This is a genomic window from Micromonospora sp. 050-3 (assembly GCF_046549335.1).
Lineage (GTDB): Bacteria > Actinomycetota > Actinomycetes > Mycobacteriales > Micromonosporaceae > Micromonospora > Micromonospora trifolii.
Genome location: NZ_JAJPVX010000003.1, coordinates 737033 through 848471, shown reverse-complemented (window position 1 = coordinate 848471; position 111439 = coordinate 737033). Strand labels below are relative to the sequence as shown.

Sequence of the window (111439 nt, the reverse complement as noted above, 5' to 3'; positions counted from 1 at the left end):
GGCGGACGATGTCGTCGGCGGCGTCCATCAGCGCGAACACGTCGCAGCCGTGCTTCCAGCCGTGCAACTCGGCGACCGCGACGAAGACCTCCAGCGGGGCGTTTCCGGCGCCCGCGCCCATGCCCGCGAGGGAGGCGTCGACGCGGACCGTCCGGCCGTGCACCGCGTCGGGGCCGACCGGCGCGGACCCGGTGACCCGCCCGTGCTCGACGGCGAGCACGCTGTTGGCCACCCCGAGCGACAGGTTGTGGTGGGCGTGGATGCCGATCTGCGTCTCCGGGGCGAGGACCTGCCGGTACGCGTCGACCCGCTGCGCCACATCGGACATCAGCAGCCGGCCGCCGGAGTCGGTGACGTAGACGCAGTGCGCCCCGTACGACTCCATGAGCTTGGCCTGCCCGGCGAGCCCGGCCGCATCGTTCATGTGCGACATCATCAGGAACCCGGCCACGTCCATGCCGTTTTCCCGGGCCCAGGAGATGTGCTGGGCGGAGATGTCCGCCTCCGTGCAGTGGGTCGCGATCCGGACGCTGGTCACCCCGAGCGCCTTCGCGGCCTTCAGGTCGGCGATCGTGCCGATGCCCGGCAACAGCAGGGTGGTCAGTTTCGCAGTGGTCAGCACCTCGGCAGCCGCCGAGATCCACTCCGCGTCGCTGGCGGCACCGTGGCCGTAGTTGACGCTGGAGCCGGCGAGGCCGTCGCCGTGCGCCACCTCGATGGCGGCCACCCCGGCGGCGTCCAAGGCGGCGGCGATGGTGCGTACGTGGTCGACTGTGTACTGGTGGGCGATGGCGTGCATGCCGTCGCGCAGCGTCACGTCCTGGATGTACAGCTCGGTCATGGCGCGGCCACCTCCGAAGAACGCAGGGCGACCAGCCGTTCCGCGGTGCGCAGCGCGGCCGAGGTCATGATGTCCAGGTTGCCGGCGTACGCGGGCAGGTAGTGCCCGGCGCCGGAGACCTCCAGGAAGACCGACACCTGGAGGGCGGTGAGCCGCCGCCCGAGCGTCGGCAGGTACGCCTCGACCCGGTCAAACTGCACGTCCTGCTTGAGCCGGTAGCCGGGGACGTACTCCTGCACGGCCGCCACCATCTCGGCCACCGAGGCGGCGATGGCGTCGGTGTCGGCGTCGGCGTCCGGGCAGAGGCAGTAGACGGTGTCCCGCATCAGCAGCGGCGGGTCCGCCGGGTTCAGCACGATGATCGCCTTGCCCCGCTCGGCCCCACCCACCACCTCGATGGCCCGGGCCGTGGTCTCGGTGAACTCGTCGATGTTGGCCCGGGTGCCCGGCCCGGCGGACTTCGAAGCGATCGACGCGACGATCTCCCCGTACGCCACCGGGGTGACCCGGCGTACCGCTGCGACGATCGGCACTGTTGCCTGCCCGCCGCAGGTCACCATGTTGACGTTGGGCTGGTGCAGGTGCTCGTCGAGGTTGACCGGCGGCACCACGTACGGGCCGAGCGCGGCCGGGGTCAGGTCGACCACAGTGCGGCCGTGGGCACGCAGCACCTCGTCGTGGCGTCGGTGCGCGCCGGCCGAGGTGGCGTCGAACACCAGCTCGACATCGGCGAACTCGGGCAGCGCGACGAGCCCGTCCACGCCGTCGGCCGTGGTGGCGACGCCGAGGCGGCGAGCGCGCGCCAAGCCGTCGGAGGCCGGGTCGATGCCGGCCATCGCCACCATGCGCAGGCTGTCACTGAGCCGCAGCACCTTGATCATCAGGTCGGTGCCGATGTTTCCGGAACCGAGCACCGCCACACCGACGACCGCCACTCCGGTCACTGGTTGCCTCCCTTGCTGAAACTCGTGCGTACCGAGCCGAGCCCGGAGATCCGGGCCTCGTACGCGGCACCCGGGGTGACCGGCACCATCGGACCGAGCGCCCCGGAGAGCACCACGTCCCCGGCGCGCAGCGGGTCGCCGGCGCGGGCCAGGGTGCCGGCCAACCACTGCAGGGCGTGCAGCGGGTTGCCCAGGCAGGCGGCGCCCGCGCCCACCGAGACCGGCTCGCCGGCGTGCTCCAGCACCATTCCGCACAGTCGCAGGTCCACGTCGGCGAGCCGGCGCGGCGTGGTGCCGAGCACGAAGAGCCCGCTGGAGGCGTTGTCGGCGACGGTGTCCACGATGGAGATGTCCCAGGCGGCGATCCGGGAGTCGACGATCTCGATCGCCGGCAGCACGTGGTCGACCGCGCGGATCAGGTCGACGGTGGTGAGCTGCGGGTTCGGGAGATCCTTGTCGAGCACGAACGCGATCTCCGCCTCCACCCGGGGCTGGAGCAGCCGGTCGATGGGCACCTCGACCCCGTCGCCGACCGCCATGGCGTCGGTCAGCATGCCGAAGTCCGGTTGGAACACCCCGAAGGTCTCCTGCACGGCCCGGGAGGTCAAGCCGATCTTCGCGCCGACCCGGCGTTCGCCACGACCCTGCCAGGCCCGCGCCTGGAGTTGCTGCACCCGGTACGCGGCCTCGACGTCGCCCTCCGGCAGCAGCCGGCCCCGGAGCGGTGCGCACGGCTTGCCGGTGCTGCGGGCGTCGGCCAACTCCCGGTTGGCGGCCTCGATGTCAGCTTCCATGCCCGCTCCCTCGCTACGGCTCACGACAGGTCCACGCAGACGTTCGTGAGTTCGGAGTAAAAGTTCAGCGAGTGCACGCCGCCCTCGCGACCGATCCCGGACGCCTTCACCCCGCCGAACGGGGTACGCAGGTCACGCAGGAACCACGTGTTGACCCAGACGATGCCAGCGTCGAGCCGGGCGCCGGCCCGGTGCGCGACGCCGACGTCCCGGGTCCACACGGTCGCGGCCAGGCCGTACTCGGTGCCGTTGGCGAGGGCGTACGCCTCGTCCTCGGTGTCGAACGGCGCGACGTGCACCACCGGGCCGAAGATCTCCTCCCGGTTGGTGCGGGCGTCCGGGCCGAGCCCGGTGAGCACCGTCGGCTGCACGTACGACCCGCCGTCGCGGGTGTCGCCGAAGGTGGGCGCGCCGCCACCGGTGAGCACCTCGGCGCCCTCGGAGCGGGCCAGCTCGTACGCGCCGAGCACCTTCCTGCGGTGCTGGTGGGAGATCAGCGGCATGGTGGCGGTGGCCTCGTCGGTCGGCCAGCCGTACGCCAGCTCGCCGGCCCGCTTCGCCAGCCGGGCGGTGAACTCCTCGAAGACCGGGCGCTGCACGTAGATGCGCTCGGTGCAGAGGCACACCTGCCCGCCGTTGGTGAAGCTGGACCGCACCGAGCCGGCCACCGCGGCGTCCAGGTCGGCGTCTGCGAAGACCAGGCCGGCGTTCTTGCCGCCGAGTTCGAAGCTCACCGCCTTCACCCCGTCGGCGGCGGCCCGCATGATCGCGCCGCCGGTGGCCGACTCGCCGGTGAAGGTGATCGCGTCGACGCCCGGGTGGCGGGTGAGGAATTCGCCCGCCGAGTCCGGCCCGAAGCCGTGCACCAGGTTGAACACCCCGGCCGGTACGCCAGCGGCGGCCATCACCTCGGCGAGCACCGTCGCCGAGGCGGGAGTCTCCTCGCTGGGCTTGACCACGACGGCGTTGCCGCAGGCCAGCGCCGGGGCCACCTTCCAGGTGAGCAGCAGCAGCGGCAGGTTCCACGGCACGATGACCGCGACCACGCCGACCGGCTTGCGCAGCGCGTAGTTGAGTGCCCGGCCGCCGGTCGGTGTGACAGTCGTGAACGACTCGGTGGGGGCGGTCGCCACGATCTCCGCGAACGCCCGGAAGTTCGCCGCGCCACGCGGAATGTCCAGGGTGCGGGCCTGGGCGATGGACTTGCCGGTGTCGGCGACCTCGGCGGTGACCAGGTCGTCGAAGCGGCGCTCCAGCTCGTCGGCGACGCGGCGCAGCACCTCGGCGCGCTCGCGCTCCCCCATACGGCCCCACGGCCCCCGCAGTGCCGCCCGGGCGGCGGCCACCGCGTCGTCCACTGTGGATCGCGACGCCTCGTCGACCTCGAAGACCTGCTCCCCGGTGACCGGGCTGGCCTTGGTGAACGTCGTTGCGCCGTCGACGAACTCGCCGGCGACGAAGTTGCGCAACCGCCTCGAGCCGCTCGGTGCGTGGCCGGCCATCAGCCGCGGATCCCAGTTGCCGGTCATGCCCGCCTCCCTCGGCTCAGTGCCGCGCCGATCGCGCCGATCAGCAGCAGGGCGGACCCGCCGACGACGGCCCCGAGCACCCGGTGCTGTCGGCGCACCCGGCGGCGCACCTCCGCGTACGGGGTGGTGGAGAACGACACCAGCTCGTACTGGGAAACGTACCGGCCGGGCAAGGCCCGTTCCAGTGCGTGCTCCACCCGCCGTCGCGTCTGGAAGACCGGGGACGCGACCTTGTCCCGCATCTCCACGAAATTGGTCAGCGCCATCGTCGCGATGGCCTCGGCGTTCTCCTGTCGGCGCCGCTGGAACAGCGGCAGCGCCGCCAACCAGTCGTCGGCGCACTCGTCCAGGCAGCGGTCCAGCTCTACCACGTCCTCGAAGGCGCAGTTGGCGCCCTGGCCGTAGAACGGCACGATGGCGTGCGCCGCGTCGCCGAGCAGGCCGACCTTCCCGTTGACCTGCCACGGCGTGCAGCGCACAGTGCCGAGCACGCCCACCGGGTTGTGCTGGTAGTCGTCGACCAGGTTCGGGGCCAGCGGGACTACGTCCGGGTACTGCTCGGTGAAGTGCCGTTCGATCTCCGCCGGGCTGGTCAGCGAGGCGAAGCTGCCGGCACCGTCGTTGGGCCAGAACAGCGTGCAGGTGAAGGAGCGGTCCGGGTTCGGCAGCGCGATCATCATCGAGGTGCCGCGCGGCCAGATGTGCAGCGCGTCCGGGTCCAGGGCGAAGTCCCCGCCCAGCGGCGGAATCGTCAGCTCCTTGTAGCCGTAGTCGAGGAAGTCCACGCTCTCGTCCAGCAGCCCGTACGCCAGCAGTTGCCCACGCACCGCGGAGCCGGCGCCGTCGGCACCCAGCACGACCGACGCCTTCGCCGCGACAGTGCCCTGCGGGGTCTCGAAGCTCAGGGCCCCGTCGGTCGGGTCGAGCCCGACCAGCCGGTGGTCGAAGACGACCCGCACCCCGGGCAGCGCGGCGGCCTCGTCCAGCAGGGCGTTGTTCAGCGCACCTCGGCTGATCGAGTTGATCGCCCGGTCGCCGGCCGCGCTGTACGACTGGAACTGCTGCTCGCCCTCGACCGGGTGGATCATCCGGCCGCGCATCGGCAGCGCGTCGGTCATCACCTGCTCGGCCAGCCCGATCCGGCGCAACGCGTCAAGGCCGCGCTCGGAGAGCGCCAGGTTGATCGAGCGACCGCGTTCGGCGGTGCCGGCGCGCGGGTCGGAGCGGCGCTCGTAGAGCGCCACCGGGTAGCCACGCCGGGCCAGGAAGCAGGCCGCCAGACAACCGGCCAGCCCGGCCCCGATGATCGCGATCTCGTCACGCCGCGCGGTCATGCTGAGCCGCCTTTCGTTCGCGACTGCGGGGCTCCCAACCCCGGCTCACTCCTCGCGCTCACAGAGGCCACCTGTCCGACAGTGGCGGCGAGCGCGGCCGCGGCCCGCCAGCAGTCGAGGTACGTGGAGTACAACGGCACCGGGGCGAACCGCACGACATCCGGTTCGCGGGCGTCGGCGATGACCCCGTGTTCGTACCGTAGGCGTTTGGTCAGCTCGGCGGCGCTGCCGGAACCGATACGCACGGAAAGCTGGCAGCCCCGGCGGGCCGGGTCGCGCGGGGTGACCACCCGCAGCGGCCGGCCGACTGTCACCTCGTCGAACAGCGACTCCAGCCAGGCGGTGAGGCGCTGGCTGCGCGCGCGCAGCGCGGTCATCCCCACCGCGTCGAACAGCTCCAGCGAGGTACGCACCGGGCCCATCGCGAAGATCGGCGGGTTGGAGATCTGCCAGGCCTCCACAGTGGCCGGTGGCCGGGACACCGGCGTCATCTCGAACCGGGTGGCCGCCGCGGTGCTCCACCACCCCTCGAACCGGGGCAGGTTCTCGTCGCCGAGGTGCCGCTCGTGCACGAAGACACCCGCCAGCGCGCCCGGGCCGGAGTTCAGGTACTTGTAGGAGCACCACGCGGCGAAGTCGACGTCCCAGTCGTGCAGAGCCAGCGGCACGTTGCCGACCGCGTGGGCCAGGTCCCAACCGACCACCGCGCCGGCGGCCCGACCGGCGGCCGTGATCGCCGGGATGTCCAGCAGCTCACCGGTGAGATAGTTGACCCCGCCGAGCAGCAGCAGCGCCACCCGGTCGCCCTCGGCGGCCAGGTAGTCGGTCACGTCCTCGGTGCGCAGGGCGTCCTCACCCGGGCGCGGACGCAACCGGACCACTGTGTCGTCCGGGTCCAGGCCGTGGAACCGGGCCTGACTGCGCACGGCGTAGCTGTCCGAGGGGAACGCGGCGTCCTCGATGACGATGCGGGTGCGCGCGCCGGCCGGTCGGTAGAAACTCACCATCAGCAGGTGCAGGTTGACAGTGAGCGAGTTCATCACCACGGCCTCCGCGGGCCGGGCGCCGACCAGTCGCGCGGCCGGCCCGGTCAACAACTCGTGGTACGGCAGCCAGGGGCGCTCCGCCTCCAGGTGCCCCTCCACGCCGAGCCGCCCCCACGCGTCCAGGTCGGCCAGGAGTTCGTCGCGGGTGGCCCGAGGTTGCAGGCCGAGCGAGTTGCCGGCCAGGTACGCCGACTCGGGGTGGTCGCCGCCGTCTGCCGGCGGCACGTGGAACAGGTGCCGGTGGCCGGGGTCGGCCTCGTCGAGGCGGTGCGCTTCGGCCTCGCCTCCGGCGAGGCGGTGCGCCTCGTGTTCTGGGGTGTGCATGTCTCGCTCTCCGGTCACATCGCCGTGCGGGCCGACCACAGCTCCGGGAAGACCACCCGGGCCATGCTGCGCTGCAACCACGCCAGACCGGCAGAGCCTCCGCTGCCGACCTTGGCGCCCATCGTCCGCTGCACCGCCTTGACGTGGTTCCAGCGCCAGTCGCTGAACTCCTCGGCGACAGCGCTGAGCGCCTCGCCGAGCAGCCGCAGGTGATTGTCCGGGCTGGCGTCGTCGTAGATCCGTACCCAGGCCGCCTCGACCGACGGGTGCGGGTCGTGCTCGACGGCAACGTCTCGGCCGAGCAGGTCGGCAGGGAGGTCGAAGCCGTGTCGGTCGAGCAGCGCGAGCACGTCGTCCCAGAGGCTCGGGGTGGCCAAGGCGGCGCTCAACTCGGCGTGCACCTCGGCCTGCCGGCGGAACGGGCGGATCAGCGTCGGGTCGCGCAGCCCGAGCAGGAACTCCAACTGCCGGTACATCGCGGACTGGAAGCCGGAGGCCTCGCCGAGCAGATTGCGGAACCTGTTGAAGTCGGCCGGGCTCATCCAGCGCAGGCCCTGCCAGGCGGCGTTGAGCCCCTCCAGGTGCAGCTTGGCCCGGCGCAGCGGGGCCAGCGCCTCCCAGATCTGGTCGGCGCGGATCAGCCGCTGGGCCTCCCGCAGCTCGTGGCAGGTCAGCCCGAAGTACAGCTCCATGATCTGGCTGACCATCAGGAAGGACATCTCGCCCGGGTCGCTGCTGAGCGGGTGCTGCATCTTGTGCAGTGCGCTGGCCTGCACGTACGCGTCGTACGGCACCATGTCGGCGAACTCCAGGGTCGGCTCGCCACCGGTGCGCTCCGCCTGCGCGACGCGCTGCCCGGGTGTCACCGGTTGCACCGTGGCACGGCGGTTCGGCGCCCGCCGCTCCGTCTGATCCACCATCTCGTCTCCCTCCCCCGGACTAGCCGACGTCATGATCTCGCGGTCGGATCGGCCTGCGGAATGCCAAATCAACGGCTCTCGCCGGCTTCTCCTGGCAAACCGAAGGCAACTAGGCGAAGTCGGTTCACGAAAGTAAGGTCTGAGCGTGGACGACATGGACTGGGCGCTGCTGCGCGAGTTGCAGGCCGACGCGCGGCTCTCCTTCAGCGAGTTGTCCCGGCGGGTGCACCTGTCGCCACCGTCCGTCGCGGAGCGGGTCCGCCGGCTGGAGGAGGCCGGGATCATCACCGGCTACCACGCCCACGTCGACCTGAGCCGCGCCGGCCGTACCGTCGTCGCGCTGATCCGGATGTCCTGCTACGGCGCGCGGTGCATCCTGCACGACCCGGCGGTGGCCGACTGGCCGGAGATCCTGGAGATCCACCGGATCACCGGGGACGCGTGCAGCGTGCTGAAGGTGGCGGCCGGGTCGATCGGCGCGTTCGAGGGCGTCATCGACCGTCTCGCCCCGTACGGCCAACCGTCGAGCACGATGGTCCTCTCCTCCCCGCTGAACTGGCACCCCGTCACCCCCCTCCCCCCCACCCCCGCCCCACACCCGCGCTGACCCCCGCGATCTTGCAGTTTCTGTTGGTGAAATGCGGGTTAAGAACCGATTCGTCGCCGCAGAAAGTGCAAGATCGCGGGCGTGGGTGGGGGCGGGTTTGGCTTTGGGCCAGCGGGAAAGCAGCGCGTGCCCAGGGGAGGGTTCCGGCGGTCGTCGCCGGTTGGGGGGAAATCATGCAGGCAATCCGCACGATCAACCGCGCGCTCTCGTCCGCACTGACACTGGTCGGGCTGATCGGGGCGTTCGTCCTGTTGTCGGTCGCGCCGGCGCGAGCCGGCGACAACGTCTTCGTCGAGGTGACACCGAACAGCGCCCAGGCCGGTAGCCGGGTCAGCATCAAGGCGAGCTGCGACAACGACAACAACAACCGGCAGTCCAGCGTGCACTCCGACGCGTTCGGGCACGTGATGCTCAAACCAGACAAGGGTTTCCTGACCGGGCAGGTCACCATCGCGAGGGACAAGCCGGCCGGTGACTACCCGGTCGACCTGCGCTGCGAGAACGGCCAGACGTCGTCGACCACGTTGACAGTGCTGAACATGGCCTCACCCAGCAAGGGGCCGGCAACCGGCGGCGGTGGGATGGCCGGCGGCCGCGGCACCGGCTCGCTGCTGGTGCTCGGTGGCGTGGCGTTGGTGGCCACCGCGATCGTGCTCGGGATGGCCGGCGGCCGACGTCGACGGGGAGCCGGCTCCTGAGCCGGATCACCCATGACCCGCAGATCCGCGCGTGCGCGGCCGGATCGCCGCGCCCGCCTCCGGGCCGGCCCGGCGCTGCGCGCGTCCGGCCGGCTGGTGGCCCGCGTCTCCGGACGGCTGCGCCGGGTCGCCGGGCAGGCCGTGTCGGCCAGCGTCACCACCACCGATCCGGCTACCCGCCCGCTGCCGCCGAGGCGCCCGACCGGGCCGCCGTCGGCCCGACACCGCTTCGGTACGAGCCCCGGGTTGCCGGTGCTGGCCATCGCCGCGCTGATGGTGGTGATCGTGGCGATGCTCGGCGTCGAGCAGGTGACCGGGATGAGCCTGCTGCCGGACCGACTCAGCGCCGGCCTGCGACCGCCGCCGAAGAAGTTCCCGGTGCTGCCGGCCAGCCGTCCGACCAGCCTCGCCATCGAGAAGATCGACGTGCGGGCGCCCGTGCACGACGTGGGCATCGCCCCGGACGGCACTATCGCCGTGCCGGACGCGGCCCGCGCCCAGGAGGCCGGCTGGTACGACCAGGGGCCCACCCCGGGCCAGTACGGCCCAGCCGTGATCGTCGGGCACGTCGACACCACCAGCGGGCCGGCGGTCTTCCACAAACTCCGGGAGCTGCGCTCCGGTGACGAGATCGAGGTCACCCGCACCGACCAGCGCGTGGCGGTCTTCGAGGTCAACTCGGTGGAGAAGTTCGACAAGGGCCGGCTGCCGGTGGACGAGGTGTACGGCGACTTCAGCCGTCCGAGCCTCCGACTGATCACCTGCGGCGGTCAGTGGGTCGGCGGCGAGACCGGCTACGCGGACAACGTCGTGGTCTTCGCCTCGCTGGTCAAGGAGCGTTCAGGCGGCTGACCGGCGTCCATGTAATCCGCGAGCCGGGCGGCCCCGGTGAGCATGGCCCGGCCTCGCTCGGTGAGCCGTTGCCGCCACTGACGCAACGACGCGGCGAGCGGTTCGGCACCGCCGGCGTCGCGCACTCGACGCAGCACGCCGGCGATGTGGTCGAGCCGGTACCCGCCGCGGCGCAACAGGTGGGCGAGTTCGGCGTCCCTGACGTCGTCGGGGAGGTAGAGCCGGTAGTGGGTCACCGGATCACGTGCCGGCCGCAGCACCCCGGCCCGCTCCCATTTGCGCAGCGTGGCCGGCTGGACACCGAGCCGGTGGGCCAGCGCGCTGATCGGCACGGCCTTCTGGCTCTGCGGTTGCGGTCTCGTTCCGGTGAGCGTCGCCACCGCCACCTCGACCGCGTCCAGGGTTTCCCGATCGCGCTGGAGGAGGGCATGGCAGTGGTCGATGGTGCGCAACGCCGCGTCGATCTCGCCCCGGTTGACGGCGCGCATGATCTCGCCGCTGGCCGCATAGCCGTGGCCCGCGATCAAGGCGAGGTAGGCACCCAACGCCTTGACGTGCAGCTCGGTGAAGCGACGGTAGCCGTTCGGGGTGCGCTGGGCCGGAGGCAGGACGCCGTCTCGCTCGTAGTTGCGCACCGCCTGTGCGGAGAGGCCGTGGACGCGCGCGAGATCTACCGGCCTCCGTACCAGTGGGTTTGAAGGTTTTGTGCCTGTCACCGCGCTCCACCGCTCGTGAGTTTCAACCGCTGGTTCAACGATACGGTTCATGGAATGCCATCTTTTCTCGACCTGCTGGCGGTATCCCCGGACCTGCTCGCGTTCGGCGAACCGACGCATGGTGAGTCCGCCTTCCTCCAGCTCCGCAACGAGGCCTTCCTGTCGCTGGCGGAGCACGGTTACCGCTCGATCGCCGTGGAGAGCGACCGGGCCGCCGGACTGATCGCCGACGAGTTCGTGCAGGGCGTCGCCGCCGTGACGCTCGACCGGGCGCTCACCGAAGGGTTCAGCCACGGATTCGGAGCGGCCCCTGCCAACCGCGACCTCCTGCTGCGGATGCGGGAGTGGAACGCTGGACGGCCGCTCGCCGAGCGCCTGACGTTCCACGGCTTCGACGCCCCGGTGGAGCTGGAAAGCGCGCCGAGCCCGCGCCGGCACCTCAACCAGGTCTGCCACTTTCTCGACCTGGACCGGTCTGCCGAGATCGACTACCTGGTCGGGGACGACGCGCGATGGAGTGACCCGGCCGCGATCTGGGAGCCCGGCCGATCGGTCGGGCGCTCGACCGACGCCCAGCGACTGCGGGTGCTCGCCGACGACCTGCTGACCGAGTTGTACCTGCGGGCGCCGTGGAAGTCAGCGGGCTGGCCGGCGGCGTTCGTGCACGCCACGGCCGCTGTCGCGCTGCTGCGTTACCACGCCGCCGCCGCCGCACCACTGGCCCAGCAGGAGCGCTTCGCCCGCCTGGCCGGGGTACGGGACGCGCTGATGGCCGAGAACCTGCTCGCGATCCGATCGGCCGAGGCACACCGCGGGCCCACACTGGTCTTCGCGCACAACACGCACCTTCAGCGTCACCTGAGCACTATGACGCTGGCCGACACGCAGGTGACCTGGGCCGGCGCCGGCGCGATCGTCGCGTCGTTGCTGGGCGACCGTTACGCGGTGATCGCCGGCAGCCTCGGCGCGAGCCCGGCACTCGGCATCGGGCCGCCCGCCCCCGCCACCTACGAGGGCGGACTCCAGCAGGAAACCAGCCTCCCCCGGTACCTGCCGACGTCCGAGGTCGGGGCGGCCGAGCAGCGGACGCACGACTACCGCTACTTCCCGTTGGACCGGGCCACCATCGAACACGCCGACGCGGTCCTGCACGTCCCGACAGGTGTCGACGCGGCAGTGCTCGCCGATCGGATCGTCGCGCTGCCCGGCGCCGAGCAGGTCGTGGCGAGCGAGGAGAACGGATCACCCGAGGCGGCGTGGGGTGACAGGTTTTTTTTCGTCGGCCCGGACCGCCGCCAGCCGTTCGCCACGATCGTCGAGCGCGACGTGCCCGGCTTCGACGAGGCCGCAGAGCTTGACCGCCCCGGCGTCTTCCGCCTCAACCTGGACCTGGGCCGGGCCGAGTTCGAGCGGCTGTTCGGCTTCCCGCCCAAGGCATTCGAGGAGCACCGGAACGAGTTCGACTTCGCCCGACTGGACACCCTCGCGCCGCACCCGGGCTATGCACAGTACGGTTTCGCCAGCATCGTCATGCCCGGCCCGCACCTGCTGCCCGAGATCGACCGGCTCATCGCGATCGCGTACCGCCGAGCTGTCGAGCGCGACGAACGCGCAGCGCGCCGGGCGGAGAATCCGCAACGCGGAGCCTGACCACGCCCCGCAGAGTCAGGCGGCTGCCTCGGGCTCCCGCAGGTCCAGCCAGTCGGCCCAGCGAGGGTCGGGGGCGCGGTGGCCCAGCACCCGCCAGGCGTTGCCCTTCGGGGCGGCCGGCAACGCGTGTAACCGCCACCCCATCTCGGCCGGGGTCTTGTCGCCCTTGGTGTGGTTGCACCGGGCGCACGCGGCGACCACGTTCTCCCAGGCATGCCGGCCACCCCGGCTACGCGGGAAGACGTGGTCGATGGTCTCGGCCGGGCCCCGGCAGTAGGCGCACCGCCACCCGTCCCGGGCGAAGATCGCCCGCCGGGACAGCCCGACATGCGTTCGGTACGGCACCCGGACGAAGCGCGTCAACCGGACCACTGATGGCACCGGAAGCGCGTCCCGGGCGCTGTGCAGGATGCCGTCACCATCGGCGACGCAGACCGCCTTGGCGGAGAGGACGAGGATCGCGGCTCGACGCACCGACACGACACACAGCGGCTCGTAGGTGGCGTTGAGGACCAACGCGCCGGAGCCCACAGTGGGTCGTATGTCAGGCATCGCGCTCACCCTCCCGGTTCAGCGGCTGCTGGGGACCGTCGTCGACCGGGGCCGGGCACAACGGCCCACACGGTCGACGCCGGGCCGATCACCGACGTCCGTTGCGCCAATAGTCCCTGATCGGACCCCGGATTGCACGTACTAATCTCTCTTCTGGTAAGCGGATCACCCACGTCGAGCCAGGCACCTCGATTTACGACGCTTCGGTGCTCAGCCTCGACCGATCGGCCAGCCGGTTCAGCAGCCGTCGGCTCCTATGGTCACGGGCATGATCGACAAGCTGTCCGCCGCCACAGTGCGCCACCGGCACGTCGTCCTGGCACTTGGGCTTCTCCTGGTCGGCGTGAACGCCGCAACCCCGGGGTCCGCGTCCATCGTGGGGCAGCGCCTGTTGATCCTCATCTCGCTGGCGGCACTGATCCTGGCGATCGTCATCATGGGGGCCCGTCCGGCCTACCTCGTGGTACGGCCGCAGGTTCCGGCCTTCGCCACACCCGGGCCCGCCTGGACGGTGCTCTTCGCCCTGGGCTACCTCGGTCCCGCGTCCACGCGTGTCGACGCACTGGCGCGCTCGGCCAGACAGGGCACGCCGTCGACGTTCGACGTGGTTCTCGATGTTCTCTGGGTCGGCCTGACCGCGCTGGTGGTGGCGTGGGCGTGGCGGGGTCACGGGGTACGACTGCATCCGTCCGGGGTACGGCAGACCTGGCCGCTGGGCTCGCTCACCGTGCCGTGGGAGGCCCTGTTGGCCCCGCAGATCCCCCCGCCTGCCGATCGCCGTCCGTGGCTCCCGATGAGGATCACCGAACCCCGGCTGGTTCGGCGGCGCGGCATTCCGCGGAGCCGGGGGGCGTTGCGGACGGACATCGTCGACGCGGGATTCCTCGCCGCGGTCATCGGACACTACGTCGCGCACCCCGAACACCGGGCGGCGATCGGTAGCCAGGCCGAGTACGAACGGCTCCGCGCCGCGTTGCCCGGGAGAGAGTGGGCAACAACCGGCGGCGGCATCCTCCCGCGCCGGTAGGTCACCCCGCCGGTGGGTCGGCGGTGGGTGCTCGGGCCCCTTGCGGTACGAAGACAGGGTGAGTGCCGCCAGTGTGACGCCCCTAGCCCTGTCCGACGCCGTCTCGGTGAGCTGCCAGGGCAGCACCTCCTGCGAGTGGATCTACGACATCACCAGGTCGGCCTGGTTCGCCGAGGGAAGCTACTGGATCCTGCTCAAACCGCTTCGGGTGCTGCTGATCCTGGCACTGGCGATGGTGGCCCGCTGGGCGCTGCACCGGACGATCAGCCGGTTGGTGCGGACGACCACCGACGGTGCGGTGCCGACGATGCTGCGGCCACTGCGCGAGCGGGTACCCACCGCCGCGGTCGACCCGGCCGAGTTCGTACCCGAGCGACGACGGCAGCGGGCCGAGGCGATCGGGTCGGTGCTGCGCAGCCTGACCACCGCGTTCGTCTTCGGCATCGCGCTGTTGATGATCCTGAGGGAGTTCAGCTTCGACCTGGCTCCGCTGCTGGCCAGCGCGGGGATCGCCGGCGTCGCGCTGGGCTTCGGTGCGCAGAGCCTGGTGAAGGACCTGATCGCCGGCCTCTTCATGCTGATCGAGGACCAGTACGGCGTGGGCGACAACGTCGACCTGGGCGAGGCGATGGGCGTGGTCGAGTCGGTCGGCCTGCGGGTCACCACGGTGCGCGACGGCCGCGGCGTGCTCTGGTACATCCGCAACGGCGAGATCATCCGGGTGGGCAACAAGAGCCAGGGTTGGGCCCTCGTGGTGGTGGACCTCCCGATCGGTTTCAACAGCACCGAGGAGGCGACGGCGGTGCTACGGACCGCGGCCGCCTCGGTAGCGATGGACCCGGAGTTGTCGCCGGAGATCGTGGAGGCGCCCGAGGTGCTGGGTGTGGAGCAGGTCACTGTGGACGGCGCGGTCATCCGCACCGTGGTGAAGACGACTGCCGACGGGCAGTTCGCGGTGGGCCGGGAACTGCGTCGGCGTCTCGCCGAGGCGCTGGAGAATTCGGGAATCACCGCGCAGATCGCGGCCGCCCGCATCTATCCCGGTCTCTCGACCCGGCCGTTGCCCGAGGGTGAGACTGGTCAGGGCGGCGCTACCTGAAACCGCCGACATTGTCCGGCAATTCGGGGGTCGCGAGCCGGCCGGCCCCTCGGGTATCGTCCGTTCGTTCAGTCGGGGAGGCGACGAACGACCCGTTCGACCTAGCTAGTTGTCAGACGATCGGGCAGAATCCGGAGCACGCGTTCCCACCAAGGCGTGATCACATCCTCGCTGATCCGTAGATCTGACGAGCGCTTCCGGCCGGGCTGCCACGAGCGGCCGAGCCGGGGCCGATGGAGGCGACGGTGCCTGACGAGCGACCTTCTGCGGAAGGCCCCGCCACATTCCGCGAAGTTTTCGCCCAGCACGAGTTCCGGGCCGTGTTCGTGGCTGGCACCCTCTCCTGGGTCGGCGACTACGTCGCAAAGGCCGCCGTCACCCTGCTCGTCTATCAGCAGACCCGGTCCGTCGCGCTCTCCGCGACCGCCTTCGCGGTCAGCTTCCTGCCCTGGCTGCTCGGCGGTCCCGTGCTCGCCGCACTCGCGGAGCGATACCCGTACCGACGGGTGATGGTGTCGTGCGACCTCATCCGAATGGCGCTGATGCTGCTCATCGCCATTCCGGGCCTGCCGTACCAGGCGGTGCTGGTGCTCATCTTCGCCGCCACCCTGGCCAATCCGCCGAGCCAGGCGGCGAAATCCGCGCTGATCCCGCAGTTGCTCACCGGGGACCGACTGGTGCTGGGGCTGTCGCTGAACAGCAGCGTCGGGCAGGCCGCCCAGGTCGTGGGGTACGTCTTCGGCGCCGGCGTCGCAGCGATCGACCCGGAGGCGGCGCTGCTGTTCAACGCGGCCACGTTCGGTCTCTCGGCGCTGCTGGTTCGCCTCGGGGTACGCCAGCGACCGGCGTTGATGAACCCGGCCCACCGCAGTCATTTGCTGCGGGAGACTCGCCAGGGGTTCGACATCGTGTTCCGCACGCCGGTGCTGCGGGCCATCGCGGTGCTGGTGTTCAGCGCGATGCTCTTCTCGATCGTTCCTGAGGGTCTGGCCGCGGCCTGGGCCAACGAAGAGAGCCGCGGCGCGGTGAGCGCGGGCACCGCACAAGCGGCGATCATGGTGGCCAACCCGGTCGGTTTCATCCTCGGCGGGTTGCTGGTGAGTCGCCTGTTCGGGCCGGCTCGCCGGCTGAAGTTGATGCGGCCGCTCGCGGTGCTCGCCCCGCTGATGCTCGTACCGGTGCTACTCGACCCCCCGCCGCTGGTGGTCGCGCTGCTCGCCGCGCTCTGCGGGTTCGCGGTCGCCGGCATGATCCCGATGGCCAACGGGTTGTTCGTCCAGGCGCTGCCCAACGGGTTCCGGGCCCGCGCCTTCGGGGTGATGGCCACCGGCATACAGGTCATCCAGGGTCTCGCGGTGCTGGTCACCGGGATGCTCGCCGAACGGTTCCCCATTCCGGTAGTGGTCGGGGTGTGGAGCGCGGCCGGGGTGGTGCTGATGGCGGTGGCCGCCCTGCGCTGGCCGGACCAGCAGACGGTGGACGACGCGATCACTGCCGCCTCGCTGGCCAACGCCGATCCGCCGCCCCCCGGGCTCGACGACCCGGCCAGCGACGGCCCGGTGGGAGGCACGTCAGACCCGCATGCCGGGGACGGCCACCGCCGGCACGCGGTCACCTGACCCGTCGAACCGGGCCTCCGCCCGAGCAGGCCGGGTGACCGACATTCGGGGTTGTCGACCCGGCGTGATCCGACGCACGCCGTGCGGGTCGGGTCGGCACCGGACGCACCTGGCAGGATGGAACTGTGACTTCCGCAGGTGAATCCGACCGTCCCGGTGCGTCGATGACCCTCTTCGAAGCGGTCGGCGGCGAACCCACCTTCCGCAAGCTGGTCGACGAGTTCTACGCCGGCGTCGCCACCGACCCCCTGCTGCGCCCCATGTACCCGGAAGAGGACCTGGGCCCGGCCGCGGACCGGATGACCCTGTTCCTGATGCAGTACTGGGGCGGGCCGAACACGTACTCCGCCCAGCGCGGGCACCCGCGGCTGCGGATGCGCCACGCGCCGTTCCGGATCGGCGCGGCCGAACGGGACGCCTGGCTGCGGAACATGCGCCGCGCCGTGGACCGGCTCGACCTTGAGCCGGAGATCGCCAGCACCCTCTGGGACTACCTGGAGCGGGCCGCGTACTTCATGGTCAACGTCGAGGACGACCCGGCCAACGGCGGCTGACCCGCCCGACCAGGCGTGCCCTCAGAGCAGCGCACCCTCGTCGTGCAGCCAGTCCACGAAGCTGGTGGCGACCGCCGCGCCGCAATCGAGCATCTCGACCAGGAGCGCGTCGTGGGTGCCGGCACCCAGCGGCACCTGAAGCTCGGCGTAGATCGGCAGCTGACCGCGCTCGGTCGGGTCGCCGATGTACGCCTTGCAGAACCGACGGGTGTGGTTCCACTCGTTGACCACCCGGTACGCCCGATCGGCCCAGTCCGGCGGGACCGTGGCGTGCGGACGTGCCCGCATGACCAGGATCTCGTCCTCCGGGCCTTCCAGGGTGACCAGCACGGCGTGCCGCTCCCACATGGCCAGCAGGTTGCCGTCGCCATCGGCGAGGTAACGCACGTCGAGCAGATCGAGCGCGTCACAGACCCGGCGCAGACTCACCGGCTCGACGGTGGCGGGCATCTCGGTCAGCACGGGCCGCTCGTTTGACGGGCAGTCGTCCCCCGGCTGGCGAGGGCTGGGCGGCCCGATCCGGACCGCGTTGTCGACTGTGATCCCGCTTCCGGTTTCCGGATCGCCGCCGTCGGCGGGACCGGGGCGCCATGACCACCACGGCATCGCTCGCGCACCTCACTCCCCAGCGGATCCAGTCGCCTACGGTGCGTTGGATCCGAGGATGGACGGTACCCGGACAGCCGGGTTGAAGCACCCCCCCAACGACCGCCCCTGACCAGAAGAATGACCCGGGGTCATCCGTTCGGACGAGCGCTCAGCGGTGTCACGGCAAGATCCGTGGCCTTCTGCAACCAAGCCGCTCCGTGCGGTCCCACCAGGCCGACCCAACGACCGGCCACCCGCACCTGAACGGCGTTCCCGCCCTCGTCATCCGCAGAGTCGCCGGGGGCGCCGAGGAAGCCCATCCGGACCACCCCCTGCACCAGCCGCTGCGACACCTCGACCGGCGCGGCAGGCGCCCCGTCCGCTGTGATCAGCACCGCCACGTGGTCGAGCAACGCGTCACGCAGGGCCCGCTGACCCACGGCGCGGCCGGCCACACCCTGCTCGCTCGCCGTCCGCAGGGTGCCCGCCGCCGCGTCCGCGATCCGTCGCAACTCGGCAACGGGCAGCGCCTCCACCTGGCGGCTCCGCGTCGGCGGCAGCGGCCACCGCCACTGGGCGTCCCGGCGGGTCGGCAGGGTCGCGCCGCCCCGCTCCAGCTCGGCGAGCAGCTCCCCGGCTGCCACAGTGACGTCCTCGGCGTCGCCGTCCGGCGGCCCACCGGCAACAGTGCGGACCACCAGGACCTGCCACGGCAGCCGGGCCCACAGGGCGACCCGGCCCGGTGCGCCGGCCGGCCGCAGCCGGACCGGCGCGACCGGATCCAACCGGACCAGCCGGGCCAGGAAGGCGCCCGCGTCCGCCACCCCGGCAATACCGTGGGTGGACACCGCCGCCCGGCCAGGCTCGGCGGTGCCCGGCCGGGTCACGCCACACCGCCCTGCGGCGCGTACGTGAGCAGGAAGTCCCGTTCCTCGGTGGTGATCCGCCGGGGCACCTGGCGGGTCAGGTCGAACGGCACCAGCACCGAACGGGCCCGGCTTGCCAGCACCTCGCCGTCGTACAGCTCGTAGGCGACGGTGAACCGGGAGGCCCGGATCTCCTCCACCCACAGCTCGATCCGCACTGTGGGTGCCGCCTCCGCGGTGGCCCGACCGAGCGCGTAGTCGACCGGGCGCAGGTAGTCGACCTCGTGCCGGCGGATCACCACGCCGTCGGCGAACGAGCCGACGCCCCAGGCCCGGCCGCCGGCGAACATCAACGCCACCCGCGCCTCCTCGTACAGGGTGAGGAAGCGCGAGTTGTTGACGTGGCCGTACGCGTCCAGATCGGACCAGCGCAGGGTGCAGTGGTAGACGAAGCGGTCAGACACCTTCTCGGCCGGTCAGTCGCGGGTCAGCTTGCGGTAGGTCACCCGGTGCGGCCGGGCGGCCTCCGCGCCGAGGCGGTCGATCTTGTTCTTTTCGTACGCCTCGAAGTTGCCCTCGAACCAGAACCACTTGGCCGGGTCCTGGTCGTCGCCCTCCCAGGCCAGGATGTGCGTGGCGACCCGGTCCAGGAACATCCGGTCGTGCGAGATGACCACGGCGCAGCCGGGGAACTCCAGCAGCGCGTTCTCCAGGCTGGACAGCGTCTCCACGTCCAGGTCGTTCGTCGGCTCGTCGAGCAGGATGACGTTGCCGCCGATCTTCAGGGTCAACGCCAGGTTGAGCCGGTTGCGCTCACCACCGGAGAGCACCTTGGTCGGCTTCTGCTGGTCCGGGCCCTTGAAGCCGAACGCGGCGATATACGCCCGTGACGGCATCTCGACCTTGCCCACCATCAGGTAGTCCAGCCCGTCGGAGACGACCTCCCAGACGGTCTTGTCGCCGTTGAGGCCCTCACGGTTCTGGTCGACGTACGACAGCGAGACCGTCTCGCCGACCCGCACCTTGCCGTCGGTCGGCTGCTCCAGCCCGACGATGGTCTTGAAGAGGGTGGTCTTGCCGACACCGTTGGGGCCGATGATGCCGACGATGCCGTTACGCGGCAGCGAGAACGACAGGTCGTCGATGAGAACCCGGTCGCCGAAGCCCTTGGTGAGGTGTTCCGCCTCGATGACAGTGCTGCCCAGTCGCGGGCCCGGCGGGATCTGGATTTCTTCGAAGTCCAGTTTGCGGGTCTTCTCGGCCTCGTTGGCCATCTCGTCGTACCGGTCCAGGCGGGCCTTGGACTTGGTCTGGCGGGCCTTGGCGTTGGAGCGGACCCACTCCAGCTCCTCGGTGAGGCGCTTCTTCATCTTGGCGTCGCGGCGACCCTCGACGGCGAGCCGGGCGGCCTTCTTCTCCAGGTAGGTGGAGTAGTTGCCCTCGTAGCCGATGGCCCGGCCCCGGTCCAGCTCCAGGATCCAGCCGGCCACCTTGTCCAGGAAGTACCGGTCGTGCGTGATCGCCATGACGGTGCCGGCGTACTTCGCCAGGTGCTGCTCCAGCCAGGAGACGCTCTCCGCGTCCAGGTGGTTGGTGGGCTCGTCGAGCAGCAGCAGGTCGGGCGCCTCCAGCAGCAGCTTGCAGAGCGCGACCCGGCGACGCTCACCACCGGAGAGCTGGGTCACGTCGGCGTCCGGCGGCGGGCAGCGCAGCGCGTCCATCGCCAGTTCGAGCTTGGAGTCGACGTCCCAGGCGTCGAGGTGGTCGAGCTCCTCCTGGAGCTTGCCCATCTCCTCCATCAGCTCGTCGGAGTAGTCGGTGGCCATCTGCTCGGCGATCTTGTTGAACCGCTCCAGCTTGGCCTTGGTCTCGGCGACCGCCTCCTCGACGTTGCCGAGCACGGTCTTGGCCTCGTTGAGCGGGGGCTCCTGGGCGAGCATGCCGACGGTGTAGCCGGGCATGAGTCGGGCCTCGCCGTTGCTCGGCTTGTCCAGCCCTGCCATGATCTTGAGGAGGCTGGACTTACCGGCGCCGTTCGGACCGAGCACACCGATCTTGGCCCCCGGCAGGAAGCTCAACGTGACGTTGTCGAGCACGACCTTGTCGCCGTGCGCCTTGCGCGCCTTTTCCAGGACGTAGATGTACTGGGCCACGGTGCGGGCTACCTCCGTCGGTTGCTGTCGCTGATCGGCGGCGCGGCGCGGGCTGCGAGGACCGCCCGCCGCCGCCGGCCGGGAAGCCGGCCGCGCGCACGCCATCGTCAATCCTGACAGGTACGACGCGCTTCGCCCACATCACCCCGCCCCAGGAGTACGCGGGGCGCGCCTCCTTGCCCAACCCGGTAAGGCAAATTACGGTTTAGGTATGACCAAAAAGATCACCATCAGCCTGCCCGACGAGCTCGCCGACAGGCTGGCCGAGGAGCCGAATGCCTCCGCCTACGTCGCGGAGTCTCTGCGACGGCGGGTGGCCGGGGAGAAGACCCGGGAGATCCTCCGTCGTGTTGGTTTCGAAATCACCGACGAGGGTGTGGCGCGGGTCCACGCCGAGATGGAGCAGTTGCGGGCGAGCATCACCCCCGAACTGCGCGAACAGGCGGCCCAGCTCCAGGCGGAGGTCTTGGCGGCCCGCGCGCGAGCCAGCCGGTGACGGCCTACGGCCTGGCGCTGGATGCGACTGCCCTGCTGGCCTATTCGTCGTCGGAACGGGATGTCGGTCACCGCATCGCGGAGGCCGCTGACTATGGAGTGAACGTGCTGGTGCCGGCACTCTGCCTCGTCCGAGCGCACCAGGAGGCCACTCCCGGTCAGTGGGAGATGCTCGAAGTGCTCGCCGCGTTGCCGCACATCCGGGTAACCCCGGTCGAGCCGAACATGTGCTCCTTCCTCGGCGGATGGTCACGCCGCATGGCCGGGCACACGGACCTGGCCCAGTTGGCAATGGACGTCGCCGCCCACCCCCTCGTGCCGATCATGACGGATCGGCGGGAGTTGCTCGGCGAGGTGCTGCCGAAGGAATGGCCGATCATCGACCTCTGACCGGCCGGGTGTCGACAAGATCACCCTCGGGATTTCGGCACGTCCGAGGCGGGTAGGAGACTCCGGCACGGGGCACAAGACGCCGCAGCTACGCTCAGTACGCTCATCGCGGTGGACCCGTCAGTACCCGGAGGTGGCCGATCGTGACCGTCCGTAGCTCCTTTGTCGTAGTGGCGAACCGTCTGCCGGTCGACGAGGTGAGCACACCCGAGGGCCGGCAGTGGCGACGCAGCCCTGGCGGGCTGGTCACCGCGCTGCATCCCGTACTCGCCGAACACAAGGGCACCTGGGTCGGCTGGGCCGGTGGCACCGGCGCGGCCCCCGAGCCGTTCGACCTGGAGGGGATCCGGCTGCACCCGGTCCCGCTCAGCGCCGAGGAGCTGGAGCGCTACTACGAGGGCCAGTCAAACGCGACGATCTGGCCGCTCTACCACGACGCTGTGGAGACGCCGGCCTACAAGCGCCGGTGGCGAGAGGCGTACCGCCTGGTCAACGCCCGGTTCGCGGAGGCCGCAGCCGACGTGGCGGCCGAGGGCGCGACGGTCTGGGTGCAGGACTACCAGCTCCAGTTGGTGCCGGCGATGCTCCGTGAGCTCCGCCCGGACCTGCGGATCGGGTTCTTCCTGCACATCCCGTTCCCGCCCATCGAGCTGTTCATGCAGATGCCGTTCCGCACCGAGATCCTGCGCGGTCTGCTCGGCGCCGACCTGGTCGGTTTCCAGCAGCGGCTGGCCGCGCAGAACTTCGTCCGGCTGGCCCGGCACCTGCTCGGGCTGCGCTACGAGGGGCAGATGATCCAGGTCGACGGTCGGCAGGTGAAGGCCGGTGCCTTCCCCATCTCGATCGACACCCGGGAGATGGAACGGATGGCCGCCGATCCGGCGATCCAGGCCCGGGCCAAGCAGATTCGCGCCGAGCTGGGCGACCCGAAGACGATAATTCTGGGCGTGGACCGGCTGGATTACACCAAGGGCATCGAGTTGCGCCTCAAGGCCTTCCGGGAGCTGCTGGCTGACGGAAAGTTGACAGTTCCCGACGCGGTCATGGTTCAGGTCGCCACGCCCAGCCGCGAGCGCGTGGAGCACTACCAGGCACTACGGGTGAAGGTGGAGCGCGAGGTCGGTCGGATCAACGGCGAGTTCGGCAGGGTCGGCGTGCCGGCGGTCCATTACCTCCATCAGTCGTACAGTCGCAGTGAGCTGGCGGCGATGTACGTTGCTGCCGACGTGATGATGGTGACCCCGCTTCGAGACGGAATGAACCTCGTGGCGAAGGAATACGTAGCATCACGTGGCGACCAGGGTGGCGCGCTCGTACTCAGTGAGTTCGCCGGTGCCGCCACCGAGCTTCGCCAGGCATTTTTGTGTAACCCGCACGACCCGGACGCGGTCAAGGACGCCCTCCTCCGGGCAGTGCACGTGGAGAAAACCGAGGCACGCCGCCGGATGCGGACAATGCAACGTCACCTGCGTACCCACGACGTGGGCCACTGGGCCAAGTCTTTCCTCTCGGAGCTCGGAGTTCCCGAGGCGGAGGCCGAGTGAACACGTCCGTCAACGATGGGGCGGCAACCGCCACCGGGGTCATGGACCCTGAGTTGCGTTCCGCCATCGGCCGGATCGCCCGGGTCCCCCAGCTCCTGGTCGCCTGCGACTATGACGGCACGCTGGCGCCGATCGTGGAGGACCCAAGCACGGCCGTCCCGCTGCCCGAGTCGGTAGCCGCGGTCCGCGCGCTCGCCGCGCTGCCGCAGACCACAGTGGCGGTGGTCTCCGGTCGGGCGCTGCGCGACCTGGCCGCCCTCTCGCGGCTGCCCAGCGAGGTGCACCTCGTCGGCAGCCACGGCTCCGAATTCGACATCGGCTTCGTCGAGCGGCTCTCCCCCGAGCTGGTCGCGGTGCGCCAGCAGGTGCGCAACGCGCTGCGCGACATCGCCGCCGCGCACCCGGGCATCCGGCTGGAACGCAAGCCGGCCAGCGTCGCCGTGCACACCCGAGGGGTCGACCCGCAGATCGCCGCCGCCGCCATCGAGGCGGTCCGCAACGGTCCGGCCACCTTCGACGGCGTCACGGTGACCCAGGGCAAGGAGGTCATCGAGCTCTCCGTGGTGGCCACCCACAAGGGCACCGCACTCGACCAGCTGCGGACCCAGCTCGCCTCCAGCGCTGTGCTGTTCATCGGCGACGACATCACCGACGAGAACGCGTTCGGTCACCTGCACGGACCCGACCTCGGCATCAAGATCGGCCCGGGGGACACCAAGGCCAGCTATCGGGTCGCCGACCCGCTGGAGGCCGCCCGCGCGCTGGCGCTGCTGCTGGAGACCCGGCGGCACTGGCTCTTCGGTGAGCGGGCGGTGCCGATCGAACGGCACTCCATGCTGGCCAACGGTCGTACCGTCGCTCTGCTCACCCCCGAGGCCAAGGTGAGCTGGCTCTGCCACCCCAAGCCGGACTCGGCCGCGATCTTCGCCGACCTGGTCGGCGGCAGCCCGGCCGGCCACTTCAGCATCGCCCCGGAACGTGGCGGCATCCCGCTGGGCCAGCGCTACCGCTCCGGCACGATGACCGTGGAGACCCGGTGGTCCGGGCTCACCGTCACCGACTGGCTGGACAAGCCGAGCCGCGAGACCACTCCGGACGACAGCCCGGCGGTCATCACCGGTGACTCGACACTGGTCCGGGTGCTGACCGGCGGCGGCAAGGCCAAGGTGGAGTTCGCGCCGAGGCCCGAGTTCGGTCAGGTCGCCGTGCAGTTGCAGCCGATCGGCGACGGCCTGCTGGTGCTCGGCTCCAACGAGCCGGTCGCGCTCTACGCCCCCGGTGTGGAGTGGGAGGTCGGCAACGACGGCGGGTACGAGACCGCCAAGGCGATCGTCGACCTCTCCGCCGCCGGTGGCCAGGTCGTGTTGGAGCTGCGCTTCGGCACGCACAGCCTGGAGCACCACCGGGTGCCGGTCCACGAGCGGCAGGCCGCCGCCGAGCAGCCGTGGAAGGACTGGGTGGCCTCGCTGCGGCTGCCGTCCACCGCCCGTGACCTGGTCGCGCGCAGCGCCCTCACCCTGCGGGGGCTCTGCCACGAGGCCACCGGCTCGATCCTGGCCGCGGCGACCACCTCGCTCCCCGAGGAGCTGGGCGGCGTCCGCAACTGGGACTACCGCTACTGCTGGCTGCGCGACGCCGCGCTGACCGCCCGCGCACTTGTCGACCTGGGCTCCGTCGGGGAGGCCGAGGCGCTGCTGCGCTGGGTGGACGGCTGCATCGAACGCACCGGCGGGCACCCGGAGCGGCTGCACCCGCTCTACACCATCGACGGCTACGAACTGGGCGCCGAAGCGGTCATCGACACACTGCCCGGGTACGCCGGCTCCCGGCCGGTCCGGGTCGGCAACCTCGCCAACCACCAGTTGCAGCTGGACGTCTTCGGCCCGATCGCCGACCTGATCGCTGCCGTCGCCGACGCTCGCGGTTCGGTCCGCGACGACGAGTGGCGGGTCCTGGAGAACATGGTCGAGGCGGTCCGCCGCCGCTGGCACGAGCCCGATCACGGCATCTGGGAGGCCCGGCTGCCACCCCGGCACCACGTCTTCTCCAAGGTGATGTGCTGGATGACAGTCGACCGCGCGCTGCACGTCATGCGCGAGCACGGCGGCGAGGACCGGCCCGAGTGGAAGGACCTGCGCGACCGGATCGGCGCCAACGTGCTGGAGCACGGTTGGCACTCCGACGTCGAGGCGTACAGCGTCGCGTACGGGGACGAGGACATGGACGCCTCGTCGCTCTGGATCGGGCTCTCCGGCCTGCTCCCGGGTGACGACCCGCGCTTCCTGTCCACAGTCCTAAGGATCGAGGCGGACCTGCGCAGCGGCCCGGTCGTCTACCGCTACCACTGGGACGACGGCCTGCCCGGCCGTGAGGGCGGTTTCCACATTTGCACGGCGTGGCTGATCGAGGCGTACCTGCGCACCGGCCGCCGCACCGACGCCGAGGAACTGTTCGCGCAGATGGTGCTGACCGCCGGCCCGACCGGCCTGCTCCCCGAGCAGTACGACCCGCTCGCCGAGCGCGGCCTGGGCAACCACCCGCAGGCGTACAGCCACCTCGGTCTGATCCGCTGCGCCCTGCTGCTGGACAACATGCTCAAGCAGTAGTTCGACAGCTCGTGTGACGGGGCCGGAGCACACGCTCCGGCCCCGTCAGTCACTGCGGGTACGGCAGGCTCGGTTGCCACCCGTTCAGGTGAGCACCGAGGTCGGTGGGCACCGTCCAGTGCACGTACGGCAGCACCGCGCTGCTGCCGGTGTGGATCACGCACAGCAGTGGGGCGCCGCCGGTGTGGTCGAGCGCGAGCTTCGGTTTACGGGCCGCGCCGACGCCGCCGAGGCCGAACAGGACCACCGGGTCCCGGACGGGAAGCCCCTGCGCTCGCCGGGCGTCACGCCAACCTCGGTACGCCGCGTCCAGCCGCCAGGGCGCGAGGTCGGCGAGACCGCGGTACAGGTTCGCCACCCAGGTCGGGGTGAGTTCGGCGTCGGAGAGCCGGGACGGCACCCCGGTCAGCAACGCGTCGAGCTCCGGATCCGTCTCCACCCCGGCGTTGGTCAGCGCCTCGGACAACGCGCCACGGCGGACGGCCGTGACCGCGGGGGCGGCCTGCTCGACCCGATCGACCTGCCAGCGAAGCCCTGCCGGGGTGTTCGCCTGGCGGCGGTCCCACAGCCAGCGGGCGTTGTCCCAGCGGTGCCGCTGGTTGGCCGGGATCAGGTCGTCGATGCCGATGACCAACTCCTCGCCCTCGACCCGTGCGGTGAGCCACCGGCCCCGCAGGTGCGGCCGCTGCTCGCCGTAGCCGGCCAGTGCGACCACCGCGGACCGCAGGTAGGCGCCGGTGTTCCCGCGCGGGAAGTGCCAGCACAACGCGGACCTGTCGAGGGCGTCGAGGTCGGCGGCGGCCTCGTCCGGCACCACGCCGATCCGGACCGGCGGCGATGCCGCACTGGCCTGACGATGGTCGAACTGTCGACGGTCCCGGCGCTGCCGTGTCTCGGCCCGCTCCACGAACGGGCTGACCGAGTGCGCCGCCTTCTTCCCGGCCCACCGCAGCACCTCCGCCCCGGCCGTCTGCGGGTCGCCGAAGAGCCGGAACTCCAGCAACTCGGGCTCGTCGGACCCGTCGTCCTCGGTCACCTGCACCTCGTACACCAGCTCGCCGGGCGAGTCCAGGTCGTAGGCGGTGTGCGGGTCACGGCCGAACTCGTTGCCGACGAGCGAGTCGCCTGCCTGTTGGCGATAGCCACGGACCACGGTGACCAGGACGGCCCAGGAGCCGTCCACGTCCGTGCACCTCAGAGTCCGGACCGGAGCACTGCGCCACCGCGAGGGGAGGTCCTCGAAGGTGGTGGTCAGGCCGGGGCGTTCGCACCGCAGCGCGACCGGTGTGAGCAGTTCCGTTCGCCACGTCTCGTGAGGATCCTTCACGGTGAGCATGGTCGACATTGTGTCGACAGCCACCGACAACCGCCGCAGCTGGCAATCTTGGACGGTTTCCGTTACGAGGGCCCGCCGAGCTAACGGAGACTGTCCAAGATCTACCGCCGCGTTCGGTCGCCTGTCAGCTGTCGAGCGCGTCCACCACGTCGCCCACCACGACGACGGCCGGCGGGCGGAGGTCGGCGGCGAGCAGGTCGGCGGCCACCTCGCCCAGCGTCGACCGCAGGACCCGCTGGGTGCCCGTCGTGGCTTCCTGGACGACGGCGGCCGGCGTCTGCGGCGATCGTCCGTGGGCGATCAGGGTGGCCGTGATGGCGGCGAGGTTCTTCAGCCCCATCAGGATCACCAGGGTGCCGTGCAGACCGGCGAGGGCGTCCCAGCGCACCAGCGAGGCCGGCGCGTCGGGTGCCAGGTGCCCGGAGACCACAGTGAACTCGTGCGCCACCCCCCGGTGGGTGACCGGGATACCGGCCGCGGCCGGCGCGGCGATGGAGCTGGTCACCCCGGGCACCACTGTCACCGGCACGCCGGCCGCCGCGCAGGCCAACAACTCCTCGCCGCCGCGCCCGAAGACGTACGGGTCACCGCCCTTGAGCCGCACCACGAAGGCGCCGGCCAGGGCCCGGTCGACCAGGATCTGGTTGATCTCCTCCTGAGCCCGGGACGGGCCGTAGGGGATCTTCGAGGCGTCCACCAGCTCGACGTCGGGGCGCAGCTCGTCCAGGAGCAGCCCGGGTACCAGGCGGTCGGCGACCACCACGTCGGCCTCGGTGAGCAGGCGCCAACCCTTCACTGTGATCAGCTCCGGGTCCCCCGGCCCCGCCCCGACCAGCGCCACCCGCCCGGCCCGCGGCCCAGCGGTCGTCCCGGTCGAGGCGTCGGCTCGGCTCGGCGTCGGAGCGTTCCCGTCCGGCGCCAGGCGCACGGCGAGCAGGTCGCGAATGGCGTCGCGGACGGTCATCGCCCGGCGGGGGTCGCCGCCGCCGAGCACCGCCACTGTGACCGGGCCGTGCCGGGTCACCGCCGGGGTCCAGGCGGTGGCGGCCGTCCGGTCGTCGGCCCGGACGCAGAAGATCCGCCGTTCGGCGGCGACGGCGCTCACCGAAGCCGCAGCCATCGGGTCGTCGACAGCGACCTGGACCAGCCAGGCGCCGTCCAGGTCCTCCGGTACGAACCGGCGCGACACCCAGTGCAGCCGACCCGCGTCGACCCGGGCACGCAGCGCCGGGGTCAGCTCCGGGGCCACCAGCAGGACGTCCGCACCGGCGTCCAGCAGCGCGGGTACCCGCCGGGTGGCGACCGCGCCGCCACCCACCACGACCACCCGCCGCCCGTGCAGCCGCAAACCCAGGGGGTACGGATTGGAGGTCACGCCGCACCACCGGGGCGGACGGCTCGTTCGCTGCGCGGGCTCACTTCTCGGCCACCCCGGCGGAGTCGAAGGTGGCCACCTCGTGCAGCACCCGGACCGCGCCGGTGACCACTGGCAACGCCAGCAGCGCGCCGGTGCCCTCGCCGAGGCGCAGCCCCAGGTCGATCAGCGGGTCGAGGCCGAGGTGGCGCAACGCGACAGTGGCACCGGGCTCGGCCGAGCGGTGACCGGCGACCATGGCGCAGACCGCGTCCGGGGCGAACGCGGCGGCGGCGAGCGCGGCCGAGACCGCGATCACGCCGTCCAGCAGCACCGGCGTGCGACGCGCTGCGGCCCCCAGGATCAGCCCGGCCAGGGCGGCGTGCTCCAGGCCACCGACGGCGGCCAGCACCCCCAGCGGATCGGCCGGGTCGGGGGTGTGCCGGGCCAGCGCGGCCCGCACCACCGCCACCTTGCGCGCGTACGTCGGGTCGTCGACCCCGGTGCCCCGACCTGTGGTGTCGAGCGGGTCGGCGCCGGTGAACGCGGCGATCAGCACGGCGGCCGGGGTGGTGTTGCCGATGCCCATGTCCCCGGTGAGCAGGATGCCGGCGCCGGCGTCGATCAGCTCGTCGGCGATCCGGATGCCGGTCTGCACCGCCGCCAGCGCCTCGTCCCGGGTCAGCGCGGCGGTCACCGTGAGGTCGCGGGTGCCCCGGCGGACGGACGCGACAACCAGCCGAGGCACGGCCGGGTCGAGCACCGCCGAGTCGAGCACAGCCGGTTCGGTGGGCAGCGGGGTGGCCACTCCGACGTCGACCACTGTGACCGAGGCGCCCGCCTGCCGGGCGAACGCGTTGACCACCGCTCCACCGGCCAGGAAATTGCCGATCATCTGCGCGGTGACCTCCTGCGGCCAGGGGCTCACCCGCTGGGCGTGCACCCCGTGGTCGCCGGCGAAGATCGCCACCGCGGCCGGCTCGGGCAGCGGTGGTGGGCAGGCTCCGGCCAGGCCGGCGAGGCGTACCGAAAGCTCCTCCAGCGCGCCCAGCGAGCCCGCCGGCTTGGTCAGCCGGCCGTGCAGCTCCCGGGCGGCTGCCATGGCCGCGTCGTCCGCCGGGCGGATCGCCGCGATCGTGGTCTCCAGCATCATGCCTCCATGATCTCGCGCAACACGTCGATGAACGCGTCGGTGGTGTTTCGGTCGCGTACGGCCACCCGCAGCCAGTCCGGGCCGAGCCCGGGGAACGTGTCGCCTCGGCGCACCGCCCAGCCGCGCTCGCGCAGGGCGGCCCGGATCGCTGTCGCGCCCGGCAGGTGCAGCAGGACGAACGCGCTGGCGGGACGGCCGACGACGCGTACACCGGGCAGGTCGGTGAGGCGCGCGACCAGGTGGTCGCGGTCGGCGGCGAGATCGGCGGCGATCGCGCGTTCGGCCTGGACCGCGACGGTGCTGGCGCAGGCCGACGCGGCCGCCAGCGCGGGCGTGGAGACGGCCCAGAGCGGTTGGACGGCGGCCAGTCGGGACAGCAGTTCCGCGGCGCCGAGCAGGTAGCCGATCCGCAGGCCGGCCAGGCCCCACGTCTTGGTGAGGCTGCGCACCACGAGCAGCCCGGGCAAGTCGCGGCGTTCGGCCAGCGACTCCGGTTCGCCCGGGTGCCCGGGAGCGATGGTGGTGTCGGCGAACGCCTCGTCGACCACCAGTACCCGGCCGGGGCGGGCCAGCGCGGCCACCGTCTGGGCGGGGTGCAGCACCGAGGTCGGGTTCGTCGGGTTGCCGATCATCACGAGGTCGGCGTCGGCGGGCACCCGGGACGGGTCGAGCCGGAAGTCGTCGGCGGCGTCGAGCAGCACCCGCTCGACCGGGTGCCCGGCGGCCCGCAGCGCCGCCTCCGGCTCGGTGAACTGGGGGTGCACCACCACGGGGCGGCGAACGCCGCGCAGCGCCTGGGCGATCAGCACGAAGCCCTCGGCGGCGCCGGCGGTGAGCAGCACCTCGTTCGGGTGACGGCGGTGCCGGGCGGCGACCGCCGCCCGGGCCGACGTCGGGTCCGGATAGCGGGCCAGGTCGGTCAGGGTCGCGGCGATCGGGTCGGCCAGCCAGGCGGGCGGGCGCGCCCGACGGACATTGACGGCGAGGTCGATCAGGCCGGCGGTCGCCTCCGCGTCGCCGTGGTGGGCGAGGTCCGGCTCGACCCCGGTGGGTGGGGCGACCGTGCTCGGCTGATCAGACATGTCCGCGATCCTGCCGGGAAGGTGGCCCGCGGGACAGTCGATCTCGGCGTAAGCCGCGTCACCACTCGCCGGTTTAAGAGTTCTTCTCATGTACGAATCGGAAATGTCATAACTTGACCTGGTGAGCAACCGACCCCTTGCTGCCGCTGGTCGACTCGTCCCTCTCCTCCGCGCCGGACTGATCGCCGGAATCGTGATCGCCGCCGCCGCCTACCCGCTGGTCGCCCTCACCGGGCTCGGCGCGAAGGCCACCGCGCACGCCGTGGACCAGAAGACCCGGGTGCTGAAGACCGCCCTGCCCGCCGAGACCTCGTACGTCTACGGCCCGGACGGCAAGACCGTGCTGACCATGTTCTACGAGGAGTACCGGCAGTACACCAAGCTGTCGGACATGTCGCCGAACATCCAGCAGGCGATCGTCGCCGCCGAGGATTCCCGCTTCTACCAGCACCACGGCGTCGACCCGAAGGGCGTGGCCCGGGCCTTCGTCTCCAACGCCCGCTCCGGCGGCTCCCAGGGCGCCTCGACGCTGACCATGCAGTACGTCCGGATGGCCCTGCGGGACAGCGCGACCACGCCCAAGGAGGTCCAGGAAGCCACCCAGCAGACCAGCCTGCGCAAGGTCAAGGAGATGCGGATGGCGCTGGACCTGGAAAAGGAGATCAGCAAGGAACAGATCATGGAGCGTTACCTGAACTCGGCGTACTTCGGGCACCGGGCGTACGGCATCTACGCGGCCAGCGAGATCTTCTTCTCCAAGACCCCGAAGGACCTCACCCCGGTCGAGGCCGCCACCCTCGCCGGACTGGTCAAGTCCCCCTCCGAGTACGACCCGGCCGACTCCGACCAGAAGGAGGCCACCGGACGGCGCAACTACGTGCTGGACCGGATGAGCCAACTCGGCTACCTCTCCCCCGACTCGGCCGCCGCCGCCAAGTCCGAGCCGATCCGACTCAAGCTGACCACCCCACCGCACGACTGCGCCGCGGTGGCGGAGAAGTACAACAGCTGGGGCTTCGCCTGCGACTACCTGAAGAACTGGTGGAGCGCGCAGCCCGCGTTCGGGGCGAACCGGCTGGAACGGATGGACAACCTGCGCCGGGGCGGCTACCGCATCGTGCTCAGTCTCGACCCGAAGGTCCAGGAGGCCGCCGAGAAGAACGTCGGCTCCAAGGAGGCCACCGGCAGCCCGTTCGCCAACGGCATCGTGGTCTCCGAGCCGGGCACCGGGCGGGTGAAGGCCATGGCGGTGAACCGGACGTACTCGCTGGACCTGGCCGAGAACCCGCAGAGCTCCAACCCCGAGGCCGGGCCGAAGGTGAAGGCCAACTACCCGAACACCGTGGCACCGCTGCTCGGCGGCGGTGACCTGGCCGGCTACCAGGCCGGCTCGACGTTCAAGATGTTCCCGATGCTGGCCGCGCTCGACGCGGGGATGCCCCTCTCCACCTCGTTCAACGCCCCACACCGCTACCGCTCCGAGGTCTACGACGGCTGGGCGCCCTCCAACGCCAGCGGCGCCATGTCCGGTCAGCAGACCATGTGGTCCGGCTTCGGCAAGTCGGTGAACACGTACTTCGTGTGGCTGGAGGAGAAGGTCGGCGCGGACCGGGCGGTCCGGTTGGCCGAACAGCTCGGGCTGCGGTGGCGCACCGACGTCGACCGGGACCACGCGTCCCCGGACAAGGCCAAGAAGTGGGGTGCGTTCACCCTGGGCGTCTCCGACGCCACACCGCTGGAGATGGCGAACGCGTACGCCGCCATCGCGGCCGACGGCCGCTACTGCGAGGCCATCCCGGTGCAAGCGATCATGAACCGGGACGGTACGCCCGCCACGTACACCACCCCGGGCGGTCTGCACCGTGAGGTGGCCAAGCCGCGCTGCCGGCAGGTGGTGAGCGCGGACGCCGCCCGGGCGGCCACCGACGCGGCCCGCTGCCCGACCGGAGACACCCCGGCGCGCGGCAGCTGCGGCGGCTGGTCCACCGCCGACAGCGTGCGGGGCACCGTCGGACGCCCGGTGGCCGGCAAGACCGGTACGACAGACAGCACCCGATCGGCCTGGTTCGTGGGCTACACCCCGGAGTTGGCCGCGGCCAGCTTCATCTCCGACCCGGACAACCCGTTCAACGCGGTCGGTGACGGGCAGTCCCAGATCCCGATCAAGGCGGTCTCGGAGACCCTGCGCGACGGCCTGAAGGGCACCCCGACCCGCCAGTTCACCCCACCATCGGACGCCATCGTCGGTTGACGGGTCGCAGGTCGGTGCGCGCGGCTCAACGCAGGTCGGCGGCGACGAACGACCACAGCTCCAGATCCACCCGGCCGCCGCTGACGAACCCGGCGTTGCGCAGCAGACCCTCGTAGCTGAAACCGCCCTTCTCGGCGACCCGGCGCGAGGCCAGGTTGCCGGGGGCCACCCGCAGCTCGACCCGCTGGAAGCCGTGCTCCAGGATCAGCGCGATGGCCACCGCGTCGACCGCCTCGGCGGCGAAGCCGAAGCCACGCGCGTGCGCCGCCATCGCGTAGGAGATCTCGGTGAGGCGGGCGCCCCAGTCGGTGCGCCGCGTCCACAGCGAGCCCACCACCTGGTCGTCCTCCCGCCGGAGCACCGCGTAGTGGTCGCCCTCCCCGCTGTCGCGCCGCTGCCGGGCCAGATCGGTGCACCAGGCCAGCCCGTCGATCGGGCCGGAGTCGTCGGGCAGCGGCAGCCAACGCCGGGTCAGCTTGTCGGCGAAGATCTCCCCGGCCGCCGCCGCGTCGGCCGCCGTGAGCTGACGCACCTCGGTACGCGGGGTGGAAACGGTCAACGTCGGGAATCGGCGCACCGCCACCTGACCGATCACACCGACACCTCGCCCGGCTGCGCGGGTACCACCTCGCTCGTCGGGTCGGCCGCCGCCGCGGCGACCAACCGGGCCGCCGTCGCCGGATGACTCGCCCAGTGCAGGGTGAGCTGCGAGGCGTGCACGTTGCGCCAGACGAAGCCCTCCGGCGCGCCGCCGTCCCAGCTCCAGGCCGGGCGTTGACCAGCGCGGGGGGTGAGCACCGCACGGTGTGCCTTGTGCCCGACCAGCACCGTGCCGGTGGCGGCCACCACGCTGTCGGTCTGGGCGGTCGCCTCCCGGTAGCCGGCCACCGCCCCGTCGCGGCTGATACCGACCGCGTCCAGGACACCGCACATCGGCAGCCCGTCCAACTCCCGGGCCAGCCAGAGCAGCCCGGCGCCCTCGGCGATCACCGGACGCCCGGTCCGCGCCAACTCGGCCACCGCGATGCAGAGCCGGCGGTTGGCCGACAACTGCTCGGCGTACGCCTCGGGCAGCGCGCCGCCGACGACCAGCGCGCGGGTGCCGACCGGCAGGGCCTCGTCGCGCAGCGGGTCGACGACGACGACCTCGGCGCCGGCCGCCCTGAGCAACTCCGTGGTCTCCGGGTGGCTGAAGCTGCCGCCCGGCCCACCGGCCACCGCCACCAGTGGGCGGTTCGCCGGGGGTGTGAACGTGCCCAGGGCCTCCTCGGGAGACCAAGCCGGCGCCAGCAGCGGCGGGGCGGAGCGGGCCAGCCCGAGCAGCCGTTCCAGGTCGACAGTGGCGGCGACGGCCTCACCCAGGCGGCGGACCGCACGGGCGGCGTCGGCCGAGTCGTCGACCACCGGTGCCACACCGTGCCGCCGCGACGGCAACACCGCCGGCAGGTCCTGGCGACGCAGCGCGCCGTAGACCGGCACCCCCACGTCGTCCAACGCCTCGCGCAGCATCCCCTCGTGCCGCGACGACGCCACCCGGTTGAGGATCACCCCGCCGAGCCACAGCTGCTCGTCGTACGAGCGGAAACCGTGCACCAGGGCCGCCACCGACTGACCCATCGCGGCCACGTCGACGACGAGCACCACCGGGCTGCGCAGCGCGGCGGCCGCGGCGGCCGTGGACTCCTGCTCGGGACGGCCACCGACCGAGTCGTACAGCCCCATGCTGCCCTGCACCACGGCCAGCCCGGCACCGGCGGCACCGTGCGCCACCAGCGGGGCGATCCGGTCGAGGCCGACCAGTCGGGGGTCGATCACCCGACCCGGCCGACCGGAGGCGAGGCCGAGGTACGCGGCGTCGACGTGGTCCGGCCCGAGCTTGAACCCGGCAACGTCGACCCCTCGCTCGGCCAGGGCGGCGAGCAGCCCGATCGCCAGCGCGTTCTTACCGTGCCCGGAGGACGGCGCGCTGAGCACCAGGCGCGGCACGACGGTCATCATCGACTCCTCGCGAGCGGCGGCGGGTACGCGACGGGACGACCGAGGCCGATCCGTCGGCGTGACGATACCCGCCCGGCCGAAGGCGCGAGCACCGCCAACCGGGGCAGCCGGTCCGGCCCTGGCAGGGCCCCCGGGCGTCGGTCCCGGCCCGGTCCGGCCCGGTCCAGGTCAGTGGCGCCGGTCATACGAGTAGCCTCGGTGCCGTGTACCGGTTCCTGCTGAGCCCACGCTGGCTGGGCGCTCTCGCGCTGACCCTTGTCGCGGCCGCCGTCATGGTGTTCCTCGGCAACTGGCAGCTGGACCGCTACCGGGGGCGCACCGAGGTCAACGAGCGGATCGACGCGGGCCAGCGGATGGCCCCCGTGCCCCTCGTCAACGCGCTGCGCGCTCCCACCGGCGGCGCGGGGACGGCCGGTCCGGCCCCCGCCGAGGACAAGGTCTGGACCCGGGTCACCGTCACCGGCCGGTACGACCCCACGAACACAGTGCTGGTCCGTGGCCGGACGGTGGACAGCCGGGTCGGTTTCGAGGTGCTCACCCCTCTGGTGCTCGCCGACGGCACGGCGCTGCTGGTGGACCGGGGCTGGATCCCGCCGGCGCCCGGTGGGGCGACCGCCCAGCCGTCGGTGCCGGCCGCGCCGACCGGCGACGTGACGGTGGTCGGCCGGGTGCACGAGACCGAGAGCGGCGCCGGCGCGGTGGCCCGGCGCGACGGGCTGCTGGAGATCCGGCGGATCGGTGTGCCGCGGCTGGCCGGCGAGCTTCCCTACCCGGTCTACGGTGCGTACCTGCTGCTCGACGAGCAGACCCCGGCAGCCGATCCGGTGTTCAAGGCGGTGCCGGTAGGGCACGCCAACAACTGGCAGAACTTCGGCTACGTCGTGCAGTGGTGGCTCTTCGCGGTGATGGCCATCTTCGGCTACGGCTGGGTGGCCCGTCGGGAGGCCCGCCGGGCCGCCGGCATCGGCACCACACCGGCTCCGCTGGACCGGGCCGCCGAGCCGACGCCGACCGCCTGACCTCGCCCCGTCAGCCGCTCACGCGGCCGGCGTGGATGGCGCGGACAGCGTCGACGGTGTCCGCCTCGGCGGCGGACTTGTCGTCGCGATAGCGCACCACCCGGGCGAACCGCAGCGCCATCCCACCGGGATAGCGCGAACTCGTCTGCACCCCGTCGAAGGCGATCTCCACCACCTGCTCGGGCCGGACCCGGACCACCCAGTCGCCGCGTTCCACGGCAAGGTCGAGAAACCGCTCGGTCTGCCACCGCAGCAGCTCGTCGGTGAGCCCCTTGAACGTCTTGCCGAGCATCACGAAGTCACCGGTTTGCGCGTCACGCGCACCCAGATGCAGGTTGGACAGCCAGCCCTTGCGTCGGCCGCTGCCCCACTCGACGGCGAGCACCACCAGGTCGAGGGTGTGCCGCGGCTTCACCTTGACCCAGGCGGCACCGCGCCGGCCGGCGTCGTAGGGGGCGTCCGGCGCCTTGATAACCACGCCCTCCTGCCCGGCGTCGAGCGCGGCGGCGAACGCCGCGGCGGCCTGCTCCGGGCCGTCGACCTCCATCCGGCCGACCAGCAGCGACGAATCCACCGAACCGGCGAGGGCGGCCCACCGCTCCCGGCCGGGTAGGTCGATCAGATCCTGGCCGTCGAGGTGCAGCAGGTCGAAGAAGTACGGGGTGAGCACCGTCGCGCCCGTGCTGGCGGCCGCCGCGAGCACCGCCGGGGCGACCGGTGTGCGCCCGGTGGTGCTGGGGGTGGTGCGTCGGGCCGCCCGGCTCGACGTCTGCTGGAACGGCAGTGGGCGGCCGGTCTCGTCCAGGCCGATCGCCTCGCCGTCGAGGACCAACTCCCGGCCCGGCAGGGCACGGACCGCGGCGACCACCTCGGGCACCCGGGTGGTGATCTCGTCGAGGCTGCGGGTGAACACGGCGATGTCGGTGCCGGAGCGGTGCACCTGGATGCGGATGCCGTCGAGCTTCACGTCGACCACCGCCGGCGTGCCGGTCGCGGCGAGCGCCTCGTCGACCGAGGGGGCGCTCTGCGCGAGCATCGGCGCCAGCGGGCGGCCGACCTGCAGACCGAAGCCGGCCAACTCAGCCGCTCCGCCGGCCAGCGCGGCCACCGCCACCGCCCTGAGATCACCGGCGAGCAGCAGCGCCCGGCGGACCGCCGCCACCGGCACCTCGGCGGCCCGGGCCACCGCGTCCGCGAGGAGCCCGGCCTGGGCGCCCTGCCGCAGCTCGCCACCGAACAGGCCGGTGAGCAGCCGCTGCTCGTCGGCCGTCGCCGCCGCGTAGAGGGCACCGAGCAGCGCCCGACGCCGAGCCTGTGAGCCCGAGCCGTGCACCGCGGCGATCTGCGCGATTGCCGCGTCCACGGCGGCCACCGTCAACGTCGGCTCGGCGGCCGGTGGTGGCAGGTCACGCAGGCTCGCGTAGCCGACCCCGGTCTGCCGTTGGCGCAGCTCACCGGCGAGGTAGCCGGCGCCGGGCTCGACCTCGCCGGGGTCGAGCCGGCGCAGCGCGTCAGCGAGCAGCTCCACCTTGGCCCGTCGGCCGCTGGTGGCGCCGACGGCGGCGGAGGTGGCTGCCAGATCGAGGAACCGCACGCAGCTCATCCTGCCAGTCACCTCCGACACCGCCCGGGCATTGCCGTGCCCGGGCGGTGTCGGCAGGGTGCCGCCCACTCACGCGGACGACAGGCCCTAGGCGGAGATGGGCTCCTCGATGCGCAACCCTCGGGCGCGGACCTCGCCGGCGACCCGAGAGAGCACCGAGTCGAGGGCGACCAGCGCGGCGGAGAGCTCACCGAGCTGTTCGTTGAGCGTGTCCTCGGACCACGCGGAGACATCGACATCTCCCAGCGCGCTGACAGCGGCCCCCAACCGGGCCATCACCTCGTTCGTACTCATGTACGAAAGGCTATAACAGCTGACCATCCGACACGCCGTAAACTCCCAGATCAGGCCCAAAGTTGCCGTTCTGACACCTAACTGCTCACCGCCGCCACGTTGCGCAGAAGCAGCGCCTCGGCGAGGCAGACCCGGGCGAACTCCCCCAGGTGCAGACTCTCGTTCGGGCCGTGCGCACGGGCGTGCGGGTCCTCCACACCGGTCACCAGGATCGCTGCCTTCGGGAACATCTCCTGGAAGGTGGCGATGAACGGAATCGAGCCGCCGACGCCGATGTCCACCGGGTCGGTGCCGTCCCAGGCGGTCCGGAAGGCCGAACGCGCGGCGTCGAACATCGGCCCGGACGCGTCGATCACGCACGGGTCACCGTCGTGTTCGAAGGTGACGGTCACCTGCGCACCCCACGGCGCGTGCTGCTCCAGGTGCGCGCGCACCGCCGCGTACGCCCGCTTGGGGTCGTCGCCCGGGGCGAGGCGGATGCTGAGCTTCGCCTTCGCGGCCGGCACCAGGGCGTTCGGCGCCTCGCCGGTGGACGGCGCGTCGACACCGAGAATGGCCAGCGCCGGCTTGGTCCAGAGTCGGTCGGTGATCCGGCCGGTGCCGATGAACTGCACGCCCTCGGCGAGCCCGGCCTCGGCCCGGACCCGGTCCTCCGGGTAGTCGACGGTCGCGCCCTCCCGGCCGACCAGGCCGTCCACTGCCACGTCGCCGGCGTCGTCGTGCAGCGTCGCCAACAGCCGGACCAGCGCGGTGAGCGCGTCCGGCACGGCACCGCCGAACATGCCGCTGTGCACTGCGTGGTCCAGCGTGCGCACCTCGACGAAGCAGTTGACGATGCCCCGCAGCGAGGTGGTCAACGCTGGTACGCCGATGTCCCAGTTACCGGAGTCGGCGATCACGATGACGTCCGAGGCGATCTCGTCGCGGTGCTCGGCCAGCAGTTGCTCCAGCGAGTCGGAGCCGTACTCCTCCTCGCCCTCGATGAAGAGGACCACGCCGACCGGCAGCGCGTCACCGTACGCGCGCAGTGCCGCGACGTGCGCCATGACGCCGGCCTTGTCGTCGGCCGCGCCCCGGGCGTAGAGCCGGCCGTCGCGTTCCACCGGCTCGAACGGGTCGGACTCCCACAGCGACCGGTCGCCGACCGGCTGGACGTCGTGGTGGGCGTAGAGCAGCACTGTGGGCGCGCCGGGCGGGGCGGCCCGACGGCCGATCACCGCCGGCTGACCGCCGGAACGCACGATGTCGACGTCCAGGCCACAGCCGCGCAGCAGCTCGGCGACCGCCTCGGCGGAGCGCTCCACGTGCGAGTGGTCGAAGCCCTCGAAGGCGATGCCGGGGATGCGGACGAGGCGCTCCAGGTCGGCCCGGACGCCGGGCATCTCCCGCTCGACGGCGGCCCGCACCTCGGACTCGGACATGATCGGAGAGGTCATGACCGGCATCGTATGCCGGCCTTACCCAGGCGTGCCGGCGGAGCCCGTACCGTCACCGCTGTCCGCGGGGCCGGCGCCGGCCCGCGCGCCCGGGGCGGCCCGCCCGGCACGGTGTGCGCGGCCCGCCGCCTCGCTGGCGGCGTCCATCCAGGAACGGGCCCGACCGGCGGTGCCGCCCACCCACTCGCCGACGTCGCTCGCACCGTCGCCCAGCCGGCGCAGCAACCCGACCAGCGGGTCGGTGGAGCGGCTGAACTCCTCCCGGTACGACTCGGCAGCCGCCTTGATCTCCTCCGAGACGCTTGTCGAGCTGTCGTCCTCGCGGCGCGGATAGTCCCCGGCCAGCACCCGCCCGTACGCCCCGGAGTCGATCCACTGACGCAGCTGCGCCGCCCGCGCCACCGGCGTCGGGTGGGTGCTCCACGCGGTCATCCGGATCTTGTGCAGGCTGTCGCGCAGGTCGCCGCCGCCGGCGTACTCGGCGGCCTGCTCCAGGAAGGCGGTGGTGTCGACCTGGGACAGGTCACCGCCGCCGGCAAGCTTCATCAGCAGGCGCAGCGCGGCGGCCGGGTCCTGCCCGGCGAGCAGGCCGGCCCGGTCGGCGGAAAGCTCCGCCTTGCGCCACCACTCCAGCATCGCCGCGATGATGGCGCGCAGCGCGATCGCGCCGACCGGCAACCAACTCAGGTTGGCCGCCCATCGGGTGAGGATCATGAGCATGGTCTTGTAGACGGCGTGCCCGCTGCCCACGTGCCCCAACTCGTGGCCGAGCAGGCAGCGCAGCTCGTCCTCGTCGAGCTGCTGCACGCACGCGGAGTTCAGCACGATGAACGGCCGCTCCAGCCCGACCGCCTCCGCGCCCAACCAGGGCGACTGGGTCACGTACAGCTCGGGCAGCTCGGCCACGTCCAGCGCCGCCGCGGCCTCGGTGTAGCGCTGCCACACCGCCGGGTACTGCCGGTGGTCGACCCGGATACCGGAGGCCAGCACGGACAGCCGGAAACCCCGCTCGTTCCACATTCCGAAGAACGCCCGCACCACGTCGTCGAAACCGCGCAGCTCCCGCAGCGCGACCAGGGCACCCCGATCGGCCGGATGCTCCCAAGCCCGTGAGCTGATGCCGGTGAGGGTGATCCGACGCCGCGCTGGCGCGTCCGCTGCCGTCATTGTGGCTCCCCGTTCGCCGTAGCTCTCCGCATCGTGCCGCAGTCGGTGGCCGACGTCCATGCCCCCGCTCAGCGGAGCCGCACGTAGTACCGGTCCGCGTCGTGCGGCAGTGTCGGCGCGCCATCCACCAACAGGTCGGCGTGGGTCGCGGTCTCGTCGACGGCGAAGTGCGCCCGCTCCCCCTCGTGCCAGCGGCGCAGCTCGGGCAGGATCTCCGGCCCGTCCCTGGCGACCGCGCGAGCCAGCCGCAGCGACGCGGGCGCGGTGACGAACACTGCCAACGTCAGCTCCGGCCGGACTACCGCCCGGGCCGCGCTGACCCCCTCGACCAGCAGCACCGGAGCCACCGGGACCGGAACCGGCCGGGGCAGGAAGCACTGCCGGACCCAGCTGTACCGCCGGTAGCCGCCCGGCTCGCCGTCGCGCAGCGGGGCGAGCACCCACTCGTCGAGCCGGGGCCAGAAGGTGACCTGGTCGTCCCAACCGTCGAGCAGGTCGTCGGTGTGCACCACCGGCGGTCGGCCGCCGAGCGGCCCCGCCAGGGCATCCGCGAGCTGCGCGGTGAACCGGCTCTTACCCGCGCCGCTCGGCCCGTCGACAGCGACCAGCCGGGTCCGCCCCAACCGCGCCGGGCCCGCGAGCACCCGACGAGCCAATTCGGCGTACGCCTCGACAACCGCCACGGTCGGCCGGCCAGTTCCCGGGTTCAGCGCAGCCTCCCGTGGTGCATCACCGAAGTATGCCGCCACCGCTGCTGGCGGGGTGATCGACTCCGGTTCATCGACGTCCGTGTCGGCGGACGGTCACGCCGATTGAGGGGCCAAGGTGGGCCACGTTGACACGTCCGGCTGACCGCCCTGGCCGGCCACCGTCACGTCCGGGGGAATTGGGGCGGCGACGGGTGACGGGCGGCCCGTTCGCCGCCCGGGGTGCCACCGAATCGGCATGATCGGGTGGTGCTCCGAGACGTAATGAGCCCCGGTATAGACGCCCTACTCGAACAGGCCCGCGCTGGGCTGCACCGACTGACTCCGCAGCAGACCGTCGAGGCGGTCCGCGGCGGTGCGTTGCTGGTCGACACCCGTACCGAACTTCAGCGCCGCGAACAGGGCGACCTGCCGGGCGCTGTCGTCATCGACCGGACCGTACTGGAGTGGCGCCTCGATCCGGCCAGCGCCTGGCGGATCCCGGAGGCCACCGGGTACGACCGGGAGATCGTGCTGGTGTGCCGGCAGGGCTACAGCTCCAGCCTGGCCGCCGCCAGCCTCCAGACCCTCGGGCTGCGCCGGGCCACCGACATGATCGGCGGCGTGGACGCCTGGCTCGCCGCCGGCCTCCCCACCACCGACCGGCCCGCCGACATCCGCCCCTGACATGCCCGGCCCTGCCCTTGAGCCCATCTCGGGCGGGCGGTCGGCGCAAGACCGCGCTCGATCCAGGAAAAAGGCTTCTCTCCACGCGGACGAGGCCCCTCTAACAAGGATCGAGCACGATCTCACTTTCCTCAGTGGACGGTGTGCCGGTCAGGACGGGGCGCCGGGTGGGATGAAGGGGAGGTCGGCGGGTGGGCCGGCTTCGATGAGTCGCCAGAGGGCATCGGTGTCCAGGTGTTCCTCGACCATGTCGCCGAGCAGGTCGAGTGAGCGTTCCCGGGCGGCGGCGAAGCTGGTGGCCGGTGCGACCCGGAACCCGCCGCGACCGGCCAGGCGAGCCGCCTCGGTGAGGAACCACCTACGGAACTCGTCGGACTCGAACGCCCCGTGCCAGTGCGTACCGTGCACCGCGCCGAGCACGGCACCCTCCCCGACACCGTCGTCGCCGGTCAGCAGCGGGGTCAGGCCGGGGTCGGCGTGTGACACGTACCCGTGGTGGATCTCGTAGCCCCGCACCGGAAGGCCACCGTGGCCGGTGCCCACCGACTGCCGGACGGTCTTGCGCGGATCGAAGGTGATGTCGATGGGCAGCAGACCGAGCCCCGGCACGCTGCCCTGCCGGCTCTCCACCGGGTCGTGGATGGCGCGGCCGAGCATCTGGAAACCGCCGCAGAGGCCGAGCAGGGGCTTGCCGGCCGCCACATGGGTGGCCACCGCGTCGGCGAGGCCGGTTTCGCGCAGCCACGCGAGGTCGGCGACGGTGGACTTGGAGCCGGGCAGGACGACCAGGTCGGCGGCGGCCAGCTCGGCCGGTTCAATGGTGAGGCGTACGCGGACGCCCGGCTCGGTAGCGAGCGCCTCCACGTCGGTGGCGTTGCTGATCCGGGGTAGGCGGACGACGGCCACGTCCAGCCACTCGCTGCCGTGCGGGGCGGCGGGTCGGCCGAGCACCCGGCCGTAGGCAAGTGAGTCCTCAGCGTCGAGCCACAGGTCCAGTGCCCAGGGCAGCACCCCGTACGTGGGGCGGCCGGTGACCTGACGCAGCATGCCCAGGCCCGGCTGGAGCAGCCCGAGGTCGCCCCGGAACTTGTTGATCACGAAGCCGGCGATCAGCGCCTGGTCGGCCGGGTCGAGCAGGGCCACTGTGCCGAACATCGAGGCGAAGACACCACCCCGGTCGATGTCGCCGACGACGATGGTGGGCAGGTTGGCGTGCCGGGCCAGCCCCATGTTGACGTAGTCACCGGCGCGCAGGTTGATCTCCGCGGGGCTGCCGGCGCCCTCGCAGATCACCACGTCGTACGTCTCGCGCAGCTCGGCCAGTGCGGCGTACGCGGTCTCGGCGAGCCGGGGACGCAGCTGCCGGAAGGTGCCGGCGGTGATCGTGTCGACAGCCTCGCCCAACAGCACCACCTGACTGGCCAGGTCGCTGCCCGGCTTGAGCAACACGGGGTTGAACCGCAGGTCGGGTGCGAGCCCGCACGCCGCGGCCTGCATGGCCTGGGCGCGCCCGATCTCGCCGCCGCGCCCGTCCGGCCCGACGACCACCGCAGAGTTGTTCGACATGTTCTGCGCCTTGTACGGCGCCACCTTTACGCCCTGCCGGTGCAGCCAGCGGCAGATGCCGGCGGTGAGCACGCTCTTGCCGGCATCGGACGTCGTGCCGGCGACCAGCAGCCCGCCGCTCACCGCCCACTCCCCCGCCGCACCCCGACGCCCCCGGCCAGCGCGCGCCCTCCGGCCGTAGCAACCAGCCCTCGCCGGCCCACGGCGCCGATCAGTGCGCGCCTGCTCACCGCGCCAACCAGCCGGCCAAGCGTCACCGGGTACGCGGCGGCCAGCCCGACGGCGGCCAGCCCCACCGCGCCGGAGATCCGGGCGGCCCGCTTCAGGTGCCGCGCCTCCGGACGGGGACCGTCGCCGAGGAACGGCCGCACCTCGGAGCGCCCGAAGTAGACGTTACGGCCACCGAGGCGGACCCCGAGCGCACCGGCCATCGCCGCCTCGCACTGACCGGCGTTGGGGCTCGGGTGGTCGTTGCGGTCCCGCCGCCACACCTGCCAGGCGCGCTGCCGGTCCCCGTGCGCGACCGGCGCGACGGCGATGGTGAGCAGCCCGGTCAGCCGGGACGGCACGAGGTTGAGCGCGTCGTCCAGCCGAGCGGCCGGCGTGCCGAACCGCGCGTAGCGCGTCGACCGGTGCCCGACCATCGCATCGAGGGTGTTCGCCGCGCGGTAGCCCAGCAGCCCGGGCAGACCGGCGACCGCTCCCCAGAGCAGCGGAGCGACCACAGCGTCGGAGGTGTTCTCCGCGACCGACTCGACGGTGGCACGGGCCAGCTCCGACTCGCCCAGCGTCGACGGGTCCCGCCCGCAGAGGTGCCCGAGGCGTCGCCGGGCGGCGGGCAGGTCACCGTGACGCAGCGTCCGACCCATCACGGTCGCCTCGCGCCGAAGCGTGCGGCCGCCCAGCACGGTCCACGTGCCGGCCGCCACCAGCACCGCCCGGGTCACCGGCCGGTGCCGGGTAGCCGCCGCGGCGACCGCCCCGAGCAACACCGGGCCGCCGACGGCCAGCGCGGTGAATGCCGTACCCGCCGTTCGGTCCGGGCGGTAGAGGTGGCGCTCCAGCGCGCCCGCGGCCTGCCCGAAGCCGGCCACCGGGTGCCATCGGCGGGGGTCGCCGAGCACCCTGTCCAGCGCGTAACCGGCCAGCAGCCCCACCGCGTTCGCCATCGGCGCTGTCCGTCGCACCCGCACCACCTCCGGCCGGCCAGCCTAGACGAGCACCCCGTGAATCAGCCCAACCCACGGTCGGGCACCGGCAACGAGAACCCGTGGAGCGGACCGGCCGGCCAGCCGCCGACGCCCGTCACGCGGGGTGACGACGCTGGTCGCGTCGCCACCCCGCCCCCGTCGTGCCGCACCGCGCCGCGCCTGCATGCCGCGACCGATGCGGAACGTCAGCCCAGCTCGACCGCCGCCCAACCCGCGACGGTCGAGCCGATCGGTCAGGCTGGCTGCGGGATCCGGCCCCGACCACGCCGCCCTCGGCCGGGCTGCGCCGGCTCCGGCTGCCCCTCGTCGGGCACCGGCCCCAACTCGATGTCCAGGTCACCGTCGGCGTTGTCGTCGTCCGCCTCGGGCGGAGGGGCCAACTCGTCGTCGAGGCCCGCCGGGACGGTGGTCTGCCCGACCTGCCCGCCGCTCGGCAGCGGTCCGCCGTCACCGAAGACCCCACCGCCCGAGGAGATTCCGTCGTTCGCGGAGACCCCGCCGCTCGGGGAGCTGTCGTCGTCCTCCGGGGCGTTGCCGAACGGGCTGGTTCGCAGCTCGGCGTAGTCGGGCAGCTCGAAGTCGTCGTCCAGAGGGCGGTCGTCGGGCAGCACGGGCGCCTGCCCGGCCGGCACCGGCTCGGTGGGCTCGCCGTGCACCCGGCTCTCGGCGTCCGCGTCCTCCACGGTGCTGGTCGTCATGCTCGGCCGGTTGCGCAGGAACCGGGCCCGGCCCCGGGACAGATCGTGGCCGACGGCGACCGCCTCCAGCTCGTAGAGCGTGCGGTGGTTGCCGGCGTCGTCGGTCCAGTCGCGGGTGTAGAGCCGCCCGCAGACCACCACCGGATCGCCGACCATGACGGAGGCCGCCACCCCCTCGGCGAGCTTGCGCCAGCAGTTGACGCGGACGCGGAGCGAATTGCCGTCAACCCATCGGCCGCTGTCCCGGTCGAGTCGGCGGGCGGTGGAGGCGACCTTGAAGTTGGCCACCAGAGTGTTGCTCTGGGTCGTTCGCCGCCACTCGGGCGTAGTCAGCACATTGCCGACGATTGTCACGTAAGTGTCGAACATCGTCCCTCCAGGGGGATCGGGGCCTGCCAGCGCGAGTCGACTCGACACCGAGCATCGACACTGAGACCACCCATCGCGAGCGCCGATCCCCGACCTGTGGATGACGAACCCACCTGTGGAAAACGCCCTGATCACCCCCGGATGTGGTACGCCCGACCCGCCCGACCCGCCGTCCACGGTTTCCCAGGCCGCCCGAAATGGGTAAGGACTTGATCAACGCACCACCGACAGCTCCACGTCGACGAGAGGTCAGCGCCATGACGATCACTACCATCGACTCCGCGAACGCTTCCGAGGCGCAGCGATGAGCGCCGTGGCGAACCCGGCCACCGTGGCTGAGTGCCTGCGGGTGGGCGCCGGGTTCTCCCAGGGCGACCGCAACTGGATCGCCGAGCAGTTCGCCACCCTCGACGCCCGGCTTGCCAGCTTCCACGCTGACGCCACCGAGCTCGAGGTGTCGGTAAAGGACCGGGAGGCGCGTGGCCAGAAGGTCACCCTGGAGTGCTGGATCGCCGGCCGGCAGAAGATCGTCACCACCTCCGCGGAGGAGGACCTGCACGCCGCCCTGAATGACGTCCGTGACGACCTGCGCCGCCGGCTCAACGACGCCAAGACCCGCCAGGAGCCCCGGCACAACAAGCACCTGCGCGAAGTCCCCCCGCCGCAGGTCGAGGCCGTCGAGTCCGACGACCCGGCCCCCCGCGCCGACGCGGAAACGGCCTGACCCACGCCACACCCCGGCCCGCCCCACCGCCGCTCAGTCGATCATGGAGTCGTGGTGGTCGCTTGATCCGCGACCACCCCTTTTGCGAGACACCACAACTCCATGATCGACGCGGCGAGCGGGGTGGGCGGGCGCGGGCTACCGCTGGGTAGGTTGGCGGCGTAGCGTCGCGTTCGTGGAACCGGACGTGTTGGGGCCGCCGTACGAGCGGCAGACTATCGACCTGGGCACCGACGACGAAGGCCCCGTTGTCGCGACTCTGGTTCGGCGGCGGGCCGAGCGCCCCACCGGGCGGGCCGTGCTCTACGTACACGGCTTCGTCGACTACTTCTTCCAGACGCACCTGGCGGACTTCTTCGCCGAGCGAGGCTGGGATTTCTACGCGCTCGACCTGCGCAAATACGGTCGCAGTCTGCTCCCGGCCCAGACCCCGAACTTCTGCCGCGACATCAGCGACTACTTCTCCGAGCTGGACGCCGCCGCCGAGATAATCCGAAAGGACGACGGGCACGACACGCTGCTGGCGATGGGCCACTCCACCGGTGGTCTGATCATCTCGCTCTGGGCGGACGCCCGCCGCGACACCGGCACCATCGACGGTCTGGTGCTCAACAGCCCCTTCTTCGACCTGAACGCCCCCTGGGCGGTCCGTCGACCCCTCGCGGCCGCCGCGTCGCGACTGGGCCGCAGGGCGCCGCACCGCATCCTCCCGTTCGGGCTCGGCACTGTGTACGGCGAGAGCATCCACACCGACCACCGCGGCGAGTGGACCTACGACCTGGCGTGGAAGCCGCTGGCCGGGTTCCCGGTCCGGGCCGGCTGGCTGAACGCGATCCGCGCCGGGCAACGCCGGCTCCGCGCCGGGCTGGACATCCAGGTGCCGGTGCTACTGGCCTGCTCGACCCGGTCCTTCCGGGGCACCAAGTGGCACGACAACGCGACACTGGCCGACGCCGTACTGGACGTGGAGCACATGGTCCGCTACGCGCCCCGCCTCGGCCGCCACGTCACACTGGCCCGCTTCGACGGCGGGCTGCACGACCTCACGCTCTCCGGTCCCGTCGTACGGAAGAAGGTCTTCGACGAAGTCGGCCGCTGGGCCGAGGCGTTCCTCGCCGCCGGACCCACCGCCCCGGCCGACGCCGCGCCGACCGACGCCGCACGATCAGAGGCGGCCCCAGCTGACGCCGCGCCTCGTGACGCCGACCGCGCTGACGCAGCGCCGGCCGACGCGCAGCCGGCCAACGCGGCGGGGGCGGCAACGCCCGGCGGCTGACCAGGCCGAACGGAACGCCGGTTCAGATGTCGCCGGGCGTCGCCGGGAGGACGGCACGGATCCGGTCGAAGGTCGCCACCGGGTGCGCGCCGTCGCCGGGCAGGACCAGGCCCAGGCAGTACGGGGAGACCTCACCGGTGGGTTCGGCCTGAACGATGAAGACCGGCGCCCCGACGTACCCCGGCGGCAGCTCCGTGGTGATCAGCACGGCGTCCCCGTCGCGGACCACCCGCTCGATCGCGACCTCCAGCGGGCGTGACCCGTCTTCGCGTACCCCATGGGCCAGCACGAAAGCGGAACTGGCGTCGGCGGTGAGGCGGGCGATCACCTCGGGCCCGGCGGCGATCCCCGCCGGCACCGGCTGGACGCGCCACCGCCAGCCGCCGTCTCCGGCATACCGGTGCAGACCGGCGGTCGGCAACACCGCGACCCCGTCGCCCGCGAAGCGGGCCCAACCGGGCACGATCTCGGCCTCGGAAATGACGGCCGGGGCCACCCCCGCCGGCTCGGTGACGCTCGCCCGCAGGCCCAACTCACCACCCGAACCGCCCACCAGTTCGGACGCCGTCAGCAGCGACTCCCCCACCGGGTCGTCACCGCCCTGGAAGAAGAACGCGGTACCGAAGTCGCCCGAGGACCGGTACGGCAGGATGGCGCGACCGACGACCTGGCACAGCTCGTAGGCGACGTCGCTCTCGGCGTCGGAATCCAGCAACACCAGCCAAAGGTACGGTCCACGGCCAGGCCGGTCCGCGGTAACCCGGATGCCCGCTACGAGGCGGACGTGAGACTCTGCTCGGCAACGTGGACGCGGGCACCCTTTTTGCCGTCGGGCAGTGGGACGGCGGTACCCTCTGGGCGCGACATCCACGCCACAGGCGCCCGTAGCTCAGCGGATAGAGCAGGGGACTTCTAATCCCAAGGCCGCAGGTTCGAATCCTGCCGGGCGCACAGGTACTTCCTCAATCTGACCGGCTCACGTGGGGCTATTCGTGGTGCGAGCGCGCTACGGTGGCCCCGTGGCAGCCTCGAACGGACGCAGCAAGCGCCAGCGCGGCGAGATCGAAACCCTGCCCAGCGGGTCACTCCGTGTGAAGGTCTATGCCGGCGTCGACCCGATCAGCGGGAAGCGGCACTACCTCACCGAGGTCATCCCCGCGGGTCGCACTGCCGCCAAGGACGCCGAGAAGGCGCGTACCCGTCTGCTGGCCCAGGTGGACGAGCGGCGCAACCCGCGCACCCGCGCCACGCTCGACCAACTCCTAGACCGGTGGCTTGAGGTGGCCGACATCGAAGCCACCACCCGGATGGGCTACGTGAACAAGCTCAACAAGCACGTACGGCCGGTGCTCGGCAAGCTGCCGGTCGGCCGACTCGATGCCGAGACGTTGGAGTCGTTCTACGCGAGCCTGCGCCGCTGCCGCGACTGGTGCGGCGGCAAGGCGTACGTGAAGCACCGCGTAGAGGGTGAGCACACCTGTACCGCGAAGTGCCGGCCGCACGTCTGCAAGCCGCTCAGCGCCTCGTCGGTGCGGCAAATCCACTGGATCCTCAGTGGTGCTCTCAGTCGCGCCGTTCGATGGCGCTGGATCGCCGTCAACCCCGCCGGGCAGGCCGAGCCACCTGCGCCGCCGCACCCCGACCCGCAGCCGCCGAATCCTGCCGAGGCGGCCCGCATCATCAATGAGGCGTGGCGCGATCCGGACTGGGGCGCACTGGTCTGGCTGGCCATGACGACGGGCGCCCGGCGCGGCGAGCTGTGCGCGCTGCGTTGGCAGCATCTCGACCTGGTCGCTGGCGTGCTGACGCTGAGACGCAGCGCCTACCTGGACGAACACGGCGAGCTGCGGGAAAAGGACACGAAGACGCACCAGCAGCGGCGGGTGGCGATCGACCCGGAGACGATTGACGTGATCGGCGAGCTGTACGGCCGGTACCTCGACCGCTTGGCCCAGCTCGATGCGGATGCTGCGCCAGCCGACTACGTCTTTTCGCCCGAGCCCGACAACAGCCGCGGCTACCGGCCCGACACCGTCACCCAGCGGTACGGCCGACTCGCTACCCGGCTCGGCATCGACAGTCACATTCACGCGCTGCGCCACTACTCGGCTACCGAACTGATCAATGCGGGTGTTGACGTGCGGACCGTCGCGGGCCGGCTTGGTCATGGCGGCGGCGGAACAACCACCCTCAGGGTGTACGCGGCCTGGCTGTCGGAGTCGGACCAACGTGCTGCCGGGACGCTGGCCGCTCGGATGCCACCGCGCCCAGTCGCGCCGACGCAGCCCACAGTTGCAATCAGTCCGTATCGAAGGATCGCCTCGGAGCTGCGCGAGCAAGTCGCGGCCGGTCGGTTGCGGCCCGGCACCCAACTCCCGGCGGTTGCCGAGCTGGCTGCGGCGCATGGCGTCTCAGTCGGAACCGCGCATCGGGCCGTGGCTCTGCTGGCCACCGAGGGTTTGGTGAACGTTGTCCGGGGTCGAAGGGCAACCGTTGCAGATCCTCGCGGCGAGCACTCGCCAAGTGGCCTTGGAGCCAAGTTAGTTCCGGGTGCCGCCGACATTCCGACCATTCCACAACGGTCCCCTCAAACGTAACGGTAACCACGCGTTACGAGATCAGGATGGGCGATCCGGCGACTGGGCAAGTGGCCTTTTACCAGCGGATACACCTCTCGACATCTCTGCCACCTCCCCCGCCGCCCGTCGACCGTCGGCCGTCCCCGACTGCGGGCATCGGCGCTTGCCTCCACGCTCGCTCTGCTCATGAAATAGCATTAACCAGGACGCCGATCGGGATCGAAGCGCCCAACAGAAGTAGCGTTACCAAACGGCGGGTGCCAGACGATTGTCCCCCCTCTCCTTGCAATTCAAAAGCAGGAAACATCCAATTGTGCAGTCGCTGCATTAAGAAAATCGGCCAGGTCACCATAAACACCAGGGTCCCGACCACGAGGCGGACATCCCACCCAGCCGACTTTGCCAACACAAGCCCAACGAAACCACCGAGGACTGCTGCTACAGACACAGCGAGACCGAATCTGAAATTATATGAGCGCAACGAGGACCAACGAGGCACCCCCTTTTCGATCTCGTCCGCGAGCCTGGCGTACGCCTGCTTCGCCCATCCGGTCCGCTGGGATACCACATCGATAACAACTGCCTCGCTTGCATTTCGCGAGAAAGTCACGCTAAGCCGCTCAGACGACCAAAGCGCGGCCACAAATTTTAGGCTCACGACACTTCTTCGATCAATCTCCGGCAGTACCTCCGATATGGATCCTGCCACCTCATCCTCATCCTCCACGACAAGTCCAACGAACGGATAAACCTCGCCGTCACCCGGTGTGATGTATACGCTGTTGGAGTCTCCGACAATGTTGATGTGCTCGGCCACCTCGAAGGCCGCGCTCCGCTGCTGCTTCTCAGTTTCAAGCTCTCGCAGCCGCGCTGAATGCAATTCCTCGACAATCTTGCCGAGGCGTTCAAGATCGGTCATCTCACCAGACCACGCGTGCCATTGATGGCGTTTGCGGAAGCTGCGCCTTACGGTACTCACGGTTCAGTCGGCCCCTCAGCGATCGACGTCCTTACACGGACACGGCACGATCCTAGCGATATGGCCCAATGCCATCCCGCCTGCCGCCGACCAGGCGCCCTGGAGTGCGCCAGGGTCAGGGTGAAAGGTCGTTCGCCCGGTAGCGCTCTCCACCTTGCCACCCTGGCCCTGGTCTGCTCGGTTCGCCTGGTTCGGCGGCTGGCGGGATGGCATCTCCCACCCACTAGCCGGAACCGTTCGGCAACTTCATCTCGGAGTCGTCTGCCCCCGCCGGAGGCACGCCCTTAATCGGCCGGCGCGCCGGCCGATGCCGGCGCTTGTACCATCAGCAGGCCGAGCGCGTCCGGCGCGGCCCGCCTGCGGGCCGCCTTGATCTGATAGAGCCAGATTCGGCAGCTCGGCTCGTTGCGCCTACTCGTTAAACTTGCTTGATGTCAAACCGGCACCGTTTGCCCTACGTAGTACTCCAAGATCTGGCAACTGCCCTCCGTGGGCTGCGGCGTCACGGAGAAGCCATATTCAACCGCGACGTTTCAGTGTTCGTGCAGGCGGCAGCCGCCCTTGACTTCGTGGCAAGGCGTCCACGCGGGACACGTCTAACGAAGGACGACGTTGCCAATGCGCTATCTTTGCTAGCAGGCTTACGGCTGATGATCGACGAACGGGAAGGGGATTTACTTAGGTACGCCCGCAAGCGAGGGCTTACGTATGAAGAGATCGCTCACGCGTTGGGCCTTAAGTCTCGTCAGGCCGCCGAGCAGCGCACTCTGCGACTTGAAGCTGCCGACACTTATGAGCAGCAGAGGCATCTTGAGACGAGATACCTTCAGCGATTTGGGTTCTCGCGCCCGCGCCGTACCAGCCCGTCTGAGTGGGTTGGCGTATGGCTCTCAATGGCCGATCCAGATGGAAGCGATCTGGTTGACGATTGATTGAGAGCGGACAACAGGCTCGCCAGAGAGCCAATTAGAGCTGCCGCAGCCATTGCGCGGTCCGGCTTAAGGGTCGCGATTGCCATGAATAAGAAGACGGCAAGTAGAGCAACTCCGCACGTTCTCTTGAATCGCTTTCGCTGATTAATTGCAGATAAGAGCCTAACGCGCGGCCTCATTGCGACTTGTCTCCCTACGGGGCTCGGCGGACCCCCTAATTATTGAATGCGCCTGCGGGTGCCCCTCTGAACCAAAATTTGTTATCCGGTACCAGCAGGCTTCTCGCGACAGGCTAGATGTGCCGCTGACCTGCGGTGCTGGCCGAGACTTCTAGCGCGAGATGTCAACGACCCGTTGACAGGCACAAGCGCGGGCGCTTGTCGGCCGGCCTTGACTCGATCTCCGTGAGCAACTCGGCAACTGACTGCCAGCACCCTCTAGCGACCGGCTGTCGCCTCTGCTCGGCATGATGTATGCATGCATCTGCTAGTGCTTGGCGGAACCTGGTTCGTAGGCCACGCGATCGTCACCGCCGCCATTGACGCCGGCTGGAAGGTCACCACGTTCAACCGCGGCACCTCCGACCCCTTCCTAGAGGCTGTACGGCCCATCCGGGGTGATCGAACCCGCCCGGAGGACGTCACCGCCCTCGCCGCCGCTGGGCCTTGGGATGCTGTGGTCGACACCTCGGGCTACGTGCCGAGGAACGTCCTCGACGTGGCTCGCGCGCTTGCTCCCGTCGTCGGCCGCTACGTCTTCATGTCCACGGTCAGCGTCTACCGAGACTGGCCATTGAAGCCGCTCACCGAACGCTCCGAAGTGCTCTACTGCCCGCCGGACGCCGGCCCGGACTACGGCACCGACACCGAAAACGGACCGACGCGGTACGGCTACCAGAAATCCGGATGCGAGGCCGCAGCGGTCGCCGCGTTCGGAATAGACCGGACGACGCTCCTGCGCCCCGGTGTTGTGCTCGGCCCGCGTGAGTACGTCGGCCGCCTGCCGTGGTGGCTGCGCCGCGTGGCTACTGGTGGGCGAGTCCTAGCCCCAGGTTCCCCTGACCGCAGCATTCAGCCGATCGACGTGCGTGACCTGGCCGCATTCGCACTCCACACCATCACCGAAGGTTCCTCGGGCGCGTTCAACGTCTGCGCCCCAGTGGACGGCGCGACCTTCGGCGGACTACTGGCGGACTGCGCCCAAGCGACCCGAGGTGACGCCTCATTCGATTGGATGCCCGACGAGGTGCTGCTCAGCCACGGCGTCCGGCAGTGGTCCGAGCTGCCCCTCTGGCGAACGTTCGACGGTGTGTGGCGCGTCGACACGGCCAGGGCGCAGACAGCCGGCCTGCGCTGCCGACCGCTCTCGCTGACCGTCCGCGACACCTGGCGATGGATGGTGGAGAACGGCGAGGTCAGCAACCACGATCGGGCTGCGGAGATCGGCATCAGCCGGGAGAAGGAAGAGCAGGTGCTGGCCGCCTGGCACCGGTCAGGTGAGCGGACGGGCTGACGTTTCCAACAACCACGCCGCGACGCACTCGGCGAGCTGGCGCGCGTCCGCGTCGCGGTCCCACGGCGATTCGCTCAGCAGGCGCTCGATCCGCGACAGCCGGCCTGTCAGCGAAACGTTGCGCTTTTGCGGCGGCAGGTCCAAGACGGTACGCAGCGCTTCGGCCGCACCGTCCTTGTCTCGCATGTGGAGGTGAGCAGCGGCTACATCGATCTGCGTCCCGTTGATCTGCGAGTACGGCCGCCTGGGCGAGGGCAACGCCTCGTACACCTGCAACGCCTCTCGGGCGTACCTCGCGGCCTGCTCGCCGTTTCGGAGGTCAAGCCATGCCGCCGCCGCACATGCCGCCGCCCGCGCTTCGCCGAAGGCGAACTCCCCGCCGGTGGAGGTGGCGAGTTCGTCAGGTCGTTCCGCTGCCGATTCTCTGTCTCGCTGGGCTGCTTCCAAGACGGCAGCGACTGAATCGGAATCCGCGAGCAAGGCATGAGAGCGGGAAGCGATATAGCGGAGCCTCAGCCTCGGCTCCCCCTCCGGGGCTGCTCGCATGGCACGAGCGAAGTAGCTCAGTGCGGAATCAGGCTCGTTGCGCCAGTTGGCAAGTGTCATTTGCAGGCCGTAGGTCCATGCCTTCAATGATGCGTGTCCGGCCAGATCGGCGTACTGCGTCGATGCTCTGGCCAGTGCCGCCGACTCGTTCCAGTGCCCGAGATCGAAGGCGGTGGAAGCCATCAGGGATGCGCTCTGGCCGATAGTTACGTACAGATCCGCCAGCTCACCGGGCCGACGGGTGCGCTCGACTAAAGCCCTTGCCTCGTCACGCAACCGACGGGCGCCGCGGAACACGTCGAAGGCTGTCATGCCGCCCGACCGAGCAAGCAGCGTCACGTCTTCCTGCAAGGACTCGATAGAGTCGTGCGGCAGAGCAAGACTCATCAGCAAGGAATCGTTGGCGACCGAGTCGGCAGCAGCGCTCACACCATCCAGAACAACGCCGTCACTGCCAGCAATTCCCTTTGGCTGCACTGGGCAGAGGGTTTCGAAGAACCGAGATCGAACCGAATCCGACACACGACCCAGGGCCGCGTTCAGCACGTCTTGATTCGCGTTTCCAGGAACAGTGTCGGGTCGGCTATGCCAGTAAGCGATTGTTCTTGTCGCGATCCCGAGCCACGCCGCGAATCCCTCGTTCGTCATTCCGGCGGCAGCTTGAAGCGAGCAGGCGAGGTTTCCTGTCCACCGATCTACCGTCGCCACCGTGGTCTCCCGAGCTTGCAAGTTGCATCGGATTGCCGCGCATTGCACTGGGTTTGCATGGGCGCTCCGCTCGGTTTCGACTTCACTGGGTTTCAGCAAGCCGAACGAGCCACCAACCACAGACTACTGAGGAGACTCCCGTGACTGAACCCCTCGCCTTCAAGAACGATCGCCCCCGGTTCCGGTCGGTTGCGGACACCGCAGCGATCCTCGGCATGTCGGAGGTGACCCTCTACCGGGCGATCCACGCCGGCCAGTTCCCCGCCATCAAGGTTCGGGGCCGCTTCGTAATCCCGGCGCGCGCCATCGACGACATGGAGGCGTCCGCACTGACGTACGGCCTGGTGGACGCCAGCAACCACACGTTGCGGGCCGCTGGATGACTGTTATCGGGCGACCCGCTTCGGCCCCGGCGGAGCAGGCGGGACGCTGTGCTCCCGAGCGAGCTTCCGGACATAGGCACCGCTGAACGGCGATAGCCGCTCGACCTCAGCGGGGCCAATGCCATCACGCAGCGCCGCGACCACCGCCGCAACCACCGCCTCGCGTGCGGCTTCATGAGCAGCTTCAGTACGCCGGTACCGCTTCGTAGCTGCTGACAGCTCATCTCGCGCATCACTCATCGAACCAACATACCGCTACCCCCTTGCGCAACAGAGCCGCGTATCGCTACCTTGTTGCGCAACAGAGGCGCGCATCTAGGGCGCCAGATCAGTTAGAAGGGACACGAAGTGACCGAGTCGAACCACTCCCTGGAGATCGAGCCGAGCGGGGCTGACCTCGCCGAGATCGAGCAGGAGTTGCCGCTGATTGAGGCTGAGGTTCTGCTGCTCGACGCACAGATTGTTGCGCTGGCCAGTGATGCCGGTCCGACCGAGTTGGACTGGCAGCGGCTTCGTCGGGCGCAGCGTCGGGTGCTGCGCGAAGCGCGTGCCCTGCTCGCCGTTCGCTCGGCCGCCAGCCAGGCCGCGTAGGCACCGGCCACCGTGAGCCGTCGATCCCCGATCCCCCGCCCCGCTGGCGAGGCCAGGCGCGGCGTGGACCCGATGGCCCTGCAAGAAGCCTTGTTCTCGCTCATCTACGGCACGGACGCATCGGAGGGACACCTGTCATGACCGCCCCCACGCTGTCGGCCTTTCCTCGGCCGGTCGAAGACCTGATCCCCGCCGCCCGAGACCTGGCCACCCAGCTCGGCGAGATCCCGTCGCGCAACCGCATCAAGAAGGAACTGCGGGTCGGCGGTCCGAAGGCAGACGCAATCCTCGCCGCTCTGGCCCGCACCGACACCCCGCCGGCCGACACCGAAGCCACTACGGACCCGGCCGACACCACCCCGGACCCGATCGCCGATCTGCCACCGGCACCGGACGTCCCGCCGGCCGCCGACCACGGCTCGCCGGTCGTGTCGGAGCAGGCAGTACCCGTCGCAGACCTGGGCACCAAGGTCGCCATCGAGGCCGACCAGACCGACTCCACGGACAACCGACGGGCGGTCGCCTGGCCGGTGGTGCTGCTGGCCCTGCCCGCGTTCGTCGCGATCTGGTCCGGCTGGGTCGGCCTCGGCGGACTCACCGGGTTCGGCATCGTGCACCCGCTCCCGGGCATCTGGGACAGCTTCTCCATCAACAGCGCGATCACTCTCCCGATCGGGGTGGAGACGTACGGCGCGTACGCCCTGTACGTGTGGCTGTCCGGGCGGGTGCCCGAGCGGGCACGCCGGTTCGCCAAGTGGTCCGCCCTCGGCTCCCTCGCCATCGGCGCACTCGGGCAGGTCGCCTACCACCTGTTGGAAGCCGCCGGAGTCACCTCGGCCCCGTGGTGGATCACCACCGCCGTGGCTTGCCTCCCGGTCGCGGTGCTCGGCATGGGCGCCGCACTCGCGCACCTCGTCCGCACCCACGACTAGTTCCGCCCGGCGGCACGGCCCCTGGCTCGCAACCTGTGCCGTGCCGCCGGCCCTCAACCCCCGACCCTCACGGATCAGATGGAGGAACACCCATCATGACGTCCCCCCGAGATGATGACCGATTCGACTGGCAGGCCGCCGAGAATGACCTGACCAAGCCCACCACCGGCCCGGATGCCGAAGTGGTCGACCTCGACGCCGCCCGGTCCCGCCGGCAGGCACCCACCCCGCCTACTGACGACAGCGACCCGGGCGACACCGGCCCTCGTCTGGTGGATTCGCCGGCCGCGCAGCGGTCGCCGCGGTTCAGTGTGGCGGGGTTGCAGGACGCGAAGCGTCGTCCGATCGTTCCGGCTTGGCTGCGCTCGCGCGCCGAGCTGCGCGACGCCGCCCGGTGGACGATCGGGCACCTGTTCCACGCCGGAGCGTTTCACCTGACCCGCACCCCGAAGTACGCCGGCAAGCTCGCATGGCGTGCCCCGCGCGGCGCGGGCCGACTGCTGGCCGGGTGGGGCCGGTGGTTGTTCGACCTGCAAGGCGAGCACGTGCGCCAGTTGACGGCGGACAAGGGCGACGCGGAGATGTACCTCAAGGTGTCGCGGCTGCGGGACCAGCGGGTCCGGTGGCGCGGGTTCATCACCGCCGCCGTCGTCCTGGGCGTGCTGCCCGCCCTTGGGATCGCATACGCCCTCGCCCCGGCCGAGGCCCGCTATGCCACCCTGGCCACGCTGCTGGCCGCGCTCGGTGCGCTGGGCCGTCCGGCGGATAAGCCGCTGCTCGACACCGCCGTGGTCGTGCCCCGCGTACAGAAACTCACCTCCGATGTGGTGGTGCGGGCGCTGGGCAACCTCGGCATCACCGGCATCAACCAGGCGCTGTCCAAGGGCGACCGGGGCAAGGACTGGTTCCCCGCACCGATCACCCGCGACGGCCCCGGCTGGCGCGCCGACGTGGAGCTGCCGAACGGGGTCACCGCCACCGAGGTCATCGAGAAGCGGGAAAAGCTCGCCGCCGGCCTGTCCCGCCCCCTCGGATGTGTGTGGCCCGAGGGACAGCCGGAGGTGCACCCCGGCCGGCTCGTGCTCTGGGTCGGGGATCAGGACATGTCCAAGGCCCGTAAGCCGGTGTGGCCGCTACTCAAGGCCGGCAGCGTGGACCTGTTCCGGCCGCAGCCGTTCGGCACCGACCCGCGCGGCCGCTGGGTCGACCTCACGCTGATGTTCATGGCCATGGTCATCGGCTCCATCCCCCGCATGGGCAAGACCTTCACCCTGCGGGAAGTCCTGCTCATCGCCGCACTCGACCCACGTGCCGAGATCCACGCCTACGACCTCAAGGGCACCGGCGACCTGTCGGCGTTAGAGCAGGTCGCGCACCGCTACCGCGCCGGGGAAGAGGACGAGGACATCGAGTACGCGGTAGCTGGCATGCGGGAGTTGCGCGAGGAACTGCGCCGCCGCGCGAAGGTGATCCGCGACCTGCCCCGCGACCTCTGCCCTGAGAACAAGGTCACCCCCGAGCTGGCGTCCAAGAAGAGCTTGGGTCTGCACCCGCTGGTGATCGGGGTTGATGAGTGCCAGAAGTGGTTCGAGCACCCCGAATACGGCAAAGAGTTGGAGGCCATCTCCACCGACCTCGTCAAGCGCGGGCCGGCGCTCGGGATCATCCCGGTGTTCGCTACCCAGCGGCCGGACGCCAAGAGCCTGCCCACGGGTATCTCGGCCAACGCGTCGACCCGGTTCTGTCTCAAGGTGATGGGGCAGACCGAGAACGACATGGTGCTCGGTACCTCGCAGTACAAGCAGGGCATCAGAGCGACCATGTTCGCCTGGACCGACAAGGGCACCGGCTACTTCGTCGGTGAGGGAGCCGACGCGAGGATCACCACCACCGTCAACATCGACGGCCCGCTAGCCGAGAAGATCGCCGCCCGTGCACGCATCGCCCGCGAAGCCGCCGGACGGCTGACCGGGCACGCCCTCGGCGAGCAGCCCGCCAAGGTGCAGACGCTGTCCTACAACCTTCTCGACGACATCACCGCCGTGGTGCCCGCCAGTGAAGCCAAGGTGTGGTGCCGCACCGTCGCCGCCCGGCTGGCCGAGCTGCGACCCGACGTATACGCCGGGTGGGACGGCGAGCAGGTAACCGTCGCCTTGAAGCCGTTCGGAGTGAAGGTCGGCCAGACGTGGGGCACCGACCCGGACACCGGCAAGGGAGCCAACCGGGGCGGCTTCGAACGCGCCGCCATCATCGCCGCGATCGCGGAGCGTAACCGGAAGCGCGACGCAAGCTAACCGCCGATCGGTCCTAGGTCTAGGAGCAGCCACCTCCTAGACCTAGGACCTCCCCTAGGACGCCATCCCAACCGTGATCAGGACGCTAGGAATCTAGCGGCCTCCCCCAACCACACCCGAAAACCGGCCCTGGAGGCTGTCATGGACCCCCGCGACCTGCTAGCCACCGCACCCTGCCTCATCCTCACCGCACTCACGCTCAGTTACCTCGCCCTGTGCGTGGCTGCGCCCTTCGGACGCTGCCGCACCTGCAGGGGCACCGGCCGCAAGCGGTCCCCGCTCGGCCGTCTGCGGCGGGAGTGCCGCCGCTGCGCCGGCACCGGGCTGCGGCTACGCGTCGGCCGGCACGCCATCAACCACATCAAAGACGAGTACCAGGCGGCCAAGCGATGAACCGCCGCGCCGGCCGGGACGGACACACCGAGTGGTGCGGCAAGGACCACCGCTGCAACCTCGGCGAGCACCGATCCGACGAAATCGTGGTCGACGTTGCCGGCCGTTCCCGGGCCGTGCTCGTGCGGGTGCGCACCGCCGCCGGCCGCGAGCACGCCGAGGTGCGCGTCAGGGTCGCACTCGCACCGGGCGAACTGGCAGCGCGGCGGCAGTTGGTGGGGCTGCTCGGTGACCTGCGGGAAACCGTGACCCGCGCCGCCATCGCAGGTCGCCCCCGACCCAGGCGGGCCGCCTGATGTCCGCCGCGCGCCGTGATGGGCCGTCGCCGCGTGACGCCCGGCTGTCCGGGTTGGAGGTGTGGCTCACCGGCACTCCCGCCGAGCTGAACGCCGTCACTGCCGCGCTGGTCGACGTCGGGCACCTCACGCAGCACGGCACCCGCCGGCCGCTGACCGGTGCCGACGCCGGCCGCTACCGGCTCTATCTACGCCTCAGCGTCACCGCCGGGCGGCAGCGGCCCACCGGCACCCCGGAAGCCTCCGGCGGCGCGCTGATCGACCTCACGGCCGCCCGCGCCGCCCGCCGCCCGGCCTGACCCCCATCCCCCCGAGCCTTGGGAGATGCCCCATGCCTGACCTTCTGACGGCCGCGCTCGCGCACGCTGCGCGCGGCTGGCACGTCTTCCCCCTGCGTCCCGACGACCCACCCGACGACCCGAACCACGCCAAGCGGCCCGCATTCCCCGCCCGCTGCACCGCCGAGCACTGCCCCCGCACCGACCCGCGCTGCCGCGCCGCCGGCCGGCACGTCGGCTGGGAGGAACGCGCCACCACCGACCCGCAGCGCATCCGCCGGGCATGGTCGACCCGCCCCTACGGCATTGGGATCGCGTGTGGCCCGTCCGGGCTGGTCGTGGTCGACCTCGACGTGCCCAAGCACGCCGACGACACCCCGCCCCCACGGTGGGTCGGGGCGTGCGACGGCCTGGACGTGTTCGCCACCCTCGCCAACCGGCACGGCGGCATCGACGCCACGTACACCGTGACCACGGCCAGCGGCGGCAGTCACCTCTACTACCGCCACCCCACCGGCGGGCCGCAGCTGCGCAACACCACCGGCGACCGGGGCGGGCTGGGGTGGAAGGTCGACACCCGCGCGCACGGTGGCTACGTCGTCGCCGCCGGCAGCACCGCCGCTGGCCACCCGTACGAGGTGGCGTTGAACTGCGACCCGGCGCCGCTGCCCGAATGGGTGGCCGGGCTGCTCGCCCCCGCCCCGCGACCCGCGCACCGGCCCGCACCGGTGGCGCTGCCGGCCGACCGGCGCGGCGCGTACCTAGCAGCGGCGATCCGCCGGCAACTCGCCCACCTCACCGCCGCCCCGGAGGGCCAGCGCAACCACGCCCTGTTCACCTCAGCAGTAGCGCTCGGCCAGCTCGCCGCCGGGGGCGCGCTCACCGACACCGACGTGACCGCCGTGCTGCAACCCGCCGCGCTGTCGCTCGGCCTGCCCGCCGGGGAAGTCGCTCGCACGATCGCGTCGGGGCTACGGACCGGGGCGCGGAACCCGCGCCGCCTGGGCAGCGTGGGGCGGGCGGCATGAGCGGGATCGGCGACAACCAGAGTTGTCGCCGCGCGCCCCAGCTCCACGCGGCGACGGGCCATGTCGCCGAGCACGCCGCCGCGCTAGCCACCGCGCAAACCCCCTCGGATGCCCTCGCCGCGCTGACAGCGCTGGAAGCCGCCTGCCGAGAGGCCCGGGAGTGGATCGCGGTCGACTCGGTGCTCATCGACGGTTGGTCGTATGCCGACGTGGGCCGGGCGATGGGCACCACCCGGCAGGCAGCCAGCAAGGCATACGCCGACGCCGTCAACACTCGAATGCGGCGCACCGTGATGGGCCGAGACGACGCGGTCGTAATCGTGCCGTGCGGCATGGCCAAGCTCGACCGACCCGCGCCCGCCGGGCGCATATACACCGGCAGCTACCACCGCGCATGCAGGCGCGCAGCGGACCGAATCGGCGGACGGCTGCTCATCCTGTCCGCCCGCTACGGGCTCCTCACACCGGACACCGTGATCGAGCCGTACGAGCTGCGCATGGGCCAACCCGGCGCGGTAGGCGTGCCGACCATCCGCGCGCAAGCACGCCGGCTGGGCATCGACGTGGCCGACACCGTGACCGTGCTCGCCGGCCGCGACTACGCCGACCCCGTCACAGCGGTATGGCCCCACGCCCGCCGACCGCTCGACGGCACACGCGGGATGCCCGAACAGTTGGCCGTGCTCGCCGAGCTGGCGCGCACACCGACAACCGCAGTTGTCACCGAACGACACACGGAAGGACTCGCCGCATGAGCACCCGGTTGCAGATCGGCTCCGGCCCCGAAACCATCCGCGTGCTCAAAGCCGCGCTGGTCGACGGGCTGCTACCCGACACCTACGTGTCCGCCGGTTCCCTCGTGCACATGGAAGCCGTCTCCGGCGGGCTAGCCACCGCCGCCGACGAAGACTCCCCGCTGCCGGTATCCGCGAGCATGGTCAACCCCGCCGGGCTAGCCGGACTGCTCGCCGAGCACGCCTACGTGTACCGGCTCAAGACCCGCAAGAGCGACACCGGCGACCCCGAAATGTACGAAGACGAGGTGACCCCACCTCGCGACATCCTGTCGTCCGTGCTGGCCGGCAAAACCTGGCCGGGCGTACCGCCGCTGCGCGGAATCATCGGCGCCCCCGTGCTGCGCCGAGACGGCACCCTGCTCCAGCAACCCGGCTACGACCCGGCCACCGGCCTCTACCTGGCATCCAAAGTCGCCCTGCCGCCCGTTCCGGACGAACCGACGCCGGAGCAGGTCCACGAGGCGCGCACGTTCCTCCTCGGCCGCTTCCTGCGGGACTTCCCATGGGCCTCCGCGGCTGACCGGGCGAACTACGTGGCACTGCTGGCCACGCCGATCCTGCGACACTTCACCCGCTCCCTGACGCCGTTCGCGCTCATCGACGCCACCATGCCCTCATCGGGTAAGACGATCCTCACGGCCGGGCCGGGGATGCTCTACGGCCAGCGGGTCATGACCTGGGCATACTCCGATGAAGAGTTGCGCAAGTCCATCACGGCGGTGCTGGCCGAGCAGGTCGGCGTGGTGATCTGGGACAACCTGGCCGAGGGAACCGTCATCGACTCCGCCGTGCTCGCGCAACTCGTCACCTCCGGTGTCTGGTCCGACCGGCAGCTCGGCGCGTCGCGCAACGTCGCCACCGTCAACGACCGGCTCTGGATGGCCACCGGCAACAACCTCCAGGTCGGCGGGGACATGGCCTCCCGCACCGTGCGGGTGCGCCTCGACCCGGACATGCCCCGCCCCGAATTGCGCGACCAACGCGGGTTCGGCATCCCGCACCTTGACCAGTGGATCACCGACCCGGCGAACCAACTGACCGTGTTGTGGCACCTGCTGGTGCTGGTGCTCGACTGGACGCGCCGGGGAGCACCTCGGGTGTCGGGGTTGTCGATGCGGCAGTTCACCCCGTGGGCACAAGCCCTCGGCGGGTTTCTCGCCCATCACGGCATCGACGGGTTCCTCACCAACGCCGCCGACATTCGTGAGATCGATGAAGACGAAACGCGCTGGCGCGCGTTCCTCACCTGCTGGCACGACCGCCACGGCGGCCGTGCGATGACCGCCGCCGAACTCCGCCAAGACGGCGAACCGATGCACCTCGGCAGCGACGCCCACGACCCGTGGGACGGGCAGTTCATCACCACCCACAACGGCCGCCTACCCAACCCCCTGCAACTCGGCCGACTGCTCACAGGTCAGGCCGGGCGGTGGCGCGGCGAGCACGTCATCCGTGCCGGCCGCAACGACCGGGGAGACCGGTCCGTGTTCTGGGTCGAACGCCACGAGGGGTGAAACCCGCTGAACCATCTCCGCATCTCCGCAACGCCGCACCGACCCCCTACCACCAGGGAAAACACTCTGCGGAGATCAAAACCAAGAGGATCATCGATCTCCGCATCTCCGCAACCAACTGCGGAGATCCCACCTCTTTGCGGAGATGACCCCTCACCACCTCCGACCATCTCCGCCAGCATTTGCCCAGCTCACAGCCATGTTTGCGGAGATGCGGAGATGCGGAGATGGTTCAGCCCCTCCCACAACGAGCGCCGACCACCGCAACTGGCCCACGCAATCGGCCCGCTGAGAGCCCTTCAGGCGAACCGGCCCATGCGCCACCCCACCGGCCCGCCCGAGATCCTGGCCCTACGGACCTCATAGCGGGCCGCTCATTACGCGGGACCCGGGCCTACGTCCATCGGCGACCACGCCGCCTCGTCGGTTTCATCGGGTGCAGCCAGCCCATGCATCAGGATGTCCAGGTGACGCCGAGTCTCCACGACGAACTGCTGGAGCATCGGCATCACGTCGTGCGTCTGGTCGCGGTACGTGAGTTGCACCTTCATGCCTGGGCGGAGGATCATCCGTCCAACCATCCTGATCGGCGCTCCGGCGTGGATCGTCCCGAGCACCACGCCATCTCCAAACTTGACGTCCGAGCGCATGTCGACCCGTGGCCTGGCTTCGGTGCCGTGGTCCTCGTACTCGAACGATCCGCCGAGGTTGATTTCGTGCAGGTCGGCCGAGACTGTCAATATGTCGCGGTGCTTGTCCTGAATATCGAGATCGTGGAGCATCGACAGCATCGAGAGGCCGCCGGCTGGCATGTAGGTGAACGGTTGCATGATCCGGAGCCGTTCCTGGAACTCCGGCTGGATCTCACCGACCCAAGCCCTGACGGCCTCGTCCCATTGCCGCTCGTCATCGCAGATCGGGAAGGTGACGCGTTTGGGACGGGTCGGTTGTGCGTCGTTGAAGTGCGCCATGCCCCACGCCACGGCATCCAAGGCGCTTCGGAGATTGTGCAGGGCATCGCCGAGGTCGAGCGCCCACTCGTGCTTGGGAATCCCGCGCGGAACTCGGGATACTAGATCAAACCCTTGACGGTCCTCACGCAACACTGCGTCCACGGACACAGGCGCGCTGGCGTGCCACTCACCGAACTTCGACTGCAGGGCACCGGTGTGCGAGTTCCCTCGGCTCCATTTGAGATCGGGCCACGTCGTGAAGTTGACTCCGCCGACGAGCTGAATCGGCTGCGCGAAGGGCGGTTGGCTGTCTGCGACAGCGGCATCATCGAGCACGGCACAAGCATCGCATCTGCCGAGCTGGCCGACGGACACCCTTACGCCGGCTGCCAGGTCCCGCGACAGAGGGCAGCCACGCCCGAGCAAGGCAGCAGAGAGTACCCAACTGGCCAGCTGTAAGTGATCGCAAGAGCTTCTACTGTCTCGCTATGGGCAGACGTCGCCCCACGTGGGCCATTGTGGATCTACCTCCCGGCACACTCCCCCGACACACCCGAATGGCACACCGCCCTCGCGCCGCAGCAGAGTCAGCCGCAGCAATAGGCCTGTGCGGCGCAGATCTGAGCGCAGCCGAGGAACATGCGGGCAATCTCGTTCGCGGCACAACGCCGTGCACGGAGTGCGCGCGCCTCGCGGCCGCCAAGCGGGAGAGGGAAAAAGCGCTCAAGGAACGCCGCAAACTACGCGCCCAGCTTGAGCGGTATTTTCCTGAGCGAGCCGAGGTCAGATTGCCGAGCACAGCAGAAGTAGCGCGCTCGGAAGCAGCCGACCGGCGAGACCGCATCCGCGACCGAGGCGTCTCGCTTCGCACCGTGCGGGGCGGACTACCTACCCTCGGTCGCCACCGATAAGCCAGCCTGCCCCGACTACCTGAACCTGCATCGGTCGGCCGTGGAGCTAGTCGTGGTGCGAACTGCAGTATGGGGGAGCAGCTGCGGCAACCAGAGCAAGCCAGTAAGCAGCTACGGAAGACCAGGGAAACCTGGGGTTAGAACGCGAACACCACTTCTAATCCCAAGGCCGCAGGTTCGAATCCTGCCGGGCGCACCACCGCTGACGTGCAGCTTCCGCTCCGAAGTTGGTAATCCGGAGGTTGGCAGGCACGGGACCACAATCGAGCGCTGCCGCCAGCCCGCCCTCCATACGACCGAGACCTTCCCCAGACGACAGACGGCCCCTGCCCTGACGGGAGGGACCGTGTGGCGCTCGGCTTCACCTTGCGGCAAGGCCCGCGCGGAGCGTGTGCTCAGCCCTACTGGTGGCGCTCATTGCGCCGAAGGGCCTCTTCGAGTTGGTCCTCAAGAATGATGATCCGGCAGGCCGAGGCCATGTCGGTGCCCTGGTCGCACATCTCCCGGGCTCTCGCGGCGAGGCGCAGTTGGTAGCGGGAGTAGCGGCGGTGCCCTCCACTGGAGCGCTGCGGGTCGATCAGTTTCGCTTCGCCGAGCCGGCGTAGAAAGTCCTGCGAGCAGCCGAGGATCTCTGCGGCACGGCCCATCGTGTAGGCGGGGTAGTCCTCATCGTCGAGCATGTCGTCGGGTTGAGCCATGGAACCTCCATCACGAGGGCCCCGGTGCTCGGAAGCACCGGGGCCCAAGGGTTGTGGGTCAGGAACACCATCTACCGACAGAACGTCGGCTTGTCTTGTCCGCACCAGCCGTCAGGGACGGCTTCGGGTGCGAGGATCGCATAAGCGTGACCGGAGACCACCTCTCCTTAGAGGGAAACTGCGGTGTCCGCACCCAGCCCACGAACGCGACTGGCAGCGGGCGATCCAACGGTGTAAAGCCCTCCCTTGCCTCTGATTTCCTCTGCTGTACTCCGTGCTGTCCGTCGGTGTCCGAGCCCCACGCGACTTCATGGCCCCAACACGTACGACGAACTCTCCTTACCTCGGGTGAAGCCCTGAACAAGCGTCGGCCCCACCCGCTGTCACGCGTACTACCTAACTGCGGCAAATGTCTGCCGCCGAGCCGAGCAGGGCTTGCAAGATCCCTGGCCCCACTCCTTCGCCCTCGTGCGGGGCGGCAACGTCAGCGTCTTTGTTTGCTCTGTTTTCGACACGAGGAACGTTAGCCGGTGCCGGCGCGAATGTCTAGCGCTTCGCACATAGATTTTCTCCGAGTACGGGGATAGCCCGCCGGCGCAGCCATCCGTGCAGCCAAGACCGTCGTGGCTGGGTCGGCGCGGAGATCTCCTGCCGCCAAGAAGTGCCCGGCAGGTGTCTACGGGTTGGCCGACCTACGGCGTTAATAGGGCGTGACGTTCGAGGAGTACGCGTTCGCTCGCACTTCGGCGCTGGTGCGGCTCGCCCGGGCTGCTGACCGGTGACGAGCATCGAGCCGAGGACCTGGTTCAGGAGGTCCTCGCCCGGGCGTACGCCCGGTGGGGGCGCATCTCGCGGACGGACCGGCCGGACGCCTACGTCCGGCGCATGCTCGTCAACACCCACAACTCGTGGTGGCGTCGCTCTCACCTCGGTGGTGCTGGCGATCCCGGGCGTTCGGAGCACCGATGACCCGATCATGCCGGCCGCGGCGCTGATGCTGCCGCAGGCACAGAGCGTTGGGACCGTACGGCCCGACGCGGTCGGTGCCGATCCCGCGACACTGCACTTCTCGACCGACGCTCTGGTCAGCGATGCCGATGTCGCGTCGTGGCGCACCGGGCGCGGCATCGAGAGCGTCGAGTTCCGGGGCCCGAGCGGTCAGGCCCGTTTCGTGTTGGCGCGCACCGAGGTGTTGCTGGATGGGCTCCAGCAGACGTTGTCCTCGCAGGGGCGACCGCAGGGACGGACCGAGGTGCGGGTCGGCGACCGCTCGGGGGTCGCCTGGTTCGATCCGTCCGGTGACCGGAAGCTGTGGTTCGTCCGCTGGCAACCCGCTGACGGGCTCTGGGCCCAGGTGGACGTGTACGCGACCACCAGCGACGAGGCGGTCGGCACGGCGAGCCGGGTCCGGTTCGACGGTGCCCACCGCTGCATCGTGCCGTTCCGCCTGGAGTCGCTGCCGCCCGACGGACGGCTGCTGGAGTGCTCGGTCACGCTCGGCCGGTCGGCGCGGGACTCCTTCGTCGAGGGCACTCTGGTGGTCGGTGACGCCTCCGGCCGTTGGCTGACTGTTCGGGCGCAACCCGCCCCGGCCGGCGACGACGCTCGCCCCGGGGATCTCGTCGCCGGCCCGTACCGGGCTCGCCGGCAAGGCAGCGACGTGCTGGAGATGACAGTCGAGCCGTGCGTCGTCGAGGCGTTCCGCAGGGGTTGGGGGAACGGCTACACCGAGGCGGAGGGCTTGGCGATCCTCGGCGGGTACCGGCCGGCCCGCGATCTCGACCGCCCCGACACCTGGTGACGCCGGGTGTCGCGGATCCGTCGGCTCAGACGGGCCCGAGCAGGGCGACCAGCGCGTCGTCGCCCTGGCCGAGCTGCGCAGCGCCCGTCGCTGGCGCGACCAGGAACCGGCGGCAGCCGTCGAGTTCCACGTACCGGTCGGGGCCCGCGCCGTCGAGCGGGCGTAGCACCGCGAAGCGGGTCGCCGGGATGTCGCAGTCGACCACGGCCCGACGGTTGGACAGCGCCCGGAACACGCCCGCCTGGCGCTCGGGTGGCAGCGGCCCGCCGTACACGAAGTCGCCCGCCGGCTTTTCGCCTTCCTGAAGTGACGCGGGCACCTGGTAGACGCAGAGGCGCAGCGGCCCGGCGGCCGGCCGTAGCCCGGGCCCGGCCGGCCCGGGGCTACCGTTCCGGGTTTCCACCCACACCAGGTCCGTCCACTGCTGGGCGCATCCGGCGGCCTCGGCCGCCGCGGATTCGATCTGCCGGATGGTACGGATGTCCACAGTGCTCCACTGCGGTCCGGCCGACGCGGCGATCACCTCGGCGCGAGGCTTGCCGCAGGAGTCCGTCGGGATGTGCGGCCGCAGCCAGCGCCCCCGGTCGTCCACCAGCGCCATCCACGGCGGGACGACCATCTCGAGGGTGCAGGCGACCTCCCCGCCGGTCTGCTCGCTGGGTAGGCGCAGCGCGGTGAGCAGCGGCGCGATCTGCTCGGCGCGTCGCTCGGTGGCGACCTGCTCCTGGCCGCCGTTGGGGCCCGGCCGAATCTCGCGCCCGCAGATCACGGCCGCGACCGGTGTGAACGCCCTGTCGATGCGACCGATCGTCGGCTCTTCCACTGCCGGCGCTGACGTCTCCGTGGTCGGCACCGTGATCATCTCGCCGGCCCGGGGTGCCGCCTTGGCACAGGAGGTCCACCCATCGACGATCTGGGCCGGACCGGGCTCGTCGGCCCCGCCCGGCACGATGTCCGTGCCACCGCAGCCACCCAGCGCCATGCCGAGCAGTGCCACCGCCAGTACCGTCCGGGACAAGCGCATCCGGCTCACCACCCTTCCACCCGGGGATGAGACGGACGACAGACGCGGCTGGTTCCGGCCGGCCGGTCGCCGCACCTCACCTGCGTGATCGACTCGGTTTTCTTGATGTCGGGGTGTCCGGCGGCCCCGGATGCCCCGACTTCCGTGAACGCGAGTCGATCACGCGCCGAGCATCCGGCCGGCGACGTGACGAGGGTGACCGGCGGGGACGTCGCCGGCTGGGCCCGGGGTGCCCGCCGGCAGAATGGCCGGATGGCACATCTGGGACTTGTCGCGCTGCTGGTCAGGGAGTACGACGAGGCGATCGACTTCTACGTCGGCAACCTCGGTTTCGAGCTGGTGGAGGACACCGCCCGACCGGACGGTTCACGGTGGGTGGTGGTCCGCCCGGCGGGGGCCCGGGAGACGGCCCTGCTGCTGGCACGGCCGAGCAGCGCCGAGCAGCAAGCTCGGATCGGCGACCAGACCGGCGGTCGGGTCGGGCTGTTCCTGTACACGGAGGATTTCGCCCGCGACCATGCTCGGATGGTGTCGGCCGGGGTGCGTTTTCTGGAGGAACCGCGGCACGAGGCGTACGGTTCGGTAGCGGTGTTCGTCGATATCTACGGCAACCGCTGGGACCTCCTCCAGCCCCGCAGCACAGAGTGACACATTAGCGACACTCCGCAACAAAGGGTCATCCCGTCACCGTCCGCCATGCTATTGTCCGATGTCGATCTACGCCGCGTGGACCCGGACCGGGTCGTTGTCGGAAGGACACTTCCCGATGCCGGCCGTTGCCACCCCCACCGTGCCGCCGCCCACGTTGGACAATCCGGCCGGCGGGGCCCTGGGCCTCATCTTCACCACGTTGCCAGCGCTGCTGCGGCTGAGCTGCGGGCTGATCGGCGCGGCGGTGGCCGTGTCGGTGCAGACCCCGCCGGTGGAGCAGGCGGTGTTGCTGCCCGCGGTGGCCGTGCTGACCGGCTGGTCCCTCTGGTACGCGCACCGCGCGTTGCGCCACGGCATCGGCCCCGCCCTCGTCGCCGGTGACGTGGCGGTCACCGCCCTGGCCTGCTTCCTCATCCCGGTGCTGGTGGCACCCGAGGTGCTGCCCGGCGAGGGCAGTTGGATCGCCGTGCTGGCCAGCACCACGGTGATCAACGCACAGGCCACCACCTCGGCACGCTGGTCGATCCCGGCCGGGCTACTCGTGATAGCCACCTACGTGACCGGTGCGCAGGCCGCCGGCAATCCCACCGAAGCCAGGGCGCACGCGGCCACGCTGCTGGCACAGACCCTCTGCACGGCGATGATGGCGGCGGTCATGCGCAGACGCATCGGCCGGGCGGACCGCGCCTTCGTCGAACACCAGCGGCTGACCCGGGAGGCGTTGGTGGCGCGTGCCGCCCGCGAGGCCGAACGCCAACAGAATCGCGACCTGCACGACACAGTGCTCGGGACGCTGACCATGGTGGGGCTGGGCGCGGTGGCTGGGCCCTCAACTGTCTTCCGGGACCGGTGCGCGGCCGACCTGCGTACCCTCGTCTCGCTCACCGACGTCGGCCCGGTGGCCGGCGACGGCCCGGTGCCGCTCGACGGGCGGTTGCGGTTGGTGGTCGGTCGGCTGCCCGAGCTTGCGGTACGACTGGATCTGGCGTCCTGCACCGTCCCCGTCGGGGTGGCCGACGCGATCAGCGAGAGCGCCTACGCGGCACTGTCCAACGTGGTCCGCCACGCGTCGGGCGCCGGGGCCACGCTGCGGCTGAGCCGCGACGCGATCGGCGTCGTGGTCGAGGTCGCCGACGACGGCCCCGGCTTCGACCTGGCCACCGTCCCGCCGCACCGGTACGGACTGCGCGAGTCGATCCGCGGCCGGATGGCGACGGTCGGTGGGCGGGCCGTCGTGCACTCGGCCGTCGGCGCAGGCACCCGGATTCGACTGGAGTGGCCCGGTGTCGGCTGACCTGAACGCCTCGGCGCACCCCACCGACGCGCCGGAGGCACCGCACCGCACCAGCGTTCCGACCCCCCGTGAGCCGGACTCCCCCGCGGCGCTCGCCGCGCCGGCCGCCGTGGCGCACGCGTCGGACCGGGGTGCCCGGATCGCCGCCGTCGCCATCGCGTTGGTCTGGCACGTCGCGATCGCGCTGCCGGCGGTGCTGTCCGCCCGCGCGGAGTTCGCCGCGCCAACTGTGGTGCTCGGCGCCTGGATCCTGGTCGCCGTGACCGGCGCGGTGGCCGGGGTACGACTGCTGCAAGGCTCGCCGCTGCCGCCGTGGCCGCTGGCCGGACTGCTGCTGGTCGTCGACGCGGCCGTCTTCGCCGCGGCCGGTGAGCGGCAGTTGTTCACCGCCGCCAACTGGGTGTGGGGCACGCTCGGCTGGTTCTTCGTGCTGGCCGTGTGGGGACGGCGCGTCGTGGGGCTGATCGCGCTCCTCGGCACGCACGCGTCGATCGCCCTGGTCGCCGTGCTCGGGCACGGCCCCGACCCGGCCGACGTGGCCCGCTACGTGATGTACGTCTACGGCACGTTCTCGCTGCCGGTGGCGGTCTTCGTGGGCAGCACCGTCATCGTCGGCCTGGCCCGGGAACGAGCCGCCGTCTCGGCCGCCGGTCACGCGATGGCCGCCGAGCGGGATGCCGCCGAGCGGGGCCTTCGGGACCGCCGGGACCGCCTCGCTCTGGTCAGTTCGGCGGCCGGTCGGGTCCTCGGGGACCTGGCCGCCGGCCAGGTCGACCCGGACGACCCGGAGGTGCAGCGCCGGTGCATGCTGGCCGCCGCCCGGCTGCGCCGGCTGATCGCCGAGTCCGACGATGTGCCCGACCCGCTGTTGCACGAGTTGCGAGCCGCCGCCGACCTGGCGGAGCGCAACGGCCTACCGATCGACCTGGTCACCATCGGCACGCCGCCGCCGCTGCCGGTGGAGGTCCGCCGCCGACTGGCCGACCCGCTCACCGGCACCCTCGCCGACGCCCGGGGATGGGCGCGTCTGACAGTGGTCTCCGGAGCGGACGAGGTGGTGGTCAGCCTGGTCACGCCGGACCGGGAGGGGCCGGAGTCGACCGGCCCACCCCCCGGGGAGCACGACGACGGGCCGGTGCAGTACCTCTACGAACGGGACGGGAACATCAGATGGGCGCAGACCCGGTGGCGGCGGTGACCGGCGACCGGCCGGTCGGGGTGGCGATCGTCGACGACCACCCGGTGGTGGTCGAGGGGGTCCGCGCCTGGCTCGCCACCGAGCCGCGCCTCACGGTGCTCGCCACCGGCGACGACCCGGACGCGGTGCTGCGGGCGGCGCCCGACGCCGACGTCGTCCTGCTCGACCTGCGCCTGCACGGGCGGATGGCGTTGGACAAGTTGGCCGAGCTGAGCGCCGCCGGCCGGCGGGTGGTGGTCTATTCGGAGCACACCGACCCGCAGACGATGCTCGCCGCGTTGGACGCCGGGGCGGTCGCGTTCCTGGCCAAGCACGAGGGCCGGGAACACTGCGTGGAGACGGTGCTGGCCGCCGCGAGCGACCGCCCGTACGTGCCGCCGGCGCTGGCCGGTGCGATGGTCGGCGACCCGCGGCCGGACCGGCCGATGCTGTCCGACAAGGAGCGTGAGGCGCTGCTGCTCTGGTTCCAGTCGATGTCCAAGGCGTCGGTGGCCCGGCGGATGCAGATCAGCGAGCACACCGTTAAGCAGTACGTCGACCGGGCGCGGATCAAGTACACCCGGGCGGGGCGACCAGCTGCCACAAAAGCGGCACTGCTCGCCCGTGCGATCGAGGACGGTCTCGTCCGCCCGGAGGAGATCGGCATCTACCGGTCACAGGCGACGCACGACCGGCCGACCCCCTAACAGGCGTCATGACAGGAGCCCTCTGGTCCGCCAGGCTTCAGTACACAGCCAGCTGACCGGAAGGTCGTGACGATGCACTCCGACGCGTCCCCCTTCTTCATCGGTCCCCACCGGTTCGACGCCCCCGACGACGACGTGGGCCCGACCTTGGACCGCCGCTACAACCTGCGACCGAGGCCCGGTGAGCGGGTGCTCGGGCGATACCCGCTGGTGGTCGCGGGCTACCTGCTCGGGCCGAGCGAGGTGCGACGCCGTTGGCAGCTGCCCGAACCGGTCGCGGTGACCGTCACCGACCAGCGGATCTGCTGGGTGGGCAGTGGCTCGCAGCTGTCGCTGGTCGCCGACGGCACGCACCGGGCCCGACCACCCGCTCGACTGAACGGCCTGATGAGCGGTCAGATCCGCTGGCAGTGGCCGTCCCGGTTGGAGCTGCCGGCGACCGAGCCGGGCGCCCCGGCGCAGCTGCTGATCGTCTGCGACGCGCTGCGCACCATTCAGCAGCCGGCGTTGGCCCTCAGCGGAGCGGCCGCCGAGGTCGTGGCGCTGGCTCGGCAGGTCCGCCGGGCGGTGGCCATGTTCCGGCTCAACCGTCCACAACTTGTCGACCTCTCGGCCCAGGAGCGCGACGTGCTGCTGCTGCGGGCCGGCCCCGCTCTGCTCGCCGGCGACACTCGGATCACGCTGCCCGGCTCGTTGCCTGTGGAGTTCCACTCCCGGGACGACTACTACCGTTCAAGACCTGATCCGACAGCGTGGGGCGGGCTCGCAGGCGGCGCAGCATCCGGGCATCGGTGAAGCCGACCGCCCGCGCGGCGGCTTCCACTGTGGTGCCGTGCCCGATCAGGTGCTCGGCCCGTTCCACGCGGAGCAGCTGCTGGTAGCCGAGCGGGGTGAGGCCGGTGCTCGCCCGGAACAGCCGGGTCAGGGTTCGTTCGGCCACTCTGCCGGCGGCGGCCAGCTCGGCCAGGGGCAGGGGCTCGGCGTACCGGCTGTCGATCAGATCCTGCACCCGATGCACCGAGTCGGACAGGTGTGAGCGGTGCCGCATCAGCGCGCTGGCCTGCGGCTCGTGCCCGTTGCGGCGGGCGTAGACGACCAGCGTGCGGGCGATCTTCGCGGCGGTCGCCGGGCCGTGTCGGGTCGCCACCAGGTGCAGCGCCACGTCGATGCCGCTGGCGATGCCCGCAGAGGTGACCACCCGGTCGTCCACCACGTACAGCACATCGCGGACGACCTGGGCCGCCGGGTGCCGGCGGGCCAGGTCGTCCTGCACCTCGTGGTGGGTGGTGCAGCGTCGGCCGTCGAGCAGCCCGGCCCGCCCGAGCGCGTACGCCCCGGCGCAGACACTGGCCACCGTGCCGCCGGCCGCGTGGTGCTCGGCGAGCCGCAGCAGGTCGCCGGGCGACACCGGCCCCTGCGGCCCGTGCGCCGCCGGCCGCCAACCGGGCACGATCACCAGGTCGTCCCGGGCCAGCTCGGGCCACCGGGTGTCGGCGACCAGGGGTACGCCCTGCACGGTCGGCACCTGCTCGCGCTCGGCGACGTAGTGCAGCTGATAGTCGTACCCGAGGTCGGCGGCGCTGGAGAAGACCTGGGCCGGCCCGGCGAGGTCCAGCAGGTGCAGCTGCGGGACCAGCAGGAAGACGACCCGGGTCACGACGTCAGCCCCGGTGGCCGGCGAGGGTCGCGCCGGTGACCTCGTCCACTGTGCGGATGGTCGCGAAGCGACCGGCCAGCGCGTACTCGGTGCGGGTCACGATCTCCTCGTTCGTCAGGGTGCGCGGGTCGGCGAGGATCTCCGCGACCGTGGCGGTCTCCGGCAGGTCCCGGTGTGGGATGGGGAAGGTCAGCGTGGCGTCGGTGACGAAGGTCATCCGGTAGCCGAGGTCCGCGCCGACCCGGGTGGTGGTCTCCACGCACTGCTCGGTACGGATGCCGCAGGCGGTGATGTCGGTGATGCCCGCGTGGGTGAGCAGTTGCTGGAGGTTCGTGGTGGTGAACGCGTTGTGCGCGGTCTTGACCAGCGTCGGCTCACCCTCGGCGGGGACCAGCCCGTCGATCAGCCGGACGTACCCGAGGGCGGGGTCGAACAACCCGCCAGTGCCGGGCTCCGAGTGCAGGACCCAGACCACCAGGTCGCCGCGCTGCCGGGCGGCAGCCACCAGCCGGTCGACCTGGCGGATCATGTCCGGGTTGGAGCCGTACGCCCAGATCGGGCGCTGACGGAAGGACTCTTGCACGTCGATCACGACGAGTGCTGCTCTGCTCATGACGTCGATCCTGGTCGGACGGCGTTCGCGCCGGCAGACACCATTCTGCCCGGGTGCGGAACGATCCGGCCAACTGGACGTCAGGCGCTGGGGGCGCGGTGTTCGGCGGCGGCGTCCAGAGCGGCGGCCTCCTCCGGTGAGGGCGCGCTGCCGCCCAGGTGCGCGGGCTGCCACCAGGTGTCGTCCGGGCCGGCCGGGGTGTCCGGATAGTCCCGCTGCGCCCGGTCGACGAGGGCGCTGAGCCGTGTGGTCAGCTCGGCGGCCAGCACGTTCGGGTCCGGGAAGTCCGCCGGGTTGATCGGCTCGCCGATCAGGATGGTGATCGGCGTGTGCCGGCGGGTCAGGGTGCGTGGGCGGCCCTTGGTCCAGAGGCGCTGGGTGCCCCACAACGCGACAGGCAGCACCGGCACCTTCGCCGAGCGGGCCATCCGGACCGTGCCGCTCTTGAGCTCCTTGACTGTGAACGACCGGCTGATCGTGGCCTCGGGGAAGACGCCGACGACCTCGCCCTGCTTGAGCGCGCCCACTGCGGCGCGGAACGAGGCCGCGCCGGCCTGCCGGTCCACCGGAATGTGCCGCATCCCACGCATCAGCGGGCCGGAGATCTTGTGCGTGAAGACCGAATCCTTGGCCATGAAGCGGACCAGCCGGCCCGACGCGTTCGCGCCCAGACCGGCGAAGATGAAGTCGAGGTAGCTGACGTGGTTGCTGGCCAGCACCGCCCCGCCCGTGCGGGGTACGTGGTGGGCGCCCTCGATGGTGATCTTCAGGTCGAGGACCCGGAACAGCGTCTTGGCGGCGGCGATAACGGGCGGGTACACGAGCTCCGGCATTCGCAGAATCTACACTGACCGGCTGGGGATCGGCTGGGCGGAGAACCGGCGGCGACGCGGGTGGCGCGCCACCGCCGGTTCGGCGGTCCAGTCGGTCAGTCGCCCAGGTTGTCCAGGTCCAGTCGACCCCGCGCGAACGCGTCCACCCGGCCCCAACGACCGGGGATGTCCAGCACCTCGATGCGACCCATCCCCACCGGCAGCCGTGGCTCGACCGCCAGGTGACCCTCGTGCGGCTCCAGACCGAGCATGGTGCGCAGCAGCAACAGCGGCGTACCTGTCGACCATGCCTGCGGGCTGCACGCCGTCGGGTACTCCACCGGGAACTTGGTCAGCTCCCGCGGGTAGCCGCCGAACGCCTCCGGCAACCGGCCGTCGAAGTACGTGGCCGCGTCCAGGATGCCGTTGGCGATTGTCGCGGCCTCCTCGGCGAAGCCGTAGCGGCGCAGACCCCAGGCGATGAACGAGTTGTCGAACGGCCAGATCGTGCCGTTGTGGTAGCCGATGGGGTTGTAGCGGGCCTCCCCCTCGGCGAGGGTGCGCACCCCCCAGCCGGAGAAGAGCCGCGGCCCGACCAGGTGCGCGGCGAGCTTCTCCGCCCGCTCGGGTTCGACGATCCCGCTCCACAGCAGGTGGCCTATGTTGGAGCTGAGGATGTCGCACTGCCGGCCGTCCGGGTCCAGGGCCAGGGCGAAATACTCGCCGTCGTCCACCCACCAGTCCCGGTTGAACCGCTCCTTCAGCTCTGCCGCCTCCCGCTCCAACTGGTCGGCGAACTCCGGGTCACCCCAGAACTCGCGCGCCAACCGGGCCGCGCGGACCTTCGCGTCGTACGCGTACCCCTGCACCTCGCAGGTGGCCCGTGGAAACGGCGGGAGCGTGCCGTCGGAGTAGGAGATCGAGTCCCAGGAGTCCTTCCAGCACTGGTTCTCCAGGCCGGTGTCGGTGTTGCGTCGCTCGTACCAGATGTAGCCGGTGCCGACCAGGTCGGCGTAGTTGTCGATCCACCTCAGCGCCGCCCGTGACTCCTGCTCCAACTCCTTCACCAGCGCGACGTCCCCGCTCCACCGCTCGTACTCGTCGAGCAGCACGATGAACAGCGGCGTCGCGTCGACCGAGCCGTAGTACGGCGAGTGTGGCTGTTCCTCGAAGGCCGCGGTCTCGCCGTAGCGCATCTCGTGCAGGATGCGCCCCGGGTCCTCGTCCCGGAAGTCGTCGAACCGGCTGCCCTGAAGCGACGCCAGGATGCGCAGCGTCGTCTTCGACAGCTGCGGGGTGAACGGCAGCGTCTGCAGGCAGGTGAGGATGCTGTCCCGGCCGAACATGGTCATGAACCAGGGCAGACCAGCGGCGGGCAGGGTGGCGCCGCCCAGCGACAACGGCGAGAAGCGCAGCGCTGCCAGGTCGATCAGACTGCGCCGGTACGTGCTGGCCACCCGGCCGTGCTCACTGTTGACAGTCGGTGCGTCGGCGATCCACTTCTCCAGGTCGTGCTGGAGAGCGAGCCGCTCGGTGCCGTGTTTGCGGAGCCCGAACCGCAGGTCCCGGCCGCCGGGCCCGACCGCGTGGGTCTGGACGTCGATCGAGGCATCCCACTGCTCGTTGGGCTCCAGGTGGACCGTGTACGCGAAGCCCTTGCTGTCGTACCGGGCGGACATCGACGACGAGATGACAGTCTCCCGCCGGAAGTTCCCCCGCCGGTACCCCAGCCGCAGCCGGTCCGACTCCACCTCGGTGTAGATCTCGCCCTTCTTGTTCAGGATCTCGTCCTTGACCTGGAACAGGTCGGCGAAGTCCGACGCCGCGTCCATCCGGACTTCCAGGTCGACCGGCTTCTCGTCGTGGTTGAGGATGGTCAGCTGCTCACAGAAGCTGCCGCCCACGGTGCGCTCCCGGATGATCGACAGCTTCGCGTCCACGTAGTGCGTGGCCATCCCCGGGACCAGGAAGAATCGCGACTCGAAGTACTGGAGGTCGTCGTAGGAGAGCGAGTTGAGTCGCTCACCGTTCACGGTCAGCACCCAGGTCGACAGGAACCGGGTGTCGATGGAGAAGAGCCCGGTGGGCTCGCTCGGCGTCGCCTCGATGTCACCGGTGTCCTCGCAGACGACGAACGTGTTGCCGTCCAGGATCCGGATCGTGTTGCTCTGCCCCATCAGTGCACCTCCCCGGCGAATCGCCGACGCGGCCCACGGGCGTCCGGGGAACCCGGGAAGATCCGCTCCACCTGTACGACGAGACGAGCGTCGCCCGACACCGTCATGTCCCCCCGCAACAGCGCGGCCAGGCCGTGCTCGCGCCCCGAGGCGATGTCGTCGAAGAGGACCGGGCTCGCGCCGATCACCGTGTCGGCCTCCTGGTCCTCCTGACTGACGTTCAGCCGGCCGTGGTCGATCCTCAGCAGCCAGTGCCAGGTCTGCGCCCCCTCGTGCAGGTCGATCCGCAGCGTCCCGGAGGTCTTGGCCAGCAGAGGTTCGTACCCCCGCCGGTCCAGGTCCTCGAAGAACCTCGTGGTCGCGTCCACCATCGGGTCCACTCCTCCCAGTTGCCGGGCCGGGGATCCCACCCACCGCGCTCGCGTCGCACGGACGGCCGGCGTTGCACGTCCCCGCACGGGTCCCCGCCGCGCCCCCGATCAACCTCGCCCCATTCGGGTGAGCCACCGCCCCGCCCCGGTGGGGACGCCACAGCGCCGGCCCTCCCGGAAAGGGAGAGCCGGCGCGCGCCGCGGCGGACGGGTCAGTTGTTCGGGTCGTCGGCGCTGATGTCGGCCAGGACCGACTGCGGTTCGCGCTCGACCGCGAGGTCACCCATCGACACCAGGCCGATCAGGCGCCCGTCGTCGATCACCGGAAGTCGGCGTACGGCGTACGTCCGCATCAGGTCCGCGGCGGCCACGGCATCGTCGTACTGACTCACCGTGATCACGTCGCGAGTGGTGATCTGGCTCAACCGGGTCGAGCCCGGGTCCATGTTCTCCGCGACACCTCGAACCGTGATGTCCCGGTCCGTGACGATGCCGACCACGCTGTCACCGTCGGTCACCACCACATCGCCAATCGCGCTGTCACGCATCTCCTGCGCGGCGGCGATGAGCGTGTCGTTGCCGTCCATCGTCACCAACCGGGTCGTCATGAACTCTCCGACCGTTGTCATGGTGCTCCTCTCTCGGTGTCGGCACGGCCGTCTACCCGTCGCGCGGGAGGGGGTAACGCCGACGGCCCCGGCCTATCGACGCGGGTGCCGCAGGCGTCGCAGTTCGTAGAGGCCGCTGCTGGTCAGGCTGTAGAACGCGGGCAGCAGCAGGAAGATCACCAGCGCGAACAGCGGGCTGGCCAGGAATCCGACCAGGATCGCCAGCGCGTACCCCAGGAGGCCGACCGCGGCCCGGGCCCGTTCGGCCGGAAAGAACCCGAACGGCACCGTCTGGTCCAGCAGATCGTGATGCCGGGCGAGGTAGTGGTACAGCCCCAGCCAGCTCACCGAGACCAGCACGCCGACCAGACCGTAGACGACCACGCCGGTCCGTTGGTCCGCCTGGTCGCCGTCGCGCATCGCCCGCGAGACGACCGAGGTGGCGAACGGCAGCAGCGCGGTGCTGAACAGCACCCCGAGGTTGTACCACTGGAGGGCCTTTCCGCTGTTCACCACCCGGTTGAAGGCGGCTCGGTGGTTCAGCCAGCCCACCGCCACGTACACGTACGACGTGACATAGGCGAGGTACGCCGGCCACTGCTCGACCAGCGCGTGCAGCAACTGACCGCGGCCGACCCGAGGCGGCTGGAGGTCGAGCACCAGCAGCGTGATGATGATGGCGAAGACCCCGTCGCTGAACGACAGCAGCCGGGAGGTCTCCCGCCGCAGGGTCGGGCCCGCAGGGCCGGTCTCGTCGCTGCTCGTGCCGGCGCCCATCGCCCACCCCCTCCCCGACGTCCCACAACGGCAAAGCAGGTCGGTATACCCGTCGACGGGCGGCGCACCCGCGCTTGGTCTCCGCTGCCTACGGTGGGCGGATGATGACGGGCGAGGAGAAACTGCGGGACCTGGTCGCCGGCAGCGGTTGGCTGACCCGGGCGCTGACAGTGGTGCGTGACTCCGGGCTGCCGGACGCCTGGATCGGCGCGGGCGCCCTGCGCGACCTGGTCTGGGGCGAACGGTACGGCGACGGGTTCGACCCGGCGCGGGTCCGCGACGTGGACGTGGTCTTCTTCGACCCGGCGAGACTGACCCGCGTCGACGACGACCGGGCCACCGCCCGGCTGGCGGGGATGTGGCCGCAGCCGCCGTGGCAGGCGCGCAACCAGGCGGCGGTGCACACCTGGTACGCGGCCAAGTTCGGCGGCGACCCGATCGAGCCGTACCGCAGCGTGGCCGAGGCGGTCGCCACCTGGCCGGAGTACGCGACAGCGGTGGCCGTCCGCCTGGACCCGGTCGACCGGCTCAAGGTCTGCGCCCCGTACGGCCTGACGGATCTACTGGGCGGGGTGTGGCGGCACAACCCGGCCCGGGTGGACGTGGCCCGGTCGCGGCAGCGGTTGGCCCGGCACCGGCCGGCGCAGCGCTGGCCCGGCGTGACAGTGATCGAGCCGGGCTGATCGGCTGTGGGCGGGTCAGCCTCGGGGCGGCATGCCGTAGAGCCGCTCGACGTGCAGGCGTAGCACGATCCGTCCCTCGTCGACCATGGCCTGGCGGTACTCGTCCCAGTCGGGGTGTTCGCCGCTCAGCCCCCGGTAGAGCGCCACCAACTCCTCGACCGTGTCGTCGCCGAGCTCGGTGGCCGGCGGGGTCATTTCGGCGCGACCCTCGACCACCGCGTACGCCCAGCCGTCCTCGCTGCTGACGTGGAGGCTGGCACGCGGGTCGCGACGCAGGTTGGCGGTCTTGGCGCGGCCGTCGGTGACCGAGACCCGGATCAGGCCACCGTCCCGGTCGAAGGAGTAGAGCACCGTGGACAGTTGCGGACGCCCGTCCCGCTTGATGGTGGCGAGCACGCCCATCGAGCGCCCGGCCACCAGATCGGTCAACGCCTGCTGGGTGCTGTCATCCGGCATCGTGTCCTCCAGGTTGGACGATCGTCTCCGACCCATCCAAGCACGACCGGCCGGCCGCCGCGGGCGACCACCCCGGAACGGCAGGGCGACCACCCGGAACGGCACCGAGCCCCCGCCGACGTACGGCGAGGGCTCGGCGTTTCGGCGATCGTGCCGGTCAGCGGCGCTCCGCGGCGACCAGCTCGGCGAGTTGCACAGCGTTCAGCGCGGCGCCCTTGCGCAGGTTGTCGTTGGAGCAGAACAGGGCCAGCCCGTACTCGACGGTCTCGTCGGCGCGGATCCGGCCCACGTAGGTCGGGTCCTGGCCGGCGGCCTGCAACGGCGTCGGGACGTCGGTCAGTGCCACCCCGGGCGCGGCGGCCAGCAGTTCGTGGGCGCGCTGCGGGGTGAGCGGCCGGGCGAACCGGGCGTTGATCTGGAGCGAGTGCCCGGTGAACACCGGCACCCGGACGCAGGTGCCGGAGACCAACAGGTCAGGGATCTCCAGGATCTTGCGGCTCTCGTTGCGGAGCTTCTGCTCCTCGTCGGTCTCGAACGAGCCGTCGTCGACGATCGAACCGGCCAGCGGGAGGACGTTGAAGGCGATCGGCTGGGCGAAGGAGCGCGGCGCGGGGAACTCCACGGCCGACCCGTCGAAGGCCAGCCCGGCGGCATGCTCGGCCACCTTGCGGACCTGCTCGTCCAGTTCGGCGACGCCGGCCAGCCCGGCGCCGGAGACCGCCTGGTAGGTGGAGACGACCAGGCCGACCAGGCCAGCCTCGGCGTGCAGAGGACGCAGCACCGGCATCGCGGCCATCGTGGTGCAGTTGGGGTTGGCGATGATGCCCTTGGGGCGGTCCAGGGCGGCGTGCGGGTTGACCTCGGCGACCACCAGTGGCACCTGCGGGTCCATCCGGAACGCCGACGAGTTGTCGATCACCACGGCGCCGGCCGCGGCGACGCGGGGCGCCAACTCCCGAGCGGTGCCCTTACCGGCCGAGAAGAGCACGATGTCCAGCTCGGAATAGTCAGCGGTCGCGGCGTCCTCGACGATCACCTCGCCGTCGCGCCACGGCAGCGCCCGCCCGGCGGACCGCGCCGAGGCGAACAACCGCACCTGCTCCGCTGGGAACTCCCGCTTCGCCAGCACCTGCCGCATCACGCCACCGACCTGGCCGGTGGCCCCCACAATGCCGATCCTCATGTCCGCGAGGCTACCGACCCCACCCCCGAAACCGGGACCCCTTTCCCACCCCCCGGGTCCCACCTCACACCCCGCCCCACAACTGTCGATCAAGAGGTTTGCGTCAGGGACCGTGCTCCGGATGACGCAAACCTCTTGATCAACGGCGTTGTCCGGCGGGGGTCACGGGATGAGTGTTCCCAGGGCGGTGGACTCCAGGTCGGCGCGGATCACTGCGGCGTCGCCCTCGATGACCAGGGTGAGGGCCTCCGGGTGCAGGTGGGTGGCTGCCGCCGCGGAGACCTGGTCCACGTCGGCGGAGAGCAGCGACTCGCGCAGCCGCGCGTGGTAGTCGTCCGGCAGGTCGTGCACCACCAGGGTGGTCAGCGCGGAGGCGATCGCCCGGGGGCTCTGCAACTCGACCGAGAGCTGCCCGGCGCGCCAGGAGCGGGCCACCTCCAGCTCGTCCTCGGTCACCCCGGTGGCCTGGGTACGGGTGATCTCGCCCACCGCCTCGACCAGGGCCGGCGCGGTGACGGCCGTCTGCACACCGGAGCTGACCGCGAACCGACCGAACCGCCGCGATGCCGCGAAGTCGCCCCGGATGCCGTAGGTGTAGCCGTGCACCTCGCGCAGCAGGTGGTTGAGTCGGGAGGTGAACGCCCCGCCGAGCACAGTGCCGGCGAGCGTCATCGGTACGTGGTCGGGGTGCGCCCGGTGTGGTGACGGGTGGCCCAGCCGCAGCGTGGACTGCACCGAGCCGGGCCGGTCCACCAGGATGATCCGCCGTTCGCTGTGCAGCGGCACCTCGATGGGGCCGCCCCGCACGGCGGGGCCACCACCGGTGCCGGCGAACGCCGCGGCGGCCAGCGCGTCCAGGTCGATCCGGTCCAGGTCACCGGCGACGATCAGGGTGCCGGGGCGCAGGAACCACTCGGAGTGGAAGACCGTGACGTCCTCCACGTCCAACCCGGCGACCGACTCCGGGTCGCCGTGCATCGGCCGTCCCCAGCGGTTCTGCGCGCCGAACAGGTCGGCGCGCAGCGCGGCGTCGGCGCGCGGGCCGGGGTTGGCCCAGTCCATCCGGAGCGCGGTCGCCTCGTCGTCGCGGACCCGGCGTACGTCGGCGGGGTCGAGTTTGGGCGTCCGGACCGCCTCGGCGAGCAGTTCCACTGCCGCACTCAGCCGGTCCACCGGGATCACCACGCTGGCCTGGAACGAGTCCCAGTCCAGACCGGTCGACAGCGCGGTGCCGAGCCCTTCGACGGCGAGCGCGTACGCGGCGGCGTCCCGCTGCGCGGTCCCCTCCTCCAGCGCCTTGGCCAGCACACCGGACAGGCCCTCCTTGCCCACCGGCTCCTGGCCCGCGCCCACGTCGAGCAGCAGCAGGGCCACGGCGAGGTTCTGCCCCGGCAGGTGCGCGGCGACGACCTGACCACCGGCCGCGGCGCGGCGGACCACCGGCGGGAACCGGTACGGGCGGGCGGCGCCCGGGCCGGGACGGTCGGCGATCAGCGTCATGAGGTCTCCTCGGGCAGGTAGGTCAGGGTCACCCGGTCGGTGGCGAGCACGTCGGCGGCGGCCTCAGCGATCTGCTCGGCGGTGACAGCGAGCAGGGCCGGCAACTGCTCGGCGATGCGGGCCGGGTCACCGAACTGCGTGGTGTACCGGCCGAGCAGGTCCGCGCGGCCGTCGACTGTCGACAGCTGACGCCACCACCCGGTGCTGAGCAACGCCTTGGCCCGATCCAGCTCGGCGGCGGTGACCGGCACTGTGGCCAGCTCGTCGACGACGTCGGCAAGCCCTTCGGCCAGCCGCTCGGCGCTCACTCCGGGGCGGGCGGTGGCGGTGGCGATCAGCGGTGCCGGGGCGTGTGCGAGGTCCACCCCGTACGCCCCGACCAGATCCGGCTGTGCGATCCGCTCGCCGTCGGCGAGGCGCTGGTAGAGCCGGCTGCCCCGGCCGCTGCCCAGGATGGTGGCGAGCACGGTGATCACGTTGTATCCCGGGCTGCCGAACGGGTAGCTGCGGTGGGCGATGTAGACCCGTGGCGCCGGCACGTCGGCGCTCACCGACTCGACGGCCGTCTGCCCGGTCGCTGGGACATTGCGGCCGTCCGGTGCCGGCGGGATGTCGTCGCGGGCGGGCAGCGCGCCGAAGTACTTGTCGGCGAGCGCGAACACGTCGGAGGCGGTGGCGTCGCCGACCACTGTGAGCACCGCGTTGTTCGGCGCGTAGTAGGTCTGGTGGAACGCCTGGAAGGTGGCCAGGTCGGCGGCGTTCAGGTCGGCCATCGAGCCGATCGTCGCGTGGTGGTAGGGGTGCCCCGGCGGGTAGAGCAGCGGCAGTAACCGCAGCCAGGCATCGCCGTACGGCACGTTCTCGTAGCGCTGCCGGCGCTCGTTCTTGACCACGTCCCGCTGGTTGTCCAGCGTCTCCTGGGTGAGGGCGGGGACCAGGCCGCCCATCCGGTCGGCCTCCAACCAGAGCGCCAACTCCAGGTGCTCGGCCGGGACCGTCTCGAAGTAGTTGGTCCGGTCCGGGTTCGTGGTGGCGTTGAGCGAGCCGCCGGAGCCCTGGATCAGCTTCATGTGCTCGGTCTTCGCCACGTTCACCGAGCCCTCGAACATCAGGTGCTCGAAGAGGTGGGCGAAGCCGGTCTGCCCGGCCGGCTCGTGCCGGGAGCCGACGTCGTACCAGAGGTTGACGGCCACGGCAGGCGCGGTGCGATCCTCACTCACCACCACGCGCAGGCCGTTGTCCAGTCGGGACGTCTGAATGGGCCAGGGGTAACCGCTGTCGGGCATGCCCCGACGCTATCCGATCTCGGGGGCGGAAAGGTGACGTGCGGTCGGTCGGCGAGCCGACCCGGGCGGCATCGGAGCCGTCGTGCGGGGTACCGGAGAGCAATGACCGTCACACCACCTCCGTCCCGGGCCGCCAGCGCCGTCGAACGCGCCAGCATCGCACTCGGCCGGCTGCGCCGTGGCCGGCTGCTGCATCCGGCCGGTCGCTCGTTCGTCGGCGAGACGGTGATCTGGGGTACGCCCGGACCGCCCACCGGGGTCCCCCTGCTGGACGAACCCGGCCGGTACCGGACCACCGTCCGGCTCTCCAAGGGAACGCCCACGCCCGGCAGTTGGCCTGATGTCCTGGGCCTCGCGCTGCGCCTGCACGGCGACGGTGGCCGGCCGTTCGACCTGCTGGTCAGCTCCAGTGGCGCGGCCCCGGTGCTGCGAAACCTGCCGCTGCCCCGACGTCGCTTCACCGGCACCTACAGCACGATCACGTGCTACCGCGCTGGTCGACGCCGCCTCTGGCTGGCCGCGCTGGCCGACCCCGACTCGGCCGACCTCGGTCGCAGCCTGGCCACGGCGGTCGCCGCGACCCGGACGGACACTCCGCGCCTGGTGCTCGCGGTCGCGTCGGCGGTGGGGTCCTGGCGGCTGGTCGGGCAGGTCAGCCTCGGTGCCCAGCTCAGCGCCGAGGAGGACGCGGCGCTCGCGTTCGACCCGGTGCGCAACCTGCCACCCGAGCTGCGGGTGGCAGGTCCGCTGGCCTGGCTGCGCGACCAGACCTACCGGGGGTCGCGGCGGGCCCGTGGGGTGACCGCTCAGTCCGGAGGTTCGACCGCCGCCACTGTCTGATCCGAGGTACGACGTTCCAGCACCGTGTCCGGGGCGGCGTTCTGGTCCGCCGCGCGGAGGTCGGAGTCGGCGAGGATGGCCTCCGCCTGCGCCTCCGGGTCGTCGCTGCCCACCGCCTTCTCCTCGGGCAGGAGGTGGTGCGCCCGGGACTCCACCCGGTCCTGATCGCTCTGCTCGTGTGTCATGGCACCCCTGTTACCCCGACCGCCCCCCCGGCACGCGATCTTCGCCCCGCATCTTGGGACGACAGGACGGGCGACCGCCTCCGGTCGGGTACGCTGGCCCGGTGACGCGTTCCTATCGATGGTTTAGGCAGCCGGCTCGCACGCCGGTGACTTCACCATGAACTGACGTCACCACGGACCGAGCCGGCTGGGCAGGAGCTGTCGTTCCTGCCCTTTTGCGTACGAGCAGCCGGCTCGTCCCGGGCACCGGCCCCGGGCACGGTCGGCGGAAGGATGCCCACCGTGACGACCCCGGAGACCGATCGGGTCAGCGATCAGCGGATCGACCGCGTCGTGCCGCTGACCACGCCCGCCCTGCTGCACCACGAGTTGCCCCTGGACGCCCCGCTCGCGTCGGCCGTGTTGACCGGCCGCCGCGCGGTCGGTCGCGTGCTGGACCGCGAGGACGACCGCCTGCTGGTGGTGGTCGGCCCCTGCTCGGTGCATGACCCGGCCGCCGCCCTCGACTACGCGCAGCGTCTGCGGACGGCAGCCGACCGGCTCGCCGACGACCTGCTGATCGTCATGCGGGTCTACTTCGAGAAGCCGCGCTCCACCGTCGGTTGGAAGGGCCTGATCAACGACCCGGGCCTGGACGGCAGCGGGGACGTCAACACCGGTCTGCGGCTGGCTCGGGCGCTGCTGCTCGACGTGCTCCGCCTCGGTCTGCCGGTGGGTTGCGAGTTCCTCGACCCGATCACCCCGCAGTACATCGCGGACACGGTGGCCTGGGGCGCGATCGGCGCCCGCACCGTGGAGAGCCAGGTGCACCGCCAGCTCGCCTCCGGCCTGTCCATGCCGATCGGCATGAAGAACCGCCCGGACGGCAGCATCGGCACGGCCGTGGACGCGATCCGCGCCGCCGGCGTGCCGCACGTCTTCCCCGGCATCGACTTCTCCGGCACCCCGGCGATCATGCACACCCGGGGCAACACCGACGGGCACCTGGTGTTGCGCGGCGGGGGTGGCCGACCCAACTACGACGCCGAGTCGGTCGCCGGGGCGCTCGACCTGCTCCGTGCCGCCGACCTGCCGGAGCGGTTGGTAATCGACGCCAGTCACGCCAACAGCGGCAAGGACCACCGCAACCAGCCGCTGGTCGCCGCGGACGTGGCCGCCCAACTGGCCGCCGGCCAGCGTGGGATCACCGGCGTGATGCTGGAGTCCTTCCTGCTGCCCGGCCGGCAGGAGCTCGACCCGACCCGGGAACTGGAGTACGGCCGGTCGGTCACCGACGCCTGCCTGGGCTGGGACGACACCGCCGAGGTGCTCGACCACCTCGCCTCTGCGGTGCGGGCCCGCCGGGCCACGCTGCCGACGACTGTGTGACCGCCGACACCACTGCGTACGGAACACGAGCGGGGGTCGGCTCGTTGTCAGGGGTGTCGGTGTGTCCAGTGTCCCCGGGCCTCACCTAAATAGCCTTCGCGGAATACCGTCCGGCTGGAGCCGCGTAGTGCCACTCGCCGAGAGGCGACCTGCACACCGACACCAGCGCCGCCCCCGGCCCACAGGGCCGGGGGCGGCGCTGTCTGTACGTGGGCCGGGGCGCAAGCCGGGGGTGCGACAGGGCCCCCGTCACCCGTCTTTCCCGGTCATACGATTGATTGGTGAGCGAGATGTCGAACGACCTTGGCGCGTTTCTGAGTGCTCGAAGGGCGCTGGTGACACCGCAGCAGGCCGGCATCCCCGAGGGGGGTGTGCGCCGTGTTCCGGGCCTGCGCCGCGAGGAGGTCGCCATGCTCGCCGGCGTCAGCGCTGACTACTACCTGCGCTTGGAGCGGGGCCGCGACCGCAACCCGTCCGTGCAGGTGCTCGAGTCCATCGCACGCGTCCTCCAACTCGACGACGAGCACCTGGCGTACCTGCTGAAGCTGGTTGCTGACACTCCCCGAAAGCGCAGACGTCGACAGCGCAAGGAAACCGTGCCAATCGGTGCGCTCAAACTCCTGGGCTCCCTCGTCCAGCCCGCCTTCGTCGAGGGACGGTATTTCGACATCCTCGCCTCGAACAGCCTCGCCAGAGCCCTCTCCCCACGGCTCGCCGAAGGGGGGAATCAGCTCAGGGATCTGTTCCTGAACCCCGCCGAGCAGGCAATGCACCCGGATTGGGAAAACATGACGGAGTGCTTCGTCGCGAACCTGCGACAGGCCGTGGGCACCGACATAGACGACACCCGCTTCATCGAACTCACCGGAGAGCTCTCGTTGGCGAGCGCCCGATTTCGTCAGCTCTGGGCGCGTCACGAAGTACGTGGACAGCGCGGAACGCCGATTCGGCTCAATCACCCGCAGGTCGGGGAGCTGACCCTCAATCGGGAACGGCTGAGCATCGCCGGAGCGGATGGCCTGATGCTCGTCGTCTACCACCCCGACGCCGGGTCGAGCGACGCGGAGAAGCTGACCCTCCTCGCCTCCGCGGGCCTACCCGCGATCCGCGAGCCACAGGCGGTCGAGCACGCCAGGACCTGAAATCTGCCGGTGGCAGTTTCGAGCGATCAGAGGGGGTCCTGTCAGACCCCGGTCTCAAGAGGGCTCCGGGTACGTCGACCCTCGCTGGCTAGCGTTCGCGACATGACCGTCACATTGATCACCGGGGCCAACAAGGGCATCGGCTTCGAGACCGCCAGGCAGCTTCTGGAACTGGGGCATGTCGTCTACATCGGCGCGCGTGACGTCGAGCGGGGCGAGCAGGCCGCCGCGGCGCTCGGAGCGCGATTCGTCCAGCTCGACGTCACCGACGACGTGTCCGTGCGCACCGCACTGGCCACGATCGACGCGGCCGAGGGCCGACTCGACGTCCTGGTACACAACGCGGGCATTCTGGAGACCGGGCTCGACGGCCCCGCCGCGCTGCGATCCTTCGACACCAACGCTGTGGGAATCGTGCGCGTCACGGAGGCGGCGCTGCCCCTGCTGCGCAAGTCCTCGAATCCCAACGTCGTCACCATCTCCAGCAGCGCCGGATCGTTCTGGGCGGTGAACAATCCTGAGCGACCGGAGTTCGGCATGTCGCTCGCGTTGTACTCGGCCTCCAAGACCGCGGCCACCATGCTGACCGTCCAGTACGCCAAGTCGCAGCCGGGCATCAAGTTCAATGCCCTCGAACCGGGCACCACCGCCACCGACATGACCGCGCCCTTCGGGATCGGTCGACCGGCCGAGGAGAGCGCCCGACAGGTCGTACGCCTGGCGACCCTTGAGCCGACCGGGCCGACGGGGACCTTCCAGGACGAAGCAGGGGCACTGCCCTGGTGAGGCCCCGTACGTCGGCCGTCGGCGTGACGTTTGACCGATTCCGCCCCGGGTAGCTGATCGACGTGACCGACGACGCATCCGTGGCCGGCGAGCCGGGCACCCAGGCCCTCGACGACCTCCTCGACGACGTCTTCCGGGCGCAGGAGCGGGTCGAACAGGGGGAGATCTACCGCCGGGCGGTGGCCGCCGAACTGCCGCCGGACCTGCTCGCCCGCATCGACGCGCTCCCCGAGGGTGAGTACTCGGTGGACGAGGCCAGCGACCTGCTGGGCGGCTCCCTCGGATGAGTGAGGCAGAAGGGACACCGACATGACAAACCACGAGGACCACGACGAGAAGGTGCCGGCGCTGGGTCAGCCCCCGAAGGGCAGGGACACCACGCCCGAGCCGGACTTCGCCAACGAGCACGACCGCACGGCGGTGGATCGGGACATCATCACCGGGGCGGACGAGGACGAACGGGAGCCGGAGTCGCCGCACGGCTGGTCCGGCATGCAACGTTGAGGCGTACGAGAGAGGGGGGCCGGCGTCTGCCGGCCCCCCTTTTCGTGTCCTGCTCGTCAGTCGTCGTCGTGGTGCCCACCCTCGGCGGCCTGCTGCGCCGTCGCGTACGCCATCTGGAGGAAGTCGGACGCGGCGACCGCCGTCAGCGCCGTGGCCACCAGGCGGGTGAGCCGGGGCGCGAGCACCAGGCCACCGGTCAGCCCGGTTGCCACCCAGACCGCCAGGCAGAACGGGCAGCTCAGCAGCTCGCCGATGGCGTGCCGGGTCGGGCTGCCCGAGTCGCGGACCTGCTCCATCACCTCGCCGCTGCCGATCGGTCGGTCGTAGCGGGTGAACGGCGCCCGCAGCGGGCTGGTCACCGCGTCCTTGGACAGCAACCGGCTCAGCTTGTGCGTGGCGATGGAGAGCAGCACCACGTCGGACGGCGCGGGACGTTCCGGCACCGGCCGGCCGGTCGCCTTGACCAGGCCGGCGAGAGCCCCTGTCACCCCGGCGTAGGCGCCCATCGCCACCAGGTAGCCGCCGAGCGGCCGGTGCTCGTGCGGCGCGTACGCCCGGCGCAGCCGGGCCGCCTTCTGTCGCAGGCCAGTGTCGCTCACCCGATCTCCTCACATGTCGTGGTGGTGTGGGAACGGCGTCCCGCGTGGTCGGCTCAGCCGGCCTGGAGGTTGTCGGCGACCTCGCGTGCCAGGTTGGTGAGCGCCTCGTCGGCCAGCTGATCCGGACCGGGCCCCCCGGACCCGTCGGCCAGGTCGAGCTGGATCCGGGCGCCGCCGGAATCCGCCGGCTCCACCCGGATCTCGGCGGACCAGTCGTCGGCGTCGCCGTCACCCCAGCGGGCGCGCAGCTCCTCGCCGCTGATCTCCGCGGCGGGGCTGCCGTCTCCGCGCAGCGGCTCCGGCAGCCAGGCCGAGGCCCGGTCGGGGTCGGTGGCGGTGCTGAAGACCACCTCGGGTGGCGCGGACATGCCGCGCACGGCGCGCGCCGGCATCACGCGTCCCGCAGGCGGCTGGGATCGACCTCGCGGCCCGGGTGGCGGGCCAGGTACTCGGTCTCCAGCTCCGCCGTGCGCCGCAGGTGGTTCGCGAGTGCCGAGTCCGCCGCGTGCCGCAGGGTGTCCAGGCGGGTGCGGTGCAGGCTGTGCATCTCGCGGATCAGGTCCTCGTCGGTCAGCTCCGTCGGGTCGATGCCGAGCAGGTCGCCGTCGAGGCCGGGAGCGCCGGCCGGGTCGGCGAGCTGGTCGCCGCCCCACTCGGGCACCCGCTGCTCCGGGCTCATCTCCGCACTGCCGCTGGACGCAAAGCCGTCCTCACGTACCGATCCGGTCATGATCGCCCCCCTTGATCTCGTTTGGGCTGGCGTCTAGACGATTGCCCAGGCGTGGTGATGCCAAACCAAGCCGGCGAAGCGACGACTACGACACGGTGTCGGAGACCGGTGACGCCCCCGGTACCCTGAATGTCATGAGGCGGCTCTGGACCCCGGCGTGGATCGCGCGCCACGTGGCCATGGTCGTGCTGGTCGTGAGCTTCCTCGGGCTGGGCTGGTGGCAGATCAGCCGGGCCACCGCCGGCAACAGCCTGAGCTGGGGGTACGCGGTCGAGTGGCCGATCTTCGCCGGCTTCGTGGTCTACGTCTGGTGGCGTGAGGTGAAGCTGGCCCGCCGCAGGGCGACGGAGGCCGACGCGCCGCCAGAAGATCCGGCCGTCGAGCCGGCACCGGCGGTCACCGACGGGTCCCGACCGGCGGTACGCCGACCGGTGCGGGTGTCCCGGGTGCCGGCCACCGGCGACGTCGTCGAGGACACCGACCTGGCCGCCTACAACCACTACCTGTCATGGTTGAACGCCAATCCGGGCGCCCGGCCCGGTGACTATCCCGGCTGAGCCGGGCTCGGAAGGACGGACGAAGGTGGGCGCTGCCCTTACCCGGTACCGCGTGATCGCCTGGATCGTGGGCGTGGTGCTGATCCTGCTGGTCGTGATCGGCATGCCACTGAAGTACGCGTTCGACAACCCGGTCGTCGTGGAGACGATCGGGCCGGCGCACGGCTTCCTCTACATGATCTACCTGGTGGCCGCGTTCGACCTGAGCCGCCGAGCCGACTGGCCGCTGAAGCGGATGCTGCTGGTGATGCTGGCCGGCACCGTGCCGTTCGTCTCGTTCTACGCCGAGCGCCGGGTCAGCGCCTGGGTGGCCGCGCCGCAGCCGGAACGGGCTCCGGAGCCGGTCGCACGCTGAGCTTGCCCGACGGCCGGTGGGCCGGCACGCATCCGGCCCACCGCCACCGGGTCAGCGGTTGGGCCGCCACGGGTCCGCTGAGGCGAGCGGGTCGACCCAACTGCCGTAGCGGTTGACCTCCCGGGCCCGCAGCAGCGACCGGGTGACCTGGCCGAACTGCCGTTCGTCGTCGGCGCTGAACAGCAGCACCTCCGATCCCTGGTACCACCCCCAGAGTTCGTGCGGCGGTGGGCGCCAGCGATCGCCGACCAGGGCCAGAGCGGCCGGGAGCAGGAACACCGCGCCGAGGATCAGGTACGCCTCGGCCGTGAGGCGTTGCAGACCGCCGGTGAAGCCGAGGAGCACCCCCACGCCGCCGAGCATGCTGGCGGTGATGACGACGGCCCGGACGGCGATCCGGTCGTGCGGACCCCGGGTGGTACGCAGATGGGTCAGGTCGGCGACCCGGTAACTGTTCCGACCGGCGGTGAACCGGTCGACGGTCACGATGATGCCGGGCCGCGCGTACAGCAGGGTCGACCGAGCGCCCGGCACCGTTCGCGGCGGTCGCGTCTGTGCGCCTTCACGATTCACGGTTCCTCCCGAAGGGGACGGTTGGCCGAGTGGACCCGAAGGCGATTCATCGCTGCCTGTCGACGGGATTCCCGGCTCCGGACTTCATTGTGTTGCGGCACCGCCAGTCGACCTGGGCATTTACCGGGTCCCGACAGCTCGCCACGGCCGGGTGACATCGCCGAGAAACAGCATCCATTTCAGCTTTTATCGGTTATCGCGGCCAGGAATCCGGCGGCATACGCCCGGAACGACGAAAGTCGTATATCCGCCAGTAGGCCGCGAAAAGGGCGATGTTCCCTCGTTCGCAGGCGTCATCAGCCACGATGGCGCCACCCAGCCCAGGTGCCCGATGCGCAACTCTCCCAACTTTGACCCCTGCTTCAACTGCGAGCGACATCCGTCCCGGGTTAGGTTGGGCTAGCCGGTCCGGCTCAGTGCCGTCCGCCCGGATGGCCCCGGCCGGTGTCGTCGAGGGCGTCAGCAGCCCCGGCGGCCGTGGGAGAGGGGCCTTCCGCTCTTGTCATCCCTGAGAAATCTGCTGCGCACCGTGGCGCTGGTCGGCATGTCGGCCGCGCTGATCGCTCCGACGGCGGTGGCCCAGGCCGAGCCGTCCCCCGCCGACCTGACCCGCCGGATCGAGACGTCCTCGGCAGAGTTGGAGCGGGTCGTCGAGTCCTACAACAAGCTGCGTGAGGAGATCAAGGCAAACGAGGCCGCCGTGGCCCGATTACAGACCCGCATCGGCCCGCTCGAACAGCAGGTCGAGCAGAGCCGGGCCGACGTGGCGGAGCTTGCCTCCACCGCGTACAAGAGTGGCGGCCTGCGCACCGCGGACGCCCTACTGCGTCCCGGCGGCTCGGCCGCACTGCTGGACCGACTCGGCGCCATCGAGCAGTTGGCCCGCCAGCGGCAGGAGCGCATCTCCGGCTTCACGGCCGACCAGCAGCGACTGCTGGACGAGAAGGCCCGCCTAAGCGCGACATTGACCCGGCAGGCCGCACAGGCTCGTCAGCTCGCCGCCGGTAAGAAGCAGATCGAGCAGGACCTGGCCAAGCTCTACGAGCTGCGCCGGCAGGCGTACGGGGCCGCCACCGAGCAACCCGAGCCCAAGGCGGCGACGACCGAGGCCAAGAACGTGCCCGCCGTGTCCGGTGCTGCCGGCACAGCTGTGCGTTACGCGTTCGGCGCGATCGGCAAGCCGTACATCTGGGCGGCCGACGGGCCGAACGGCTACGACTGTTCCGGTCTGACCTCGGCGGCCTGGCGGGCGGCCGGGAAGTCCCTGCCGCACAACACCAGGATGCAGTGGAGCGCTGTCGCCCACATCGGGCGGGGCGAGCTACGCCCCGGCGACCTGGTCTTCTACAGCGGGCTCGGGCACGTCGCCCTCTACGTGGGCGACGGTCAGGTGATCGACGCTCCCAGCGCCGGTCGCAACGTGCTCAAGCGTGGCATGAACATGATGTCGATCCAGGGTTACGGCCGGGTCCGCTAACCACGATCGGTAACGGCGAACGGCCGGCGTCCCCCTATCGGACGCCGGCCGTTCGCCGTTATTACTACCAGCTCAGGCCGCTTGCAGCCCCTCGGCCCGGGCCAGCTCACGGAGCCGGCCGAGGGCCTGGATCTCCAGCTGCCGGATCCGCTCGCGGGACAGCGAGAACCGGGACGCGACCTCGGTGAGCGAGTGCTCCCGGCCGTCCTCCAGCCCGTAGCGGGCGCGCATGATGCCGGCGGACCGGTCGTCGAGGTGGTTGAGCAGCCCCTCGATGCGCTGCCGCTCCAGGCCGCTGAGGACGATGTCCTCCGGCGACGGCGCGTCACTGTCGGCGACCAGGTCACCGAGGTTCGTGTCGCCGTCGTCGCCCACCGGGGTGTCCAGCGAGACCGTGTCCTGCGACCAGCGGCGCAGCTCATTCACCCGCTCGACGGTGACGCCGAGGGATGCCGCGATCTGCTCAGGCTCCGGGTCGGCGCCCAGCTCGCGGGTCAACTGCCGGGCCACGTTGCGCATCCGGTTGACGTCCTCCACCAGGTGCACCGGAAGACGGACGGTGCGCTCCTGCTGGGCGATCGCCCGGCTGATCGCCTGCCGGATCCACCAGGTGGCGTAGGTGGAGAACTTGTAGCCACGCTCGTAGTCGAACTTCTCGACCGCCCGGACGAGGCCGGTGTTGCCCTCCTGGATCAGGTCCAGCATGGGCATCCCCGAGCGCACGTAGCGCCGAGCGATCGACACGACCAGTCGGAGGTTGGCGCGGATGAAGAGGTCCTTCGCCCGCTCCCCCTCGACGACCAGCCATTCCAGGTCGGCCCGGTCGACACCGGCGGGAACGGCTTCCTCACCGAGCAGGTGCTCGGCGTAGAGGCCGGCCTCGATCGCCTTGGAGAGATCGACCTCCTTGGCGGCGTCCAGCAGTGGCGTCCGGGAGATCTCGTGCAGGTAGACGCCGACCAGGTCGCGCTCCTCGGCAACCTCGTCGGTTCGCATGCCGATGTTCTTGTCCACGTTGCCCACGGTCCCCTCGCTCGCGCCGGTTGCCCGGTTCCTTGCCATTCCCCACACCTGTCAGCCCCTGGTAACTTCTGCTGTGCCCATCGGTGCTGACACCTACACAACAGATGAGACGTGTCGGGGATTCCTCGTCGTGAGTCGAAAGTGTCACGAATGCCTGAGTAGTACCTGAGAGCACGGTCCATGTTTGCTGTCAGCACCCCATCGGGTGGCTCGCCACTGGGCACCACGAACGGGTTACGCACCATGGCAACACCGCCCGCCGTGGGGGCACAGCGACCCGGGTCACCACTGCGATGCGATCCTGGTCACTGCCAGATACGCACCGGTGAGCCGCTCGGTTCATTCACGGGGGTGTTATTACCCCCCGGCCAGATGAACAATCCGAGGGTCCATTCGCTTCCCGGGGCCGGGGGGCGCTAGGAGGCGAGCAGGGCGAGGGCGCCGCGCACCTGATCGGCCGAGCGCGCCAGCGCGGCCCGGGCAGCGTCGATCTCAGCGCCCGAGACGAGGGCGACGAGCGCCGTCTTCAGGTCCCCGTCAGCCTCGGTGAGAGCCTGCCGGGAGAGCTCCTCCGAGCAACCGGTGGCCTCGACCAGAATCGAGATCATTCGTCCGCGGAGTTTCGCGTTGGTGGCCACCATATCGATCATGAGGTTCGAGTAGACCCGCCCCAGGCGCACCATGACGGCGGTCGAGAACGTGTTGAGCACCAACTTCTGTGCTGTGCCCGCCTTCATCCGGGTCGACCCGGTGACCACCTCGGGTCCGGTGTCCACCCCGATGAACACGTCAACCGACCGGGCGGCCTCTGCCTCCGGATTGGCGCAGAGCAGCACCGTCGAGGCGCCCTTGGCGCGGGCCGAGGCAAGCGCCCCGAGGACGTACGGGGTGCGACCGCTGGCCGCCAGACCAACCACCAGGTCCCCGGCCCGTACACAACTGGCGGCTTCGACCGCGCCGCCCCGATCGTCGTCCTCAGCATCCTCGACGGCCCGCCACATGGCGTCCGGGCCGCCCGCGAGGTGCGCGCAGAACCAGTGTCGCGGCGAGTTGAAGGTGGGGGCCAGTTCGGCCGCGTCGAGCACGCCCAGCCGGCCGGAGGTGCCGGCCCCGAAGTAGTGCACCCGGTGACCGCCGCGAAGCGCCGCGACCGCCAGGTCGACGGTGGTGGCGATCTCGTCGAGCACCGCGGCGACCGCCGCGGGCACCCGCCGGTCCGCCTCGTTGATCACGGTGAGCACGTCCCGGGTCGACATCAGGTCGAGGTCGACGCTGAGCGGGTTACGCCGTTCGGTGGGGGCGCCCACCCGGACCGTGGGGCGAGCGGGCCGTGCGGGCATCTCCGCACCGGCCGTCATGCCCGCCTCCGGTTGGCACCCACCCGGTGCGACTGGACCGCCTCGGCGGTCGCCTCCAGGGCCTTGCGGGCCCGGGCCCGGTTGCGGGCGGCCACCCCGACGAAGAGGCAGTCGACAACTGTGAGCTGGGCCAGCCGGCTGGCCGTCGCGCCGGAGCGGTAGGTGGTCTCCCGGGCCGCCGTGGTCAACACGAAGTCCGCCACGTCGGTGATCGGCGAGCGCGGGAAGTTGGTCAGTGCCACTGTCGCGGCACCGCGGGTACGGGCCTGCTCCAGCACCTCGATCACGTCGGAGGTGGTGCCGGTGTGCGAGATGCCGATCGCCACGTCTCCCCGGCCCAGGAGGGCGGCCGAGGTCAGCGCGGTGTGCACGTCCGGGAAATAGAAGGCGATCCGGCCGATGCGGTGCAGCTTCTGCTGGAAGTCCGAGGCGACGAACCCGCTGGCGCCGGCGCCGTAGATGTCGATCCGGGCGGCACCGCTGATCGCCTCGACCACCTGCTCGCAGACGGCGGGGTCGAGTTGCTCGGCGGTCTCCTCGACGGCGCGGGCGTCGTTGAACGCGATGGTGGCGATGATCTGCGCGAGATCGGCGCCGGGCGGGATGTCACCGCCGACCACTCGGGCGTCCGGCGGCTCGATCCGGCGGGCGGCCTCGGCGGCGAGGCGGATGCGCAGCTGGGGGTAACCGTCCATGCCCACCGAACGGCAGAACCGGATGACTGTCGCCTCGGATGTCTCGGCTGCGGTGGCGAGGTCGGTGATTGTCCTCCGGGCGGCGGCCGCCGGGTCGGAGACGACCAGCCGGGCGACCCGCTGCTCGGCGGGCGACAGCGATGGCAACAGCCCGCTGATGTGGACGATCAGCCCACCGGGCTCGTGACTCGCAGAAATCTTCGCACTCTTCGCCACGGATGAAACTTACTTTCACCAGGCGTGAGCGTCAACTATGACTGTCCGAGGTGGGGGAAAGTTTGATCGCCGGGATCACCGGTCCCGCACAGCCTGCCACTTCCCCAGGATCGCCGCCTCATCCGCCGGGTCGAGTCCACCATGCCGGACGGTCGCCGGGTGTGCGGCCATCCAGGACGCGGTCGCCCGAACGGTGTCGGCCAGCGGACGGACCGTCAGACCGGCGTCCAGGGCCGGTCGGACGTCCCGGTCCATCAGGCCAGCGGTCTCCGGCAGTCGCACCCAGAGCGGCAGCGCCCGCTCCCCCGACCACTCGCGTACGTCGTGGGAGAGCAGGAACTCCTGGTCGACCCAGGTGAGGGCCGCATCGGCGACACCCAGCCCGGCGGCCACACCGGCCAACAGGTCGGCCCGGGACATCGCCGGACCGGTGCCGTCGTACGTGCCTTGGAGGCGGGTGCCGGCGGCGTGCAGCAACCAACGGGCCAGATCGGCGACGTCCACGAACTGCACCCGATCGGTCGGGTGCCCGGGGGCCAGCACCTCGCCACCGGCCGACAGCCGCCGCACCCAGTACGGGAAACGGTCGCTCGGATCCTCCGCGCCGACGATCAGGCCCGCCCGGCAGATGAACGAACGGTCCACGCCCACCCGCTCCCGGACCAACTCCTCGATGCTCACCTTGCACTCGCCGTACCAGCGGTGATCCGGGCCGATCGGACCGTCCACGTCCGGCGGGGCCGGCGCCAGGATCGGCGCGTCCGCAGCGGTCTGGCCCGGCGTGGTGTGGTCCGCGTACACCGAGATCGTCGACACGAACGACCAGTGGCCGACGTGGTCGGCGAGCGCGGCCAGCGCGTGCCGGGCGTGGCTGATCTGGCGGGTCACGTCGACCACGGCGTCGAAGCCCGCGTCGGCGAGCGGAACGAGCGAGTCCGGGTCATCGCGGTCGGCCACCACGAAGCGCACCCCGGCGGGCACGGTGCCGGACACCCCCCGGGCCGCGCAGGTCACGTCGTGACCCTGCTCGACGGCGAGCCGGGCCGTCGCCCGCCCGAGGAACTGGGTGCCACCGAGAATGAGGATCCGCATCCGCCGATCCTGCGCCCCCAAGGCCCGAACAACCCAACCAATCTGCCCACGGCAGACCGCGATCATGAAGTTGTCGCCACTCCGATCGGCGTGTCACGGCAACAACTTCATGATCGACGCAGGAGCGCGGGGGGCACTAGCGTGGGCTCATGGGAGAGCGCAGCGTTTTGGTTACCGGGGGTTCCGGTGGGCTCGGCGGGGCTGTCGTCACCGCGTTCGTCGAGGCGGGCTGGCGGGTGGTCGTACCGGAGCGGAAAGCCCGGCCCGGGTCGGAGCCGGCGGCGGACGGACTGGTCCGGGTGGTCGCGGACCTGGGCGAGCCGGCGGGCGCGGCGCAGGCGGTCGAGGCTGCGGCCGGCGAACCGGCGGCGCCGCTGCGCGCGGTGGTCAACCTCGTCGGGGGGTACGCCAGCGGCGGGTTGGTGCACGAGACCCCGGTCGAGGAGTTCGAGCGGATGCTCACCGTCAACCTGCGGCCGACCTACCTGGTCACCCAGGCCGCGCTCCCGCACCTGGTGGCGTCCGGCGGCGGCGCGGTGGTCTGCGTCTCGGCCCGCGCGGCGGTCGCCCCCTTCCGTGGCGCGGCCGGCTACTCGACGGCAAAGGCGGCGGTGCTGGCGTTCGCCAACGCGGTAGCTGTGGAGTACCGGTCGCAGAACGTGCGCTGCAACACGGTTCTGCCCAGCGTCATCGACACCCCGACGAACCGGGCGGCCCAGCCGGACGCCGACCATTCCCGCTGGGTGAGCCCGGACGAGATCGCGCCGGTGATCCGGTTCCTCGCGTCGGCCGAGTCAGCCCCGACCAGTGGCGCCACAGTGCCGGTCTACGGGCGGGCCTGAGCCACCACCGGGCCGAGGTCCTCTTCGCCCGAGGCGGACGGCGGTAGCCAGGTCTCCAGGTGCGCCTGAATCTGCTCGGTCACCTCCTCGGCCGGGCGGCCCGCGTCCACCAGCACGAAGCTGGGGTACTCGGGCAGTGTCCGGTAGGCGGTGTCGGCGGCGGTCAGCCACCCCATCGTCTCGTGGTCGGTGCCGCGTTCCTCGATGCGCCGGTACGCCTCCGCCGGGTCAAGGGCGAGCAGGAAGGTCACCTGCGGCGTCGGGAACAGCCGGTAGCCGGCCCGGGCGAGCCGCTCCCAGCGCTGCCCGCCGTGCGCCCGGATGCTCGCGTACTGGCAGGCCGAGTAGCGGTCCATCACCGCCGTCCGGCCGGTGAGCAGACAGCTGATCAAGGCGATGGCGATGGCCAGCCAGCGCAGCACCGACTCCACGGCCAGCACGCCGTCGCGACCGACGAGCCGTTGCGCGTCCGGCCGGCCGAGACGGTGGGCGAGCCGGCCGAGCCAGCGGCGACCACTGGCGTTGCGGCGGTAGGTGGCGGGGCGTCCGGCGGCGGTCAGCGCGTCGGCCAACCGGTGTGCCTGCGTGGTCTTGCCCGAACCGTCGATCCCGATCAGGGCGACGGTGCGCAATCGGGCCTTGCGTCGTCGCATCCCCGATGATCTGGCCACTCTCCACAGGTTATCCGACCCACGCACCTGCTCCGCGAGGTTTGTGGTGCTTCGTCCCTGATGACGCCCGACCGCGACACCAGCAGGTGTGGACGACCGGAATGCCGGGTACCGGAGTTTGAAATCCAACCGCCGGTCCACCAACACGACGACGGAGGAATCCAGATGGCTGAGCGCGGGGACGAGAGTCTGGTGCACACCCTCAAGAAGGTCGCCGCCGTGCTCAAGCAGTCCGAGATTCCGTTCGCCCTGGGCGGCAGCTTCGCGGTCTATGCCCACGGGGGCCACTCCAGCGATCACGACGTCGACTTCCTGATCCGGGAGGCCGACGTGGAGGAGGCACTGGAGGCCCTGGTGGCCGCCGGCTTCGTCGCCGAGCGCCCACCGGAGGACTGGCTGGTCAAGGTCTTCGACGACGGCCGGATGGTGGACCTGATCCACCGCCCGATCGAGACGCCGGTCACCGAGGAGACGTTCGCCGACACTGTCATCCGGCCGGTGGACGCGATTCAGATGCCGGTGCTGTCCGCCAGCCAACTGATGGTGCACAAACTGCTCAGCTTCTCCCAGCACTACTGCGACTTCGCCCGCGGTCTGCCGCTGGCCCGCTCGCTGCGGGAGCAGATTGACTGGGAACGGGTACGCAAGGAGACGCAGCACTCGCCGTACGCCGAGGCGTTCCTGATGCTGCTGGACCGGCTGGAGGTGGTGCCGGCCGCCGGCACCCAGCCAGGAGAGGGGACATCGTGACCCACCATCGCGACATCGGCGCCGGGCCACCGGACGAGTACGTCGAGGCGGAGATCCAACGGCTACTCGTCGAGGACCCCGCCGTCGCCGAACAGGGGATCACAGTGGTTCGACGGGAACGTGCCCTGGTGCTCTACGGCGAGGTGGAGAGTCCGCACCGGCGGGAGGAGATCCTGCGTCTGGTGTCCGAGCGCTTCCCGGACGTGCCGGTCACCAGCGACATCGGGGTGATCCGCACGCAGGCGCCCACGGAGATCGAGCAACTGCCCTGAGGGAGGTTCCATGGTGATCCGGATTGCCGCTGTGGGCGACGTGCATCTGGACGAGGACGTGGTCGGCCGGTTCCGACCGGCGTTGGAGGAGCTGCCGGAGTGCGCCGACGTGCTGCTGCTGGCCGGGGACCTGACCCGGCACGGCACCGAGGCCGAGGCGCGCTGCGTGGCAGAGGAGTTCGGTGGGTTGGCCGTACCGGTGGTGACGGTGCTGGGCAACCACGACCATCAGTGTGACCAGGTGCCACAGGTGGTCAAGGTGCTGGAGGACGCGGGCATCACAGTGCTGGAGGGCAACGGCGTCGTACTGGACTGCGCGGGTGGCCGCCTCGGCATCGCCGGCGTCAAGGGCTTCGGCGGCGGGTTCGCCGGGCGGTGCGCCAGTGACTTCGGCGAGCCGGAGATGAAGGCCTTCGTGCGGACCACCACCGACAGCGCGGACCGTCTCGGTGCGGCGCTGCGCTCGCTGGACTGCGACATGCTTGTCGCGCTCACCCACTACTCGCCGGTGCCGGACACACTGGCCGGCGAGCCGTTGGAGATCTACCCCTTCCTGGGGTCGTACCAGTTGGGGCAGGCGATCGACTCGGCGCCCACGGCGCTGGCCGTGCACGGCCACGCGCACGCCGGCACCGAGCGCGGCACGACCCCCGGTGGGGTACGCGTCCGCAACGTCGCGCACCCGGTGATCAAGCAGGCGTACAGCGTCTTTCACGTTGGCGATCAACTCGACACCGACCAGGTTTCCCCAATCGGCCAGTCGGGTAGTCAGAGGTCATGGAGCTGATTCTCTGGATTCTCGCAGTCGTACTCGTGGTCGCCGGCATCCTCGCGCTGTTCCGCCGGCAGATCCTGTGGGGCATCGTCCTCATCGTCGTCGGGCTGTTGGTCGGCCCGGGTGGTGTCAGCATCTTCAATTAGCGCTCGTATTCCTTAACACCGGGACCCGCCGGGGTCGCCGCGACCGGAGCTTCGTCCTCCCGACAGGAGCACCGGCCGTGGCGATCCCGGCGCTTTTTCGTGGGTGGCCGGCCCATGGACCGCCCCCCCGCTCGGCGGTTTGAGCCGACCCACAGAGGAAATATCTTGACCATGGAGATATCTCAGGACGCGCCGGCGACCTCCGGGCGACGAGCGTGGTGGGGCCTCGCCGGGTTCGCGGCGGCGGTCTTCGTCGCCGCCGCGATCGGCGGGCTGGGCGTGCAGGGCACCACCGAGGAGTACGCGAACCTGCGACAGCCCGGCTGGGCCCCGCCCTCGTGGCTGTTCGGCCCGGTCTGGTCGCTGCTCTACGCGCTGATCGCGGTGGCCGGCTGGCTGGTGTGGCGCCGGGTCGGCTTCTCCCCCGCCCTCTGGGCGTGGACCGCCCAACTGGTGCTCAACGCGATCTGGACCCCGCTGTTCTTCGGCGCGGGGCAGTACGGGCTGGCGTTCGCCGAGATCGTGCTGATGTGGCTGGCCATCGGCCTGACCGTGGTGCTGTTCGCCCGGGTGTCCCGGGTGGCGGCGGCACTGATGCTGCCGTACTGGGCCTGGGTCACCTTCGCCGCCGCGCTGAACCTGTCGATCTGGCAGCTGAACAACTGACCGACCGGTCCCCGGCGGCGGTGGCCGCCGGGGACCGTGGCCGGAGCCGGGTCAGCAGCGGGGCACGCCGGGGATGTAGCCGTCGTGCCCGGTGTACACGTACGCGTCGGCGATGTAGCGGCCGGAGCCGATCCGGTCCCAGATCGAGCTGGTGCCGTAGGTGCCGGTGACAGTGGTGCCGCTGGTCTGGCAGGCGATGGTCACCCGGGTGCCGTCGGCGACGGTGCCCACCGAGGCGTAACCGGTGCCGGGGCCGGAGCGGACGGTCAGCGGCGTGCCGCTGGTGTCGACAGTGCCGTTGCCGCTGCCCGAGGAGCACCCGTTGTCACTGGTGTAGCTCTTGGTGCCCCAGTACAGCCCCAGGGTGCCGTTGAAGCGGACCTGGATGTCGGCGCCGTTGAGGCGCTGCTCGTAGTGCAGGTGTGGGCCGGTCGAGCCTCCGGTGCTGCCGACCCAGCCGAGCACCTTGCCGTACCCGACCGTCTGCCCGACCGAGACGTTGAAGCCGTTGAGGTGCGCGTAGTAGGTGCTGTAACCGCCGCCGTGGTTGATCCGGACGTATTTGCCGTAGCTGGTGCCACCGAGGTCGGTCACCCGGTCGACAGTGCCGGGGGCGCTGGCGACCACCGGGTCGCCGTTGTCGTCGGTGCGGTTGAAGTCGACGGCGTACGCCGGGCTGTGGTCCGACCGGGTCTGCCCGGACCAGGACTGGCCGCACGGGAACGGCACCTTGAAGGTCGGCGCGGCCAGGGCCGGAGTCGCCGGCACCAGCGCTCCCCCGACGAAGAGACCCGTCACCAGCAGGCTGATCCACCGCTTTCGCATACAGCTCCTCCTATGTCGAAAACCTTCGATCCGGTGTGCCTAGCCTGACAGATATCGTCAATCTTCGAAAGAGTCCCCAGCTTGTCCCGGGAGCGTGCCCACCAGGCAGCCCGCAGGTTTCCGGATTGTTACTCGCTCGTGTCTGACAGGGGGTGGACCGGGCCGGATGCAAGCGCTTACATGTGTGCACGCCCAATCGGACCGGCGACAGGTCACCAGCACGACCGCGCCGGCTAGGAAGGAGGACGGCATGGCGGTCTTTACCAGACCACGCCAGGCCTTCGTGATCGCCGGTGTACTCGGGCTGGCGCTCAGCGCCACCGCCTGCGGTACCGGCGACGACAAGAAGAGCAGCAATGCGGGCTCCGCGGAGTGCGCCGCATACGACAAGTACGAGGGCCACGACGGCAAGAAGGTCTCCATCTACGCGTCCATCCGTGACGCCGAGGCCGACCTGCTCGAGCGGTCCTGGTCGCAGTTCACCGAGTGCACCGGCATCGAGATCGACTACGAGGGCAGCGGCGAGTTCGAGGCGCAGCTCCCCGTCCGGGTCGACGGTGGCAACGCCCCCGACATCGCCTTCGTGCCGCAGCCGGGCCTGGTGAAGCGTTTCGCGGACGCCGGCAAGCTGAAGTCCCTCGGCGCCGACACCAAGGCCCTCGCCGAGCAGAACATGCCGGCCGACTGGCTGAAGTACGGCACCGTGAACGGGACGCTCTACGGCGTGCCGCTCGGCGCCAACGTGAAGTCCTTCGTCTGGTACTCGCCGAAGACGTTCAAGGAGAAGGGCTGGGAGGTTCCGACCACCTGGGACCAGCTCATCGCCCTGAGCGACAAGATCGCCGCCAGCGGCACCAAGCCGTGGTGCGCGGGCGTCGAGTCCGGTGACGCCACCGGCTGGCCGGCCACCGACTGGATCGAGGACGTGGTCCTGCGTACGCAGGGTCCCGAGGTCTACGACCAGTGGACCACCCACGCCATCCCGTTCAACGACCCGAAGATCGTCGACGCGGTCGACCGCGCCGGCAGCATCCTCAAGAACGACAAGTACGTCAACGGCGGCTTCGGCGGCGTCAAGAGCATCACCACCACCGCCTTCCAGGAGGCGGGCCTGCCGGTGACCACCGGCAAGTGCGCGATGCACCGACAGGCGTCGTTCTACGCCAACCAGTTCCCCGAGGGCACCAAGGTGGCCGAGGACGGCGACGCGTTCGCCTTCTATTTCCCGGCCATCGACCCGGCCAAGGGCAAGCCGGTGCTGGGCGCGGGCGAGTTCGTCGTCGGCTACGCCGACCGTCCCGAGGTCCAGGCCGTGCAGACCTACCTCGTCTCGGCTGAGTACGTGAACAGCCGCGCGAAGCTCGGCAACTGGGTCACGGCGAACAACAAGCTGGACATCGCCAACGTCGCCAGCCCGATCGACAAGCTCTCCGTCCAGATCCTCCAGGACAAGACGGGCACCTTCCGCTTCGACGGATCCGACCTGATGCCGGCCGCCGTCGGCGCGGGAACGTTCTGGAAGGGCATGGTCGAGTGGCTGAACGGCAAGGCGACCGCCCCGGTGCTCCAGGGCATCGAGAGCAGCTGGCCTAAGTGATCCCGGCGGTGGCCCGGTCCGCGTTCGCGGGCCGGGCCACCGGCCGAGGTGGACCCGGAAGGGAGGGTTGATGAAGTTCGACTTCGCCGATCAGCAGCCGAAGTTCCTGATGCTGATGTACGGGCTGGTTGCCTTCGTGTTGGTGGTGGGCGGTCTGCTGCTGCTGCTCGACGTGGTGCCGGCCTGGTTCGCCCGTCGGCGGGAGGCGCAGCTCGTCGCCGCTTCGGCGAGTGGTGCTCCACTTCCCCGGCGACTCAAGCAGCGGGAGGGGATCTTCGCGATCTTCTTCCTGCTGCCGACGCTGCTGCTGCTCACCATCGGACTGGTCGTGCCGGCCATCCGCACCGTGCTGCTCTCCCTGATGAACAGGGACAGCACCGAGTGGGTGGGGTTGGACAACTTCGGCTGGATGTTCTCCGACGACGCGATCGTCCGGGTCCTGATCAACACCCTGATCTGGGTGCTCCTGGTCCCGCTGGTGGCGACCGGGTTCGGCCTGATCTACGCCGTACTGGTGGACAAGGCCCGGTTGGAGGCCGTGGCCAAGTCGCTGATCTTCCTGCCGATGGCCATCTCCTTCGTCGGCGCCAGCATCATCTGGAAGTTCGTCTACGCCTACCGAGGTGAGGGCGACCAGATCGGTCTGCTCAACCAGATCGTGGTCAGCCTGGGCGGTGAGCCCAAGCAGTGGCTGCTCGAATCGCCACTGAACACGCTGCTGCTCATCGTCATCATGATCTGGATCCAGGCCGGTTTCGCCATGGTGGTGCTCTCCGCCGCGATCAAGGCGATTCCCGGCGACATCGTCGAAGCCGCCCGGCTCGACGGGGTCAGCCCGTGGCAGATGTTCTGGCAGATCACCATGCCGAGCATCCGACCGGCGCTGATCGTCGTGATGGTGACCCTCACCATCGCCACGCTCAAGGTCTTCGACATCGTCCGGACCTCGACGAACGGCAACTACGACACCAGCGTGATCGCCAACGAGATGTACAACCAGGCGTTCCGGTACAGCGAGAACGGGCGGGGTTCCGCGCTCGCGGTCTTCCTCTTCATCCTGGTCATCCCGGTCGTGATCTACCAGATCCGTAACCTCCGTCAACAGCGGGAGGGCTGAGATGACCACCGCAACGCCCACCGTCGCCGCCGGCACCCAGAAGACCGACGGCACCCCGACCACCAAGGCCGGCCGGGTCCGCAAGCGGTTGAACAGCCGCACCGCGACGCTGGTCTCAATCGTCATCGCGGTGGTCTGGACCATCCCGACCTTCGGCCTACTCGTCTCCTCCCTCCGCCCGGAGGACGAGATCAAGACCACCGGCTGGTGGACGGCCTTCACCAACCCGCAGTTCACCTTCGAGAACTACGAGCAGGTCCTGTTCGGGCGTTCGGCGTCCTCCGGGCAGCTCGCCGGTTCCTTCATCAACTCGCTGGCGATCACCATCCCGTCGGTGCTCTTCCCGCTCGCCTTCGCGTCCCTCGCCGCGTACGCGCTCGCGTGGATCAAGTTCCGTGGCCGGGACTGGCTCTACATCGCGATCTTCGCGTTGCAGATCGTGCCGCTGCAGATGGCCCTGGTGCCGCTGCTGAGGTTCTTCTCCACCGGGGTCAGCCTCGGCGGCGTCACCCTGATGCCGGCCTGGGACCTGGTCGACGAGCAGAAGTTCGCCCAGGTGTGGTTCGCGCACACCTGCTTCGCGCTTCCGTTCGCCGTCTTCCTGCTGCACAACTTCATCTCGCAACTGCCGGGTGACCTGATGGAGGCGGCCCGGGTCGACGGGGCAACCCACCCGAAGATCTTCCGCACCATCGTGCTGCCGCTGATCACCCCGGCGCTGGCGGCGTTCGGCATCTTCCAGTTCCTCTGGGTCTGGAACGACCTGCTGGTGGCGCTGATCTTCGCGGGCGGCGGCGACGAGACCGCTCCGCTCACCGTCCGGCTCGCCGAGATGGCCGGCACCCGGGGCAACGAGTGGCAGCGCCTGACTGCCGGCGCGTTCGTCAGCATCGTCGTACCGCTCATCGTGTTCCTGTCCCTGCAGCGTTTCTTCGTGCGAGGTCTGCTCGCCGGCAGCGTCAAGGGCTGACCGCGCGTCCGCCGCCGCCTGGCCCCTCGGGCGGCGGCGGACGCTCCGGGCACCGAGCGGGGGAAACCGTGACGAGGATCGATGATGTGGCCCGGCTGGCCGGAGTGTCCACTGCCACCGTCTCGCGGGCGCTACGCGGACTACCGACGGTCTCGGCCGCCACCCGACGCCGGGTTCTCGCCGCCGCCGAGCAACTCGACTACGAAGTCTCACCGAGCGCGTCCCGGCTCGCCGGCGGTCGAACCGGCACGGTAGCGGTGGTGGTCCCCCGGATCACCCGCTGGTTCTTCAGCACCGTCGTCGAGGCGGTCGAGGAGTACCTCCACCAGTCCGGCTACGACCTGCTGCTCTACAACCTGGGCGGCCGGGAGCAGGTCCGCCAGCGGGTCCTGCGTACGGCCAACCTGCACAAGCGAGTGGACGCCATGATGCTGGTCGCCACGCCCCTGCGTCCGGCCGACCTGACCGCGCTTGCCACGCTGGAACTGCCCGGCGTCACCATCAGCTCGGGCAGCAGAGTGCCCAACTGGCCGTGCGTACGGATCGACGACGTGGCGGCCGCGCGGGTCGCGACCAAGCATCTGATCGACCTCGGCCATCATCGGATCGCCCACATCTCCGGCGACCCGGACGACGAGTTGGCCTTCACCACCCACCTCGACCGACGCCGGGGTTACCAGGCGGCGCTGCGCTCCGCCGGCCTGCGACCCGACCCCACCCTGGACATCGAGTCCACCTTCACCATCGACGGCGGCAACCGGGCCACCGCCGAACTGCTGGCCCGCGGCGAGCCACCGACCGCGATCGTCGCCGCCTGCGACGAGATGGCGATGGGCGCGATGACCGCCCTGCGCGACGTCGGACTGCGGGTGCCGCAGGACGTCAGCGTGGTCGGCATCGACGACCACGACCTGGCCGGTGTGCTCGGGCTCAGCACCGTCGCCCAGCCCGCCGCCGAGCAGGGCCGGCTGGCCGCCCAGATGCTGCTCGACCCGCTCGGTGCCCGACCGCCGGGCCCCATCGTCAGTCAACGGGGCGCCGGTTGCGACACTCCGGTGGTCCTGCCCACTCGGTTGGTGGTCCGGGACTCGACCGCACCGCCCCGGGCACACTGAAATCCACACACCGCAACACGGGAGACGACCCTGAACACCGACCCGACGCAGCAGACCCCCTCCGGTCACCCGGCCACCGGCTGGTGGACCGAGGCCTCCATCTACCAGATCTACCCCCGCTCGTTCGCCGACTCGGACGGGGACGGAATCGGTGACCTGCCCGGCATCACCGCCCGCCTCGACCACCTGGTCGAGCTGGGCGTGGACGCGGTGTGGCTCTCCCCCTTCTACCCCTCGCCGCAGGCCGACGCCGGCTACGACGTGGCCGACTACCGCGACATCGACCCGCTGTTCGGCACCCTCGCCGACGCGGACAAGCTGATCGCCGAGGCCCGCACCCGCAATCTGCGGGTGATCGTCGACCTGGTCCCGAACCACACCTCCTCGGCGCACCGCTGGTTCCAGGCCGCCCTGCCCGCCGCGCCCGGCAGCCCGGAACGGTCGCGCTACATCTTCCGCGACGGCCGCGGTCCGGCCGGCGACCAGCCGCCGAACGACTGGCAGAGCGTCTTCGGTGGCCCGGCCTGGACCCGGACGGTCGACGCAGACGGGCAGCCCGGCCAGTGGTACCTGCACCTGTTCGACACCGGGCAGCCCGACCTCAACTGGGACAACCCGGAGGTGCACGCCGAGTTCCTGGACGTGCTGCGCTTCTGGTTGGACCGCGGCGTGGACGGCTTCCGGGTCGACGTGGCGCACGGCCTCATCAAGCAGGCCGACCTGGCCGACTGGCAGGAGCCGCAGGAGATCCTCTCCGGGAACGAGATCGACAAGCCCCGCCCGCCGATGTGGGACCAGGAGGGCGTACACGAGATCTACCGGCAGTGGCGGCAGGTCCTGGACAGCTATCCCGGTGAGCGGGTGCTGGTCGCCGAGGCCTGGGTGGAGCCGGCCGAGCGGCTGGCCCGCTACGTCCGCCCGGACGAGATGCACCAGGCGTTTAACTTCGAGTACCTGCTCGCCGCGTGGACCGCACCGGCCCAGTACGCGGTGATCACCCGCTCGTTGGAGGCGACCGACTCGGTCGGCGCGCCGACCACCTGGGTGCTGTCCAACCACGACGTGGTGCGGCACGCCTCCCGGCTCGGCCTGCCGGTCGGCACCGTACGCCCCAACGGCATCGGCATCGGCGACCCGCAGCCGGACGCCGCACTCGGTCTGCGCCGGGCCCGGGCGGCCACACTGCTGATGCTGGCCCTGCCCGGCTCGGCGTACCTCTACCAGGGCGAGGAGCTGGGGCTGCCCGAGCACACCACCCTGCCCGACGAGGCCCGGCAGGACCCGACCTGGGCACGTAGCGGGCACACCCAGCGCGGCCGGGACGGCTGCCGGGTGCCGATCCCGTGGGAGGCCGACACCCCGTCCTACGGCTTCGGACCGACCGACGCGAGCTGGCTGCCGCAGCCCGCGCTCTGGGCGGAGTACGCGCTGGACCGCCAGCGCGACGTGCCCGGTTCGACGTACGAGCTGTACCGCACGGCACTGCGGTTGCGCCGCGCCCACGGGCTGGGTCGCGGCACCCTGGAGTGGTTGTCCTCCGGCGACGAGGTGCTGAGCTTCCGCAACGGTGAGCTGACAGTGCTGACCAACTTCGGTGCCGCTCCGGTGCCGGTGCCGGCCGGCGCCGAGGTGCTCGCCGCCAGCGCGCCCCTGGATGACGACGGCGCGGTCCCGGCCGACGTGACCGTCTGGCTGCGCGGCTGACCGAACGCTGACCGGCCCGTTCCGCGGTACTCGCGGGCGGGCCGATCGGCGTGGACCGGCTCGCTATGGAGCTGATGTCGTAAACGATTCAGGCCCGCGCGCCCGCCCGCGCGCCCGCCCGCGCCCCGCCCCCCGCGCCACTCAAGATCGCACTACTTCCAGGATGCAGTGGCCTCGGCCCGCCGAGAGGCAAGCAGAACCAAGAAGTAACGCGATCTTGAGTGGCGCGGGACGTGCGGGGACGCCTGAGCCCTCGGAACCCCACACCGAACGCGCCCCCGACGCCACCGCCGCGCCGATCTTGCAGTTTTGGTCGTCGGCATGGGTTCAATGCCCGCCTTTGTCGAGGCAGTAATCGCAAGATCGCGGGGCGGGGGGGCGGTCGGCCCGTCGATCATGGAGTTATGGTGCCTGGCTTGGTGCCTTACGGGTCATTTGTCACCCACCACAACTCCATGATCGACGGGGCGAGGGTGGGGCGCGGGGCGGGGGCGGGGGTGGTCCGGGGCGGCGCGGGGCGACGGGGTCAGAGGTGGTCGGCTCGGGTGTGTAGCAGGTCGTGGACGTTGTCGATGTCCGCCGGTGAGGTTCGCGAGGCGAGCCAGTACATGACACCGGTCGGGATGAAGAAGAGCTGGAACGCGGCCAGCCCGACGGCGAAGTTCAGCGGCGGCGGAAATGCCACTCGCAGTGCCTGAAAGGCCACCCCGACCAGCCCGTTGCCGGCCGCGCGACCGACCCCGTTGACCAGGTTGCCCAGGCTGTAGACAGTGCCCCGGTGCTCCGGCGGGTTCACGTCGGCGATCAACGCGAACCAGTTCGGCGAGTTGGCCGAGGTCAACGCGAGCGCAACGATGGCGGTGAGCAGGCTCAGCCCGACCGACGGCTCGGTGAACACACTGGCCAGTACCGCGCCGACCACCGCGCCACCACTCGCGCCGTCCGGCACGTCGATGGTCACCGGCACGAAGAACAACACCAGGTAGAACGGCAGCGCGGCGAGGATGCCGATCGAGGCGACGAGTGCCCGCCCTCGCGGGGTACGCCGTTGCACGGCGTCACCGATCAGCCCGCCCACGATGGACAGCACCCCACCGAGCTGGAACAGGGTGGCGAAGACGCTGCCCACCACCACAGCTGTCGACGTGGAGTAGCCCTGGGCCTCGGCCCGTTCGGCGAAGAGCACCGGCAGCCAGACCAGCGAGCCGAACGCGGCCTGCGCGGTCAGACCCTGCAGGATCAGCCACCGGTTGGTCCGCCGGGCCAGGATGCGCGGCAGGTCGGCGCGGCTGATCCGGTAGTCGTACTCGGCGCCGGCGTCGAGCCTGCCGGCCAGTTCTGGCTCGCTCTGGCCACGCCGGACGTCGTATGTGAACAGGTAGGCCACTGTGGCGACCAGGCCGACGCCGGTCAACAGCAGGAACGGCCGCCGCCAGTCGGCCGCCCCGAGCAGCCCGCCGACGAGCGTGCCCGCGAGGGTGCCGACCCCCTGGGACAGCCCCCAGAAACTCATCACCAGCCCGCGCCGGGTCGGTGAGATCAGGTCGGTGACCACTGAGAAGCCCACCGAGCCGACCGCGCCGAGGCCGACCGCCGCGACGAGCTGCGCGGCCAGGAACGTCAGGTAGCCGCCGGCGAGCGCGCTACCACCGGTGCCGGCCGCCCAGAGCAGTGTGCCCACCATGAGCAGCGGCTTGCGGTTGGTGCGGTCCCCGACGTACGCCCAGCCG

At 70.8% G+C, this 111439-nt stretch carries 111 protein-coding genes, 1 tRNA gene and 2 pseudogenes (2 of these 114 cut by a window edge); 58 read left to right on the top strand and 56 right to left on the bottom strand.

Features of this window, described 5'->3' with window-relative positions; all coding sequences use genetic code 11:
• From dmpG to ACLJOK_RS31975, 7 genes and pseudogenes are all read right to left on the bottom strand, one after another.
• On the bottom strand, window positions 1-841 hold the 5' portion of the coding sequence (dmpG, locus tag ACLJOK_RS32005) for a 4-hydroxy-2-oxovalerate aldolase (RefSeq protein WP_238678115.1). It extends 224 nt beyond the left edge of the window; only the first 841 of its 1065 coding nucleotides appear in the window; its start codon is at window positions 839-841; its stop codon lies off the left edge, out of view.
• Window positions 838-1776, bottom strand: a complete 939-nt coding sequence (locus ACLJOK_RS32000) for an acetaldehyde dehydrogenase (acetylating) (protein WP_410822244.1) — start codon at window positions 1774-1776, stop codon at window positions 838-840. The genes dmpG and ACLJOK_RS32000 overlap by 4 nt, the downstream gene beginning before the upstream one ends.
• A gap of 5 nt (window positions 1777-1781) precedes the next feature.
• On the bottom strand, window positions 1782-2579 hold the full coding sequence (locus tag ACLJOK_RS31995) for a 2-keto-4-pentenoate hydratase (RefSeq protein ID WP_410822180.1): 798 nt from the start codon (window positions 2577-2579) through the stop codon (window positions 1782-1784).
• A gap of 20 nt (window positions 2580-2599) precedes the next feature.
• Entirely contained in the window at window positions 2600-4081 is a 1482-nt protein-coding gene (locus ACLJOK_RS31990; RefSeq protein ID WP_410822243.1) for a 2-hydroxymuconic semialdehyde dehydrogenase, read from the bottom strand.
• A 23-nt stretch (window positions 4082-4104) separates the two neighbouring features.
• Window positions 4105-5442, bottom strand: a complete 1338-nt coding sequence (locus ACLJOK_RS31985) for an FAD-dependent oxidoreductase (protein WP_410822179.1) — start codon at window positions 5440-5442, stop codon at window positions 4105-4107.
• Between the two features lie 77 nt (window positions 5443-5519).
• Window positions 5520-6812, bottom strand: a pseudogene (gene kynU, locus ACLJOK_RS31980) (kynureninase); the annotation flags it as partial.
• Window positions 6813-6826: 14 nt separating this feature from the next.
• The gene (locus ACLJOK_RS31975) at window positions 6827-7729 is read right to left on the bottom strand and encodes a tryptophan 2,3-dioxygenase (RefSeq protein ID WP_410822242.1); all 903 of its coding nucleotides are present in this window, start codon (window positions 7727-7729) and stop codon (window positions 6827-6829) included.
• Window positions 7730-7877: 148 nt separating this feature from the next.
• Here ACLJOK_RS31975 and ACLJOK_RS31970 point away from each other — a divergent pair, with 148 nt between their 5' ends.
• The 3 genes from ACLJOK_RS31970 to ACLJOK_RS31960 all read left to right on the top strand — a co-directional run bounded on the left by ACLJOK_RS31970 (window position 7878) and on the right by ACLJOK_RS31960 (window position 9889).
• Window positions 7878-8339: an Lrp/AsnC family transcriptional regulator gene (locus ACLJOK_RS31970; protein WP_410822178.1), complete on the top strand. Its 462-nt coding sequence runs from the start codon at window positions 7878-7880 to the stop codon at window positions 8337-8339.
• A gap of 173 nt (window positions 8340-8512) precedes the next feature.
• Window positions 8513-9037, top strand: coding sequence for a hypothetical protein (locus tag ACLJOK_RS31965; RefSeq protein ID WP_410822177.1), 525 nt, complete (start codon window positions 8513-8515; stop codon window positions 9035-9037).
• A gap of 75 nt (window positions 9038-9112) precedes the next feature.
• Complete coding sequence (locus ACLJOK_RS31960; RefSeq protein ID WP_410822241.1) at window positions 9113-9889, top strand: class F sortase; 777 nt, start codon at window positions 9113-9115, stop codon at window positions 9887-9889.
• Here ACLJOK_RS31960 and ACLJOK_RS31955 read toward each other — a convergent pair.
• Window positions 9832-10605 carry a TioE family transcriptional regulator gene (locus ACLJOK_RS31955; RefSeq protein WP_410822176.1) on the bottom strand — a complete coding sequence of 258 codons (774 nt, stop codon included), beginning with the start codon at window positions 10603-10605 and terminating at the stop codon, window positions 9832-9834. The two genes, ACLJOK_RS31960 and ACLJOK_RS31955, sit on opposite strands and share 58 nt — an antisense overlap.
• A gap of 54 nt (window positions 10606-10659) precedes the next feature.
• Here ACLJOK_RS31955 and ACLJOK_RS31950 point away from each other — a divergent pair, with 54 nt between their 5' ends.
• Entirely contained in the window at window positions 10660-12255 is a 1596-nt protein-coding gene (locus ACLJOK_RS31950) for a DUF6194 family protein (RefSeq protein ID WP_410822175.1), read from the top strand.
• A gap of 15 nt (window positions 12256-12270) precedes the next feature.
• Here ACLJOK_RS31950 and ACLJOK_RS31945 read toward each other — a convergent pair whose 3' ends face one another.
• A complete protein-coding gene (locus ACLJOK_RS31945; RefSeq protein WP_410822174.1) occupies window positions 12271-12807 on the bottom strand; it encodes an HNH endonuclease in 537 nt (178 codons plus the stop codon).
• Between the two features lie 268 nt (window positions 12808-13075).
• On the opposite strand from ACLJOK_RS31945, the gene ACLJOK_RS31940 reads away from it, so the two are divergent.
• The 4 genes from ACLJOK_RS31940 to ACLJOK_RS31925 all read left to right on the top strand — a co-directional run bounded on the left by ACLJOK_RS31940 (window position 13076) and on the right by ACLJOK_RS31925 (window position 17106).
• The gene (locus ACLJOK_RS31940; protein ID WP_410822173.1) at window positions 13076-13834 is read left to right on the top strand and encodes a hypothetical protein; all 759 of its coding nucleotides are present in this window, start codon (window positions 13076-13078) and stop codon (window positions 13832-13834) included.
• A 106-nt stretch (window positions 13835-13940) separates the two neighbouring features.
• Window positions 13941-14933, top strand: coding sequence for a mechanosensitive ion channel family protein (locus ACLJOK_RS31935; RefSeq protein ID WP_410822240.1), 993 nt, complete (start codon window positions 13941-13943; stop codon window positions 14931-14933).
• Window positions 14934-15166: 233 nt separating this feature from the next.
• The gene (locus ACLJOK_RS31930; RefSeq protein ID WP_410822172.1) at window positions 15167-16552 is read left to right on the top strand and encodes an MFS transporter; all 1386 of its coding nucleotides are present in this window, start codon (window positions 15167-15169) and stop codon (window positions 16550-16552) included.
• 125 nt (window positions 16553-16677) lie between these two features.
• On the top strand, window positions 16678-17106 hold the full coding sequence (locus ACLJOK_RS31925; protein WP_410822171.1) for a globin: 429 nt from the start codon (window positions 16678-16680) through the stop codon (window positions 17104-17106).
• A 21-nt stretch (window positions 17107-17127) separates the two neighbouring features.
• On the opposite strand, the gene ACLJOK_RS31920 is transcribed toward ACLJOK_RS31925, so the two are convergent.
• The 4 genes from ACLJOK_RS31920 to ettA all read right to left on the bottom strand — a co-directional run bounded on the left by ACLJOK_RS31920 (window position 17128) and on the right by ettA (window position 20713).
• Window positions 17128-17712 carry a YbjN domain-containing protein gene (locus ACLJOK_RS31920; RefSeq protein ID WP_410822170.1) on the bottom strand — a complete coding sequence of 195 codons (585 nt, stop codon included), beginning with the start codon at window positions 17710-17712 and terminating at the stop codon, window positions 17128-17130.
• A 131-nt stretch (window positions 17713-17843) separates the two neighbouring features.
• Complete coding sequence (locus ACLJOK_RS31915) at window positions 17844-18581, bottom strand: hypothetical protein (protein ID WP_410822169.1); 738 nt, start codon at window positions 18579-18581, stop codon at window positions 17844-17846.
• Window positions 18578-19024 carry an acyl-CoA thioesterase gene (locus ACLJOK_RS31910; protein ID WP_112584127.1) on the bottom strand — a complete coding sequence of 149 codons (447 nt, stop codon included), beginning with the start codon at window positions 19022-19024 and terminating at the stop codon, window positions 18578-18580. The genes ACLJOK_RS31915 and ACLJOK_RS31910 overlap by 4 nt, the downstream gene beginning before the upstream one ends.
• A gap of 12 nt (window positions 19025-19036) precedes the next feature.
• Complete coding sequence (ettA, locus tag ACLJOK_RS31905; RefSeq protein WP_410822168.1) at window positions 19037-20713, bottom strand: energy-dependent translational throttle protein EttA; 1677 nt, start codon at window positions 20711-20713, stop codon at window positions 19037-19039.
• Between the two features lie 211 nt (window positions 20714-20924).
• Between ettA and ACLJOK_RS31900 the strand changes: the two genes are divergently transcribed.
• From ACLJOK_RS31900 to otsB, 4 genes are all read left to right on the top strand, one after another.
• The gene (locus tag ACLJOK_RS31900; protein ID WP_145779324.1) at window positions 20925-21209 is read left to right on the top strand and encodes a hypothetical protein; all 285 of its coding nucleotides are present in this window, start codon (window positions 20925-20927) and stop codon (window positions 21207-21209) included.
• Entirely contained in the window at window positions 21206-21598 is a 393-nt protein-coding gene (locus tag ACLJOK_RS31895) for a hypothetical protein (protein WP_410822167.1), read from the top strand. The genes ACLJOK_RS31900 and ACLJOK_RS31895 overlap by 4 nt, the downstream gene beginning before the upstream one ends.
• A 143-nt stretch (window positions 21599-21741) precedes the next feature.
• Window positions 21742-23142 (top strand): trehalose-6-phosphate synthase, encoded by a 1401-nt coding sequence (locus tag ACLJOK_RS31890; protein WP_410822166.1) that lies wholly within the window; start codon window positions 21742-21744, stop codon window positions 23140-23142.
• Window positions 23143-23183: 41 nt separating this feature from the next.
• A complete protein-coding gene (gene otsB, locus ACLJOK_RS31885; protein WP_410822239.1) occupies window positions 23184-25748 on the top strand; it encodes a trehalose-phosphatase in 2565 nt (854 codons plus the stop codon).
• Window positions 25749-25797: 49 nt separating this feature from the next.
• Here the strand turns inward: otsB and ACLJOK_RS31880 are convergent, their stop codons facing one another.
• The 4 genes from ACLJOK_RS31880 to cobC form a co-directional block, all read right to left on the bottom strand.
• A complete protein-coding gene (locus ACLJOK_RS31880) occupies window positions 25798-27084 on the bottom strand; it encodes a hypothetical protein (protein ID WP_410822165.1) in 1287 nt (428 codons plus the stop codon).
• Between the two features lie 124 nt (window positions 27085-27208).
• Window positions 27209-28459 (bottom strand): uroporphyrinogen-III C-methyltransferase, encoded by a 1251-nt coding sequence (cobA, locus tag ACLJOK_RS31875; protein WP_410822164.1) that lies wholly within the window; start codon window positions 28457-28459, stop codon window positions 27209-27211.
• A 40-nt stretch (window positions 28460-28499) separates the two neighbouring features.
• Window positions 28500-29588 (bottom strand): nicotinate-nucleotide--dimethylbenzimidazole phosphoribosyltransferase, encoded by a 1089-nt coding sequence (gene cobT, locus ACLJOK_RS31870; protein ID WP_410822238.1) that lies wholly within the window; start codon window positions 29586-29588, stop codon window positions 28500-28502.
• Complete coding sequence (gene cobC / locus ACLJOK_RS31865) at window positions 29588-30673, bottom strand: Rv2231c family pyridoxal phosphate-dependent protein CobC (RefSeq protein WP_410822163.1); 1086 nt, start codon at window positions 30671-30673, stop codon at window positions 29588-29590. The genes cobT and cobC overlap by 1 nt, the downstream gene beginning before the upstream one ends.
• Before the next feature lie 121 nt (window positions 30674-30794).
• Here cobC and ACLJOK_RS31860 point away from each other — a divergent pair, with 121 nt between their 5' ends.
• Window positions 30795-32924, top strand: coding sequence for a transglycosylase domain-containing protein (locus ACLJOK_RS31860; protein ID WP_410822162.1), 2130 nt, complete (start codon window positions 30795-30797; stop codon window positions 32922-32924).
• A gap of 25 nt (window positions 32925-32949) precedes the next feature.
• On the opposite strand, the gene ACLJOK_RS31855 is transcribed toward ACLJOK_RS31860, so the two are convergent.
• Window positions 32950-33519 (bottom strand): GNAT family N-acetyltransferase, encoded by a 570-nt coding sequence (locus tag ACLJOK_RS31855; protein ID WP_238685465.1) that lies wholly within the window; start codon window positions 33517-33519, stop codon window positions 32950-32952.
• Window positions 33516-34919 carry a cobyrinate a,c-diamide synthase gene (locus ACLJOK_RS31850; RefSeq protein WP_410822161.1) on the bottom strand — a complete coding sequence of 468 codons (1404 nt, stop codon included), beginning with the start codon at window positions 34917-34919 and terminating at the stop codon, window positions 33516-33518. Before ACLJOK_RS31850 ends, ACLJOK_RS31855 begins: the two co-directional genes overlap by 4 nt.
• A 206-nt stretch (window positions 34920-35125) precedes the next feature.
• Here ACLJOK_RS31850 and ACLJOK_RS31845 point away from each other — a divergent pair, with 206 nt between their 5' ends.
• Window positions 35126-35941 (top strand): SURF1 family protein, encoded by an 816-nt coding sequence (locus ACLJOK_RS31845; protein ID WP_410822160.1) that lies wholly within the window; start codon window positions 35126-35128, stop codon window positions 35939-35941.
• A 10-nt stretch (window positions 35942-35951) separates the two neighbouring features.
• On the opposite strand, the gene ACLJOK_RS31840 is transcribed toward ACLJOK_RS31845, so the two are convergent.
• From ACLJOK_RS31840 to ACLJOK_RS31820, 5 genes are all read right to left on the bottom strand, one after another.
• On the bottom strand, window positions 35952-37544 hold the full coding sequence (locus ACLJOK_RS31840) for an ATP-dependent DNA ligase (RefSeq protein ID WP_410822159.1): 1593 nt from the start codon (window positions 37542-37544) through the stop codon (window positions 35952-35954).
• An 87-nt stretch (window positions 37545-37631) separates the two neighbouring features.
• Entirely contained in the window at window positions 37632-37838 is a 207-nt protein-coding gene (locus tag ACLJOK_RS31835) for a hypothetical protein (RefSeq protein ID WP_030488220.1), read from the bottom strand.
• A gap of 77 nt (window positions 37839-37915) precedes the next feature.
• The gene (locus tag ACLJOK_RS31830; protein WP_354945633.1) at window positions 37916-39259 is read right to left on the bottom strand and encodes a dipeptidase; all 1344 of its coding nucleotides are present in this window, start codon (window positions 39257-39259) and stop codon (window positions 37916-37918) included.
• Window positions 39260-39295: 36 nt separating this feature from the next.
• Window positions 39296-40441, bottom strand: a complete 1146-nt coding sequence (locus ACLJOK_RS31825) for a M48 family metallopeptidase (protein WP_410822158.1) — start codon at window positions 40439-40441, stop codon at window positions 39296-39298.
• A 68-nt stretch (window positions 40442-40509) separates the two neighbouring features.
• Entirely contained in the window at window positions 40510-41151 is a 642-nt protein-coding gene (locus ACLJOK_RS31820; protein WP_410822237.1) for a uridine kinase, read from the bottom strand.
• A gap of 261 nt (window positions 41152-41412) precedes the next feature.
• On the opposite strand from ACLJOK_RS31820, the gene ACLJOK_RS31815 reads away from it, so the two are divergent.
• Complete coding sequence (locus tag ACLJOK_RS31815) at window positions 41413-41814, top strand: rhodanese-like domain-containing protein (RefSeq protein ID WP_145785474.1); 402 nt, start codon at window positions 41413-41415, stop codon at window positions 41812-41814.
• Between the two features lie 150 nt (window positions 41815-41964).
• Here ACLJOK_RS31815 and ACLJOK_RS31810 read toward each other — a convergent pair whose 3' ends face one another.
• The 3 genes from ACLJOK_RS31810 to ACLJOK_RS31800 all read right to left on the bottom strand — a co-directional run bounded on the left by ACLJOK_RS31810 (window position 41965) and on the right by ACLJOK_RS31800 (window position 45658).
• Window positions 41965-43503 (bottom strand): cobyric acid synthase, encoded by a 1539-nt coding sequence (locus tag ACLJOK_RS31810; protein ID WP_410822157.1) that lies wholly within the window; start codon window positions 43501-43503, stop codon window positions 41965-41967.
• Window positions 43500-44549: a cobalamin biosynthesis protein gene (locus tag ACLJOK_RS31805; protein ID WP_410822236.1), complete on the bottom strand. Its 1050-nt coding sequence runs from the start codon at window positions 44547-44549 to the stop codon at window positions 43500-43502. The genes ACLJOK_RS31810 and ACLJOK_RS31805 overlap by 4 nt, the downstream gene beginning before the upstream one ends.
• A 275-nt stretch (window positions 44550-44824) precedes the next feature.
• The gene (locus tag ACLJOK_RS31800) at window positions 44825-45658 is read right to left on the bottom strand and encodes a single-stranded DNA-binding protein (RefSeq protein ID WP_410822156.1); all 834 of its coding nucleotides are present in this window, start codon (window positions 45656-45658) and stop codon (window positions 44825-44827) included.
• A gap of 304 nt (window positions 45659-45962) precedes the next feature.
• On the opposite strand from ACLJOK_RS31800, the gene ACLJOK_RS31795 reads away from it, so the two are divergent.
• Window positions 45963-46382, top strand: coding sequence for an HPF/RaiA family ribosome-associated protein (locus tag ACLJOK_RS31795; protein ID WP_410822155.1), 420 nt, complete (start codon window positions 45963-45965; stop codon window positions 46380-46382).
• Between the two features lie 175 nt (window positions 46383-46557).
• Entirely contained in the window at window positions 46558-47658 is a 1101-nt protein-coding gene (locus tag ACLJOK_RS31790; RefSeq protein WP_410822154.1) for an alpha/beta hydrolase, read from the top strand.
• 22 nt (window positions 47659-47680) lie between these two features.
• On the opposite strand, the gene ACLJOK_RS31785 is transcribed toward ACLJOK_RS31790, so the two are convergent.
• A complete protein-coding gene (locus ACLJOK_RS31785) occupies window positions 47681-48376 on the bottom strand; it encodes a hypothetical protein (protein WP_410822153.1) in 696 nt (231 codons plus the stop codon).
• Window positions 48377-48536: 160 nt separating this feature from the next.
• On the opposite strand from ACLJOK_RS31785, the gene ACLJOK_RS31780 reads away from it, so the two are divergent.
• A tRNA-Arg gene (locus tag ACLJOK_RS31780) sits at window positions 48537-48609 on the top strand.
• Between the two features lie 68 nt (window positions 48610-48677).
• Window positions 48678-50255: a tyrosine-type recombinase/integrase gene (locus tag ACLJOK_RS31775; RefSeq protein ID WP_410822152.1), complete on the top strand. Its 1578-nt coding sequence runs from the start codon at window positions 48678-48680 to the stop codon at window positions 50253-50255.
• A gap of 166 nt (window positions 50256-50421) precedes the next feature.
• Here the strand turns inward: ACLJOK_RS31775 and ACLJOK_RS31770 are convergent, their stop codons facing one another.
• Entirely contained in the window at window positions 50422-51156 is a 735-nt protein-coding gene (locus ACLJOK_RS31770; RefSeq protein ID WP_410822151.1) for a hypothetical protein, read from the bottom strand.
• Between the two features lie 1469 nt (window positions 51157-52625).
• On the opposite strand from ACLJOK_RS31770, the gene ACLJOK_RS31765 reads away from it, so the two are divergent.
• Window positions 52626-53660: an NAD-dependent epimerase/dehydratase family protein gene (locus tag ACLJOK_RS31765; RefSeq protein ID WP_410822150.1), complete on the top strand. Its 1035-nt coding sequence runs from the start codon at window positions 52626-52628 to the stop codon at window positions 53658-53660.
• On the opposite strand, the gene ACLJOK_RS31760 is transcribed toward ACLJOK_RS31765, so the two are convergent.
• The gene (locus ACLJOK_RS31760; protein WP_410822149.1) at window positions 53640-54854 is read right to left on the bottom strand and encodes a hypothetical protein; all 1215 of its coding nucleotides are present in this window, start codon (window positions 54852-54854) and stop codon (window positions 53640-53642) included. The genes ACLJOK_RS31765 and ACLJOK_RS31760 overlap by 21 nt on opposite strands.
• Before the next feature lie 200 nt (window positions 54855-55054).
• Between ACLJOK_RS31760 and ACLJOK_RS31755 the strand changes: the two genes are divergently transcribed.
• From ACLJOK_RS31755 to ACLJOK_RS31710, 10 genes are all read left to right on the top strand, one after another.
• Window positions 55055-55297, top strand: coding sequence for a helix-turn-helix domain-containing protein (locus ACLJOK_RS31755; protein WP_410822148.1), 243 nt, complete (start codon window positions 55055-55057; stop codon window positions 55295-55297).
• Between the two features lie 348 nt (window positions 55298-55645).
• On the top strand, window positions 55646-55888 hold the full coding sequence (locus ACLJOK_RS31750) for a DUF6284 family protein (RefSeq protein WP_410822147.1): 243 nt from the start codon (window positions 55646-55648) through the stop codon (window positions 55886-55888).
• A 137-nt stretch (window positions 55889-56025) separates the two neighbouring features.
• Complete coding sequence (locus ACLJOK_RS31745; RefSeq protein ID WP_410822146.1) at window positions 56026-56820, top strand: ABC transporter permease; 795 nt, start codon at window positions 56026-56028, stop codon at window positions 56818-56820.
• A 95-nt stretch (window positions 56821-56915) separates the two neighbouring features.
• On the top strand, window positions 56916-59114 hold the full coding sequence (locus ACLJOK_RS31740; protein WP_410822145.1) for a cell division protein FtsK: 2199 nt from the start codon (window positions 56916-56918) through the stop codon (window positions 59112-59114).
• A 141-nt stretch (window positions 59115-59255) separates the two neighbouring features.
• On the top strand, window positions 59256-59507 hold the full coding sequence (locus tag ACLJOK_RS31735) for a hypothetical protein (protein WP_410822144.1): 252 nt from the start codon (window positions 59256-59258) through the stop codon (window positions 59505-59507).
• Window positions 59504-59803, top strand: coding sequence for a hypothetical protein (locus ACLJOK_RS31730; protein WP_410822143.1), 300 nt, complete (start codon window positions 59504-59506; stop codon window positions 59801-59803). Before ACLJOK_RS31735 ends, ACLJOK_RS31730 begins: the two co-directional genes overlap by 4 nt.
• A complete protein-coding gene (locus tag ACLJOK_RS31725; RefSeq protein ID WP_410822142.1) occupies window positions 59803-60102 on the top strand; it encodes a hypothetical protein in 300 nt (99 codons plus the stop codon). The genes ACLJOK_RS31730 and ACLJOK_RS31725 overlap by 1 nt, the downstream gene beginning before the upstream one ends.
• A gap of 32 nt (window positions 60103-60134) precedes the next feature.
• Entirely contained in the window at window positions 60135-61109 is a 975-nt protein-coding gene (locus ACLJOK_RS31720) for a bifunctional DNA primase/polymerase (protein ID WP_410822141.1), read from the top strand.
• Window positions 61106-61864 (top strand): DUF6884 domain-containing protein, encoded by a 759-nt coding sequence (locus ACLJOK_RS31715; RefSeq protein ID WP_410822140.1) that lies wholly within the window; start codon window positions 61106-61108, stop codon window positions 61862-61864. The genes ACLJOK_RS31720 and ACLJOK_RS31715 overlap by 4 nt, the downstream gene beginning before the upstream one ends.
• Window positions 61861-63420 carry a hypothetical protein gene (locus ACLJOK_RS31710; protein ID WP_410822139.1) on the top strand — a complete coding sequence of 520 codons (1560 nt, stop codon included), beginning with the start codon at window positions 61861-61863 and terminating at the stop codon, window positions 63418-63420. Before ACLJOK_RS31715 ends, ACLJOK_RS31710 begins: the two co-directional genes overlap by 4 nt.
• A 377-nt stretch (window positions 63421-63797) precedes the next feature.
• Here ACLJOK_RS31710 and ACLJOK_RS31705 read toward each other — a convergent pair whose 3' ends face one another.
• Window positions 63798-64709 carry a hypothetical protein gene (locus tag ACLJOK_RS31705; RefSeq protein ID WP_410822138.1) on the bottom strand — a complete coding sequence of 304 codons (912 nt, stop codon included), beginning with the start codon at window positions 64707-64709 and terminating at the stop codon, window positions 63798-63800.
• Between the two features lie 976 nt (window positions 64710-65685).
• Window positions 65686-65982 (bottom strand): MerR family transcriptional regulator, encoded by a 297-nt coding sequence (locus ACLJOK_RS31700; protein ID WP_410822137.1) that lies wholly within the window; start codon window positions 65980-65982, stop codon window positions 65686-65688.
• A 710-nt stretch (window positions 65983-66692) separates the two neighbouring features.
• On the opposite strand from ACLJOK_RS31700, the pseudogene ACLJOK_RS31695 reads away from it, so the two are divergent.
• Both ACLJOK_RS31695 and ACLJOK_RS31690 read left to right on the top strand, forming a co-directional pair.
• Window positions 66693-66903: pseudogene (locus ACLJOK_RS31695) on the top strand (sigma factor); the annotation flags it as partial.
• 55 nt (window positions 66904-66958) lie between these two features.
• A complete protein-coding gene (locus ACLJOK_RS31690; RefSeq protein ID WP_410822136.1) occupies window positions 66959-67783 on the top strand; it encodes a hypothetical protein in 825 nt (274 codons plus the stop codon).
• Between the two features lie 25 nt (window positions 67784-67808).
• On the opposite strand, the gene ACLJOK_RS31685 is transcribed toward ACLJOK_RS31690, so the two are convergent.
• Window positions 67809-68807 (bottom strand): hypothetical protein, encoded by a 999-nt coding sequence (locus ACLJOK_RS31685; protein WP_410822135.1) that lies wholly within the window; start codon window positions 68805-68807, stop codon window positions 67809-67811.
• Window positions 68808-69059: 252 nt separating this feature from the next.
• Here ACLJOK_RS31685 and ACLJOK_RS31680 point away from each other — a divergent pair, with 252 nt between their 5' ends.
• The 5 genes from ACLJOK_RS31680 (at window position 69060) to ACLJOK_RS31660 (ending at window position 73431) form a co-directional block, all read left to right on the top strand.
• Window positions 69060-69455, top strand: a complete 396-nt coding sequence (locus ACLJOK_RS31680; protein WP_410822134.1) for a VOC family protein — start codon at window positions 69060-69062, stop codon at window positions 69453-69455.
• 118 nt (window positions 69456-69573) lie between these two features.
• Window positions 69574-70752: a sensor histidine kinase gene (locus tag ACLJOK_RS31675; RefSeq protein ID WP_410822235.1), complete on the top strand. Its 1179-nt coding sequence runs from the start codon at window positions 69574-69576 to the stop codon at window positions 70750-70752.
• Window positions 70742-71950, top strand: coding sequence for a hypothetical protein (locus tag ACLJOK_RS31670; RefSeq protein ID WP_410822133.1), 1209 nt, complete (start codon window positions 70742-70744; stop codon window positions 71948-71950). The genes ACLJOK_RS31675 and ACLJOK_RS31670 overlap by 11 nt, the downstream gene beginning before the upstream one ends.
• The gene (locus ACLJOK_RS31665; protein ID WP_238678153.1) at window positions 71923-72636 is read left to right on the top strand and encodes a response regulator transcription factor; all 714 of its coding nucleotides are present in this window, start codon (window positions 71923-71925) and stop codon (window positions 72634-72636) included. Before ACLJOK_RS31670 ends, ACLJOK_RS31665 begins: the two co-directional genes overlap by 28 nt.
• Window positions 72637-72708: 72 nt before the next feature.
• On the top strand, window positions 72709-73431 hold the full coding sequence (locus ACLJOK_RS31660) for a hypothetical protein (protein WP_410822132.1): 723 nt from the start codon (window positions 72709-72711) through the stop codon (window positions 73429-73431).
• Here ACLJOK_RS31660 and ACLJOK_RS31655 read toward each other — a convergent pair.
• From ACLJOK_RS31655 to ACLJOK_RS31625, 7 genes are all read right to left on the bottom strand, one after another.
• Window positions 73313-74293, bottom strand: coding sequence for a GlxA family transcriptional regulator (locus ACLJOK_RS31655; RefSeq protein WP_410822131.1), 981 nt, complete (start codon window positions 74291-74293; stop codon window positions 73313-73315). The genes ACLJOK_RS31660 and ACLJOK_RS31655 overlap by 119 nt on opposite strands.
• 4 nt (window positions 74294-74297) lie before the next feature.
• Window positions 74298-74906: an isochorismatase family protein gene (locus ACLJOK_RS31650; RefSeq protein WP_410822130.1), complete on the bottom strand. Its 609-nt coding sequence runs from the start codon at window positions 74904-74906 to the stop codon at window positions 74298-74300.
• 80 nt (window positions 74907-74986) lie between these two features.
• On the bottom strand, window positions 74987-75739 hold the full coding sequence (locus ACLJOK_RS31645; RefSeq protein ID WP_410822129.1) for a lysophospholipid acyltransferase family protein: 753 nt from the start codon (window positions 75737-75739) through the stop codon (window positions 74987-74989).
• A gap of 95 nt (window positions 75740-75834) precedes the next feature.
• On the bottom strand, window positions 75835-77895 hold the full coding sequence (locus tag ACLJOK_RS31640) for a glycogen debranching N-terminal domain-containing protein (protein WP_410822128.1): 2061 nt from the start codon (window positions 77893-77895) through the stop codon (window positions 75835-75837).
• The gene (locus ACLJOK_RS31635) at window positions 77895-78266 is read right to left on the bottom strand and encodes an SCP2 sterol-binding domain-containing protein (protein WP_355500961.1); all 372 of its coding nucleotides are present in this window, start codon (window positions 78264-78266) and stop codon (window positions 77895-77897) included. The genes ACLJOK_RS31640 and ACLJOK_RS31635 overlap by 1 nt, the downstream gene beginning before the upstream one ends.
• Window positions 78267-78478: 212 nt before the next feature.
• Window positions 78479-78895 carry a CBS domain-containing protein gene (locus ACLJOK_RS31630; RefSeq protein ID WP_091405600.1) on the bottom strand — a complete coding sequence of 139 codons (417 nt, stop codon included), beginning with the start codon at window positions 78893-78895 and terminating at the stop codon, window positions 78479-78481.
• A gap of 72 nt (window positions 78896-78967) precedes the next feature.
• Window positions 78968-79651 (bottom strand): TMEM175 family protein, encoded by a 684-nt coding sequence (locus tag ACLJOK_RS31625; protein WP_410822127.1) that lies wholly within the window; start codon window positions 79649-79651, stop codon window positions 78968-78970.
• A gap of 101 nt (window positions 79652-79752) precedes the next feature.
• Here ACLJOK_RS31625 and ACLJOK_RS31620 point away from each other — a divergent pair, with 101 nt between their 5' ends.
• Window positions 79753-80334, top strand: a complete 582-nt coding sequence (locus tag ACLJOK_RS31620) for a nucleotidyltransferase family protein (protein ID WP_410822126.1) — start codon at window positions 79753-79755, stop codon at window positions 80332-80334.
• 15 nt (window positions 80335-80349) lie between these two features.
• On the opposite strand, the gene ACLJOK_RS31615 is transcribed toward ACLJOK_RS31620, so the two are convergent.
• The 4 genes from ACLJOK_RS31615 to ACLJOK_RS31600 form a co-directional block, all read right to left on the bottom strand.
• Window positions 80350-80790 carry a PPOX class F420-dependent oxidoreductase gene (locus ACLJOK_RS31615; protein ID WP_410822125.1) on the bottom strand — a complete coding sequence of 147 codons (441 nt, stop codon included), beginning with the start codon at window positions 80788-80790 and terminating at the stop codon, window positions 80350-80352.
• Between the two features lie 157 nt (window positions 80791-80947).
• Complete coding sequence (locus ACLJOK_RS31610; protein ID WP_410822124.1) at window positions 80948-81973, bottom strand: aspartate-semialdehyde dehydrogenase; 1026 nt, start codon at window positions 81971-81973, stop codon at window positions 80948-80950.
• A gap of 162 nt (window positions 81974-82135) precedes the next feature.
• Window positions 82136-83473 carry a M16 family metallopeptidase gene (locus ACLJOK_RS31605; RefSeq protein WP_410822123.1) on the bottom strand — a complete coding sequence of 446 codons (1338 nt, stop codon included), beginning with the start codon at window positions 83471-83473 and terminating at the stop codon, window positions 82136-82138.
• The gene (locus ACLJOK_RS31600; RefSeq protein ID WP_410822122.1) at window positions 83470-84759 is read right to left on the bottom strand and encodes a M16 family metallopeptidase; all 1290 of its coding nucleotides are present in this window, start codon (window positions 84757-84759) and stop codon (window positions 83470-83472) included. Before ACLJOK_RS31600 ends, ACLJOK_RS31605 begins: the two co-directional genes overlap by 4 nt.
• A gap of 102 nt (window positions 84760-84861) precedes the next feature.
• Between ACLJOK_RS31600 and ACLJOK_RS31595 the strand changes: the two genes are divergently transcribed.
• Entirely contained in the window at window positions 84862-85599 is a 738-nt protein-coding gene (locus ACLJOK_RS31595; RefSeq protein ID WP_410822121.1) for a phosphodiesterase, read from the top strand.
• Here the strand turns inward: ACLJOK_RS31595 and ACLJOK_RS31590 are convergent.
• Entirely contained in the window at window positions 85566-85784 is a 219-nt protein-coding gene (locus ACLJOK_RS31590; protein WP_410822120.1) for a hypothetical protein, read from the bottom strand. The genes ACLJOK_RS31595 and ACLJOK_RS31590 overlap by 34 nt on opposite strands.
• A gap of 273 nt (window positions 85785-86057) precedes the next feature.
• Here ACLJOK_RS31590 and ACLJOK_RS31585 point away from each other — a divergent pair, with 273 nt between their 5' ends.
• The 5 genes from ACLJOK_RS31585 to ACLJOK_RS31565 all read left to right on the top strand — a co-directional run bounded on the left by ACLJOK_RS31585 (window position 86058) and on the right by ACLJOK_RS31565 (window position 89584).
• Window positions 86058-87152 (top strand): 3-deoxy-7-phosphoheptulonate synthase, encoded by a 1095-nt coding sequence (locus tag ACLJOK_RS31585; protein ID WP_091405633.1) that lies wholly within the window; start codon window positions 86058-86060, stop codon window positions 87150-87152.
• A 290-nt stretch (window positions 87153-87442) separates the two neighbouring features.
• Window positions 87443-88294, top strand: a complete 852-nt coding sequence (locus tag ACLJOK_RS31580) for a helix-turn-helix domain-containing protein (RefSeq protein ID WP_410822234.1) — start codon at window positions 87443-87445, stop codon at window positions 88292-88294.
• 102 nt (window positions 88295-88396) lie between these two features.
• Window positions 88397-89080, top strand: coding sequence for an SDR family NAD(P)-dependent oxidoreductase (locus ACLJOK_RS31575; RefSeq protein ID WP_410822119.1), 684 nt, complete (start codon window positions 88397-88399; stop codon window positions 89078-89080).
• A gap of 53 nt (window positions 89081-89133) precedes the next feature.
• A complete protein-coding gene (locus ACLJOK_RS31570; protein WP_410822233.1) occupies window positions 89134-89367 on the top strand; it encodes a hypothetical protein in 234 nt (77 codons plus the stop codon).
• A 22-nt stretch (window positions 89368-89389) separates the two neighbouring features.
• Window positions 89390-89584 carry a hypothetical protein gene (locus ACLJOK_RS31565; RefSeq protein ID WP_238670449.1) on the top strand — a complete coding sequence of 65 codons (195 nt, stop codon included), beginning with the start codon at window positions 89390-89392 and terminating at the stop codon, window positions 89582-89584.
• Window positions 89585-89640: 56 nt separating this feature from the next.
• Here ACLJOK_RS31565 and ACLJOK_RS31560 read toward each other — a convergent pair whose 3' ends face one another.
• From ACLJOK_RS31560 to ACLJOK_RS31550, 3 genes are read right to left on the bottom strand one after another with little or no spacing between them, the layout of a single operon-like run.
• Window positions 89641-90183, bottom strand: coding sequence for a DUF1360 domain-containing protein (locus ACLJOK_RS31560; protein ID WP_196919420.1), 543 nt, complete (start codon window positions 90181-90183; stop codon window positions 89641-89643).
• 53 nt (window positions 90184-90236) lie between these two features.
• Window positions 90237-90575, bottom strand: coding sequence for an SRPBCC family protein (locus ACLJOK_RS31555; protein ID WP_238678168.1), 339 nt, complete (start codon window positions 90573-90575; stop codon window positions 90237-90239).
• Window positions 90575-90916: a DUF6158 family protein gene (locus tag ACLJOK_RS31550; protein WP_372471436.1), complete on the bottom strand. Its 342-nt coding sequence runs from the start codon at window positions 90914-90916 to the stop codon at window positions 90575-90577. Before ACLJOK_RS31550 ends, ACLJOK_RS31555 begins: the two co-directional genes overlap by 1 nt.
• Window positions 90917-91047: 131 nt before the next feature.
• On the opposite strand from ACLJOK_RS31550, the gene ACLJOK_RS31545 reads away from it, so the two are divergent.
• Both ACLJOK_RS31545 and ACLJOK_RS31540 read left to right on the top strand, forming a co-directional pair.
• Window positions 91048-91470, top strand: coding sequence for a hypothetical protein (locus ACLJOK_RS31545; protein ID WP_410822118.1), 423 nt, complete (start codon window positions 91048-91050; stop codon window positions 91468-91470).
• Window positions 91471-91495: 25 nt separating this feature from the next.
• Window positions 91496-91825 carry a DUF3817 domain-containing protein gene (locus ACLJOK_RS31540; protein WP_354945497.1) on the top strand — a complete coding sequence of 110 codons (330 nt, stop codon included), beginning with the start codon at window positions 91496-91498 and terminating at the stop codon, window positions 91823-91825.
• Window positions 91826-91876: 51 nt separating this feature from the next.
• On the opposite strand, the gene ACLJOK_RS31535 is transcribed toward ACLJOK_RS31540, so the two are convergent.
• Window positions 91877-92398, bottom strand: coding sequence for a DUF6232 family protein (locus tag ACLJOK_RS31535; protein ID WP_410822117.1), 522 nt, complete (start codon window positions 92396-92398; stop codon window positions 91877-91879).
• A gap of 499 nt (window positions 92399-92897) precedes the next feature.
• On the opposite strand from ACLJOK_RS31535, the gene ACLJOK_RS31530 reads away from it, so the two are divergent.
• Window positions 92898-93875, top strand: a complete 978-nt coding sequence (locus ACLJOK_RS31530; protein ID WP_410822116.1) for an NlpC/P60 family protein — start codon at window positions 92898-92900, stop codon at window positions 93873-93875.
• A 72-nt stretch (window positions 93876-93947) separates the two neighbouring features.
• On the opposite strand, the gene ACLJOK_RS31525 is transcribed toward ACLJOK_RS31530, so the two are convergent.
• The 4 genes from ACLJOK_RS31525 to ACLJOK_RS31510 all read right to left on the bottom strand — a co-directional run bounded on the left by ACLJOK_RS31525 (window position 93948) and on the right by ACLJOK_RS31510 (window position 98259).
• Window positions 93948-94937, bottom strand: coding sequence for an RNA polymerase sigma factor RpoD/SigA (locus ACLJOK_RS31525; RefSeq protein WP_357554940.1), 990 nt, complete (start codon window positions 94935-94937; stop codon window positions 93948-93950).
• Window positions 94938-95314: 377 nt separating this feature from the next.
• Window positions 95315-96256 carry an N-acetylmuramic acid 6-phosphate etherase gene (gene murQ, locus ACLJOK_RS31520; protein WP_145789528.1) on the bottom strand — a complete coding sequence of 314 codons (942 nt, stop codon included), beginning with the start codon at window positions 96254-96256 and terminating at the stop codon, window positions 95315-95317.
• On the bottom strand, window positions 96253-97167 hold the full coding sequence (locus ACLJOK_RS31515; protein ID WP_410822115.1) for a MurR/RpiR family transcriptional regulator: 915 nt from the start codon (window positions 97165-97167) through the stop codon (window positions 96253-96255). The genes murQ and ACLJOK_RS31515 overlap by 4 nt, the downstream gene beginning before the upstream one ends.
• Before the next feature lie 75 nt (window positions 97168-97242).
• Window positions 97243-98259, bottom strand: coding sequence for an NAD-dependent epimerase/dehydratase family protein (locus ACLJOK_RS31510; RefSeq protein WP_410822114.1), 1017 nt, complete (start codon window positions 98257-98259; stop codon window positions 97243-97245).
• A 149-nt stretch (window positions 98260-98408) separates the two neighbouring features.
• On the opposite strand from ACLJOK_RS31510, the gene ACLJOK_RS31505 reads away from it, so the two are divergent.
• Complete coding sequence (locus ACLJOK_RS31505; RefSeq protein WP_410822113.1) at window positions 98409-99101, top strand: SDR family NAD(P)-dependent oxidoreductase; 693 nt, start codon at window positions 98409-98411, stop codon at window positions 99099-99101.
• Here ACLJOK_RS31505 and ACLJOK_RS31500 read toward each other — a convergent pair.
• Window positions 99086-99754, bottom strand: coding sequence for a thymidylate kinase (locus ACLJOK_RS31500; protein WP_410822232.1), 669 nt, complete (start codon window positions 99752-99754; stop codon window positions 99086-99088). The two genes, ACLJOK_RS31505 and ACLJOK_RS31500, sit on opposite strands and share 16 nt — an antisense overlap.
• Window positions 99755-99832: 78 nt before the next feature.
• Between ACLJOK_RS31500 and ACLJOK_RS31495 the strand changes: the two genes are divergently transcribed.
• From ACLJOK_RS31495 to ACLJOK_RS31475, 5 genes are all read left to right on the top strand, one after another.
• A complete protein-coding gene (locus ACLJOK_RS31495) occupies window positions 99833-100522 on the top strand; it encodes a nucleotidyltransferase family protein (protein ID WP_410822112.1) in 690 nt (229 codons plus the stop codon).
• Window positions 100519-100794 (top strand): hypothetical protein, encoded by a 276-nt coding sequence (locus ACLJOK_RS31490; protein WP_410822111.1) that lies wholly within the window; start codon window positions 100519-100521, stop codon window positions 100792-100794. Before ACLJOK_RS31495 ends, ACLJOK_RS31490 begins: the two co-directional genes overlap by 4 nt.
• Window positions 100795-100804: 10 nt before the next feature.
• Window positions 100805-101581 carry a metallophosphoesterase gene (locus ACLJOK_RS31485; protein ID WP_091405690.1) on the top strand — a complete coding sequence of 259 codons (777 nt, stop codon included), beginning with the start codon at window positions 100805-100807 and terminating at the stop codon, window positions 101579-101581.
• A complete protein-coding gene (locus tag ACLJOK_RS31480) occupies window positions 101572-101715 on the top strand; it encodes a GPGG-motif small membrane protein (RefSeq protein ID WP_007464364.1) in 144 nt (47 codons plus the stop codon). The genes ACLJOK_RS31485 and ACLJOK_RS31480 overlap by 10 nt, the downstream gene beginning before the upstream one ends.
• Window positions 101716-101886: 171 nt before the next feature.
• Window positions 101887-102381, top strand: a complete 495-nt coding sequence (locus tag ACLJOK_RS31475) for a TspO/MBR family protein (protein ID WP_410822110.1) — start codon at window positions 101887-101889, stop codon at window positions 102379-102381.
• Window positions 102382-102432: 51 nt separating this feature from the next.
• Here ACLJOK_RS31475 and ACLJOK_RS31470 read toward each other — a convergent pair whose 3' ends face one another.
• Complete coding sequence (locus tag ACLJOK_RS31470; RefSeq protein ID WP_410822109.1) at window positions 102433-103206, bottom strand: peptidoglycan DD-metalloendopeptidase family protein; 774 nt, start codon at window positions 103204-103206, stop codon at window positions 102433-102435.
• 250 nt (window positions 103207-103456) lie between these two features.
• On the opposite strand from ACLJOK_RS31470, the gene ACLJOK_RS31465 reads away from it, so the two are divergent.
• From ACLJOK_RS31465 to ACLJOK_RS31445, 5 genes are all read left to right on the top strand, one after another.
• On the top strand, window positions 103457-104803 hold the full coding sequence (locus ACLJOK_RS31465) for an ABC transporter substrate-binding protein (RefSeq protein ID WP_238678180.1): 1347 nt from the start codon (window positions 103457-103459) through the stop codon (window positions 104801-104803).
• 70 nt (window positions 104804-104873) lie between these two features.
• Window positions 104874-105920, top strand: a complete 1047-nt coding sequence (locus ACLJOK_RS31460; protein WP_410822108.1) for a carbohydrate ABC transporter permease — start codon at window positions 104874-104876, stop codon at window positions 105918-105920.
• A 1-nt stretch (window position 105921) separates the two neighbouring features.
• Window positions 105922-106890: a carbohydrate ABC transporter permease gene (locus ACLJOK_RS31455; protein ID WP_410822107.1), complete on the top strand. Its 969-nt coding sequence runs from the start codon at window positions 105922-105924 to the stop codon at window positions 106888-106890.
• A 68-nt stretch (window positions 106891-106958) separates the two neighbouring features.
• Window positions 106959-108005, top strand: a complete 1047-nt coding sequence (locus tag ACLJOK_RS31450) for a LacI family DNA-binding transcriptional regulator (RefSeq protein WP_091405707.1) — start codon at window positions 106959-106961, stop codon at window positions 108003-108005.
• A gap of 30 nt (window positions 108006-108035) precedes the next feature.
• Window positions 108036-109709, top strand: a complete 1674-nt coding sequence (locus ACLJOK_RS31445; RefSeq protein ID WP_410822231.1) for a glycoside hydrolase family 13 protein — start codon at window positions 108036-108038, stop codon at window positions 109707-109709.
• A gap of 526 nt (window positions 109710-110235) precedes the next feature.
• Here ACLJOK_RS31445 and ACLJOK_RS31440 read toward each other — a convergent pair.
• Window positions 110236-111439, bottom strand: partial view of an MFS transporter gene (locus tag ACLJOK_RS31440; protein WP_410822106.1) — the 3' portion only. The gene runs 230 nt beyond the window's last position; only the last 1204 of its 1434 coding nucleotides appear in the window; the start codon falls outside the window, past its right edge — the gene reads right to left on this strand; it ends in the stop codon at window positions 110236-110238.

Excerpts from the sequence above, each read along its gene's own strand:
- ACLJOK_RS31625 (WP_410822127.1), bottom strand. The coding sequence starts at position 79,651 with ATGGGCGCCGGCACGAGCAGCGACGAGACCGGCCCTGCGGGCCCGACC.
- ACLJOK_RS31735 (WP_410822144.1), top strand. The coding sequence starts at position 59,256 with ATGGACCCCCGCGACCTGCTAGCCACCGCACCCTGCCTCATCCTCACC.
- ACLJOK_RS31930 (WP_410822172.1), top strand. The coding sequence starts at position 15,167 with ATGGAGGCGACGGTGCCTGACGAGCGACCTTCTGCGGAAGGCCCCGCC.
- ACLJOK_RS31665 (WP_238678153.1), top strand. The coding sequence starts at position 71,923 with ATGGGCGCAGACCCGGTGGCGGCGGTGACCGGCGACCGGCCGGTCGGG.
- ACLJOK_RS31495 (WP_410822112.1), top strand. The coding sequence starts at position 99,833 with ATGACGCCCGACCGCGACACCAGCAGGTGTGGACGACCGGAATGCCGG.
- ACLJOK_RS31610 (WP_410822124.1), bottom strand. The coding sequence starts at position 81,973 with ATGAGGATCGGCATTGTGGGGGCCACCGGCCAGGTCGGTGGCGTGATG.
- ACLJOK_RS31475 (WP_410822110.1), top strand. The coding sequence starts at position 101,887 with ATGGAGATATCTCAGGACGCGCCGGCGACCTCCGGGCGACGAGCGTGG.
- ACLJOK_RS31940 (WP_410822173.1), top strand. The coding sequence starts at position 13,076 with ATGATCGACAAGCTGTCCGCCGCCACAGTGCGCCACCGGCACGTCGTC.
- ACLJOK_RS31465 (WP_238678180.1), top strand. The coding sequence starts at position 103,457 with ATGGCGGTCTTTACCAGACCACGCCAGGCCTTCGTGATCGCCGGTGTA.
- ACLJOK_RS31615 (WP_410822125.1), bottom strand. The coding sequence starts at position 80,790 with ATGCCGGATGACAGCACCCAGCAGGCGTTGACCGATCTGGTGGCCGGG.
- ACLJOK_RS31640 (WP_410822128.1), bottom strand. The coding sequence starts at position 77,895 with ATGGGGCAGAGCAACACGATCCGGATCCTGGACGGCAACACGTTCGTC.
- ACLJOK_RS31720 (WP_410822141.1), top strand. The coding sequence starts at position 60,135 with ATGCCTGACCTTCTGACGGCCGCGCTCGCGCACGCTGCGCGCGGCTGG.
- ACLJOK_RS31635 (WP_355500961.1), bottom strand. The coding sequence starts at position 78,266 with ATGGTGGACGCGACCACGAGGTTCTTCGAGGACCTGGACCGGCGGGGG.
- ACLJOK_RS31510 (WP_410822114.1), bottom strand. The coding sequence starts at position 98,259 with ATGCGGATCCTCATTCTCGGTGGCACCCAGTTCCTCGGGCGGGCGACG.
- ACLJOK_RS31500 (WP_410822232.1), bottom strand. The coding sequence starts at position 99,754 with ATGCGACGACGCAAGGCCCGATTGCGCACCGTCGCCCTGATCGGGATC.
- ACLJOK_RS31460 (WP_410822108.1), top strand. The coding sequence starts at position 104,874 with ATGAAGTTCGACTTCGCCGATCAGCAGCCGAAGTTCCTGATGCTGATG.
- ACLJOK_RS31740 (WP_410822145.1), top strand. The coding sequence starts at position 56,916 with ATGACGTCCCCCCGAGATGATGACCGATTCGACTGGCAGGCCGCCGAG.
- ACLJOK_RS31600 (WP_410822122.1), bottom strand. The coding sequence starts at position 84,759 with ATGCCCGACAGCGGTTACCCCTGGCCCATTCAGACGTCCCGACTGGAC.
- ACLJOK_RS31830 (WP_354945633.1), bottom strand. The coding sequence starts at position 39,259 with ATGTCCGAGTCCGAGGTGCGGGCCGCCGTCGAGCGGGAGATGCCCGGC.
- ACLJOK_RS31565 (WP_238670449.1), top strand. The coding sequence starts at position 89,390 with ATGACAAACCACGAGGACCACGACGAGAAGGTGCCGGCGCTGGGTCAG.
- ACLJOK_RS31685 (WP_410822135.1), bottom strand. The coding sequence starts at position 68,807 with ATGCGCTTGTCCCGGACGGTACTGGCGGTGGCACTGCTCGGCATGGCG.
- ACLJOK_RS31680 (WP_410822134.1), top strand. The coding sequence starts at position 69,060 with ATGGCACATCTGGGACTTGTCGCGCTGCTGGTCAGGGAGTACGACGAG.
- cobT (WP_410822238.1), bottom strand. The coding sequence starts at position 29,588 with ATGCTGGAGACCACGATCGCGGCGATCCGCCCGGCGGACGACGCGGCC.
- ACLJOK_RS31575 (WP_410822119.1), top strand. The coding sequence starts at position 88,397 with ATGACCGTCACATTGATCACCGGGGCCAACAAGGGCATCGGCTTCGAG.
- ACLJOK_RS31990 (WP_410822243.1), bottom strand. The coding sequence starts at position 4,081 with ATGGCCGGCCACGCACCGAGCGGCTCGAGGCGGTTGCGCAACTTCGTC.
- ACLJOK_RS31700 (WP_410822137.1), bottom strand. The coding sequence starts at position 65,982 with ATGGCTCAACCCGACGACATGCTCGACGATGAGGACTACCCCGCCTAC.
- ACLJOK_RS31850 (WP_410822161.1), bottom strand. The coding sequence starts at position 34,919 with ATGACCGTCGTGCCGCGCCTGGTGCTCAGCGCGCCGTCCTCCGGGCAC.
- ACLJOK_RS31545 (WP_410822118.1), top strand. The coding sequence starts at position 91,048 with ATGAGGCGGCTCTGGACCCCGGCGTGGATCGCGCGCCACGTGGCCATG.
- ACLJOK_RS31880 (WP_410822165.1), bottom strand. The coding sequence starts at position 27,084 with ATGCTCACCGTGAAGGATCCTCACGAGACGTGGCGAACGGAACTGCTC.
- ACLJOK_RS31690 (WP_410822136.1), top strand. The coding sequence starts at position 66,959 with ATGCCGGCCGCGGCGCTGATGCTGCCGCAGGCACAGAGCGTTGGGACC.
- ACLJOK_RS31765 (WP_410822150.1), top strand. The coding sequence starts at position 52,626 with ATGCATCTGCTAGTGCTTGGCGGAACCTGGTTCGTAGGCCACGCGATC.
- ACLJOK_RS31985 (WP_410822179.1), bottom strand. The coding sequence starts at position 5,442 with ATGACCGCGCGGCGTGACGAGATCGCGATCATCGGGGCCGGGCTGGCC.
- ACLJOK_RS31580 (WP_410822234.1), top strand. The coding sequence starts at position 87,443 with ATGTCGAACGACCTTGGCGCGTTTCTGAGTGCTCGAAGGGCGCTGGTG.
- ACLJOK_RS31800 (WP_410822156.1), bottom strand. The coding sequence starts at position 45,658 with ATGTTCGACACTTACGTGACAATCGTCGGCAATGTGCTGACTACGCCC.
- ACLJOK_RS31660 (WP_410822132.1), top strand. The coding sequence starts at position 72,709 with ATGCACTCCGACGCGTCCCCCTTCTTCATCGGTCCCCACCGGTTCGAC.
- ACLJOK_RS31835 (WP_030488220.1), bottom strand. The coding sequence starts at position 37,838 with ATGAGTACGAACGAGGTGATGGCCCGGTTGGGGGCCGCTGTCAGCGCG.
- murQ (WP_145789528.1), bottom strand. The coding sequence starts at position 96,256 with ATGACGGCCGGTGCGGAGATGCCCGCACGGCCCGCTCGCCCCACGGTC.
- ACLJOK_RS31645 (WP_410822129.1), bottom strand. The coding sequence starts at position 75,739 with ATGCCGGAGCTCGTGTACCCGCCCGTTATCGCCGCCGCCAAGACGCTG.
- otsB (WP_410822239.1), top strand. The coding sequence starts at position 23,184 with ATGGACCCTGAGTTGCGTTCCGCCATCGGCCGGATCGCCCGGGTCCCC.
- ACLJOK_RS31730 (WP_410822143.1), top strand. The coding sequence starts at position 59,504 with ATGAACCGCCGCGCCGGCCGGGACGGACACACCGAGTGGTGCGGCAAG.
- ACLJOK_RS31825 (WP_410822158.1), bottom strand. The coding sequence starts at position 40,441 with ATGACGGCAGCGGACGCGCCAGCGCGGCGTCGGATCACCCTCACCGGC.
- ACLJOK_RS31745 (WP_410822146.1), top strand. The coding sequence starts at position 56,026 with ATGACCGCCCCCACGCTGTCGGCCTTTCCTCGGCCGGTCGAAGACCTG.
- ACLJOK_RS31505 (WP_410822113.1), top strand. The coding sequence starts at position 98,409 with ATGGGAGAGCGCAGCGTTTTGGTTACCGGGGGTTCCGGTGGGCTCGGC.
- ACLJOK_RS31555 (WP_238678168.1), bottom strand. The coding sequence starts at position 90,575 with ATGCCGGCGCGCGCCGTGCGCGGCATGTCCGCGCCACCCGAGGTGGTC.
- ACLJOK_RS31590 (WP_410822120.1), bottom strand. The coding sequence starts at position 85,784 with ATGACACACGAGCAGAGCGATCAGGACCGGGTGGAGTCCCGGGCGCAC.
- ACLJOK_RS31770 (WP_410822151.1), bottom strand. The coding sequence starts at position 51,156 with ATGACCGATCTTGAACGCCTCGGCAAGATTGTCGAGGAATTGCATTCA.
- ACLJOK_RS31945 (WP_410822174.1), bottom strand. The coding sequence starts at position 12,807 with ATGCCTGACATACGACCCACTGTGGGCTCCGGCGCGTTGGTCCTCAAC.
- ACLJOK_RS31965 (WP_410822177.1), top strand. The coding sequence starts at position 8,513 with ATGCAGGCAATCCGCACGATCAACCGCGCGCTCTCGTCCGCACTGACA.
- ACLJOK_RS31595 (WP_410822121.1), top strand. The coding sequence starts at position 84,862 with ATGACCGTCACACCACCTCCGTCCCGGGCCGCCAGCGCCGTCGAACGC.
- ACLJOK_RS31715 (WP_410822140.1), top strand. The coding sequence starts at position 61,106 with ATGAGCGGGATCGGCGACAACCAGAGTTGTCGCCGCGCGCCCCAGCTC.
- cobC (WP_410822163.1), bottom strand. The coding sequence starts at position 30,673 with ATGTCTGATCAGCCGAGCACGGTCGCCCCACCCACCGGGGTCGAGCCG.
- ACLJOK_RS31455 (WP_410822107.1), top strand. The coding sequence starts at position 105,922 with ATGACCACCGCAACGCCCACCGTCGCCGCCGGCACCCAGAAGACCGAC.
- ACLJOK_RS31710 (WP_410822139.1), top strand. The coding sequence starts at position 61,861 with ATGAGCACCCGGTTGCAGATCGGCTCCGGCCCCGAAACCATCCGCGTG.
- ACLJOK_RS31630 (WP_091405600.1), bottom strand. The coding sequence starts at position 78,895 with ATGACAACGGTCGGAGAGTTCATGACGACCCGGTTGGTGACGATGGAC.
- ACLJOK_RS31605 (WP_410822123.1), bottom strand. The coding sequence starts at position 83,473 with ATGACGCTGATCGCCGACCGTCCCGGCCCGGGCGCCGCCCGCCCGTAC.
- ACLJOK_RS31920 (WP_410822170.1), bottom strand. The coding sequence starts at position 17,712 with ATGCCGTGGTGGTCATGGCGCCCCGGTCCCGCCGACGGCGGCGATCCG.
- ACLJOK_RS31485 (WP_091405690.1), top strand. The coding sequence starts at position 100,805 with ATGGTGATCCGGATTGCCGCTGTGGGCGACGTGCATCTGGACGAGGAC.
- ACLJOK_RS31795 (WP_410822155.1), top strand. The coding sequence starts at position 45,963 with ATGAGCGCCGTGGCGAACCCGGCCACCGTGGCTGAGTGCCTGCGGGTG.
- ACLJOK_RS31675 (WP_410822235.1), top strand. The coding sequence starts at position 69,574 with ATGCCGGCCGTTGCCACCCCCACCGTGCCGCCGCCCACGTTGGACAAT.
- ACLJOK_RS31525 (WP_357554940.1), bottom strand. The coding sequence starts at position 94,937 with ATGGCAAGGAACCGGGCAACCGGCGCGAGCGAGGGGACCGTGGGCAAC.
- ACLJOK_RS31840 (WP_410822159.1), bottom strand. The coding sequence starts at position 37,544 with ATGAGCTGCGTGCGGTTCCTCGATCTGGCAGCCACCTCCGCCGCCGTC.
- ACLJOK_RS31470 (WP_410822109.1), bottom strand. The coding sequence starts at position 103,206 with ATGCGAAAGCGGTGGATCAGCCTGCTGGTGACGGGTCTCTTCGTCGGG.
- ACLJOK_RS31995 (WP_410822180.1), bottom strand. The coding sequence starts at position 2,579 with ATGGAAGCTGACATCGAGGCCGCCAACCGGGAGTTGGCCGACGCCCGC.
- ACLJOK_RS31815 (WP_145785474.1), top strand. The coding sequence starts at position 41,413 with ATGAGCCCCGGTATAGACGCCCTACTCGAACAGGCCCGCGCTGGGCTG.
- ACLJOK_RS31725 (WP_410822142.1), top strand. The coding sequence starts at position 59,803 with ATGTCCGCCGCGCGCCGTGATGGGCCGTCGCCGCGTGACGCCCGGCTG.
- ACLJOK_RS31760 (WP_410822149.1), bottom strand. The coding sequence starts at position 54,854 with ATGACGAACGAGGGATTCGCGGCGTGGCTCGGGATCGCGACAAGAACA.
- ACLJOK_RS31620 (WP_410822126.1), top strand. The coding sequence starts at position 79,753 with ATGATGACGGGCGAGGAGAAACTGCGGGACCTGGTCGCCGGCAGCGGT.
- ACLJOK_RS31480 (WP_007464364.1), top strand. The coding sequence starts at position 101,572 with ATGGAGCTGATTCTCTGGATTCTCGCAGTCGTACTCGTGGTCGCCGGC.
- ACLJOK_RS31950 (WP_410822175.1), top strand. The coding sequence starts at position 10,660 with ATGCCATCTTTTCTCGACCTGCTGGCGGTATCCCCGGACCTGCTCGCG.
- ACLJOK_RS31805 (WP_410822236.1), bottom strand. The coding sequence starts at position 44,549 with ATGGCGAACGCGGTGGGGCTGCTGGCCGGTTACGCGCTGGACAGGGTG.
- ACLJOK_RS31900 (WP_145779324.1), top strand. The coding sequence starts at position 20,925 with ATGACCAAAAAGATCACCATCAGCCTGCCCGACGAGCTCGCCGACAGG.
- ACLJOK_RS31650 (WP_410822130.1), bottom strand. The coding sequence starts at position 74,906 with ATGAGCAGAGCAGCACTCGTCGTGATCGACGTGCAAGAGTCCTTCCGT.
- ACLJOK_RS31585 (WP_091405633.1), top strand. The coding sequence starts at position 86,058 with ATGCCCACCGTGACGACCCCGGAGACCGATCGGGTCAGCGATCAGCGG.